The sequence below is a fragment of the Comamonas nitrativorans genome, assembly GCF_042654765.1.
Taxonomy (GTDB): Bacteria; Pseudomonadota; Gammaproteobacteria; order Burkholderiales; family Burkholderiaceae_C; genus Comamonas; species Comamonas nitrativorans.
In genome coordinates this window covers 88,537-201,971 of record NZ_JBHSEW010000001.1, presented here as the reverse complement: position 1 = coordinate 201,971, position 113,435 = coordinate 88,537, and the positions used below count along the sequence as shown (strand labels likewise).

The 113,435-nt window shown below is 63.3% G+C and carries 103 protein-coding genes and 1 pseudogene (1 of these 104 running past the window's edge); 69 read left to right on the top strand and 35 right to left on the bottom strand.

Annotation, left to right across the window (positions count from 1 at the left end; genetic code table 11):
• The first annotated feature begins 7 nt into the window (after window positions 1-7).
• The 14 genes and pseudogenes from ACFO3A_RS00910 to ACFO3A_RS00845 all read left to right on the top strand — a co-directional run bounded on the left by ACFO3A_RS00910 (window position 8) and on the right by ACFO3A_RS00845 (window position 21,437).
• Window positions 8-907: a hypothetical protein gene (locus tag ACFO3A_RS00910; protein ID WP_377723123.1), complete on the top strand. Its 900-nt coding sequence runs from the start codon at window positions 8-10 to the stop codon at window positions 905-907.
• A gap of 14 nt (window positions 908-921) precedes the next feature.
• Window positions 922-1,323 (top strand): hypothetical protein, encoded by a 402-nt coding sequence (locus ACFO3A_RS00905; protein WP_377723121.1) that lies wholly within the window; start codon window positions 922-924, stop codon window positions 1,321-1,323.
• 1 nt (window position 1,324) lies between these two features.
• A complete protein-coding gene (locus ACFO3A_RS00900) occupies window positions 1,325-1,822 on the top strand; it encodes a hypothetical protein (RefSeq protein ID WP_377723119.1) in 498 nt (165 codons plus the stop codon).
• A complete protein-coding gene (locus ACFO3A_RS00895; protein WP_377723117.1) occupies window positions 1,806-2,093 on the top strand; it encodes a PAAR domain-containing protein in 288 nt (95 codons plus the stop codon). The genes ACFO3A_RS00900 and ACFO3A_RS00895 overlap by 17 nt, the downstream gene beginning before the upstream one ends.
• A gap of 82 nt (window positions 2,094-2,175) precedes the next feature.
• Entirely contained in the window at window positions 2,176-2,670 is a 495-nt protein-coding gene (locus tag ACFO3A_RS00890; RefSeq protein WP_087778457.1) for a defense against restriction DarA-related protein, read from the top strand.
• On the top strand, window positions 2,670-2,858 hold the full coding sequence (locus ACFO3A_RS00885) for a hypothetical protein (protein ID WP_087778455.1): 189 nt from the start codon (window positions 2,670-2,672) through the stop codon (window positions 2,856-2,858). Before ACFO3A_RS00890 ends, ACFO3A_RS00885 begins: the two co-directional genes overlap by 1 nt.
• A gap of 42 nt (window positions 2,859-2,900) precedes the next feature.
• A pseudogene (locus tag ACFO3A_RS00880) lies at window positions 2,901-3,380 on the top strand (hypothetical protein); the annotation flags it as partial.
• A 72-nt stretch (window positions 3,381-3,452) separates the two neighbouring features.
• The gene (locus tag ACFO3A_RS00875; RefSeq protein WP_377723696.1) at window positions 3,453-7,739 is read left to right on the top strand and encodes a defense against restriction DarA-related protein; all 4,287 of its coding nucleotides are present in this window, start codon (window positions 3,453-3,455) and stop codon (window positions 7,737-7,739) included.
• A 14-nt stretch (window positions 7,740-7,753) separates the two neighbouring features.
• Window positions 7,754-14,218, top strand: coding sequence for a hypothetical protein (locus tag ACFO3A_RS00870; RefSeq protein ID WP_377723114.1), 6,465 nt, complete (start codon window positions 7,754-7,756; stop codon window positions 14,216-14,218).
• Between the two features lie 10 nt (window positions 14,219-14,228).
• Entirely contained in the window at window positions 14,229-14,642 is a 414-nt protein-coding gene (locus ACFO3A_RS00865; protein ID WP_377723112.1) for a hypothetical protein, read from the top strand.
• A gap of 67 nt (window positions 14,643-14,709) precedes the next feature.
• A complete protein-coding gene (locus ACFO3A_RS00860; RefSeq protein ID WP_377723110.1) occupies window positions 14,710-16,779 on the top strand; it encodes a hypothetical protein in 2,070 nt (689 codons plus the stop codon).
• A gap of 206 nt (window positions 16,780-16,985) precedes the next feature.
• Window positions 16,986-17,813 (top strand): hypothetical protein, encoded by an 828-nt coding sequence (locus ACFO3A_RS00855; protein WP_377723109.1) that lies wholly within the window; start codon window positions 16,986-16,988, stop codon window positions 17,811-17,813.
• Window positions 17,813-20,845: a transglycosylase SLT domain-containing protein gene (locus tag ACFO3A_RS00850; RefSeq protein ID WP_377723107.1), complete on the top strand. Its 3,033-nt coding sequence runs from the start codon at window positions 17,813-17,815 to the stop codon at window positions 20,843-20,845. The genes ACFO3A_RS00855 and ACFO3A_RS00850 overlap by 1 nt, the downstream gene beginning before the upstream one ends.
• Window positions 20,832-21,437 (top strand): LPD3 domain-containing protein, encoded by a 606-nt coding sequence (locus tag ACFO3A_RS00845; protein WP_377723105.1) that lies wholly within the window; start codon window positions 20,832-20,834, stop codon window positions 21,435-21,437. The genes ACFO3A_RS00850 and ACFO3A_RS00845 overlap by 14 nt, the downstream gene beginning before the upstream one ends.
• Here ACFO3A_RS00845 and ACFO3A_RS00840 read toward each other — a convergent pair.
• The 4 genes from ACFO3A_RS00840 to ACFO3A_RS00825 form a co-directional block, all read right to left on the bottom strand.
• The gene (locus tag ACFO3A_RS00840) at window positions 21,424-21,642 is read right to left on the bottom strand and encodes a hypothetical protein (protein ID WP_377723104.1); all 219 of its coding nucleotides are present in this window, start codon (window positions 21,640-21,642) and stop codon (window positions 21,424-21,426) included. The two genes, ACFO3A_RS00845 and ACFO3A_RS00840, sit on opposite strands and share 14 nt — an antisense overlap.
• Window positions 21,635-22,387 carry a phage antirepressor KilAC domain-containing protein gene (locus tag ACFO3A_RS00835; protein ID WP_377723102.1) on the bottom strand — a complete coding sequence of 251 codons (753 nt, stop codon included), beginning with the start codon at window positions 22,385-22,387 and terminating at the stop codon, window positions 21,635-21,637. The genes ACFO3A_RS00840 and ACFO3A_RS00835 overlap by 8 nt, the downstream gene beginning before the upstream one ends.
• Window positions 22,384-22,722, bottom strand: coding sequence for a hypothetical protein (locus ACFO3A_RS00830; protein ID WP_377723100.1), 339 nt, complete (start codon window positions 22,720-22,722; stop codon window positions 22,384-22,386). The genes ACFO3A_RS00835 and ACFO3A_RS00830 overlap by 4 nt, the downstream gene beginning before the upstream one ends.
• Window positions 22,723-23,047: 325 nt before the next feature.
• Window positions 23,048-23,824 (bottom strand): HNH endonuclease, encoded by a 777-nt coding sequence (locus ACFO3A_RS00825; RefSeq protein ID WP_377723097.1) that lies wholly within the window; start codon window positions 23,822-23,824, stop codon window positions 23,048-23,050.
• Window positions 23,825-23,954: 130 nt separating this feature from the next.
• On the opposite strand from ACFO3A_RS00825, the gene ACFO3A_RS00820 reads away from it, so the two are divergent.
• The 12 genes from ACFO3A_RS00820 to ACFO3A_RS00765 all read left to right on the top strand — a co-directional run bounded on the left by ACFO3A_RS00820 (window position 23,955) and on the right by ACFO3A_RS00765 (window position 34,045).
• The gene (locus tag ACFO3A_RS00820) at window positions 23,955-24,206 is read left to right on the top strand and encodes a hypothetical protein (RefSeq protein WP_377723095.1); all 252 of its coding nucleotides are present in this window, start codon (window positions 23,955-23,957) and stop codon (window positions 24,204-24,206) included.
• Window positions 24,200-25,696, top strand: coding sequence for a hypothetical protein (locus ACFO3A_RS00815; protein ID WP_377723092.1), 1,497 nt, complete (start codon window positions 24,200-24,202; stop codon window positions 25,694-25,696). The genes ACFO3A_RS00820 and ACFO3A_RS00815 overlap by 7 nt, the downstream gene beginning before the upstream one ends.
• A 3-nt stretch (window positions 25,697-25,699) precedes the next feature.
• The gene (locus ACFO3A_RS00810; RefSeq protein WP_377723091.1) at window positions 25,700-27,301 is read left to right on the top strand and encodes a hypothetical protein; all 1,602 of its coding nucleotides are present in this window, start codon (window positions 25,700-25,702) and stop codon (window positions 27,299-27,301) included.
• A gap of 90 nt (window positions 27,302-27,391) precedes the next feature.
• Window positions 27,392-27,772, top strand: a complete 381-nt coding sequence (locus tag ACFO3A_RS00805) for a hypothetical protein (RefSeq protein WP_377723089.1) — start codon at window positions 27,392-27,394, stop codon at window positions 27,770-27,772.
• An 11-nt stretch (window positions 27,773-27,783) separates the two neighbouring features.
• The gene (locus ACFO3A_RS00800; RefSeq protein WP_377723087.1) at window positions 27,784-28,701 is read left to right on the top strand and encodes a hypothetical protein; all 918 of its coding nucleotides are present in this window, start codon (window positions 27,784-27,786) and stop codon (window positions 28,699-28,701) included.
• 24 nt (window positions 28,702-28,725) lie between these two features.
• Window positions 28,726-29,061 carry a hypothetical protein gene (locus ACFO3A_RS00795; protein ID WP_377723085.1) on the top strand — a complete coding sequence of 112 codons (336 nt, stop codon included), beginning with the start codon at window positions 28,726-28,728 and terminating at the stop codon, window positions 29,059-29,061.
• 32 nt (window positions 29,062-29,093) lie between these two features.
• Window positions 29,094-30,194, top strand: coding sequence for a hypothetical protein (locus ACFO3A_RS00790; RefSeq protein WP_377723082.1), 1,101 nt, complete (start codon window positions 29,094-29,096; stop codon window positions 30,192-30,194).
• Between the two features lie 64 nt (window positions 30,195-30,258).
• A complete protein-coding gene (locus ACFO3A_RS00785; protein ID WP_321291339.1) occupies window positions 30,259-30,558 on the top strand; it encodes a hypothetical protein in 300 nt (99 codons plus the stop codon).
• A 4-nt stretch (window positions 30,559-30,562) separates the two neighbouring features.
• Window positions 30,563-30,949, top strand: a complete 387-nt coding sequence (gene avd / locus ACFO3A_RS00780) for a diversity-generating retroelement protein Avd (RefSeq protein ID WP_377723079.1) — start codon at window positions 30,563-30,565, stop codon at window positions 30,947-30,949.
• A gap of 298 nt (window positions 30,950-31,247) precedes the next feature.
• The gene (locus tag ACFO3A_RS00775; protein WP_377723077.1) at window positions 31,248-32,312 is read left to right on the top strand and encodes a reverse transcriptase domain-containing protein; all 1,065 of its coding nucleotides are present in this window, start codon (window positions 31,248-31,250) and stop codon (window positions 32,310-32,312) included.
• 20 nt (window positions 32,313-32,332) lie between these two features.
• Window positions 32,333-32,662, top strand: coding sequence for a diversity-generating retroelement protein Avd (gene avd / locus ACFO3A_RS00770; RefSeq protein WP_217705045.1), 330 nt, complete (start codon window positions 32,333-32,335; stop codon window positions 32,660-32,662).
• A gap of 300 nt (window positions 32,663-32,962) precedes the next feature.
• Window positions 32,963-34,045 carry a reverse transcriptase domain-containing protein gene (locus tag ACFO3A_RS00765; RefSeq protein WP_377723075.1) on the top strand — a complete coding sequence of 361 codons (1,083 nt, stop codon included), beginning with the start codon at window positions 32,963-32,965 and terminating at the stop codon, window positions 34,043-34,045.
• Here the strand turns inward: ACFO3A_RS00765 and ACFO3A_RS00760 are convergent.
• On the bottom strand, window positions 34,037-34,441 hold the full coding sequence (locus ACFO3A_RS00760; RefSeq protein ID WP_377723073.1) for a hypothetical protein: 405 nt from the start codon (window positions 34,439-34,441) through the stop codon (window positions 34,037-34,039). The genes ACFO3A_RS00765 and ACFO3A_RS00760 overlap by 9 nt on opposite strands.
• A 5-nt stretch (window positions 34,442-34,446) precedes the next feature.
• Between ACFO3A_RS00760 and ACFO3A_RS00755 the strand changes: the two genes are divergently transcribed.
• Window positions 34,447-35,646, top strand: a complete 1,200-nt coding sequence (locus ACFO3A_RS00755) for a tyrosine-type recombinase/integrase (RefSeq protein ID WP_377723071.1) — start codon at window positions 34,447-34,449, stop codon at window positions 35,644-35,646.
• A gap of 225 nt (window positions 35,647-35,871) precedes the next feature.
• Window positions 35,872-37,260, top strand: a complete 1,389-nt coding sequence (locus tag ACFO3A_RS00750; protein WP_377723069.1) for an ApeA N-terminal domain 1-containing protein — start codon at window positions 35,872-35,874, stop codon at window positions 37,258-37,260.
• Between the two features lie 127 nt (window positions 37,261-37,387).
• On the opposite strand, the gene ACFO3A_RS00745 is transcribed toward ACFO3A_RS00750, so the two are convergent.
• Window positions 37,388-38,365, bottom strand: coding sequence for a LuxR family transcriptional regulator (locus tag ACFO3A_RS00745; RefSeq protein WP_377723067.1), 978 nt, complete (start codon window positions 38,363-38,365; stop codon window positions 37,388-37,390).
• A gap of 89 nt (window positions 38,366-38,454) precedes the next feature.
• Between ACFO3A_RS00745 and ACFO3A_RS00740 the strand changes: the two genes are divergently transcribed.
• The 13 genes from ACFO3A_RS00740 to ACFO3A_RS00680 all read left to right on the top strand — a co-directional run bounded on the left by ACFO3A_RS00740 (window position 38,455) and on the right by ACFO3A_RS00680 (window position 48,975).
• Complete coding sequence (locus tag ACFO3A_RS00740) at window positions 38,455-38,682, top strand: helix-turn-helix transcriptional regulator (protein ID WP_074685503.1); 228 nt, start codon at window positions 38,455-38,457, stop codon at window positions 38,680-38,682.
• Window position 38,683: 1 nt separating this feature from the next.
• Entirely contained in the window at window positions 38,684-39,535 is an 852-nt protein-coding gene (locus tag ACFO3A_RS00735) for a helicase RepA family protein (protein WP_377723065.1), read from the top strand.
• The gene (locus tag ACFO3A_RS00730; protein WP_377723063.1) at window positions 39,522-40,286 is read left to right on the top strand and encodes an ABC transporter ATPase; all 765 of its coding nucleotides are present in this window, start codon (window positions 39,522-39,524) and stop codon (window positions 40,284-40,286) included. Before ACFO3A_RS00735 ends, ACFO3A_RS00730 begins: the two co-directional genes overlap by 14 nt.
• Window positions 40,287-41,112: 826 nt before the next feature.
• Window positions 41,113-41,484, top strand: a complete 372-nt coding sequence (gene traJ, locus ACFO3A_RS00725; RefSeq protein WP_377723060.1) for a conjugal transfer transcriptional regulator TraJ — start codon at window positions 41,113-41,115, stop codon at window positions 41,482-41,484.
• Window positions 41,485-41,518: 34 nt separating this feature from the next.
• Entirely contained in the window at window positions 41,519-43,312 is a 1,794-nt protein-coding gene (gene traI, locus ACFO3A_RS00720; protein WP_377723057.1) for a TraI/MobA(P) family conjugative relaxase, read from the top strand.
• A gap of 60 nt (window positions 43,313-43,372) precedes the next feature.
• Entirely contained in the window at window positions 43,373-43,555 is a 183-nt protein-coding gene (locus ACFO3A_RS00715; RefSeq protein ID WP_377723055.1) for a FitA-like ribbon-helix-helix domain-containing protein, read from the top strand.
• A gap of 215 nt (window positions 43,556-43,770) precedes the next feature.
• Complete coding sequence (trbJ, locus tag ACFO3A_RS00710) at window positions 43,771-44,550, top strand: P-type conjugative transfer protein TrbJ (protein WP_377723053.1); 780 nt, start codon at window positions 43,771-43,773, stop codon at window positions 44,548-44,550.
• 12 nt (window positions 44,551-44,562) lie between these two features.
• Window positions 44,563-44,799 carry an entry exclusion lipoprotein TrbK gene (gene trbK / locus ACFO3A_RS00705; protein WP_377723052.1) on the top strand — a complete coding sequence of 79 codons (237 nt, stop codon included), beginning with the start codon at window positions 44,563-44,565 and terminating at the stop codon, window positions 44,797-44,799.
• A gap of 10 nt (window positions 44,800-44,809) precedes the next feature.
• A complete protein-coding gene (trbL, locus tag ACFO3A_RS00700) occupies window positions 44,810-46,237 on the top strand; it encodes a P-type conjugative transfer protein TrbL (protein WP_377723050.1) in 1,428 nt (475 codons plus the stop codon).
• A gap of 4 nt (window positions 46,238-46,241) precedes the next feature.
• Window positions 46,242-46,490 (top strand): hypothetical protein, encoded by a 249-nt coding sequence (locus tag ACFO3A_RS00695; RefSeq protein WP_377723048.1) that lies wholly within the window; start codon window positions 46,242-46,244, stop codon window positions 46,488-46,490.
• Between the two features lie 63 nt (window positions 46,491-46,553).
• On the top strand, window positions 46,554-46,778 hold the full coding sequence (locus ACFO3A_RS00690; RefSeq protein WP_377723047.1) for a type I toxin-antitoxin system ptaRNA1 family toxin: 225 nt from the start codon (window positions 46,554-46,556) through the stop codon (window positions 46,776-46,778).
• Window positions 46,779-47,073: 295 nt separating this feature from the next.
• On the top strand, window positions 47,074-47,262 hold the full coding sequence (locus tag ACFO3A_RS00685; protein ID WP_377723710.1) for a hypothetical protein: 189 nt from the start codon (window positions 47,074-47,076) through the stop codon (window positions 47,260-47,262).
• An 18-nt stretch (window positions 47,263-47,280) separates the two neighbouring features.
• On the top strand, window positions 47,281-48,975 hold the full coding sequence (locus ACFO3A_RS00680; RefSeq protein ID WP_377723046.1) for a P-loop NTPase fold protein: 1,695 nt from the start codon (window positions 47,281-47,283) through the stop codon (window positions 48,973-48,975).
• A 324-nt stretch (window positions 48,976-49,299) separates the two neighbouring features.
• On the opposite strand, the gene ACFO3A_RS00675 is transcribed toward ACFO3A_RS00680, so the two are convergent.
• Both ACFO3A_RS00675 and ACFO3A_RS00670 read right to left on the bottom strand, forming a co-directional pair.
• On the bottom strand, window positions 49,300-50,808 hold the full coding sequence (locus ACFO3A_RS00675; RefSeq protein ID WP_377723044.1) for a CoA-acylating methylmalonate-semialdehyde dehydrogenase: 1,509 nt from the start codon (window positions 50,806-50,808) through the stop codon (window positions 49,300-49,302).
• 14 nt (window positions 50,809-50,822) lie between these two features.
• A complete protein-coding gene (locus tag ACFO3A_RS00670) occupies window positions 50,823-52,046 on the bottom strand; it encodes an ABC transporter substrate-binding protein (protein WP_377723042.1) in 1,224 nt (407 codons plus the stop codon).
• Window positions 52,047-52,172: 126 nt separating this feature from the next.
• Between ACFO3A_RS00670 and ACFO3A_RS00665 the strand changes: the two genes are divergently transcribed.
• Entirely contained in the window at window positions 52,173-53,102 is a 930-nt protein-coding gene (locus tag ACFO3A_RS00665; protein WP_377723041.1) for a LysR family transcriptional regulator, read from the top strand.
• 78 nt (window positions 53,103-53,180) lie between these two features.
• On the opposite strand, the gene ACFO3A_RS00660 is transcribed toward ACFO3A_RS00665, so the two are convergent.
• Window positions 53,181-54,071 (bottom strand): inositol monophosphatase family protein, encoded by an 891-nt coding sequence (locus tag ACFO3A_RS00660; RefSeq protein ID WP_377723039.1) that lies wholly within the window; start codon window positions 54,069-54,071, stop codon window positions 53,181-53,183.
• 180 nt (window positions 54,072-54,251) lie between these two features.
• Here ACFO3A_RS00660 and ACFO3A_RS00655 point away from each other — a divergent pair, with 180 nt between their 5' ends.
• The 3 genes from ACFO3A_RS00655 to ACFO3A_RS00645 all read left to right on the top strand — a co-directional run bounded on the left by ACFO3A_RS00655 (window position 54,252) and on the right by ACFO3A_RS00645 (window position 56,658).
• Window positions 54,252-55,028 carry an RNA methyltransferase gene (locus ACFO3A_RS00655; RefSeq protein ID WP_377723038.1) on the top strand — a complete coding sequence of 259 codons (777 nt, stop codon included), beginning with the start codon at window positions 54,252-54,254 and terminating at the stop codon, window positions 55,026-55,028.
• A 44-nt stretch (window positions 55,029-55,072) separates the two neighbouring features.
• On the top strand, window positions 55,073-55,930 hold the full coding sequence (gene cysE / locus ACFO3A_RS00650) for a serine O-acetyltransferase (RefSeq protein WP_377723037.1): 858 nt from the start codon (window positions 55,073-55,075) through the stop codon (window positions 55,928-55,930).
• A gap of 65 nt (window positions 55,931-55,995) precedes the next feature.
• Complete coding sequence (locus tag ACFO3A_RS00645) at window positions 55,996-56,658, top strand: nitroreductase (RefSeq protein ID WP_377723035.1); 663 nt, start codon at window positions 55,996-55,998, stop codon at window positions 56,656-56,658.
• A 170-nt stretch (window positions 56,659-56,828) separates the two neighbouring features.
• Here ACFO3A_RS00645 and ACFO3A_RS00640 read toward each other — a convergent pair whose 3' ends face one another.
• The 8 genes from ACFO3A_RS00640 to ACFO3A_RS00605 form a co-directional block, all read right to left on the bottom strand.
• On the bottom strand, window positions 56,829-58,139 hold the full coding sequence (locus ACFO3A_RS00640; RefSeq protein ID WP_377723033.1) for a citrate synthase: 1,311 nt from the start codon (window positions 58,137-58,139) through the stop codon (window positions 56,829-56,831).
• A gap of 58 nt (window positions 58,140-58,197) precedes the next feature.
• Window positions 58,198-58,476, bottom strand: a complete 279-nt coding sequence (locus ACFO3A_RS00635) for an FAD assembly factor SdhE (RefSeq protein WP_377723031.1) — start codon at window positions 58,474-58,476, stop codon at window positions 58,198-58,200.
• Window positions 58,477-58,479: 3 nt separating this feature from the next.
• Window positions 58,480-59,184 carry a succinate dehydrogenase iron-sulfur subunit gene (locus ACFO3A_RS00630; RefSeq protein WP_377723029.1) on the bottom strand — a complete coding sequence of 235 codons (705 nt, stop codon included), beginning with the start codon at window positions 59,182-59,184 and terminating at the stop codon, window positions 58,480-58,482.
• A 27-nt stretch (window positions 59,185-59,211) separates the two neighbouring features.
• Window positions 59,212-61,017 (bottom strand): succinate dehydrogenase flavoprotein subunit, encoded by a 1,806-nt coding sequence (gene sdhA / locus ACFO3A_RS00625; RefSeq protein ID WP_377723027.1) that lies wholly within the window; start codon window positions 61,015-61,017, stop codon window positions 59,212-59,214.
• A 38-nt stretch (window positions 61,018-61,055) separates the two neighbouring features.
• Window positions 61,056-61,424, bottom strand: a complete 369-nt coding sequence (sdhD, locus tag ACFO3A_RS00620; protein WP_377723025.1) for a succinate dehydrogenase, hydrophobic membrane anchor protein — start codon at window positions 61,422-61,424, stop codon at window positions 61,056-61,058.
• Between the two features lie 27 nt (window positions 61,425-61,451).
• On the bottom strand, window positions 61,452-61,886 hold the full coding sequence (gene sdhC, locus ACFO3A_RS00615; RefSeq protein WP_377723023.1) for a succinate dehydrogenase, cytochrome b556 subunit: 435 nt from the start codon (window positions 61,884-61,886) through the stop codon (window positions 61,452-61,454).
• 97 nt (window positions 61,887-61,983) lie between these two features.
• Complete coding sequence (locus ACFO3A_RS00610) at window positions 61,984-62,778, bottom strand: GntR family transcriptional regulator (protein WP_377723021.1); 795 nt, start codon at window positions 62,776-62,778, stop codon at window positions 61,984-61,986.
• A 161-nt stretch (window positions 62,779-62,939) separates the two neighbouring features.
• Window positions 62,940-63,575, bottom strand: a complete 636-nt coding sequence (locus ACFO3A_RS00605; RefSeq protein WP_377723019.1) for a TetR/AcrR family transcriptional regulator — start codon at window positions 63,573-63,575, stop codon at window positions 62,940-62,942.
• A gap of 318 nt (window positions 63,576-63,893) precedes the next feature.
• On the opposite strand from ACFO3A_RS00605, the gene hppD reads away from it, so the two are divergent.
• The 8 genes from hppD to acnB all read left to right on the top strand — a co-directional run bounded on the left by hppD (window position 63,894) and on the right by acnB (window position 72,522).
• A complete protein-coding gene (gene hppD / locus ACFO3A_RS00600; protein WP_377723018.1) occupies window positions 63,894-64,976 on the top strand; it encodes a 4-hydroxyphenylpyruvate dioxygenase in 1,083 nt (360 codons plus the stop codon).
• A 10-nt stretch (window positions 64,977-64,986) separates the two neighbouring features.
• Window positions 64,987-65,301, top strand: a complete 315-nt coding sequence (locus tag ACFO3A_RS00595) for a 4a-hydroxytetrahydrobiopterin dehydratase (protein WP_377723016.1) — start codon at window positions 64,987-64,989, stop codon at window positions 65,299-65,301.
• Entirely contained in the window at window positions 65,298-66,179 is an 882-nt protein-coding gene (gene phhA, locus ACFO3A_RS00590; protein ID WP_377723015.1) for a phenylalanine 4-monooxygenase, read from the top strand. Before ACFO3A_RS00595 ends, phhA begins: the two co-directional genes overlap by 4 nt.
• Entirely contained in the window at window positions 66,176-66,880 is a 705-nt protein-coding gene (locus ACFO3A_RS00585; protein ID WP_377723013.1) for an SDR family NAD(P)-dependent oxidoreductase, read from the top strand. Before phhA ends, ACFO3A_RS00585 begins: the two co-directional genes overlap by 4 nt.
• A 201-nt stretch (window positions 66,881-67,081) precedes the next feature.
• A complete protein-coding gene (locus tag ACFO3A_RS00580) occupies window positions 67,082-68,068 on the top strand; it encodes a malate dehydrogenase (RefSeq protein ID WP_377723012.1) in 987 nt (328 codons plus the stop codon).
• A 181-nt stretch (window positions 68,069-68,249) separates the two neighbouring features.
• Window positions 68,250-69,275, top strand: a complete 1,026-nt coding sequence (locus tag ACFO3A_RS00575; protein WP_377723011.1) for an HpcH/HpaI aldolase/citrate lyase family protein — start codon at window positions 68,250-68,252, stop codon at window positions 69,273-69,275.
• 25 nt (window positions 69,276-69,300) lie between these two features.
• Window positions 69,301-69,879: a hypothetical protein gene (locus ACFO3A_RS00570; protein WP_377723009.1), complete on the top strand. Its 579-nt coding sequence runs from the start codon at window positions 69,301-69,303 to the stop codon at window positions 69,877-69,879.
• A gap of 48 nt (window positions 69,880-69,927) precedes the next feature.
• Complete coding sequence (acnB, locus tag ACFO3A_RS00565) at window positions 69,928-72,522, top strand: bifunctional aconitate hydratase 2/2-methylisocitrate dehydratase (RefSeq protein WP_377723007.1); 2,595 nt, start codon at window positions 69,928-69,930, stop codon at window positions 72,520-72,522.
• A gap of 187 nt (window positions 72,523-72,709) precedes the next feature.
• Here the strand turns inward: acnB and proX (ACFO3A_RS00560) are convergent, their stop codons facing one another.
• The 5 genes from proX (ACFO3A_RS00560) to proV form a co-directional block, all read right to left on the bottom strand.
• A complete protein-coding gene (gene proX, locus ACFO3A_RS00560; protein WP_377723005.1) occupies window positions 72,710-73,780 on the bottom strand; it encodes a glycine betaine/L-proline ABC transporter substrate-binding protein ProX in 1,071 nt (356 codons plus the stop codon).
• A gap of 78 nt (window positions 73,781-73,858) precedes the next feature.
• Window positions 73,859-75,325, bottom strand: coding sequence for a mechanosensitive ion channel (locus tag ACFO3A_RS00555; RefSeq protein WP_377723003.1), 1,467 nt, complete (start codon window positions 75,323-75,325; stop codon window positions 73,859-73,861).
• A gap of 73 nt (window positions 75,326-75,398) precedes the next feature.
• On the bottom strand, window positions 75,399-76,400 hold the full coding sequence (gene proX, locus ACFO3A_RS00550; protein ID WP_377723000.1) for a glycine betaine/L-proline ABC transporter substrate-binding protein ProX: 1,002 nt from the start codon (window positions 76,398-76,400) through the stop codon (window positions 75,399-75,401).
• A 157-nt stretch (window positions 76,401-76,557) separates the two neighbouring features.
• Window positions 76,558-77,658, bottom strand: a complete 1,101-nt coding sequence (proW, locus tag ACFO3A_RS00545) for a glycine betaine/L-proline ABC transporter permease ProW (RefSeq protein WP_377722998.1) — start codon at window positions 77,656-77,658, stop codon at window positions 76,558-76,560.
• Window positions 77,651-78,985, bottom strand: coding sequence for a glycine betaine/L-proline ABC transporter ATP-binding protein ProV (gene proV, locus ACFO3A_RS00540; RefSeq protein WP_377722996.1), 1,335 nt, complete (start codon window positions 78,983-78,985; stop codon window positions 77,651-77,653). Before proV ends, proW begins: the two co-directional genes overlap by 8 nt.
• Window positions 78,986-79,628: 643 nt before the next feature.
• Here proV and acs point away from each other — a divergent pair.
• Both acs and ACFO3A_RS00530 read left to right on the top strand, forming a co-directional pair.
• Window positions 79,629-81,620, top strand: a complete 1,992-nt coding sequence (gene acs / locus ACFO3A_RS00535) for an acetate--CoA ligase (RefSeq protein ID WP_377722994.1) — start codon at window positions 79,629-79,631, stop codon at window positions 81,618-81,620.
• A gap of 157 nt (window positions 81,621-81,777) precedes the next feature.
• Window positions 81,778-82,242 (top strand): LapA family protein, encoded by a 465-nt coding sequence (locus ACFO3A_RS00530; protein ID WP_377722993.1) that lies wholly within the window; start codon window positions 81,778-81,780, stop codon window positions 82,240-82,242.
• Between the two features lie 125 nt (window positions 82,243-82,367).
• Here ACFO3A_RS00530 and ACFO3A_RS00525 read toward each other — a convergent pair whose 3' ends face one another.
• From ACFO3A_RS00525 to exaC, 3 genes are all read right to left on the bottom strand, one after another.
• On the bottom strand, window positions 82,368-84,230 hold the full coding sequence (locus tag ACFO3A_RS00525; RefSeq protein ID WP_377722991.1) for a sigma-54-dependent Fis family transcriptional regulator: 1,863 nt from the start codon (window positions 84,228-84,230) through the stop codon (window positions 82,368-82,370).
• A gap of 263 nt (window positions 84,231-84,493) precedes the next feature.
• The gene (adhP, locus tag ACFO3A_RS00520) at window positions 84,494-85,522 is read right to left on the bottom strand and encodes an alcohol dehydrogenase AdhP (RefSeq protein WP_377722989.1); all 1,029 of its coding nucleotides are present in this window, start codon (window positions 85,520-85,522) and stop codon (window positions 84,494-84,496) included.
• Window positions 85,523-85,602: 80 nt separating this feature from the next.
• On the bottom strand, window positions 85,603-87,129 hold the full coding sequence (gene exaC, locus ACFO3A_RS00515; RefSeq protein WP_377722987.1) for an acetaldehyde dehydrogenase ExaC: 1,527 nt from the start codon (window positions 87,127-87,129) through the stop codon (window positions 85,603-85,605).
• 225 nt (window positions 87,130-87,354) lie between these two features.
• Between exaC and pstS the strand changes: the two genes are divergently transcribed.
• From pstS to ppk1, 8 genes are all read left to right on the top strand, one after another.
• Window positions 87,355-88,383: a phosphate ABC transporter substrate-binding protein PstS gene (pstS, locus tag ACFO3A_RS00510; RefSeq protein ID WP_377722986.1), complete on the top strand. Its 1,029-nt coding sequence runs from the start codon at window positions 87,355-87,357 to the stop codon at window positions 88,381-88,383.
• Between the two features lie 2 nt (window positions 88,384-88,385).
• Complete coding sequence (pstC, locus tag ACFO3A_RS00505; RefSeq protein ID WP_377722985.1) at window positions 88,386-89,321, top strand: phosphate ABC transporter permease subunit PstC; 936 nt, start codon at window positions 88,386-88,388, stop codon at window positions 89,319-89,321.
• Window positions 89,318-90,172 carry a phosphate ABC transporter permease PstA gene (pstA, locus tag ACFO3A_RS00500; RefSeq protein ID WP_377722983.1) on the top strand — a complete coding sequence of 285 codons (855 nt, stop codon included), beginning with the start codon at window positions 89,318-89,320 and terminating at the stop codon, window positions 90,170-90,172. Before pstC ends, pstA begins: the two co-directional genes overlap by 4 nt.
• Window positions 90,173-90,196: 24 nt before the next feature.
• Entirely contained in the window at window positions 90,197-90,988 is a 792-nt protein-coding gene (gene pstB / locus ACFO3A_RS00495; RefSeq protein ID WP_377723695.1) for a phosphate ABC transporter ATP-binding protein PstB, read from the top strand.
• A 13-nt stretch (window positions 90,989-91,001) separates the two neighbouring features.
• Window positions 91,002-91,718 carry a phosphate signaling complex protein PhoU gene (phoU, locus tag ACFO3A_RS00490; RefSeq protein WP_377722982.1) on the top strand — a complete coding sequence of 239 codons (717 nt, stop codon included), beginning with the start codon at window positions 91,002-91,004 and terminating at the stop codon, window positions 91,716-91,718.
• Window positions 91,715-92,410: a phosphate regulon transcriptional regulator PhoB gene (gene phoB / locus ACFO3A_RS00485; RefSeq protein ID WP_377722980.1), complete on the top strand. Its 696-nt coding sequence runs from the start codon at window positions 91,715-91,717 to the stop codon at window positions 92,408-92,410. Before phoU ends, phoB begins: the two co-directional genes overlap by 4 nt.
• Complete coding sequence (gene phoR, locus ACFO3A_RS00480; protein WP_377722978.1) at window positions 92,407-93,747, top strand: phosphate regulon sensor histidine kinase PhoR; 1,341 nt, start codon at window positions 92,407-92,409, stop codon at window positions 93,745-93,747. The genes phoB and phoR overlap by 4 nt, the downstream gene beginning before the upstream one ends.
• Before the next feature lie 183 nt (window positions 93,748-93,930).
• Complete coding sequence (gene ppk1, locus ACFO3A_RS00475) at window positions 93,931-96,189, top strand: polyphosphate kinase 1 (protein WP_377722977.1); 2,259 nt, start codon at window positions 93,931-93,933, stop codon at window positions 96,187-96,189.
• Between the two features lie 127 nt (window positions 96,190-96,316).
• Here ppk1 and ACFO3A_RS00470 read toward each other — a convergent pair whose 3' ends face one another.
• The 7 genes from ACFO3A_RS00470 to trxA all read right to left on the bottom strand — a co-directional run bounded on the left by ACFO3A_RS00470 (window position 96,317) and on the right by trxA (window position 104,967).
• Window positions 96,317-97,819, bottom strand: coding sequence for a Ppx/GppA phosphatase family protein (locus ACFO3A_RS00470; RefSeq protein WP_377722975.1), 1,503 nt, complete (start codon window positions 97,817-97,819; stop codon window positions 96,317-96,319).
• Window positions 97,820-97,929: 110 nt separating this feature from the next.
• Window positions 97,930-99,309: an MATE family efflux transporter gene (locus ACFO3A_RS00465; RefSeq protein ID WP_377722973.1), complete on the bottom strand. Its 1,380-nt coding sequence runs from the start codon at window positions 99,307-99,309 to the stop codon at window positions 97,930-97,932.
• A 15-nt stretch (window positions 99,310-99,324) separates the two neighbouring features.
• Entirely contained in the window at window positions 99,325-101,010 is a 1,686-nt protein-coding gene (locus tag ACFO3A_RS00460) for a hypothetical protein (protein ID WP_377722972.1), read from the bottom strand.
• 170 nt (window positions 101,011-101,180) lie between these two features.
• Window positions 101,181-101,426, bottom strand: coding sequence for a type B 50S ribosomal protein L31 (locus tag ACFO3A_RS00455; RefSeq protein WP_054257309.1), 246 nt, complete (start codon window positions 101,424-101,426; stop codon window positions 101,181-101,183).
• 142 nt (window positions 101,427-101,568) lie between these two features.
• Window positions 101,569-102,879: an EAL and HDOD domain-containing protein gene (locus ACFO3A_RS00450; RefSeq protein ID WP_377722971.1), complete on the bottom strand. Its 1,311-nt coding sequence runs from the start codon at window positions 102,877-102,879 to the stop codon at window positions 101,569-101,571.
• 245 nt (window positions 102,880-103,124) lie between these two features.
• Window positions 103,125-104,387 (bottom strand): transcription termination factor Rho, encoded by a 1,263-nt coding sequence (gene rho / locus ACFO3A_RS00445; RefSeq protein WP_377722970.1) that lies wholly within the window; start codon window positions 104,385-104,387, stop codon window positions 103,125-103,127.
• A gap of 247 nt (window positions 104,388-104,634) precedes the next feature.
• Window positions 104,635-104,967: a thioredoxin TrxA gene (gene trxA / locus ACFO3A_RS00440; RefSeq protein WP_377722969.1), complete on the bottom strand. Its 333-nt coding sequence runs from the start codon at window positions 104,965-104,967 to the stop codon at window positions 104,635-104,637.
• Window positions 104,968-105,172: 205 nt separating this feature from the next.
• Between trxA and ACFO3A_RS00435 the strand changes: the two genes are divergently transcribed.
• The 3 genes from ACFO3A_RS00435 (at window position 105,173) to ACFO3A_RS00425 (ending at window position 108,860) form a co-directional block, all read left to right on the top strand.
• Complete coding sequence (locus ACFO3A_RS00435; RefSeq protein ID WP_377722968.1) at window positions 105,173-106,501, top strand: TIGR03862 family flavoprotein; 1,329 nt, start codon at window positions 105,173-105,175, stop codon at window positions 106,499-106,501.
• Window positions 106,502-106,611: 110 nt separating this feature from the next.
• Entirely contained in the window at window positions 106,612-107,826 is a 1,215-nt protein-coding gene (gene tadA, locus ACFO3A_RS00430; protein ID WP_377722967.1) for a tRNA adenosine(34) deaminase TadA, read from the top strand.
• A 5-nt stretch (window positions 107,827-107,831) separates the two neighbouring features.
• The gene (locus ACFO3A_RS00425) at window positions 107,832-108,860 is read left to right on the top strand and encodes an LD-carboxypeptidase (RefSeq protein WP_377722966.1); all 1,029 of its coding nucleotides are present in this window, start codon (window positions 107,832-107,834) and stop codon (window positions 108,858-108,860) included.
• 85 nt (window positions 108,861-108,945) lie between these two features.
• On the opposite strand, the gene ACFO3A_RS00420 is transcribed toward ACFO3A_RS00425, so the two are convergent.
• Window positions 108,946-109,533 (bottom strand): DUF2889 domain-containing protein, encoded by a 588-nt coding sequence (locus tag ACFO3A_RS00420; protein WP_377722965.1) that lies wholly within the window; start codon window positions 109,531-109,533, stop codon window positions 108,946-108,948.
• 203 nt (window positions 109,534-109,736) lie between these two features.
• Between ACFO3A_RS00420 and ppa the strand changes: the two genes are divergently transcribed.
• The 3 genes from ppa to ACFO3A_RS00405 all read left to right on the top strand — a co-directional run bounded on the left by ppa (window position 109,737) and on the right by ACFO3A_RS00405 (window position 112,394).
• Window positions 109,737-110,267, top strand: a complete 531-nt coding sequence (gene ppa / locus ACFO3A_RS00415) for an inorganic diphosphatase (protein ID WP_377722964.1) — start codon at window positions 109,737-109,739, stop codon at window positions 110,265-110,267.
• Window positions 110,268-110,377: 110 nt separating this feature from the next.
• A complete protein-coding gene (locus ACFO3A_RS00410; protein ID WP_377722963.1) occupies window positions 110,378-112,003 on the top strand; it encodes an NAD+ synthase in 1,626 nt (541 codons plus the stop codon).
• Between the two features lie 52 nt (window positions 112,004-112,055).
• Window positions 112,056-112,394, top strand: coding sequence for a P-II family nitrogen regulator (locus tag ACFO3A_RS00405; protein ID WP_377722962.1), 339 nt, complete (start codon window positions 112,056-112,058; stop codon window positions 112,392-112,394).
• 22 nt (window positions 112,395-112,416) lie between these two features.
• Here ACFO3A_RS00405 and ACFO3A_RS00400 read toward each other — a convergent pair whose 3' ends face one another.
• Entirely contained in the window at window positions 112,417-112,854 is a 438-nt protein-coding gene (locus tag ACFO3A_RS00400) for an RNA-binding S4 domain-containing protein (RefSeq protein WP_377722961.1), read from the bottom strand.
• Window positions 112,845-113,435, bottom strand: the 3' portion of a protein-coding gene (locus tag ACFO3A_RS00395) for a P1 family peptidase (protein ID WP_377722960.1). 420 nt of this gene lie beyond the right edge of the window; 591 of the gene's 1,011 nt are visible here — the last part of the coding sequence; its start codon lies beyond the right edge, outside the window; its stop codon occupies window positions 112,845-112,847. Before ACFO3A_RS00395 ends, ACFO3A_RS00400 begins: the two co-directional genes overlap by 10 nt.

Below are 113,435 nucleotides of genomic sequence, written 5' to 3'. Positions count from 1 at the left end.
GTGGGCCGTGATTCTCTTCCTCGCCGACGGCAAGCAAATTCGCGGCGACCTCATCAAGTCCGCCGTGCTCCGCTCCGACCTGGCGCCGGTGCCGATGACGCTGGAAGCGGACATTCGGGCTGGTGACGCCAGCCTAGACAAGGCCCTGGCCGAAGGGCAAACCCTCTCCATCAGCAGTGGCGACGCGCTGCACATCGTCAAGTCCGTGCGCGTGGCCGAGCGCAGCGCGCAAGGCGAGCGCGAGATGGCGGGCTACCGCATCACGGCGCTGCTGGATTCTTGCCTTGGTGTTGCCTACGTGCGCAGCCGCGCCATCATCAAGGAAAGCGCGGCCCTGTCGGCGATCTACAAGGCCGCCGGCGCCACGATCAAGGCGGTGGATGCCGATTTCCCCGTGCCGCGCTTTTACTGTCCCGTGGGCGAGACGCCGACCTTCCACATTGCTCGCGTGCTGCAAGAGGAAGGCGGCGTGGTGCGCTGGAAGACGGGCCGACTCCAGTTCGTCCGGCTGCCCGATCTGTTCAAGCAGTCGCCCGTCAAGACGCTGCCCGATAACGCATCCGACGACGTGGATGGGGGCTTTCTGGAGCGCCACGAGGTTCCCTGGTTCTTCTCCCTGGACGCCAACGGCGCTGCCGTGTTCGGCAACCGCGAGAAGCCGCGCACGGTGCGTTACGCCCCATTCAAGGATGCCCAGCGCCTGCGCAACATGACGCGCTGCCTGGTGCATCGGAAGACCGTGCGTATCGACTACGACGGCCGCATCGGCGCGGGCGACCTGATCACCTTTACTGGTGGCGAAAAGCTGGTGGTCGTCACGGCCGCGCACGTCTTCGGCAGCGGCACCGACGACGGCGGCGCCAGCGACACCTATACCCGGCTCTGGCTGGGCGCACTGGAGGAATGATGGAATACGGCCTCATGCCCGGCCGATACCCGGCCATCGTGCGCAGCTACAGCCAGGCTAGGCGGACGTGCCGTGTCGAGATTCCGGGCCTGACTGATGGCGCCGACGTGTTGCCCGAGGCGGAAATCGAATACCCCATCGGGGACAAGTCGCGCGCGGGAGCGAACACCACCGAAATCGAGATGCTGGCCGGCGATACCGTCTGGATTGCCTTCGTGGGCGGCGACCCGCGCTACCCGGTCATCACCGGATACCGGAACCCGCAGGCGGGCAACTCGGCAGACTGGCGGCGCTGGCACCATCGGAACATCGAGTTGCTGGCCGACGGCACCATGCGCCTGGCCGTCGGGCCGTCCGAAATCGTGCTGACCCAGGGTGGCATCGCCATTCGCGGCCCGCGCATCGACCTGAACTGACATGCCCCTGACCTGGACGCCCGACCCGGCTACCGTGCCCTGGCATGACGTGCAGGCCGACGAGGTTTGGACAGAAGGCCCGATCACGGCCGCCGATGCCGAGGCGCTGCTGACGGTGACGGGGTATAGCTGCGAGGTCGTCGGGCTGGAGCCGCTGCCGGGCCTGCTCGTCCAGGCCGACGCCGCCGGCGTCACCGCGTCGGCGCCGAAGGCTCTGGCCGGCGTATTTCCGCCGCTGGACATCGAGTACCAGATCAAGGGCGTCACCGGGCACTGCGCGGCGTTCGCCGACTTGCCAGCCGAGGCCGACGAGGTAATCCGTTTCGTGCCCAACCCGGCCAACACGAAGGATTGGACGCTGCGCGTGACGGCGCACTGCGCTGATGCCCTGACCGGGGCCGCCCAGGACTTCACCGCCGATTTCATCCTGCGCGTCTGGGCCAACTTCGACCCTGGCCGCGACGCACTCAAGGAGGCCGTCAATGCCCGCCGCCGCTAGATTCGGAGACACCTGCACCGGCCACGGATGCTTCCCCGCGCGCGCGAACGATCAGGCGTCCGAGGACGTGTTCATCAATGGCCTGGGCGCGCACCGCCAGGGTGATCACTGGCAGTCCCATTGCTGCGGCCCAACGTGCCATGACTCGGCCCTGGCTGCCGGCTCGGGAACGGTATTCGTGAATGGGAAGCCGCTCGGCCGTATCGGCGATTCGGTTGCGTGCGGGAGCGCCGTCGCCAGCGGCTCGGGCGACGTGTTCGCCGGCGGCTGACCATCGGAAAACCCAGCGCGGAAGTGGGCCTGCCTGGTTCCACAATGCACGCAGTTAGATCGCCCCTGGGAAAGACGCCACCATGAAGAACCTGCTTTTCAGCTTTGAAGACCTGTCGGCCAAGGACAAGGCGGCCAAGCAGGCCGCCCGCTACTTCTCGCGCGCCGGCGCGAACGTCGTCCAGCAGGACGTGCCCACGGCGGTGAAGCGTTCGTCGGGCATTACCTACCGGGAAATGGCACTGACCTTCGCCGACTCGCAGCAGGTCGTGCTGCGTATCAAGCAATCGGGCGACATCTTCCAGGTGCTGCTCAACGGCAAGGTGCTGCCGATCAAGAACCAGGACGACCATGTGAAGGCCATCGCCGAAATCGTGCAGGCGATGGACGCGGGCCGTTCCCGCTTCCAGAAACTGCTGGCCGCCGCCCAGGCGCGCCCGCCGGCAGGCATCCGCACCGCCGCGCCGAAGATGGAACAGGTGCTCACCGAGAAGCGCGACGCCCTGAAGGCCGCCATCGCCGAGGTGCGCAGCCAGATCGAGGCCATCAAGGGCACCGCTGCACCGGCGGCCGCTTGATGACGCCTGCCGAAATCGTCGCGCGCCTGCGTGCCGTGGCCGCCGACATGGAATCCCTGGGCGCGGCGATGGACTACTTCGGTGGCTTCAACGGGCGCATGACGCAACACGGCCGCGAGATGGTGGGGGCGGCCGGAATCGCCCGCGAGTGGGCCGACGAGATAGAGGCCGAAGCTCCGCCCCAATAGGGCGGAAAACGCCCCGATTTCCGCTCCAGGCCGGGCCATACCATGCCCTGCATGAGCGATTCCACCTTTCTCCACATCGAGAATGCCGCGCACGGCGGGGCCTTCGGGAACAACACGATTCCCGAACCCACCGAGGCGCAGTGCATCGCAGGCAACTACAAGGTGGGCCGGGCCAATCTCTACGGCCTGCCCCTCGCCATCGAACAGCCGCGAGGCAGCTATCGCACGGGCATTGACGCCAAGACCGGCAAGCGGTGGGCAAGCCGCATGGCAGCCCACTACGGCTACATCAGCGGCACGAAAGGCGCCGACGACGACGCCGTGGATTGTTTCATCGGCTTCTACCCGCAAAGCGAGACGGCCTACGTCATCAACCAGAACGTGGGCGGCCGCTTCGACGAACACAAGGTAATGCTCGCCTTCCCCGACGAGGACACGGCCCGCCGGGCCTACCAGGACAGCTACGAGCGCGGCTGGAAGGGCCTCGCCAGCCTGGTGCCAGCCTCGATTTCTCAACTCAAGTGGTGGCTCAAGAACGGCGACCTGCGCCGCCCGCTCCGCGCCGACAACCTCCCTCATGAAGGACTGGAAACCATGACCCGAAAAGTTCAGTGGAACAGCGACGCGCTGCCCTATGACAACACCCTCGATCACGTCCTGTACGAAATCCGCTGCGCGGACGCTGGCGAGGGCCTGCTGATGGATGCCGTGACGGCCCAGGAAATCACCGAGGACGCGGAGGGCCTGCTGGCCTTCGACGCGCTGGTGTCGCCCTATGCGAAGCTGGAGCGCAAGATGGAGCTGCTGCGCGGCGTCATGGAGCGCGCCGGGGACAAGGTGAAGCCCGTCGCCATGCAGATCACGGAACCGTTCAAGCAGCGCGGCGTCGCCAACGTGGCGGCCATCTTCGAGCTGTCCGACGGCCAGACCGTCTCCATCTTCTTCCACAACCCGGACGTGACGCCCGGCAAGATGGCGCCCACCGACGAGGTGATTTCGTGGAAGTGGCTGCTCAACAAGAAGGACATCACCATCGTGGTGGCACCCGAGCGCGGCGCCGACCTGAACATCCGTGAGGTGGCGCGGCGCATCATGCGCCTGGCCGAGAAGAATAGCCCCGCCTTCCAGCGGCTCAACGCGAAGCGCGCCGAGCGCATGGGCGCCATCCAGGGCCTGAAGGACGAAATCGCCGGACTGGAGGCCGAACTGGCTGCCGCCCAGCACGAGCTGGAAGTGGCGAAGGTCGATGCCGAGGACGCCCAGAACAAGAAGAACCGCGCCTACGCCGACGCGGTGCAGCAGGTCAGTACCTTGCAGGACGCCTACCTGCGCGCCACCCAGAACGGCGGCACCGACCCCAAGACGGGGCAGACCAAGGAGGCCCTGGCTGCCCAGATCGACAACCAAGCGGTCGAGGTACAGCGCCTGCGCGACATCGCCAACGGAGTGACGCCGGCGGCGCCCGCTACCGAGGATGGGCCGCACTATTCAGAGCAGACCCTGAAGGCCCTGGTCGATTCCTACGGCTGGGAAGACACGGGCAATGACAGCGTGGTCAAGGCGTTCCCTGGCGTTGGCCCGCTGGGCGGCCAGATGGTGCCGGACGGCACGCGGAAGATTTACGCCGGCTACCGTTTCGACGAGCGCAAGCGGTACATCGCGGCGATCTTCGGCGACGACCAGCTTTTCGACATCGACGGCCGCGACCGCGAGCCGGCCGACGTGGCGCGCGAACTGAACGAGCGCGTCGAGGCGTGGGTGGCGGAGCGCCAGGCCGCCAACGGCTATGCGAATCCGGCTCCGGCTGCCGCCCCTGCCGCCGTCGTGCCCGACCTGAGCTACCGCCGCAGCGCCGACGGGCTTTTCACCACGTTCTTGCCCAACACCCCGGAGGGTGAAAAGGCGTGGCGCACCATGAACGCTACCCAGGGCAGCGAGGGCGGCAAGATTCTGGCGGCTCACACCGAGGCCGTCATCCAGCAAATCCGCGACGCCGGCTACACCGTTGCCGAGGACGCCAGCGGCCCGACCACGGACGAGGAAGCCGACGCCCTGGCGGCTGCGCTGGAAGAGCCGCCGCAACCCGACGAACAGGCACTGATCGACGCCTATTTCAAGTCGTGGGGTGAGGAAGCGGCGCAGATCAACGCCGCCGTGGCCGCGATCAACTGGGATGGCATCACTGACACGGCCAGCGCCGCCGCCGAAATGCAGAAGCTGCGCGACGCGGCGAACAGCGACCGCCCCATCGTGAAGGCCCGCGACGCCCTGGAGGCCGTTGGCATCAAGTCCTGGGACGACCGCTTGGCGAGTGTCACTGACAGCCCCGGATTCAAGGCCCAGGGCGACGCGATGGACGCCTATCGCGCGGCCACGGACAAGATTCAGGCCATCGCCAAGGAAAAGCTGATCGAGGCCGGCAAGGCCGAGCTGGCGGCTCTGCCCGAGGGTGCTCCGCTGGCGGACGTAGCGCGCGCCGTGTTCCGCAAGAACGGCATCGACATCGGCCAGCGCGGCGAGGGTTGGGTGGCCCGTGTCGTGCAGCAGATCGAGGCGAAGGACGCCGACGGCCTGCGCGAAATCCTGGCTGGCGTCGGCAGCGACAGCAACAAGGCCAGCATGGAGATTTTCGAGCGCGCCACCGGCGTGAAGTTGGCGAAGACCCAGCGCGAGCGCGGCCGGCAGATCGACGAGTGGGCGGGCATCACCCCGGAGAAGCGCTCCGAGATGGACGCCGCGAAGGATGCGGCTTGGCTGGTGCGCCAGCGCGAGAGCAAGGTCAAGGACGCCTGGGACGCCCTGAAGGCCATGAACGTGCGCAACAACGGCACCGGCATCGTGTCGGACGGCCAGCAGTACCTGTTGGGCCAGGTGGCCGGCGGCTATGACACGGTGGGTTCCTTCAAGCGCGGCGCGGCAACGGTCTATGGCCTGGAAAAGGGCACCGACCTAGTGTTCGTGAACAACCGCACCTTCACCAACTTCCTGAAGGCGGCCATCGCCTTCGGCGGACTGCGCCAGGCACTGGAGCTGGTGGGCGCGGTCGAACCCAAGGCCGCCGAGGCCCAGGGCGACGCCGACAAGATTGCAGCCGTGGATGCGGCTTACCCGTTCGAGAGCGCGACAGACGGCTTCAAGCTGTGGCTGCACGAATCCCTGGACAAGGCTGACTACTCGCCGTTCGTCACCGCGAAGGCGATGGACGAGGCGGTGAAGCGCCACGGCGCGACCGTCGAATGGGACAAGGCCCTGGCCGCCCTGGATGATGTGGGCCATGCCGTGGCCTCGCTGGAGGCCAGCCTGGCGGTGGTCGAGAACAACGCCCCGATCAACCGGGCCGAGGGCGACATCTTGCAGGCCGGCCTCGAAACGGAGACGGCCAAGAGCATCCGTGAAGCTATCGCCACGCTGACCGAGGCCGACTACGCCCCCAGCGAGGAAGACATCGGGGGCACCTTCGAGGCCGAAGCCGTCACGCTGGACAGCACCAACGAGCCGCCCGTCAAGGCGCTGCTGGCGTCGCTGCGTTCGTTCCTGGGGCAGCAGGCCGCGCTGGACGCGGTGCCGTCCCTGGATGGCACCGAGCACGTCGGCACGATCAAGCTGGCCGGCGAGGTCATCGGCCGCATCGACATTGCCGACGACGGCAAGGCGATGGTGTATGTCGGCGCCACCGGCGACGCGCGCGTGGTGTTTCCGTCGGGCACGCGCGCGATGTATTCGGACGACGACGCGGTGCTGATGGTCGATGCGCTGTTCTCCATGCGCGATGCCGCCGCGCCCGCGCCGGCGGTTCCTTACGCCGGCAACGACCCGGAAGCGCCGGGCATCTACAAGCGCGACGCCGGGTATCTGGCCGTGAAGCAGGCTGCCTCGATTCTCGGGGTGGCCGTGCAGGACGCCGAGGTGGATGCAAACCTGGTCATCAACACCAGCATCGCCTATGGCGGCAAGAGCCTGAAGGTCGAGATTTCGCCCCACGGCTGGGTCAATGTCGGGGGCGCGCAGATCATGATTGAACCGAACGTCACCACGGAATCCACCGCTGCCGACGGCAAGGCCATCGCCGAAGCCGTCAAGACCCAGGCCCAGGCCGAGGTGGCCGCAGCCGAAGGCGACCCCGCCGGCGGCCGGCCCGAACCTGGTGCCGGTGGCGTCGACGCCGACCTTGTAGCGGCTGCCCTGGCTGCCGTTCAGTCGCGCACGCTGGCGCGGCTGAACATCAAGGGCGGACTGCCTTACTTCATGTTCCCAGTCGATGGGGACGAGGTAATCCTGTCCGACGAGCTGCGCGCCAAGGTCGAGGCCCAGCTCGGCGAGCCGCTGGTGGAGGCCATTCTTCCCGGCTCGGAAGGTCAAACCACGCTGGTGCCGCAGTCTGCCGCGCCGGCAGCAGTGGCGCCACCCGACGCCCCGCAGGACATTCCCGAGCTGATCGCGGCCGGGTTCCGCCGCGTGTTGAACAACGACTATGTGCGCGCGGTGTCGGCTGGAGACAAGAAACTCCAGTTCAACGTCCGGGTGACGGATGACGGCTTCATCGTGCGCCTCACCGTTGGCTTCAGCGGTGGCATCACGGGCGCGGCTACCGAAATTGGCCGGACGGCCGACGCCGGCGCGGCTGTTGCTCTGGTGGATGCCGAAGCCGCCAAGCGCGGTGCCGGTGAAAGCCAGTCCGACTCGCAGAAGGACGCCGACCGCGCCCTGTTCCAGTCCGTGATAGACGGCACGGTGGCCGACATCCTGGCCCCCGAGCTGGCCGACGACCTGGAGGCCGCCTACACCCGCAACCAGAATGACGCCGAGCTGGTGGCCCTGTTCGAGCAGGCCGTCACCGCCTACCAGGCCGCCATGATGGCCGCCACCTCCAGCCTCGCGTAAGGAAAGCGAAGATCATGCAGAACCGTATCTCCCTCGACGACGTGGCCGCTGGTGGCGCGCTGGCCCGCCTGAAATTGGTGGGCGAACTGGCCCGCATCAAGGCCGGGCTGAAGGACGCGGGCGACGGCCCGCTGGCCGCCGTCAAGCGGCTGAAGCTGGTGGCGCGCGCGAACCAGATTCGCGTTGCGCTGGGCGCTGCCGCGCCGCAGCCGAAGGCGACCCCGCCGGCGGCCGGCCCGAACCTGGTGCCGGTGGCGACGACGCCGACCGAGCCGCAACCCCAGGGCGAGGACGAACCGCAGGCTCCACGCAACCAAACCGCGCAGTATTACGAGTTCGACCCGAACCGCAAACCCGCACAGCGCAAGAAGGACAATGCCGCCGCGATGGCGCTGCTGAAGCGCATCGACGCCGGCGAGGTCGATGCTGCCCGGCTGTCTCCCGAGGAAAAGCTGACGCTGGCGAAGTATTCCGGCACCGGCGGCGCGCTGATCGGGGCCGACGGCAAGAAGGGCAGCGCCTACGAGTATTACACCCCCAAGCCCATCGCAGAGGGTATTTGGGGCTTGATGGCCGAATTGGGCTTTGCCGGCGGAAAGGTGCTCGACCCGTGCGCCGGCGTCGGCATCTTCGGCGCCACCGCGCCGCTGAACGCGGCCATCGACGCCGTGGAGCTGAACGAAACCTCCGGCCGCATCAACGGCCTGGTGAATGCCGGCCCTGGCTACACCGCCACCGTGGCGCCCTTCGAGCGCGTGGCCGCTGCTACGCCCGACGAGCAGTACGACGCCGTTGTCACGAACGTGCCGTTCGGCGGCGTTGCCGACCGGGGCGGAAACCAACTGCTGGACGGACGATACCAGAAGGAGCCGCTGCAAAACTACTTCATCCTGCGCACGCTGGAGAAGCTGAAGCCGGGCGGCCTGGCCGTGTTCATCACGCCGCCGCGCTGCGTCTCCGGCAAGGGCGGCAAGGAGGAAGAGCTGCGCGTCAAGGCCAGCTACATGGCCGAGTTCCTGGGCGCCTACCGCCTGCCGAACTCGGTGTTCGGCACGGCCAGCGCCGACACCATGACCGACGTGATCGCTTTCCGCAAGTATGGCCGGGAGGCGCTGGACAAGATCGCCGAGCTGCGCGAACAGTCGCCCAAGGCCCTGATCGACGCCAACGCGCAGTGGCAGCCCTTCGTCGAGGGGCGCTACTTCGATGGCGAAGGTAAGCGGTTCATCCTGGGCGAGTTCGTGCCCAAAGACCCCAACAAGTTCCGTGACGTTGATCGCGTGACGACTACCCAACCCATCGCCGAAATCGCCCGGATGCTGAAGAAGTTTCCCGGCTCCCGCGTGGATTGGGACATGCTGGGCACGGTCGAAACCACGCCCATCACCTACCGCGACGGCGACACCATCACCCAGGCCGGCCAGACCCTGCAAATGCAGGATGGCCGCTGGGTGCCGATGGCGAGCGGCGAGGACAGCGCCAGCATGGCCGAGCTGGTGGGCAAGCTGACGACGCCCTACGCGGCCTTCGAGGGCCGCATCCAGTGGGCCGACGCCGAGCGGTGCGTCGATTACATGATTGAAACCTCGCAGTCGCTTGACATTCCCGACTGGCTGCGCGGTGCGATGACCGAAATTCGGCACCTGAAGGACGAAGGCGACCGCGCCCAGTTCTGGAATGCCGGCGTGGTCGGTATGGCCGCCGCGCAGGTGCTGCAAGAGCGCCTGGGCGAGGAAACCGGGGTGAACTTCGCCGAGGAATACCCGGCGCTGACCGACGCCATGCAGCGCGTCTCCACCACGGCGAAGAAGCGCCCGGCGGCGCTCGGGGGCAAGCTGCGCGATGGCCTGGTGCTGATCGGCAACCATTACCAGAAGAAGACGGGGCTTTCCGCTGTCTGGCGCGGCGACGTGCAGCAGCAGGCCCCGACGGTCGAAATCACGGCCGACGCCAGTTTCGAGGGCCTGCGCTACAAGACGAAATCCGCCTGGGTGAGCCTGGAGGACGCCAAGGGCATCTACGGCGATGGCTTCGACCCCTACGCAGACCCGACCTGGTGCCTGTCGCCGGACGGCAAGAGCGTCACGCGCGCCGACGACTACTACGTGGGCAACTACGCCGAGTTCCTGCGGCGCGTGGATGCGGACATTGCCAGCGCGGCCAGCGACGACATCCGGGCCAAGCTGTTGCGCCAGAAGCTCGACGCCGGCGCGCGCATCGACAAGGTGGATGTGTCGAAGCTGACCTTCAACCTGTTCAGCCCGCATGTCACCCTGGAGGAAAAGGCCGAGTTCCTGCGCCGGTTCGTGCATCCGTCGGCCGCCGTCATCTACGACGAGCGCACGGGCGAGAAGCGCGTGGACATCGACGTGCCGGGCAGCAACCTGACCGACCGCGAGAAGCTGCTGAACCGCATCGGCGACTACCTGAAGAATGGCACGATCACACTGGGCGGCGTGAAGCTGGGCATGGACGACGCCAAGGCGCTTCAAGAGCTGCGCCGGATGGTGAATACCGCCAACGAGCAGTTCAACGGCTGGGTGCGCGGCAATCGCCCCATCGTCGCGCGTCTGGAGGCGGTGGCGGCCGACCCTGCGAAGCTGCGTTTCCGCCAGGTCGAGGATGAGGCACCCATGCCCATCCCCGGCATGAACGACGGCCTGACGCTGCACGGCTACCAGAACGCCTACGTGCGCAAGACCAGCCGCGAGTTCGGCGGCATCAACGGCTTCGGCGTGGGCCTGGGCAAGACCTTCACGGCGCTGGCGGCCACCCAGTACGCCCAGAGCATCGGCGTCAAGTCCAAGACCTTTTTCGTGGTGCCCAATTCGGTGCTGTCGAACTGGCGCAAGGAAGCTGCCCGCGCCTACGCGAGCACGGACGATTGCCTGTTCGTGGGTCTGCGCGTGGGCAAGGATGGCAAGGCCACCATCAGCGCCACCAACTTCGACGCCGACCTGACGGCCGTGATGGAGAACCGGCACAGCAAGGTGTTCATGACGCTGGAAGCCTTCGAGCGCATCCGTTTGCGCGACGAAACCATCGGCGCCTACGAGGCGTTCATGCGCCAGGCGGACGCCAGTTTCGCCGAGAGCATGGACAAGAAGGAGGACGAGCGGGCCAAGAGCAAGCAGGCCGGCCTGCTGTCCGTGTTGTCCAACAAGCGCGGCGGCGCGCCGTACCTGGAGGACATGGGCGTCGATAGCATCGTTTTCGACGAGGGGCACGTCTTCAAGAACTCCGCCCAGACGGTGGATTTCAAGGGTGCCAAGTTCCTGTCCCTGTCGCCGGCATCCCGGCGCGGCATCGACGCCCAGGCCAAGGCGTGGTTCATCCGGGGCAAGTCCGAGCTGAAAGACGGCGTGATGGTGCTGACCGCCACGCCAATCACCAATAGCCCGCTGGAAATCTACGCGATGCTGTCGCTGGCCGTCGGCCATGAGCGCGTGAATGACGTTTGCCTGGGCATCCGTGGTGCCGACGACTTCATGGAGATGATGTGCGCCAAGGAGAACCAGGACGACGTGACGATGGACGGCGTGGCGCGCGCCACGGACGTGTTCGTCGGCCTGAACAACGTCGGCGTGCTGCGCAAGGCCATCGGCGAGGTGGCGACGATCAAGAGCGCCGAGGACGTGGGCGAGCAGATCGCGGTGCCCGACCGCGAGGAAAAGGCCGCGCCCGTGGTGCTGCCGCCCGACGTGGTGGAGCGCCTGAAGCTCTACAAGAGCGCGTTCCGCTACGCCATCGACGAGATTTCGGAGAAGTCGCCGAACCGTGGCGACCCGGAAGCCTACGCGCAGGTGGCGCAGCACTTCGGCGAGGAACTGAACCTCATCGGGCACCCGTTCAACCTCATCAACAAGATGACGCTGCTGATCGCCGACCCCGAACTCGACCAGCGCGCCACCTTCTACAGCTACCTTCCCACCCAGGCCGACAAGGCCAAGGCGGCCATTGAGCAGTTCAACGCCCGGAAATTCACCGAAGAACGCCCCAGGCCCAGCCCCATGACCGACGAAACGGCCATCGTCGGCCACAAGACGGTCAAGGATTCCGGCGGCAACGAAACCGAGTTGCTGAAGATCGAGGTTCGCGCCAAGGCCATCGACGGCAGCCGCGTGGTGCTCGACACCATCAACCCGGATGTGCAGAGCGCGTTCGAGGCCATCGCGGAGAAGCTGGGCCTTGATCTGGACGTGTCCGTGCCGCCGAAGCTGGCCGCCATGCTCGAAAACTTTCAGCATGAGCAGGCCAGCCCGCGCGGCATCGACGCCGACGGCCAGCGTTCGCCCATCGTCAAGCAGATCGTGTTCTGCGACATCCTGCCGCTGCACAACAAGATCAAGCGCCTGCTGACCCGTCGCGCCGGCGTACCGTCGTCCGCCATCGCCATCATCACGGGCCGCACCAACAACACGCCCGACGAAATCCTGGCCGTGCAGGATGGGTTCAACGGCACCGGCGAGGACAACAAGTACCAGACCGTCATCGCCAACGAGAAGGCCGAGGTGGGCATCAACCTCCAGAAGGGAACCCAGGCCATCCATCATCTGACCATCGGCTGGACGCCGGACAGCCTGGAGCAGCGCAACGGGCGCGGCGTGCGCCAGGGCAACCTGACCGCGCGCGTGAGCGTCTACTACTACGACGCCGACGGCACTTTCGACACCAGCAAGCGGGCGATGGTGAACAAGAAGGCCGATTGGATTGGGCAGGTCATGGACGTGAACGGCTCCGACAGCGTGGCCGTCACCGGCGGCCTGTCCAAGGAGCAGATGGAGGCCCTGATTGACGTGGTGGGCGACGCCGACGCCATGCGCCGGATGCAGGACACCATCGCCGCCAAGGAGGCCGCCGCGCGCGCGTCGAGCAACCGCGACCGGCAGATGATTAACCTGGACACGATTCGCAAGCAAAACGCCTTCCTGAACGACAACCAGACGGCGGCCAGCTTCGTCATCCGCAAGATCATCGGCCTGTGGGGGCTGGAGAAGCAGGCCGAGAAGCTGCGCGACCGCATCAGCAATCCGAAGGCCACGGCAACCGCCGTCGCCAAGAACGAAAGCCTGCTGGCCGAGCTGATGGCGAGCGTCGGCGGCCTGCGCCGGCAGATCGAGCAGTCCGCAACCCTGTTCCGCACGGAATGGCGCGCCGGCGGCTCGACCTCGGAGCCGGCCACCTTGGACAGCTTCTTTGCCGCAGTGCGCGGCGGGAAGAAGCAGAAGGACGACGACATCGAATCCATGCTGTTGGGCCGGTCGTATCCGTCCTTCGGGCTGAACGTCATCGAGGGCGGCCCCATCGGCAACGAATGGCAGGCCGAGGTGGATATGGCCCGGTCGATGATCGACGAGGCCAAGGCCGCGTTCGCGCGTCAAGCCGGGGAGTCCGGCGGCTACCCGGCCGGCGTGGCTGATGCCATCGCGCGCGGCGAGGGAATCATCTACAACGGTAAGCCGCTCATCCACGGAACCTTCGTGCGCGTGCCCGACGGCTTGGCGGTGCTGAAACTGGAAAGCAGCCGTCCTGGCGCCTTCGGCCGCAGCCTTGACGGCACCCCGCTGGCCGCGAACACGGCCGCCGTCATGGCCGGCGAGTGGTTCTACCAGGGCACGGCCGGCTACGACGCCTGCCTGACGGACGCGGCCCAGATCGAGGACACCATCAACGCCTCTGGCACCGTCGAAAACGGCTTCAACTCGGTAGTGCCCGAGGTGGCGCAGCGCCGCAAGGTGGAAGCCCTGGCGGCATACAGCACCCACGATTACCGGCTGCCGCAGCCGCATTTCCCCTTCGCTATCTCGCCGGCGGACGCGGACAAGTCCGAAGTGAAGCGCCGCATCTTCGATGCCCAGAAGGCCATCATCCGGTCGTTCGACGATGGGAAGTTTGTGGTGCCCAGCGACACGCCGGTGACGCGCCGAGCCAGCAACGAGGATTCCACCGCTCGGCATGACGCCCTGCGAGAGTTCGCCACGGCCAACGGCCTGAAGCTGACCGTGGCCGACCTCGACGACTTCGACCTCTGGGTGCAGAAGCAGATCGAGAAGACGGTTTCGCTGGATGACCTGAAGGCGGCGCTGACCGGCAGCACCGAGCCGGAGGTGATCGAACAGGCCACCGCGTTCATGCGCGCGGCCTCGCCGTGGTTCGACTGGCAGGGGAAAGACCCGGCCAGCGACTACCTGCCGTATGGCTTCAAGGCCGCTATCGCCGCCGCCGTGCGCCAGGTTGTGGCCGGTGACGACCGTTCGGCCGGGCCTTCGCCGTCGGACGTGGTGGGCATCCGGGGCAACACCAAGGTCTGGAAGGAAACCATCAAGCGGTGCGCCAACATGGCCGGCTTCGGCAAATACAAGTGGGACGGGGATGCCCTGGCGTGGAACGTGTACCGTTCCGCCTGGGACTACCTCATCGCCAACTACCCTCAAGCCGCCGATCAGCTCGAACTGACCGGCGCGACCCGCTCCCTGTAAGGAAGGAAACATGGCCTACACCGAATACAAGTTCGACAAGGACGCCATCAAGGCCCTGGTTTCGGAGCGCGCGGCTGCGCTGCGTGCCAACCGGGGGTTCTCGAACCTGCTGGCCTTCGGCCTGGGCGTGGTGGCCGAGCGCCTGAGCAAAGACCCGCGCCGCTACCGCGACTATGGCCCGTATTGGTGGGCGCTGAAGGATGCCATGATCGCCGGCGGCTACAACCTGGGCAGCCAGACCGACCCGCTGGTGAAGAAGGCGTACCGGGGCGAAACTGACGTGGAAACCCTCATCATGGCCGACGAATTCCGCACGGCCTACCTGAAGCAGAACATGATCTACACCAACCAGTTTCTGCTGGACGCGGCCAGCCCGGACTTCTGGACGCTGTACGACGCGGACATGGAGTTTCCCGCCTCGTAGCGCGGGCGCCACCCTATAGCGGAAAACCGCCCCAAGGAAGCCATACCGGGAAGCCTACCCTTCCCGTATGGCCGACACTCCCAACATCCCCGCTCCGACCAAGCCAGGTTTCCTGGCCCGATTCGGCTTGTCCCGCAAGCGATGGGCTTCTACGCACGTCGCGCCGGCCAAGGAAATCAACCAGTCCGACACCTACCTGTACGGTGCCGGCACCACGACTGTTGCCTCGCTGCTGGGTTCCGGCAGCCGGGGCGCTCGCTCGCGCCAGATCATCTACGAGAAGTGGATGCGGATGGAGGGCGACCCGATCATCTCCAGCGCGCTCCAGCTTCTGGTGACTTCGGCCCTGGGTGGGCACGAAACCAGCGGCGACCTGGTGTTTGTGGAGAAGACGGCCGAAGCGAAGAAGGACAAGCGCCTGGCGGCCATCGCCGATGAAATCGCCGCCGACTTGGCGCCGCTGTTCGACCGCGTGGCGTTCCAGATGGCCTACACCGGGGCGGCCTACGGGGATTCCTACGCGCGCATTTACACCGACTCGCGTGGCGTGGTCGATCTTCACTCCGACGAGATGGTGCGCCCGCAACTGGTACAGCCCTTCGAGCGCGGCAGCCGCACGGTTGGCTTCGCGGTGTCCATCGGCGAGCGCAACTTCGAGAGGCTGGACGTGTCGCAGCTCGCGCGACTGAAGATGCCGCGTACCCAGTGGATTCCCCAGTTCGGCGTGGTCGAGAAGTCCCTGAAGGTGGCGATCACCGAGAACGACATCGACAGCCTGCCGATCATGCCCAGCATGGTAGGCGGCTCACTGCTCTACAACGCCGAGGAACCCTACGACAACCTGACCGCATCGCTGCTGGGCCTGGTGGGCCAGCGGTGGATGGACTCCATCGACGAGCAGATGGTGGCCGTCAATCTGGAGTCGATGACGCTGGAGCAGCAGGAGCGGTTCGTCGAGTCCGTGAAGGGGATGCTGCTGGCGTCGAAGAGCTACGCCGAGCAGGCCGTCAAGCGCGGGCGCCCGATTATGGAGCGAATCCGCCACATCATCCCGGTTTTCAACGAGAAGCAACTGACCACGGTAGGCCCGTCGAACGGCGGCCAGCCGGGCCGCGCGGCAACCATCAGCATCGAGGATGTGCTGTTGCACGCCCGCTTGCTCTCTGGTGCGCTGGGCGTCGATCTTTCCATGCTGGGCTTCGCCGACCAGCTTTCCGGCGGCCTGGGCGAAGGCGGGTTCTTCCGCGTGTCGGCGCAGGCAGCCGAGCGGGCGCGGGTCATCCGCGTGGCCCTGGCCGAGTTCTTCAACCACGTCATCGACATTCACACCTACCGCCGCTACGGCATCGTGTTCAACGCCAAGGAGCGGCCCTGGGAAATCAACTTCTTCGGGTCGATTTCCGCGCTGGAAGCCGAGAAACAGCGCACGCGCGCCGACTCCATGAATGGCGGCATGTTGCTGGTGCAGGCCATGCAGATGCTGAAGGAGATGGGCGCCAGCAAGGACATCATGACCGAGTTCCTCGCCAAGACGATGCTGCTGGATGAAGACCAGGCGAAGCTGTACGCGGCCATCGTTGATGCCAAGCCGCAGGACGACGGCGGCTTCGGTGGTGGCGGGTTTGGCGGTGGCGGCGGTGGATTCGGCGGCGGTGGTCGAGGCATGGACAGCGTGCTCGACGCGGCCGCGCTCGACGCCGTGGGTAAGATGGAAACCATCACCATCCCCCGGCGCACCGTGGAATGGCTTGGCTTCGGCGGTGGGATGACGCTGCGCGCCGACTTGCAGGCCCTGGCCGAGCGGCACCCTGAGTATTACCACGCTGACCCCGACGCGGTGCTGGCCGACATTCAGTTCGTGCTGGAGCGGCCCGACGACTGGTACATCCACAGCGGCGCGCGCGTGGCGATCTTCAGGGAGCGGGTGGGCAGCGGCTCTATCCCGCTGGTGCGTATCGAGCTGGACGTGGTGGGCGGCGCCCTGGTGGCGCGTTCCGTCTATGAGAGCGGGAAGCGGCAGATCGCCGGGAAGATGAAGGAGAAACAGAAGGTGGTTGCGCGCCTTGCGCCGGGAGCGATGCGCCCCGGAGTGCTGTCCGTCGCCGAGTATCTGCGGATGATGGGCGGCAGGTCATAGCTTCGCGCACTGAGCCAGACACGGAGCAAGCCGTTCATGGCCCGTGCAGTTCCAGGGAACCACATTACCCAACCCTCCGGCTGGGCCGCAAAGCGCACAGAAGGATTTTATAGCGTATGAGCCTCTACAACAACATCGCCGAAAGCCTGTCAAGTAGCGGGCTGCTGGGTTCCATCCGCTCGGGGCTGAACGCGGCCCTTGGCGGCGTGACGGACTCGGCCACCCAGGCCCTGGGCGGCGGCAAGCTGGCCAAGACCGTGGTGGGCATGGGCAAGAGCGCAGCCGTCAATGCCGGCATGAACGCCGTGAACAAGCACATTCCCATCCAGGCGCAGCGCGCGATCAACGTGGGCGCGGGCGCCGTGGGCGACCTCATGAACGGGGATTGGAACTCGGCTGGCCTGCGCGTGCTGGATTCCGGCCTGCTCAACGAGCTGCTGCCCGGCTTCGGTGGCGGCGTCGCCTCGCAGGTGGCGTACTGGGGCGCGGCCACGCCGCTGCTGGGCGGCATCAGCCCGACCGAGGCCAAGCGCATCTACGACCAGGTGCGCGACGAGCGCCTGGCGAAAAAGAACCTCTGGCTGCTAGAAGTGACGAGTCGGCTGGGCGGCGGCGGGATGAACATGCCCGACCGCTTCAACCTGTTCGCTACCGAGGTCGAGTATGCGCCTTTCATCGTCGCCGGCGACAAGCTCCGCGTCGGCGGCGCGGTGATCGACGCCGTGCAGGGGGCGGAGCCGGTCGAGCTGCGCATGACGACACTGGACGATCAGGCCGGCTCCCTGAAAAAGTGGTTCGCCGCGCACCACGGTGCAGCTGCCGCGCGCGATGGCACTGTCGGCGTGCCTGACAGCTTCGCCATCACCATCCGCGTGGTGCATTCGTTCATCACGGAAGAAAGCAACCGGGGCGGGTACGAGGACATCGGCCTGTTCCGCCCGGTGAATCTCGATGTGAGCCTTTCCCGCCGCGAAGACGGCCTTGAAGAGGTGCAGATGACGTTCTCGCAGCTCGACACCTTCATGAGGCCGTGATGGCACTGAAGCATGACGCACAAGGGTTCCTGGTAGGCGACCCCATTGACCTGAGCAAGGCTGTTGCCGACTGGGCAGCCATCCGCGACGACGTGCACGCAATTCGACAGGCCGTGCTCGGCATCGAAAGCGCCATGAACCGCGCTTCGCCCGAGGCGCGCGCCAGCGTGCCCGCGACGCCCGGCCGGGGAGCCGGCCTGGAGGAAGCCGACCCGACGGTCAAGGCGTTCAACGAGGTGGCCCAGCCGATGGCGCGGGACGCACGCCAGGGCGCCGACACCGCGCACGCACCGCAGAACCCGCAGGCCACCCCGGCCCGCCAGGCCCTGACCGGGCAGCCGGCCCAGGCCGCGCGACGCGAGCGCCAGATTCCGGTGCTGCTGCGCGCGCCTGCCGTGCCGCAAACCGGCGGCGCCGGCGGCAATGCCGCCCGCCGCGACACCGAGAGCGCCGCCGCCGTCACCCGCGCCGTGGCCGAGCTGCGCGCCACGCGCCAAGCCGTCACGCGCGCGCCGGCGCAGCCGATGGGCCGCGATAGCCGGGGCCGGTTCGTGCGCGGCGCTGCCGCTGTCCGGCCTGCTGCTGGCGGCGGGCGCGGCGCTGGAACCGGAGGCCCGGCCGATGGAGAGCGCGACGGCCAGGACGAAAGCGCGCTGCGCTCTCTGGGCGACCGCATCGTGGGCGCATTCAAGGAATCGGGAGCCGGCCTGGAGGAAGCCGACCCGACGGTCAAGGCGTTCAACGAGGTGGCCCAGCCGATGGCGCGGGGCTACGAGCTGCTGACCGGCGGCGACAGCCAGAAGAAGCAGGAAGGCTGGCTGCGTCGCATCTACGGTTCGCTGACCGGCTTCAGGAAGGATGAGGGCCTGTTCAACAAGGTGGCCGCCAAGCGGCTGAAGGCCATCGAGGAAAAGCCCGTCGCCGAAGCCGGCGGCGGTGGCGGCCTGTTCGGCGGGCTGCTGGGAATGCTGGGTGGCCTGCTGAAGCGGATTCCCGGCGTCGGCGCGCTGGCTGCCGGCGCGGGCGGGCTGCTCGCGCGCGGCGGTGGGTTGCTGGCCGGGGCCGGCCGGATGGCCGCCGGAGCTGGGCGCGGCTTGCTGGGCCTGGGCCGTGGCGCGCTGCGCCGCATCCCGATCATCGGCGCGTTGCTGGGCGGCATCGGGGCGGCCACCGACATCTACAACTCGGAGACGGACGACACCCTGACCCGGCGCGAAAAAGACCAGCGCACCGGGAAGGCGGTGGGCGGCCTGGCCGGAACGATGGGCGGCATGTTCGCCGGCGCGAAGCTCGGCGCGATGGTGGGGGCCTTCGCCGGCCCGGTGGGCGCGGCCATTGGTGGCGCCATCGGCGGCGCGGCGGGCCTGTTCTTCGGCGACCAGGCCGGCCAGATCATCGGGACGACCGTGGGCGGCTGGGTGTCCGACCTGCGCGACGCCGACATCCCCGGCAAGATCGCGGCGGCCTGGTCGGCCACTACCGAGGCCGTCATGTCGGCGTGGAACGCCACGGTCGAGGGGGTGAAAAAAGGCTGGAATTCTGTCGTGTCCGGCTTCACGGCTGTGGGCGATGGTATCGGCAAAGCCTGGGGCGGCTTCGTCGACGCGGCGAAAGCGGGGTGGGAGTCCTTCACCGGGCTGTTCGCCTCGATTTTCGATGCGCTCAAGTCCATTCCGGTAGTTGGCCCTGCCATTGAAGCCGCGCAAGCGGCGATGGAGAAGGCCGCCGATGCAGTGGGCGGCGTGGTGACGGGCGCGAAGGAGATGGCGGGCGCTGCGGCGACTGCGATCAAGGAAAAGGCGGTCGAACTCGGCACCAAGGCGGTCGAGGGCGTCAAGTCTGGCGTCGAGTACCTGGGCAACAACACGACCGTCGGCAGGGGCATCAAGGCGGCGGGCCAGGGTGCGGCAGCCCTCGCCGAGAAGGCCGCGCCTGCGGCGGAGCGGGCCTACAACGTCACGGCAGCGGCGGCGGGTTCCGCGCTGGAGGCCATCATGCCCAAGGGCTATCGCCACAAGGCGATGTTCGACGGCATCAAGGGTGGCGATGCCCTGACCAAGTACGGCAGCTACACCGACGAGGAAGCCGCCCGGATTCGGGAGCTGAAGACCAGCGGCGCAAACACGTCGGCGAACGTGGCCGGCGGCATGTCGCTGGAGGTGCAGGACAAGATTTCCGCCCAGGCGAAGAAGGCCGGACTCGACCCGGTGATGATGCAGAAGATCGCTGCGATGGAGAGCGGCGGCAATGCCAACGCGATCAGCAGCACCGGGGCCATCGGCATCTACCAATTCACCGGGCAGACGGCATCGGGCGTCGGCATCAAAAACCGCTTCGACGTAGATCAGAACATCGAAGGCGGGATGAAGCTGACCCGGCAGAACCAGGCCGTCTTGGAGAAGTCCGGCCTGCCTGTGACGGCGGAAAACCTCTACATGATGCACCAGCTTGGGCCGAAGGCTGCCCAAGAGGTGATTCGCGGCGCAGCCGAGGGGAAGACCAAGGAGGAACTGTCGGCTAGCACCCAGCAGGCCATGAACCTGAACTACGGCGCGAACAGCAGGACTGCCGCCGACTACATCGCCACCAACAAGAAGGCCCTGGATGACCGCTACGCCAGCGTGACGAAGGACGCCGGCGGCGTGCAGACCTCTGTTGCCAAGGCCGGTAGCCCCAGCCCGGCCGTGGCTGCTGCATCGCCCGCGCAGTCCCCGGCTCCGGCGGCAAAGCCGGGTGCCATGCCAGAGGCGCCCGCCACACCAGCGGTAGCCCAGGCCGTCGCGCCGCCTTCGACGCCCAACTACGCCGGGCCGGCCGCCTCTGCGGTCGTCGCCTCCGTGGCCGTGCCGCCGGCTCCGGTTGCACCGGCACCCGCGCCGGTTGCGGAAGCGCCGCAAGTCACGGTGCCGATGGCATCCAACAACAGTCGCCCGTCGCCCGTCGTGGTGGCAGGCGGCAGCGATGCCGGGCAGGACATGCGTGATCGTGGCATTGCCCACATTGCGACGGGAGGCTTGAGTGGCCGCGCTTGAACTGCATCAATACCGCGCCATGCTGTATCGGCTGACGCTGGACAGCATCGACGAGTGGGACGAAAGCGAGCACCCGCGTGATGATGGAGGCCGTTTCACGGCTGGCGCGCGGGACTGGCGTAGGGCCAGAGATGCGGCGCTGGAGAAGATCAGGCAGGACTACAAGAAGCCAGTTGAGGTTCCGTCGGGCGACGGCGACCCGATCATTGTTTCCTACGCGGGCCTGAAACATGCGCTGAACAAGGGCATCCCGACCGTGGAGAAAACCTTGCTGGCCCTGCACATCCAAGAGGCGATCAAGTCCGCCAGCAAGACGCGCACCTTCCCCGACCGCCTGGGACGCAAAGACCCGGCCAGCACGACCTATTACGAAACCAAGGTGGAGATAGACGGCGAGCCGCACGATGTGACCATCGTGGTGCGCAACCATAGTGACGGCAAGCGCCACTACGATCACGCCACCGTAAAAGGAAAAGCCCACCAGGGCTATTTCGAGAGTGACCAGGGCTTTCGCACCGGGGCACCTACTCGACCGTTTGGCGGGCTTTCGTTAAGTCTAGGCGAAATTGACGAAATGCTCAAGATGAGCTAAGGCTTGCTCCAACGGCCGGCAGCCCCCACCGAGTCCGCACGCTGTTGATGAAGCTGCGGCGGTTCTCATACGGGATGCTCTGGTCGAGAAAGAAGCGCGTGAGCTTGTCAAAATGCGCAAGCGGAATATCAACGCCTTCAAGCTGTCCGACGGGCGTCGCCGTTCTGTCCGGCGCGGGGCGGCGCAACTGCACGACGTTACCCATGCGCCACCTCCCGGCTGAACGCCTCGGCCAGTTTCGCCAATCCCTTCTGGGTGATGTGGCAGTACGGCCGATAGACTTCCTGCCCGGTCTGTTCGTCGGTGTAACGCGCCTCCTTGTAGAGCAGTCGCCCGTTCTGGATGTGCTGCTGGTACGCCACCCAGCTACCGTTTTGCCGGTACATCCAGCCGTTGGCCGACAGCCAGTTGGTCAGCGTCTCGCGCTTGACGCCCAGTACCTTCGACGCCTGGGTGACGGTCAGAGCCTTGTCGTCGGCCGCGATGCGGTCGAGCGCCTGGGCCTTGGGCGCGGCTATCGCCAGCGCCTCGCTGCTGGCCTTGTGCGCCAGCGCCAGCCGGTCGCGTTCCTCGATGGCTTCGGCGGCAAGGCGCAGGGCTTCGGGCAGCGTCTGCGGGATGGCCGGGGCGGCGGGTTGCGCCACCAGCGCGTCGTAGGCCCGGATGACCTTCAGGTGGAACACCGCCGAAATCCACATCGCGTAGGCATAGACCAGTTCCTTGGCGACGTAGGTGCCGCCGCCAGCCCCTTCAATCGAGGCGACGGGCGAACTCTGCAAATTTGCAGAGTTGCCGATTTCTTCAATCAGGGCGCGGGTTTGCGCGTTCCGAAGCCAGAACGCTGGCTGATGCTTGGATTCCGCGCCGCTGGCCCGGTGCAGGTCGTTGAGGCAGTAGCGGCCCTCGGCATCCTGGCGGATGGCGGTGTCGGCGATGGTGAGTGCGTTCATGCGGCACCCCCTTCCTGGGCTTCCGCCGCCTCGATGGCCTCGGCCATCTTGTCGTACTCCGCGCCGATATGGTTGCTCATGTCGGAGCTGACGTAGCGCCCCAGACCCGCCAGGCGCTTGATGTGGATTTCGCCGCCGCCCTTTTCGTGCAGCACTTCGATGGCGTGGAACACGGCTTCGAGCCAGTCCAGCGTTTCATGGCCGATTTCGGCGTACAGGATGGCGTCCTTCGGATGCCGGCCGAGCACGGTCTTGGCGGCCTCGATGGGCGAAGGGCTGGGAAGGGTGATGGTTTGTGCGCGAGCTGCGCGGGTGGTGGTGACGTTCGTCGTCATGGCTTGGCTCCGTTTCGACACGGGTTCGGCTGCCACGAAATGAGGCGGCCGGGAGGGTCGAAACTGTGCCAGCACAGTGCAGCGTATTCCCCGAAGGTCTTGTATTCCGCCGCCCTCCCGGCCATAAACAGGCGCGGGCGCACGCAGTCCGGGCGGACTACGGGCGTAAAAAATCCACGTCTGACGGGCGCGGAGGGTTCCGGCTGGCAAAAGGGTTTCGACACCCCGACGCCGAATTTACCACGGCAAGCACGCGCCGCCAACGTGGGAAGGAATTTACCGGGCGGCGGATGGTGGCGGTAGGCGAACTTTCCGGGTTGTTCGCCTACAGGAGCAGGCCGCGCGAGCGCATGAAGTCGATGGGGTGGCGGTCGGACTTCTTGAGGTTGCACGTCGGGCAGAGCAGTTGCAGGTTGCTCTTGTCGTTGGAGCCGCTGCGCGCCAGCGGCTGGATGTGATCGACGTGGTAGCCGCGCTTGATGCTGGCGTGGCAGCAGGCGCACTTGCCGCGCTGGAGCAGGTACAGGGCGGCGATGTCGTCCTGGGTGTGCGTGCCTTCGGCGGCCCGTTTCCTGGCCCGGCGGTTGGCCTCGTTGGCGCGGCGCTGCTCCGGGTGTTGAGCCTGGTGGGCGGCGGTTGCCGCGCGGCTCTTGTCGGGGTTGGCGGCGCGCCATTTTACCGAGGCGGCGCGGTGCTTCTCGGGGTGAGCCTCGCGGTAGGCTGCGTGGCGCAGCCTGTCCTTTTCCGGGTTGGCCTGCCGCCACGCCCGCTCCGCTGCGTGCTTTCTGTCGGCGTTTTCCACCGCCCAGCGGGCGTTGTATTCCTTGCGCTGTTCGGTAGTGGAAGCGCGGTAGGCCGCCCTGGCGGCCTTGACCTTCTCGGGATTGCGGGCGCGCCATGCGGCGGTTGCGGCATTGCGTTTTTCCGGGTTTTCCCGGTACTTCTGGGCTTGCTCGGCGCGCAGTCGTTCGGCATTGGCCGCGTAGTGGGCAGCCGATGCGGCTTTCCGGCACGCCTTGCAGGCGGGCTTGTAGCCGCGCTGGGCGTCCTTATGGAACTCGGAGAAGGGCTTTTCTTGCCCGCACTTGGAGCAGGTTTTCATGGGCAAATCGTAGCAATGGCCTTCTGGTGCGAAGGCGGAAAATTTCCAGGTTTCGGCCATCACCGGCCCGCCAGAATGGGCTATGGCTACGATCACCGGCAATGAAATTCAGGGCATGGTTCGCCACTGGTTGAACACACCCGTTGGCGCTTACCTCGGCTCGGACTATGGGCAGGACACGAAATCCTTGCTCCAGCGTCCGCACGCCGATGGTGCGCCGGATTCCTTCTTGCGCAAGATGCGCGGCGACGTGCCCGTGCTCCAGGCGCTGCCGGCCGGTTCCCTGAACCTCTACGGCGTGCCATCGGTGCCCGACCGCCTCGACCTGATCGTGGAAGTCGCCGGCCAGACCATCGAAGTGACGGGGGGGCTGACATGCTGACCAAGGCCGACTTTCAGCGGGCCATCCGCGACACGATTGCTTCCTACCCCTCCATCGCCCCCCTGTATCAGGCGGGCGACCCGCGCATCACGCAGCACCTGGACGCGATGGCGACCATGCTGGGGATGCTGTCGGCGCAGATAGAGGCAGCGCACGCCGAGCCGTTCGAGAAGACCCGCGATGCAACTGTGCTGGCCGACGCGGCCATGCGCGGCATCGTGCGCAAGGGAAAGTCCGCGCGCGTGCGCGTTCGGGCCATCAATACCGGCTCCAGCGCCTTCACGGTGGAATCGGCCCGCACGCTGCTGGATTCGTCGGGCCTGCTGTGGCGCGTCGAGACGCCGGCCGCCGTGCCTGCCGGCGGCGAAGCCACGTTCGAGGCCAGCCAGGTGCGCTCCACGACCATCACGCACGTTGTCAGTGGCACGGAGCCGTTCTACGCCATCGAGATTCCGGCGCCCGAGGACGATTCCTACCTGTGTGCCATCGCCGTTAGCGACGTTGATGGCAGTTTCGAGTACCGCGACCGCTACGTGAACACGGCGCCCGATGAGCGCGTGTTCCACGTCGAGGCCGACGACCGCCAGCGCACCTACGTCCGGTTCGGCTTCGATGGCGTGGTGGGTGTGCAGCCCAAGGACGGCGCGGAAATCACCCTGACGGTTTTCTACACCTCTGGCGAGGTCAGCCCGGCCTATGACAGCCCGTTCTCGTTCGAGTACCTGGGTTCGCCGGCCGAGTCCGCCATCGAGATGCGTATGGATGCGCTGCTGATCGCCGGCCAGAACCCCATGCCCATGTCGGTGCTGCGCGACCTGGCGCGCTACCCGTCGGTGTACGACAACAACGCCGTGTTTCTGGCCGAGTTCGACTTCCTGGTGCGCCGCAACTTCCCGACGCTGCAATTCCTGTCCGTCTGGAACGAATCGGCCGAGGAACAGGCACGCGGCCCGGCCTTCGACAACATCAATGCCATCTTCGTGGCTTGCTTGTCCAGCGAGGGCGGCGAGTCCGTGCTGATCGAGGACAACCCGGACGCACCCGTGCCGCCGGCGGTGATCGCCGACGCCGACCTGACTGCCACCCAGCAGTCCATCAAGGCCGCCATCCTGGCTGCCGACGACAGCTACCGGGTGCGCTTCTTCACGCCCGTGCGCTCGAAGATCCGCATGAGCATCAATGCGCGCGTCTCCACGTCCTATGTTGCGTCTGATGTTCGGGAGAAGATGGTCGAGGCACTGATGGCAGAGTTCGGCCCAGCTTCGGCGGCTTCTCGGCGAGGCCGCCAGCGCCCGCTGTACCAGCGCGTCTATGCGCTGCTGCGCAAGAAGGTGGGGGCGCTGTCTGATGGCGAGGCCGATTTGACTGTGAATATCGTTGAGCCGGAGTCGTTGCTGGCGCGGCCGGAAATGTGGCGCTATCTGGATACCGACACCTTGAGCATCAACGTCGAGACGGTCAATATCGTCACGCCGTCCTGGGGGGGGTAGGGCATGGCATCCTTGGATTTCCCGAGCGCCGAGCTTCCCCGGTTGCTGCCGCTTGAGCAAAGCTACGCTGAAAGCGAGGTCGAATCCGACCTGAAGCGGCTATTCCTTGACCTGTTCAATGCCAATATGGCAGCCGACACATTCGATGTGAATGTGCTTGGCGCGGCGCACTTGGGCAGCTTTGACCTGGTGCGCCGCGCGGTGAATGCTGACGGCTTGGTGCTGATGCAGGGCGACCGGGAGGAAGCGGCCACTCGATACCTGTACCGGGCTTGGAAGTCAGGCAATCTGCAAGGCCGTGGCCTGCATTTCCTGCGCACCTACCTTCAGATGCTGTTCCCGAACCTGTGCCAGGTGGATCAGCTTTGGCACGACAAGAACATGCCGTATCCGACGGGCTTGTACTCGTCAAAGCCGCGTTTCTCATGGTGGCTGCATCAGATCGGCGAGCCGGGTTTGAAACTTGACGGCTCATGGGGGGTTGGGCGCCGCATCCAGGACGCTGACGAAGGGAGGGCGGATCGGGAAATCGACACCGACCTGATGTACCTGACCAGTCGTGTGGAAATCGTTCTGGACTTCAGCGTGAACGTGCGCTCCGTGGCGTCGCTCATGCACATCATCCGGTCAGTGATCCCGGCGCGTCTGCTACCGCTCTTCCGGTTCTGGCTGAATTTTGTCCTGCACGTTGAGATTTTCGCGTCGTCCAGCCTGTTGATGCAGAAGAATGCCCGCATGCGCTTCCCCTGGTGCGGGCGCGTTATCGGCGAATCTGATGATGTGCGCTGGAAGCTGGGCCGGGATGGTGAGCTGGTCAAGCTGCCATTGCCTTTCGGTTCCTTCCGACTGGGCGAGGTTCGCGGCGGCAAGTCGGTATGGCGTCTGCGGAATTGCCGTATCGACAGCAGCCTGTTGATGGAAAGCGAATCCAGCGCATCCGTTTACAGGCTGCCGAAGCTGGGCGAGACGGCCCGACGGCTGGATGGCACCTGGCAGCTTGGCGGTCGATCCTTGCATGTCGGCAGCTATGCCAGCATGGACAAGCGCATTGACTTGCCGGCCAGTACCAGCCTGGAGACAACCTACCACGAGCAATATCAGATCAAGTACCCGGCCAACCCCTCGCGGCTTGGCTCAAGGGTGCGCCTTTCCTCGTGGCGCCGGCTTGATGGCCGCTGGGGTGTTGGCGGCCTGTCGTCCCCGCGTCCGTTTGGGTTTCCGCTCGTTCGCGGGGAGCCGTTCCTTGCTGAGTCAGAGTTGGGCATGGCGTCCACGGCAAATGCCTGGGCAATGCCAGAGCGCCTGACGACTCCGGTAGCCACCAAGCTGGCATCGAAACCGCGCAAGCTCAATGGCGGTTGGTTCTTAGGGGCTGAGAGCCGCCTGGGTCGCTTCCGGCTTGATGGTCGGCGCTTGCGCGCCATGAAGATGGTCGAGTGCCCACGCATTGGTGGCTTCAGGGTGATGACAGAGGTTCCTGGGGCCGTGTACGCCACCGGCGAGGCGCGCCGCCTCCGGCTGGATGGCGCTTGGCGCATCGGCGGCCCGGCAGCCCCAGAGTTCAAGCTGGACGTTTTCAAAGTGTCTGCCGCCGACCAGGGGTAGGCGATGGAATGGATTCGGAAAATGCCGCCATACGGGGCAGCTCCGGGCAACCAGAATGGCTGACATCACGACGTTCATAGGGGGACTGGCATGGCCGAAGCCGTGGTAGCCAATATTTATCGCCGTCGCTTGGCCGCTCGCATGGCTGGCGGCGCAAACATCGCACCCATCGCGTTCATGGCGTTCGGGGATGGCGGGCATAACGCGGACTTGACCCCGAAGGCCCCCTCCGCTGCCGCCACCTCGCTCAATCACGAGATTCTGCGCAAGCCGCTGGCCGGCATCACGCAAGAAGACCTTTATTCGGTGACGGGTAAGGGGGTGATTGAGGCGAGCGAGGTGATTGGCGCGGGAATCTCCGAGGCTGCGCTGCTCGACGCCAATGGTCAGCTTGTCGGCCTGAAGACGTTTGCGCCGAAGTTCAAGGAGAACGACGAGCGTTACGAAATCAGCATCAAGCTGCGCTTCTAAGGAGTTTCCAAATGGCATTGAAAAAGTACCCGATTACCAAAATTCCCAACAACGAGCCTGATGCGGTTCCGTCGCTGTGGAACACCCGCTATGAAGAAATCGACGAGAACTTCGACGATTTGGACAAGCGCCTGGCCGCCCGCGAAAGCGAGCTGAATGCAGCTCGCGGTGGGAAGCCCAACCTTGGCGCCCGAATGGACGAGTTGGCGTCCAGCGTCTCCGGCCAATCGGAAGAGGCCGACAACAACAAGATCGCGGTTCTGCTGTTCGCCCTGCAACAGGCGGCGCTGGCAAATTCTGGCGTCCAGGCCCTGAAGGACGTGGCACAGCAGCAGGGCGAGTTCGTCATTACGAATCGCGGCCTGATTCGCGGCTGCCAGGCCAGCAAGTCCACCACGGCCACGCGCAACCTGAACTTCACTGAAGGTGCTTGCTTTGCCCAGGGGCGTGTTTTTGCCGTGTCCGGCACTGAGAACGCAGCAAGCGTGCCGAGCAACCCGTCCAGCGCATCCGTCACCGTCCGCGCGTATCTGTTCCAGAACGGCAATGGTGTGTGGCGGCCGGCTATCACCCCGGTTGGCACCGATGTGCCTGAAGGCGCGATCACGCTTTACCAACTGACGATTCCCGCCGGCAATACCGACGCAACCGACCCGAATCTGGGCAATGTCACGCTGACCAGCGTGCGCCGCTTCGAGCCGCAATTCCCGATTCTCCTGGACAGCCCGCCGACCCAATCTGTGGCTATCAACACGGTGAACGCTTCCGACTACCAGCTCACGTTCGATGTCGTGTCCGCCCAGGGGGCGCCATGTGGCGCTGATGCCGTAGTGGCGCGCAGCCGCGCAACCAACGGCTTTTCTGTGGAGCTGCACAGCGCCGCCGACAACGTGCGCCTGCGCTGGAAGCTCTCTCGACTGAGCAACTAACCTACCTTCCAAGGAGAAAAATCAATGGCACGCATTGAAACCAAGCAGCCCGGCCAGGCTGTAGCCGATTTCTCGGTGAACGGCCACCTCATTACCGTTTCCGGCGTCCAGGTGGACTGCCGGGCCATGCAGCAGGACAGCGAACGCATCGTCGAGGTGCGTCAGTCAGGCGGCAGCGCGCATGTCGGAGGCGACGGCGCATACCTGGCGCACATCACCATTCCCGCCAAGGTCTATATCGAAGTCCCGTCCGAAGAGGGCGAAGAGGGCGAGGAAGGTGAAGGCGGCGGTGTCGAGCGTGTTGCGCAAGAACTCGACCCGAACGCCGTTGCCATCACCCTTTGGCCCCTGGCGAACTGATCGCCCAACGATTACTGATTGGAGAAACCAACATGCCCAGCATTTATGTGAAAGACGAGCTGCGCGCGGCCGTCGAAGCCGCCAGCGGCGGAAAGCAAACCGTGCTCTACACGTCCGGTGGACAGCCGAGCATCATGAACGTCGTGCCGAAGTTCATGATGGAAGACATTGATGTCAGTCTTGGCACCGGCGTCCATCCCGCATTCATCGTCGGCGGCGTCGAGAAAAGCGAGCTGTTCATTGGCGCGTATCAGGGAATCATCAAGAACGGCGAGCTGGTTTCTCTGGCCGGTGTTGACCCCAGCGCCTCCGCCAATCACGACACATTCGTGAGTGCAGCGCGGGCAGCCGGGCCTGGCTTTCACCTCACCACGAACGCGGAGTACGCTGCGCTGGCCCTGTGGTGTCAGAAAAACGGTTTCCAGCCGCGCGGCAACAGCGACTACGGTCGCTCCCACGAAGCCACGCACGAAACGGCCCGCCGTCAGGATGGCGGCACCCCCGGAGCCAGCAGCGGCACCGCCCGCACCTTGACCGGCTCTGGCCCTGCGTCGTGGCGTCACGACAATACGCCGAATGGTATTTCCGACCTGTGCGGGAATATTTGGGAATGGTCGCCTGGAATGCGCCTGATGGATGGCGAAATTCAAGTCATCCCCAACAACGACGCCGCACTGCACACCACGGACTTGGCGCGCACTTCCAGTGCCTGGCGCGCTATCCGTGCAAGCGACGGCGCCCTGGTGGCTCCCGGCACCGCTGGCACCCTCAAGTACGACGCCTCAAGCCCGACCGGCGGCAACATCGTCCTTTCCGACGCCATTACCAACCGTCTTGGCGAGCTGGACGACGACGCGAACTCCGGTAACTCGGCGTCTGTTGCGCTGAAGAGCATGACGGCCAAGGCTGGCCTGAATGTTCCTGCTATCGCCAAGGCGTTGGGCCTGTATCCGGCTGTGCCTGAAACGATGAAAAGTGAAAGCGCCTATATGCGCAACTATGGCGAACGTCTTCCGTTTCGTGGCGGCAGCTGGCACAGCGGCGCGAATGCCCGGGTGTTCGCCGTGAACTTGGGCAGCTCGCGGGGCTACTCCAGCACGCGCATCGGCGGTCGGCCCGCTTTTGTGATCTGAAATCTGCGGTGTGCAATCTGATGGGGTGGGCGGTAGCCCGCCCCATTCAAACAGGAGCTTTGCAATGAATATCACGCATCTTGAGCATGCCGTCGTCACGCTCATCGCCCAGGCGCTATTTGGCCTTGCGTTCGGGAACTGGTTTATCGGCGGTGTGATGGCTTGCTGCTGGTGGATGGGCCGCGAACATGCGCAGGCTGAATATCGCTGGGTTGGCCGGTTCGGCCAAGGTCGCCGCGCGAACATGCCATGGTGGGGCGGATTCGACCCGAAGGCGTGGCATATGGACGGCCTGCTGGATTGGGTTATTCCGATTGTCGTGGCCATTGTGCTGTACGTGGTTTCGCTGGTGATCGGAGCATAGGCTTGTGTCGGAGCTGGTTGAGCAGGTTCAGAAAAACGATCTGTTAATTCGCCAAAAATGCGAAGCGATGATCGCTTATGGATATACGGTGCTGCGCCACTTCCCGAAGGTCGAGCGCCATGTGCTGGGCGCGGAGATTCGCACGACGATGTGGGCGCTATTGCGGCTGATCGTGGTGTGCAATAAGCGCTATCACAAGAAAACGACCCTTCAGGAACTGGACGCAGAGCTTGACCTGCTTCGGTCACAAGTCAGAACCGCAAAGAACCTTGGCTATCTGGACTTCGGCAAGTACGAAAACTGGGCCAAGCTGAACGACGAAATAGGCCGCATGGTAGGCGGCTGGGTCAAATCCATCGCCGGAGACGGCGGCGGTGGGGGTGTGCGTTGAAAACGACGTCTTCCGTATCGTGGCGGCAACTGGAACAACGGCGCGAATGCCGGGGTGTTCGCCGTGAACTTGAACAACTCGCGGGGCAACTCCAACACGAACATCGGCGGTCGGCCCGCTCTTGGGGAAAGTCAGAAGCGCCAGGCTCACGGGCCTGGTGACAGTACACCCCTCAAAAGGACGCATATCCCCCGGCAACAGGAATCCTGAAGCCGAAAGATTAAACAGGCGGCCCTAGACAGTAGCTTTGTAAGCGACCCCTAGCAGCCGCCGCCCTTCGGGGCTGGTTTGTGGTGTTATGGCTAAGACGTACAGCAACATTTATCCAGAGATTTACAGCTTCGAGGCTCTTCACGCGGCCTATATCCGCGCCAGGCGCGGCAAGCGTGACAGAAGGGAAGTTCAGCAATTCGAGCTTGACCTTGAGGGCAACCTGATTCAGCTCCAGAACGAGCTGATCTGGGGCATGTATAAGACGGGACGGTATCGAACCTTCGAGGTGTATGAGCCGAAGCAAAGGACGGTGGCCGCGCTGCCGTTCCGCGACAGAGTGGTTCAGCATGCGATGGTGGCGGCCATTGAGCCGATCTGGGAGCGGCGGTTCATCCATGACAGCTTTGCGTGTCGGCCCGGCAAGGGGACGCATCGCGGCGCCGACCGCGCCCAGCAGATGCTGCGCAAGGTGAAGCGGGAGCACGGCCATGTCTACGTGCTGAAAGCTGACATCGCCAAATACTTTTACTCCATCGACCACGGCATCCTGAAACGCTTGCTGCGCCGTCGCATCCGGTGCAAGCGGACGCTGACGCTACTGGATAGCATCATCGACTCGACGGCGGTGCCGGGCGACCCGAATCCGGTTGGGCTGCCCATTGGGAATCTGACATCGCAGCTTTTTGCAAACCTGTATCTGCATGAGCTGGATGAGTTCGTGAAGCACGGACTGTGCGAAAAATACTACGTGCGCTACATGGACGATTTCATGATTGCCAGCCACGACAAGGAGCACTTGCACCGGCTCCGGGCGAAGATCGAGGCATTTCTGTGGGATACCTTGCGCCTCAAGACGAATGCGAAAACCCAGGTGTTCCCGGTTGGCGAGCGCCGTGGCCGCGCACTGGATTTTCTTGGCTACCGGATATGGACGACACACCGGCGTATCAGAAAAAGCTCAATTTCTCGCATGTCGCGGACGCTCAAGTATCTACGCAAGCGATATGCAGCGGGCAAGGTTGAGCTGTCGAAAATCCGCGAGTCCGTCGTGTCGTGGATTGCCCACGCCAGCCACGCGGAAACCTTCGGCCTGCGCAACAAGTTGCTGGCCAGCGTTTTATTTAGCCGCAGCGAGGGTCGGGAGCCGTGAGCGACGCGCACATGAGGTTGATGACCAAGCTGGAAGAGCTGGACGCATACACGCATACCGTGCTGCACCAGTTCCCCAGGATAGAGCGCCACCTGTTGAGCGCCGAAATGCGGGGAGCCATGAACAAGGTGATGCGCCAGGTGGTTGTGGCTTGGAAGCGCAAGCAGAAGGCAGCAGCGCTTTTCGATCTGGACGTGGAGATAGAGGTGTTTCGCGGCCTCATAAGAAAGGCCCACCGGCTTGGCTATATCAACACCGAACGCCTTGAAGTGTGGATGCGCCACACGAATGAAATAGGGCGGATGGTCGGTGCCTGGATAAAAAACGAGGGAGGGAAGGCCATGCAATAGCGCCTGTACCGTCAAAGAAATGGGCATGGGCTTATTCCGGCGGCAATTGGGGCAACGGCGGCAACGCTGGCCTCTTCCATCTCAACGTCAACAACGGCGCGGAGATCTCCAACCCGATCATCGGTGGTCGTCTCGCAAACGATTCAGCCAGAAGGCGGGCAGCTCATGGGCTGCCGTCCAGCGCTTTTCCTTTGGGGCCTGTGTCCTGACCATGTTGTCAAAGATGAACAGGACGCCACGGTCAGTATCCGGCAAGCCGGAGAACGTGGTGGCGTCTGCACCCACCCCAACAGGATTCTCATGCCGAAGACCATCACCGGCCTATGGTCGCACGTCACTCAATTCGATAACCTTCACCGCTCCTACCTTGAGGCCCGTCGCAGCAAGCGATACCGGCCAGACGTTTTGCAGTTCACCGAGAGCCTGGAAGCCAACCTGTTCGATATTCAGGATGCGCTGACCGGCAAAACCTGGGTGCCCGGCCCGCAGCGCGAATTTGTCGTGCGGGAGCCGAAGCTGCGCGCCATCCAAGCGCCACCGTTCGCTGATCGCGTGGTGCATCACGCCCTGGTGGGCGTCGTAGGCCCGCATTTTGAGCGCCGGTTCATTTCCGATTCATACGCCTGCCGCCAAGGGAAGGGAACCCAGCGCGCGGTCGCGCGTGTGCAGCACTTCCTGCGGGTAGCCAAGCGCAACCATGGCGACGGGATCTACGTCATGCAGGCCGACATCAGCAGGTATTTCGCCAGCATCCGGCATGACGTACTCATGCGTGAGGCCGCGCGCGTCATTTCCGACCCGGACGTGCTCTGGCTGTGGCGGCGCATCGTGGCGGGCTACGGTCACGAGAACGGCGTGGGCTTGCCGGTGGGTGCGCTGACCAGTCAGCTCGGCGCGAACATCGTTCTGAACAGGCTCGATCACGTCGCCAAAGATGATATGGGCCTGCGGCACTACGTCCGTTACATGGACGACTTTATTGCCGTTTTGCCTACCAAGCATGCAGCCCAAGAGGTTATGCAGGTGATGGAGGCGGTGGTAGGTGATCTGGGCTTGCATCTGAATCCGAAGACGGCTGTTCATCCGTGGCAGCGTGGCGTGGACTTCTGCGGATACAGAATCTGGCCGACGCATATCCTGCCGCGCAAGAGAAACATCAAGCGGGCGCGCGCAGACTTCCGGGAGCTGGCAAGCCAGTTCTATCACGGAGAGGTGGAGCTGGAGCACGTTCGCCAGAGGGTGGCGTCGTTCTTGGCGTATGCGAAACACTGCAACGCGCAGCGCACAGTAGAGGGCGTTCTGGGCGACTTGGTGCTTGTGCCTAGCTTGCGTGGTATTGTTGCCGCAAATGCAGGAAATAACAGGCAATTTGTATCAAGATAATATGATGGTACGTGTGCTGGTACGAATCCCGCAGATGGTAATAAAACCTTTATAAATCAAGCCACTACAAAGCGGGAAACAATAGAGTGGGAATGATCCCGCGTCTGGCACGGCCAGGCACTTGATGGCATAAAAATCTGCTAAGCCCGCGTAATTGCGGGCTTTTTTATTTTTTAGTCTGGCACGATCTGGCAACGGCAGGAAGCGCCAAGCACCGTTTGAGCATGGCATTAAAGCTGGTACTATCGACTGACGATGCCATGATGGAAGCCGATACCATGCAGCTCTTTTTTGTATTTTCATGGTATTGAATTTTACTAAGTTGTTGTTCTTTATAGAAAAAGCACTATAAATTTGGCGTTTTTTCAGCATGGTATCGAAAACGAAGAGGGACAAGGTACATGCTGACCGATACCAAGCTGCGCAATCTCAAGCCCAGGGACAAGCTCTACAAGGTGAATGACCGAGAAGGTCTCTATGTGGCCGTGACTCCAGCCGGCTCCATCTCGTTCCGTTACAACTACTCAATCAACGGACGGCAGGAGACCATCACCTTTGGCCGCTATGGCGTCGGTGGCATCACCTTGGCCGAAGCCCGTGAGCAGTTGAATGACGCCAAGAAGATGGTTGCGGCGGGCAAGTCACCGGCCAAGGAGAAGGCCCGAGACAAGGCGCGGGTCAAGGATGCAGAGACGTTCGGTGCCTGGGCGGAAAAGTGGCTGCGCGGCTACCAGATGGCCGACTCCACCCGCGATATGCGCCGTTCAGTCTATGAACGCGAGCTGAAGCCGAAATTCAGCAATCAGAAGCTGGTGGAGATCACCCATGAGGACTTGCGTGCGCTGACCGATGCCATCGTCGAGCGAGGCGCACCGGCCACCGCCGTTCATGTGCGTGAAATCGTGATGCAAGTGTTTCGCTGGGCAACCGAGCGTGGGCAGAAGGTCGAAAACCCGGCGGAGCTGGTGCGGCCAACCAGCATCGCCCGATTCGAGCCACGCGACCGAGCGTTGACGCCTGACGAAATTGCACTGATGTATCAGTACATGGAGCGGGTAGGTACAAGCCCAACAAATCGTGCGGCGGCCAAGCTGTTGTTGCTCACGATGGTGCGCAAGAGCGAGCTGACCAATGCGACCTGGAGTGAGATCAGTTTCAGCGAAGCGTTGTGGACGATTCCAAAGGAGCGGATGAAGCGCCGTAACCCGCACCTGGTATTTCTGTCCCAGCAGGCTCTGGATATTTTCATTGCCCTGAAAACCTTTGCTGGTGGTTCCGACTTCGTTTTGCCATCACGGTACGACTCGGATGCGCCGATGAGCGCTGCCACACTTAACCAGGTGCTGACGCTGACTTACAAGGCGGCGCAGAAAGATGGGAAGTCACTTGCCAAGTTCGGGCCGCATGATTTGCGGCGCACAGCCAGCACGCTGTTGCATGAGGCCGGCTACAACACCGACTGGATCGAGAAGTGCCTGGCGCATGAGCAGAAGGGTGTGAGGGCGGTCTACAACAAGGCGGAATACCGCGAGCAGCGGGCGGCGATGTTGCAGGATTGGGCGAACATGATTGATGAATGGACTGCTGGACGTGCTCGCTGATTTTTCTCTGAATTCAAAGGTCATTGATACATGTTGTCGAGCGCGATTGAGATGAGTTTTCAACTACTGCTTTCGGCCAGAAGCAGTCATTTGATCCTTGGCTTTTTGCAGTCAGTGGCTTGTACGGTCACGTTTTTTTCTTGCGCTGGGTCTAATCCGGCGCTCAAGCCGACCCGCATATTGCGGTGGGCTTAGTTTGGTCGTTAGATTTGATTGGGCCTTGTCATGAGAATTGAAGAAAAATACAAAAAAACTGGGTACTTCTGGTTACCTAATAAGGAGGAAAGTAAAATCCCGGGGATATTGTCAATCGACGATGGAGGGAGGATAGAGCTGGAAATAGTCGGGCACTTCGATGAGGGTATGAACTCTCTGAGCGACGATCATGATTTAAGCCGAATTATTGGCCATGTTGAAAAAGATGGTTTAGTAACACTTGATGACTGCTTCTATACCAAAAAGAATTTTTCTTTTGGCGGTATTTCCAAGTCAAATATTTTAGTGAATAAGGTGTTGGGTGGCGCAGCTTGGGATCAAGATGAAAAATTATCTTTCAATACTTTTTCATTTTCAGTCGATTGCTTGGATGAGTGGGTTGGAATAAGCGGTATTAACGTAGATAGCGACTGGAACACAAGAAAAGCAACGATTAGCTATGAACCACCGGAAAAAATAAGCATAGAACTAAGCAACGGAATGAAGCTTGAGATTTGCTTTGCATATACCCTTCCGGGATTCCCAAACTTGACAGAGGCCAAGATTACTCAGCGAGCTTATTTTCGGCTTGAGTCAGAAGAACTACGTGAGTTGAGCGATTTCACATCCATTGCCTTTAAAATAACGAATCTTATGTGTTTTGCGATGGATGAAATTGTCAGTCTTAAAAATGTTTCAGCAACGACACCCGAGATACTACGTGATGGTGGCGATGATAAAAAATACCCTGTTCCAATTTCAATCTACTATCAAAGCATTCCATTTTCTGAGAAGGCACCCAAAAAAAGCTGGCACGACATGCTTTTCAATTTTGGTGCGATTAAAACCAATGCTCAACAAGTGTTTAATAACTGGCTAAACGCTTACGAATATTTGTCCCCTGCACTGGGGTTATATTTTTCCACTAAAACCGGAGCTCAAAAATATCTTGACGGTAAGTTTTTAGCTTTAGCGCAAGGGCTTGAAACATATCATAGAAGAACCAGCAGTGAAACGTTAATGGGTAAAGAGTCCTATGAAGCCTTAGTTTCAGAAATCCTTAAAGGATGCCCAAAGGAGCATCTTGATTGGCTTAAGGGGAGATTAATGCATGGCAACGAAATTAATCTCGGAAAAAGAATAAAGAAGATAATTGAGCCATTCAAAGATCATCTTGGAACAAGTAAAGAAAGAAGCAAGCTCCTAAGGAAGATAGTGGACACAAGAAACTACTTAACTCACTACAGTGAAAATTTACATGCTGAGTCAGCAAAGGGTAGAGATCTGTGGGTTCTTTGTATGAAGATCGAAGTGATTTTTAACTTACATTTTTTGAAGGTTATTGGCTTTACGGATGAAGAGATTAACAAAGTGGTTAAAAACTGCTATCCACTGAAACGAAAGTTAGAAGAAATCTAACAAATCAAAGCTGCGCTGATGTTTGAGGCGTTAATGGTTGTCCGCTCTGGGTCGTTTTCTGTCTGACAAGGCACCCGGAGCAAATCTTGGTCAGTAAGTTTTAGCCGCTAAAATTTTCCTTGGCGTTCTACTCCTTCAGCTGGAACATTCGGGGCGTCGAGGCCAATGATTTCAGCGCTTTCGATACTGCCTGACGTTCGATGCCCAGTTTTCGCGCTATCTCCGATTGATTGAGTCCGTCCCACTGGAGCATCAGTATTTGCTTTTTTCGGTCTGATAGCTTCGAGTCCACCATCAAGCGAGCTTGGTTGCGCAGCTCTCCTTTGTCGGCTGACTGTACGGTCTGGCTCAACATGAGGTGGTAGAAGTAGCGATCCACCAGCGGGTCGCCAGAGGCAGCTTGCGACGTGGCACGCTTCGCACACTGACGGTTGAGTCGGTCAAGTTCGAGGTTGAATTGCGCGAGAGATCGCTTTGCTTGTCTATAAGCGGGGTTTCGGCTGCCATTCGCCAAGATGGGTCTATGCTTGGCGCAGTATTGGTGACTGAGTTCCAGTTTCTTGTGGTCTTGCAGTTCTATGTCATTGACTTGCTTGTCAGCGACCGTTGCCATGAAGTCGGCGAACTCGGTGAGCTCTCCGCATAGTTCGCAAAAGCCGTGTTTGCGTTGCGCGTTTAGATTGACGCCAGTTGTGGTGGTCGATTTCTTGGGGCGCTTGCACGCACAGTCCCAAACTAGGCCAGTTAGTGATTCGATGGTTGCAACAAAGCGTTGATCCCTTGAGTCCTGCCTGTCTTCTGTCTTGATGAAATGGCGCAGTAACTGCCGTTGCAGGCGAACCATCGTATCAAACCCGACCAATCGAATGGTCTCACTGAAGTCCATTCCTGCCCCGACACCGGAAACGAAGCCCGAATAGCGTGCGGGGAGAGTTTTCATGTATGTGGCTACGGCGGGATCAATGACTTCCTGTATCAATCTCCTGATGGGGTAGCGCCGCGAAGCAGTGGAGTAAGAGCACCAGCGATCCTGAAAGTGTTCGATGGCTTTCGAGATTCCGGCGTCACATCCTTCCCAGATGGTTATGGTCTTTTCTTTTTTCATGGCGTCAACCTCTTTTGGTAATTATAGCGCCGTCGAAATCTGAATTGCTAGGCACCATAAGGCACTCGTTAGCAATTGGAGGCCGGGCCATGCAGGCTGCAACCAGCAAAATACTCATCAATAGGAAAAAACTCCTGGAGATCATTCCGCTCTCGACGCGGACCATCTACAACCTAGAGCAACGAGGGGAGTTTCCGCGACGTATCGCCCTCACATGCAGGAATGTCGCATGGGATTTATCGGAAGTCGAAGAGTGGATCGAAGCGCGTAAAGCGTCAGGCATTCAGGCGGATCGGCCTGGCGACGTGAGGGGTTGATATGGCCCTTGACCTGATGGCGGCCTTCGCCGAACCGCCGCCACCGATTGATTACGTTTTACCAAATATGGTTGCCGGCACGGTTGGCGCACTGGTGTCACCCGGCGGTGCAGGCAAGTCCATGCTGATCCTGCAATTGGCTACGCAGATTGCTGGCGGCCCTGATCTGCTGGAAGTGGGCGAACTACCCACCGGCGCGGTGCTCTACCTGCCAGCCGAAGACCCACCTGTCGCGATCCACCACCGTTTGCACGCCCTTGGCGCACACCTCACAGCCGAACAGCGGCAAGCCGTGGCGGATGGCTTGGTAATCGAGCCGCTGATTGGCAAATGCCCCAACATCATGGCCCGTGATTGGTTCGAAGGTCTCAAACGGGCTGCCGAGGGTCATCGTCTGATGGTTCTGGATACCCTTCGCCGTTTCCATATCGAGGAGGAGAACGCCAGCGGGCCTATGGCACAGGTCATTGGTCGCATGGAGGCCATAGCCGCCGATACTGGTTGCTCCATTGTGTTTCTGCACCACGCTAACAAGGGTGCGTCGATGGCGGGCGCGGGCGATCAACAGCAGGCCAGCCGTGGATCATCGGTGCTGGTCGATAACATCCGCTGGCAGTCGTATCTGTCCGGCATGACGCAGGCCGAGGCCGAGGAATGGGGTGTTGATGAGGGGCAGCGGGGGTTCTTCGTCCGCTATGGCGTCAGCAAAGCAAACTACGGTGCGCCTTTTCAGGAATGTTGGTTCAGACGGCACGAGGGCGGCGTCCTCAAGCCGGCTGTACTTGAACGGCAGAAACGACAGCCGCCCGCGAAATTGAAATCCGTAGCGAGGGGCGGCAATGACAACTGGTAATCAGGTCGCCCCGACCAGCACGGCATTGCAGGCCCGAGTGATGATCTATCAGCCCAGCCAGCGCCCACGGGATCGTGCGGGGCAGTGGATAGAAACCGGTTTCGGTCGATGCCGTGTAACCGGCAGGCTGGGTCAGCGTCATGCCGATATTGTGGAATCCATGTTGTATGTGGCGGAGCGCCGCCGCGAAATATCGGACGGCGGCATCGAGCTGCTGATTGATCCGGCGAAGCTGCGCCGGATGCTATCCGATCACCAGTACAGCCACGACCGTATCAAGAAGCTGCTGACCGACCTGCGGGCTGCCACGGTAGAAATCGTGACGCCGGAAATGGAGCGCAGTGGTGACAGCATCATTGGCGGCCTGATTGACCACGTTAGGCCATCACCCATGACCCGCCGTGATCCGCTGACCGGCGGTGAGCGCCATTTGTGGCGTGTCCGGCTGGGAGTCGCCCTGGTGATGCTGCTGGAAAGGGATTTGTCTTTGTACTACCCGCCTGCCCCTATTGCTCGGCTGCAACACGGGATCAGCCAGGCGCTTGCGCGGCATGTGCTCACCCACAGACATGACCCGGCAGGAGGCTGGCATCTGGACACCTTGATTCGTGCCGTAGGAGGCGAGGCCGTCAACAGCATGACACTGCGAAATTATCGGCGAAGGCTGAAGGACGATGCCGCTGGGTTGATCGAAATCGGCATCGAAATAGATGCCGCAGATAGGGTAAAGCGTGTCACAGCGGCCCAATAGCGTGCCACACCGGCCCGAAGACGTGTCACAGCGGCCCGAAGACGTGTCACAGCGGCCCGGAAGCGTGCCACAGCGGCCCGATTTTTTGCTGTTTTGGCAGGATGTTCAGGATATTTCAGGATATCCAGGCGGTGTAACCGCCCGCTTGAGGCGGTCGCTTGCACCTTGTCGATCAAGTCCTGACGGACTTGCTCAATCGGCCAGAGGCCGATGGTTGAACGCCAGGAGGGGAAGGGAGGCAGCTGCGAGTCATCGAGCTTTACCGACTACGGCCAGGCCGCCCCTCAAGTGTCAACATCAACGGAGTGCGGCGGCCACAAGATCACCGGCCCGCGCTAACAGAAGCGCATCGTGCCCCATTGAAGGGTCGGCTGGAAGTCACTTACTACTGAATGCCGGCGGCATCGAGGATGCTTTGTTGACACTTGAGGGGCGGTGGCATGGCTTTTCCCTTGGTGTTCAACTTGGCTTTTTTCGAGTGCGAGGAAAGTGCAAGGAAAGTATTGGTTTCGCACGCTGGGAAGCGGTAGGAAATCGGTTGGAGATTCCGTTTTTATCGCGATTCTATGCCGATTTTTCACGATTACAGCGCGATTCTGCCGATTGTGCAGCGATTGCGGAGCAATCGCAGATAAATAGCGACGGAATAGCGATGAATTCCAACCTGCATACGTGCAGAAAACGCGGCTGTGACGCGGGCAGGATGTGTGAAGTAGGCCCACCCGCAAGCGGGTTGTCCTTCTTCACTTTCCCTTATTCGCACCTGGCGGTGCTCAACGGGAATCCTGCTCTGCGAGGCTGTTTCGACCGGTAGGCCGGAGGATGAATGGACGACGAAAAGAAAATCACGCGCAAAAACAGCCCGCCCATCAAGGTGTACTGCCTGCCCGAAGAGCGGGCCGAAATCGAGGCGAACGCCAGGATGGCAGGGATCAGCGTTGCGCGTTACCTGCGCGACGTGGGCCAGGGCTACCAGATCAAGGGTGTCATGGATTACGAGTACGTGCGCGAGCTGGTGCGGGTCAATGGCGACTTGGGCAGGCTGGGCGGCTTGCTCAAGCTATGGCTGACCGACGACCCGCGCACGGCCCGTTTCGGTGATGCCACGATTCTTGCCCTGCTGGGCCGCATCGAGGCTACCCAGGCGGAAATGAGCCGGCTGATGAAATCCGTGGTGCAGCCGAGGGCCGAGCCTTGAAAATTTTAGCCGCTAAAAAATCGGAGGCTGGCTGATGATCGCCAAGCATGTACCCATGCGTTCGCTAGGCAAGTCCGACTTTGCCGGCCTGGTGAACTACGTCACTGACGCGCAAAACAAGGATCATCGGCTGGGTCTGGTGCAGATCACCAACTGCGATGCTGGGTCGGTGCGGGACGCCATCACCGAGATTCTGGCGACCCAGCACACGAACACGCGGGCCAAGAGCGACAAGACCTATCACCTGATCGTCAGCTTCCGTGCTGGCGAGCAGCCCGATGCTGACACCTTGCGGGCGGTTGAGGAACGCATCTGCGCCGGACTTGGCTACGGCGAACACCAGCGTATCAGCGCCGTGCATAACGACACCGATAACCTGCACATCCACATTGCCATCAACAAGATTCACCCGACCAGGCACACGATACACGAGCCGTACTATCCGCACCTGGCGCTGGCCGACTTGTGCGAGACGCTGGAGCGGGACTATGGCCTGGAAGCGGATAATCACCGACCGCAGCAGCGCGGGGCGGCATCGAGGGCCGCCGACATGGAGCGCCATGCAGGCGTTGAAAGCCTGGTGGGTTGGATCAAGCGCGAATGCCTGGACGACATCAAGGCGGCGCAGTCCTGGACGGAGCTGCACCAGGTCATGCGTGATAACGGTCTGGAGATTACGCCAAGGGGTAACGGGCTGGTGATCCGGGCCGATGACGGAATGATGGTCAAGCCCAGCACCCTGGCCCGCGATCTGTCCAAGCCTGCCTTGGAAAAGCGGCTGGGAGCCTTTGAGGCATCACCGGATCAGCAGGAGAAGCCGCCCAGGCGGCAGTATCAAAAGAAGCCAGTACGGTCACGCGCTGACACCACCGAGCTTTATGCCAGGTACAAGGATGAGCAGAAGAATTTGACCTCCACCAGGGCCGAGGCATTGGCCGCAGCGAAGCGGCGTAAGGAGCGGGCCGTGGTCGCTGCCAAACAGAAGGCCGCCACAAAGCGGGCAGCAATCAAGCTGGCCGGTGGCGGTCGGATGGCCAAAAAACTGCTGTATTCACAAACCAGTGTGACGCTACGCGCCGAGCTGGACGGGATATACAAGGAATACACCAAAGAGCGTGAACGGCTGCACCAGGGCCACCAGCGCCGCCAGTGGGCCGATTGGCTCAAGCAAGAGGCTACCCAGGGCAACAGCGAGGCGCTGGCTGCCCTGCGGGCCAGAGAGGCCGCCCAGGGATTGAAGGGCAACACGGTCAAAGGGCAAGGTCAGGCGAAGCCCGGCCATGCGCCGGTGATCGACAACATCACCAAGACGGGCACGATCATTTACCGGGCCGGTGCCAGTGCCGTGAGGGATGACGGTGACCGGCTACAAGTCTCGACCGGCATCGACCGCGCCGGCGTTCAGGAAGCCTTGAGGCTGGCCGCAGAGCGGTACGGCAGCCGCATCACCGTTAACGGTACAACCGAGTTCAAGGCCCAGGCGATCCGGGCCGCCGTGGATGGCAAGCTGCCCATTACGTTTGCTGATCCAGCCCTGGAAAAGCGCCGCCTGGCACTGCTGCAAGACAATTTCAGCGTGACCAGCAAGCCCGGTGTTCCAGGTGTCGGCAAGATTCCGCCGATGGTGGCCAGGGCGGGCCGTTTGCGCTCCTTGTCTCAAGCCGAAGCGTTGCAGATCGAGGGAGCAGCGGCAGCGGTTACACCGCAGAAACCCGCGCCTACCCCAGCGCCCGTGCCGGGCGAGCTGGAACGGCGTAAAGCTAAGCTGCAAGCGGAATTGAACGCCAAGAAGGAAAAAGCAAAGCAGCGCAAAGGGCGGGGCCGTTAGTGCTTTTGCATTTCGCTGTTTTTGCTATCATTGGTAGCGGGCACACCAAAAGGTAAGAGAATGGCAAATTTGAACATTCGCAATTTACCCGATGAGGTGCACCAGGCGCTGAAAGTTCGAGCGGCGCTGAACAACCGGAGCACCGAGGCGGAAATACGCGAGATATTGACCGCAGCAGTTCAACCGCTGGATTTGGATAAAATGGGCCGAGCCGTTGGCCTGGAAAAACCAGCAAAGAAGTAACGTAACAAAGCAGTAATTTCGTGCAGGGTTGCACGACACACACCGAACTCAACAAAAAATTGCAAGGGCGTGACGGTGTCGACCCGGGCGGGTACCTAGACAGATTTTGGCGAACTGTCTCGTGATGGCCCAACCCCACAGCAGCGCAGCAGTAACGGCGTTGTGGGGCAGATTAGCCGCAATAGCTAACTCATCACATCGAGAGGTACTCGACCATGAAACGTGTCCGCCTTTTAGCGGCTAAATCAGCCCTGTCCGTTGCGCTCGCAACCGGCTTTATCACCACTACCATCACCCCTGTTCAGGCCGGTATCCCCGTCATCGACGGCGGCAACCTGACCCAGAACATCATGACTGCCATCGAGTCTGTAGCGCAGACGCTCAAGCAGATTGAGCAGTACCAGACCCAATTGCAGCAGTACGAAAACCAGCTACAGAACACGATGGCCCCGGCCGCGTATATCTGGGATCAGGCGCAGACCACGATTAACCGACTGATTGCCGCGCAAAACACGCTGGCCTATTACGAAAACCAGCTAGGCAGCCTGGATCGTTACCTGGCCAAGTTTCAGGACGTGACCTATTACCGCAGCTCGCCGTGCTTCAACGGCAGCGGCGGATGCACGGATGCAGAGCGCGCCGCAATGGCTGAAAACCGCCGCCTGGCGTCAGAGTCGCAAAAGAAGGCCAACGATGCCTTGTTTCAGACCGTGGCCGACCAGCAAAAGGCTTTGAAGGATGACGCCCGTACCCTGGAACGGCTGCAAGGCGCGGCCCAGGGTGCAACTGGTCAGCTACAGGCCATCGGCTACGCCAACCAGCTTGCCAGCCAGCAGGCCAACCAGCTCTTGCAGATTCGCACCATGTTGACCGCCCAACACAATGCAGAGGCGGCCCGGATTGCGGCAGAACTCGATGCCGAGGCACGAGGTGATGCCAGGGCCGAGCAAATGCGTACCTGGACGTTTCGCCCGAGTCCGGCAGACAACTACTAGAGAGATGGTGCGATGAAAAAAATCTTATTTACTGCGGCTGTTGCGGTGCTGTTGTTGGCTGGATGTGAACAGGAAAGGATGCCTGAACCAAACGCGGCGACGTGCGCCCCTGATGCATTCCAAGCAGCACTGAATGAAATGCGCAGCGAAGCGAACCGAGCGGCTTTTACCGAGGAATGCAGAGCATTCCAGAAGGCCAAGCAGATGCGCCAGTGGGAGTTCAAGCCCAGCCCTAAAGATGATTATTGAGGTGGTCGCCATGAGGAAGAAAATTGCTTTAGGCGGCTGGATGATGGTCGCCACAGTGGTGCTGGCTGAACCTGCAATGGCGCAGGAGCTTAGTAGCAGCGGCGTTATGAATGATGTGCTCAAGCGTTTTCATGATGCTGCTGCAACGTGGGGGCCGGCTATTCAGTCCGCTGCATCGCGTTTGTTCTGGACGCTGGTGGTGATTTCGATGGTCTGGACGTTCGGCATGATGGCTTTGCGCAAGGCCGACATTGGCGAGTTCTTCGCAGAGTTCGTCCGATTCACGATCTTCACCGGCTTTTTCTGGTGGCTGCTGACGAATGCGAACCAGGGTATGAATATCGCCGGTACGATTGTTCAGTCATTGCAAACCCTCGGCGCACAGGCGGGGGGACTTTCCAGTAGTAATCTTGGGCCTTCCAGTGTCCTTGATCTTGGCTTCGAGTTATACAACCGCACAGTACAGGCTACATCGGAGCTGGGATGGCGGCAGATGGCAACTGCCCTAGTTATGGAGCTAATGGCCCTGGCAGTTCTGTTTGTCTTGGCATTGATCGCAGTCAACCTGTTGCTGTTGCTCGCATCGGCCTGGATTCTGTTGTACGCCGGCGTGTTCTTCCTTGGCTTTGGTGGATCGCGTTGGACTTCCGACATGGCGATCAACTACTACAAGACCGTGCTCGGCTTGGCTGCACAGCTCATGGCAATGGTGCTACTTGTTGCGATCGGCAAAGAGTTCATCAATCACTACTACACACAGATTAGCGAGAACATGGCATCCCAGGAACTGGCTGTGATGTTGGTTATATCGGTCATCTTGCTTTTCTTGGTCAACAAGGTTCCGCCCATGATTTCGGGTCTTGTGTCCGGTGGAGGCATTGGCGCTGCCGGCGGTATTGGCAACTTCGGCGCTGGGGCAGCAGTTGGGGCGGCTATGACTGCGGCTGGTATGGCTACTGGCGGCGCGGCAATGGCTGGTAAAGCAATGATGGGCGCTGCTACCGGGGCGGCGGGCGGCGCATCCGCCATCCAGGCAGCATTCCAGAAAGCATCAGCAAGTATAGGTGCCGGTGGAGATATGTCCAGTATGGGGTCAGTGATCAACAGTGGCGGTAGCGGTGGTGGTGAAGCGGGTACTGCTGGCAGTAGCCCATTTGCCCAAGCTGCTGGCTTTGGTGATAGCAGCAGTGGTTCAAGTGGTGGCGGTTTTGCCAGGGCCACGAAGCTGGCCACAGGCACGGCCTCCGAGCTGGCCAAGGGTGTCGGTTCTCAAATGAAGCAGGGGTTCCAGGAGCGAATGAGCGAAACCACAGGTGGGAAGCTGGCTGCTTCGATACGCGAAAGCATGGAGCCGAAAGAAGCAGGCCAATCCGGTCAGTTCGATGGCAACAGCTTGGGCGGCGATTCTGGTACCGATAGCAACGAAGGCAGGAGTTAGCACAATGACGACACCACTTTACATGGCCGCATTGGCGGCTCTGGATGAAACGCCAAGGGAAGAAGCTGGCCAAGCGTTTGTTTCGCCACTGGGCGATCAATCGAAGGTGGTTGATGCAGAGGCAGAAACGGCGGCTTTTGTGGCACGGCCAGACCCTATGCGAGAGATCGAAGCCAAGCCAGTCCGCATCGAGGGCAAGACGCGCAGTAACCAGCGGTCGGCATTCGCAGAGGCGGCGGGGCTGTACCTGTAGGCGCACCGGGCTGGCCACAACCAGCCCGGCACTTTCAATCAACACCTATCAGAGAGGTGAGTCATGACAACGCAACATATTATCGAACCAGGACATGTCGTGCATCAGGCGGCATCTATCCTTGCTTCCTTGGAGTACATCGACCAAGCGGAAGCGCGGAGCCTTGGGCCGTTGGCCGAAGCCGTCGCTAACGCTTTCATGGTGGTGTACTACCAGGCTGAAACGGGCCGGGCAACCAGGGCAGATTTTCAGGAGGCTATGAGCACCTTACGACAAGCGTGCTGCTGAGTAATTCAGCATATGACAAAAGGGCGGCAGGCGGTCGCCCTTTTCAATCCTCGTCGTTTGGCCATTCCCAGCCCACAGATGAAGCATCGACCCATTCGCGTTCCTCAGGGGGAAGGGGGTAGGCACCAGAAGTTTCGGCCTCGGCCAACAGTTCATCTAAGTTGTAACGTCGCTTCGATACCGTAGGTTTTCGCTTGGCAAGCGATGTCGTCAATTCTTTTCTCATCTCATCTACCGTTCAGATGGCCAGATTTCATTGTGTCATGTAACAATAATATTTTCTTGGAGTTAAGCTATGAATCCTGATGAGCCTACTTTTCTCGACGATGAAGGCCCAAGTGCCGACCTGCCAGTGTTCATCTCTACTACCAATGCTCGGGAGCTGTATGGGCTGCGAGAAGGGGAAGCTGTAATCGAGGCCATGGCTCGGTATCACAGCGAAAAATTGGAGGGGCAGACTCTATTGCCGCATCTAGAGAAATAAAAAATCAGAAGAGGAGGGATGAAAATGAGTATAGAGCAGGTTAAGAGCGAAATTCGCCGCTTCCTCGGCGATAAAGATAGACTGGCTCTTTGCTTAAGAGGTAGGTGGGGCGTTGGAAAAACTCATACTTGGGAAACGCTCCTTGCTGAAGAATTTAAAAATAATAATGCGTACCCATCCAGATACGCTTATGTGTCGCTTTTTGGACTCGAAAGCTTGGGGGATGTTCGGCGTTCTCTTTTCGAGAATACAGTGGAGTCTGCTGCCTTTAAGACGGTGAAGCCATTCGAGGCGACTACTAGCAGTGTGTCAGAACGTTTGTCCCATTTTGCATCAAAGTGGCGAGCTGGGGCAGGCATAATCCGAGGAATACCAGTCATCGCAGACTATAGTGGTTTGGCGGAGAAGGCAGGATTTCTGGATGTGCGAGATCAGATAGTGTGTTTTGACGATCTTGAAAGAATGAGCGAGCATCTTGCGCTCAAAGATGTGCTAGGCCTGATCTCTCTTCTTAAAGAAAAAAAACGATGTAAAGTCGTATTGTTACTGAATAGTGAGGCACTAGAAGGGCAGGATGCGGATGATTTTAAAGAGCAGCTAGAAAAGATCATTGACATCAACCTTATGTTCTCGCCTACAGCACAAGAGGCGGCTGAAATAGCAATTCGAGATAATGCAGCTCTACATTCCAAATGGGTTGGGGAGTATGCGGCCAAATTAGGGATTTCGAATATCCGTACGATATTTAAATTGCTTCGAATAGCGGATAGGCTTGAAGAGATACTCAATGGTTATGACGAACGTATTCTAAGGCAGTCAATCCATAGTGCTTGTCTCTACGGGTTTGCCTTGTATCAACCTGGAGACGCACCTCCAATTGAATATATTACAGAAGAGCGGTCTTACGCTTTCTTCTCTGGAGACAAAGATGAACGAACGCCAGAGGAAATTCAGTGGTCTGAGTTGCTCAGGGCATATGAGTATCGTAATGCGGATGCATTTGATATCGCTATTTTTGATGGTATTCGTAGCGGGCTTTATGATGTTGTGAGAATCAAGAGAGAGGCTGATGTCCTATTTCAGCAACTTTCTTTGAGTGATCAGGATGCTGCTTTCAGTAAGGTATGGGATATTTATCATGAGTCATTCGATGACAATACTGTCGAGTTTGCCACAAAATTAAAAAAAGCTATCTTAGAATACGCAGCAGCTATTAGTCCACGTAACCTTTCCGCGTCGATAGGGACGTTGAAGAGCCTTGGTTATGGGGAGGATGTTGATACGTTAATTCAAGGTTATATAGAAAAAAGAAACGACGGTAAGGAGTTTTGGTCGGGAGACCCTTTCATGCCTACGTTTCATGTGGAAGACCCAGATGTGGCGGCAGCGTTTGCCAAGAAGGCCGCTGAGTTCAGTGACGATCTAAAATTAAAAAATGTTTTAGCTGATATTGTCCGTAATGGTGGATGGAACCCAGGGGCACTTGAATTCATCGACAAGCATAGTGCGGATGATTTCTATGAAATTCTTAAATTTACAAAAGGCGAGGAGCTACGCCTTGTGGTTTATGGTCTGACCTATTTCCGTAGAATAAGTAATGCTGATGAGACGATGCGGAGCATAACTGAGAAGGCCATATCTGCTCTTCAGAGAATAGGGCGTGAGAGTGAGATCAATCGTCTTCGTGTCGAGAAGTTTGGCATTACTCTTTGATCTTGAATAATTAAGCGCCTAACTTTGCTTGGCGGTGCTTGATGTCGGATCGAAACTTCGATCATATGGATCGCATGATGACATGGTATATTTCATGGTTTTTGTGATTTTTGATTTTTTAACTATCTGTTTTTAAAGTAAAATTTTCAACTATTGATAATCGAGTGGGAGTGATTTCCCTCTGGAGATGACCCAGCCAAGGGCAATCATCTAAAAAAATAGCTTGTACCGCTGATTTGGACTGGATTTCAGATGGTTTCATACCTGAAATTCAATCCATACCAGCGGTACAAGCTTTTTAAATAATAGCGGTGGCGGATTCGTTTACTTCATCGTGATGGTGGTGTTCACCCCGTCGCTGCTGCTGCCGTGGTCTTCGTACCAGCGGGCCGTGACGGTTTTGGTCTGTGTCCAGAACTGCACGGCCTGTTTGCCGTTGGGCCCCAGGTCGCCCAGCTTGGAGGCCCGCGAGCCGGTGAAGCTGAAGTAGGCCACGGGCACGGGGATGGGCACGTTGATGCCCACCTGCCCGACGTTGATGTCGTGCTGGTACTTGCGGGCCGCCCAGCCGCTGCTGGTGAAGATGGAGGTGCCGTTGCCGTTGGGGTTGCGGTTGATGAAGGCGATGGCTTCTTCCAGCGTATCGACGCAGACCACGTTGAGTACGGGGCCGAAGATTTCCTGCTGGTAGATGTCCATCTGGTCGGTCACGTCGGCAAACACCGTGGGGCCGACGAAGTTGCCCTTTTCATAGCCGGGCACCGTGCAGTCGCGGCCATCGAGCAGCAGCCTGGCGCCTTGCGCCACGCCGGAGTCGATCAGGCCGACCACGCGCTGTTTGGCGCGGGGATTGACCAGGGGGCCGAGGTCGGCGCTGCGGTCGGTGCCGGGGCCGACCTTCATGGCCTTGGACTTGGCGACCACATCGGGCAGCCAGTCGCGTGCCGCGCCGACGAACACGGCGACCGAGTTGGCCATGCAGCGCTGGCCTGCCGCGCCGAAGGCCGAACCCAGCAGGTTGTTCAGCGCATGTTCCTTGGGGGCGTCGGGCATCACCACGCAGTGGTTCTTGGCGCCCATCATGGACTGCACGCGCTTGCCTGCCTCGCTGGCGCGGCGGTAGATGTGGGTGCCCACATGCGTGGAGCCGATGAACGAGAGCGCCTTGATGTCCGGGTGGTCGCACAGCATGTCGGCCACTTCCGGCCCGCCGTGGATGACGTTGAGGACACCGGGTGGTACGCCCGCCTCGTGCGCCAGTTCGACCAGGCGCATGGTGGAGCTGGGGTCTTGCTCCGACGGTTTCAGCACGAAGGTGTTGCCGCAGGCAATGGCCATCGGGAACATGAAGCACGGCAGCATGACCGGGAAGTTGAATGCGGTGATGCCTGCGCCCACGCCCAGGGGTTGCAGCAGGTTGTAGACGTCCACGCCGGTGGCGGCGTTCTCGGCAATCTCGCCCAGTTGCAGGGTGGTGATGGAGCAGGCGTGTTCCACCACTTCCAGGCCCCGGCCCACTTCGCCTTCGGCATCCGGCAGGGTCTTGCCGTGTTCGCGGGTGATGAGCTGGGCCAGCTCGGCGCTGTTCTCGCGGATGAGCTGCTGCAGTTTCAGCATGATGCGCATCCGTGCGCCCAGCGAGGTGCTGCGCCAGGTCTGGAAGGCGGCGTGGGCGTTGGCCACGGCCAGTTCGACTTCTTCGCGGGTGGCAAAGGGCACGCGGGCCACGACTTCCTGCGTGGCGGGGTTGGTCACGTCACGCCATTCGGTGCTTTGGGAGGGGTAGGGCTTGCCGCCGATGAAGTGGTGGATGGTGGTGGGGGTGGTACTCATGATGGCTCCGGGGTTCACTGCTTGACCAGCGGGCAGGCCGACTGGGCCAGGGGCTTGAAGGCGGTGTCGGCGGGGATGGTGCTGACGGTTTTGTAGTAATCCCACGCGCCCCTGGATTCATTGGGCGCCTTGACCTGGAACAGGTACATGTCGTGGATCACGCGGCCATCGGGGCGGATGCTGGCGTTGCGCATGATCGGGTCGTCGATGGGCAGCTCGCGCATTTTCTGGGCGATGACTTTGGAGTCGTCCGTCTTGGCGGCGGCCACCGACTTCAGGTAGTGCAGCGTGCTGGAATACACCCCGGCCTGCACCATCGTCGGCTTGTAGCCCTTGTGCAGCTTCTCGAAGCGGGCGGCGAAGGCGCGGGTCTGGTCGTCCATGTCCCAGTAGAAGCCTTCGGAGAACATCAGGCCCTGCGCCTGGCGCAGACCCAGCGAATGCACGTCGGTCAGGAACATGAGCAGCGAGGCGACTTTGGTGCCTTTGTCGCCGGTAATGCCAAATTCCCGCGCTGCCTTGATGGCGTTCACCGTGTCCTGCGCCCCGTTGGCCAGGCCGATCACCTGGGCCTTGGAGTTTTGCGCCTGCAGGATGAAGGAGGAAAAATCGCTGGCGTTGAGCGGGTGGCGCACGCTGCCCACCACGGTGCCGCCGTTGGCCTTGACCATTTCGGAGGCATCCTTTTCCAGCGAATGGCCGAAGGCGTAGTCCACGGTGACGAAGTACCAGCTCTTGTCGCCATTCTTGGTCAACGCCGCCGCCGCGCCGGAGGCCGAGGAGTAAGTGTCGAACATCCAGTGAAAGCCGTTTTCCGCGCAGTCCTCGTCGGTCAGGCGCGTGGTGGCCGGGCCGCTGTACATGGCAATGCCGCCTTTTTCGCGCACCAGCTTCTGCACGGCCAGGGCGGCGGCAGAGTTGGTGATGTCCACGATGGCATCCACCCCGTCGCGATCCAGCCATTCGCGGGCGCGGGTGGCGGCAATGTCGGCCTTGTTCTGGTGGTCGGCGCTGACCACCTCGATCTTCATGCCTTTGCATTCGGCCTTCAGGCAATCGTCGATGGCCATTTTTGCGGCCACCACCGAACCGGCGCCGCCCATGCCGGAATAGGGGCCGGCCATGTCGGTCAGCACGCCGATCTTGACGGTGTCGTTGGAAATCTGGGCCTGTGCGGCTGTGCCGCAGGCGAGGGCGGCCAGCGTGGCCAGGGCGAGGGAATGCCGGGTGAATCGCATGGGGTGTCTCCTTGTTTTATGGGGTGGCGCGGGCGGTTCGGTGCCGCGCCAAGAAACACTCTACTGGAGCAGTAATGCAAATGGATCAGGTATTTAGGCATACACTGCTTGCAAAATTGCACCACCATGCCAGCAGATCACATCAATTGGGACAATTTGCGCCTGTTTCTTGCCGTTGTCCGCGCCGAGTCCGCGCAGGAGGCGGCGCGGCGTCTGGGGCTGGATCACTCCACCGTCACGCGGCGCCTGCACCGGCTGGAAAAAGAGCTGGACGCCCAGCTGTTCCAGCGCACGCCGGCCGGCCATGTGCTGACCACCGCCGGGCACCGGCTGCTGGAGCATGTCGAGCGCATGGAAAGCAGCATGGTGCTGGTGGGCGAGGACATCGGCGGCGACAGCCATACGCTGACCGGCAACGTGCGCCTGGGGGCGACCGAGGGCTTCGGCAGCTTTTTCCTGGCACCGCATCTGAGCCATTTTTGCGAGCGGCACCCGGCCATCCAGGTGGAGCTGCTGATCGTGCCGCGCTTCATCAACCTTTCGCAGCGCGAGGCCGATCTGGCCGTGAACATCGAACGCCCGCAGGGCAGCGGACAGGTGTGCAGCCGCCTGACCGACTACCGCCTGCGCCTGTATGCCAGCCGCAGCTACCTGGAGCGGCATCCGCCCATCCGCCATTTGGCGGACTTGAGCGCCCACCGCTTCTTCGGTTATGTGGAAGAGCTGGTGTTCAGTCCGGCCCTGCGCTATCTGGTCACTATTGCGCCCGATGCCCCCACGCCGCTGCGCAGCACCAGCGTGGTGGCCCAGTACCACGCGGTGCGTGAAGGGCGCGGGTTGGCGGTGCTGCCCTGCTTCATGGCGGCGCAGAGTGCAGAGCTGGTGCCGGTGCTGACCGACGAGATCGACCTGCTGCGCACCTTCTGGATTGCCGCGCCCGGCGACCGGCGCGAACTGGCCCGGGTGCGGGCGCTGTGGGAGTTTGTGCGCGAGGCGGTGCAGTGCAACCAGCCGTTGCTGATGGGGCAGTCGCAGGAGTGGTGCGCCATCCGGTAGCTGTCGTGTGCCAGCCATGAAAAAAGCCGCCAGCCCTGAAAAGGTGCTGGCGGCTTTGCGGTACGGGTTTACAGGTTCTCAGTCCTGCGTGCCTTCGCTTTCGTTGGCTTCGTTGTCCTGGCGCTGGAGGGCGGCATCGACCACCAGCTTGTCTTCCACGGTGGCGAACTTGCTGTATTTGCCCAGGATGCCGACCAGCTGGCCATAGGCGCGGGGGTTGCCGGCCAGGCACTCGCGCTGCTCCAGGAAGTCGGCCTCGCCGGTGAAGTTGCCGATCAGGCCGCCCGCTTCGGTGACGAGCAGGCTGCCCGCCGCTACGTCCCAGATGGACAGGCCGGTTTCAAAGAAGCCATCGCAGAAACCGGCGGCCACGTAGGCCAGATCGAGCGCCGCAGCACCGGGGCGGCGCACCCCGGCGGTGCGCTGGGTGATTTCGCCAAACATGCGCATGTAGGCGCGGAAGTTGTCGCCGGGGCGGAAGGGGAAGCCGGTGGAAACCAGGCAGTCCTTCAACTGGGTGCGTTTGGAGACGCGGATGCGCCGCTCGTTCAGGAACGCCCCCCGGCCCCGGGTGGCGGTGAACAGGTCGTTGCGCGTGGGGTCGTAGACCACGGCGTGTTCGATCTTGCCCTTGAAGGACAGGGCGATGCTGACGCAATAGACGGGAAAGCCGTGGATGAAGTTGGTGGTGCCGTCCAGCGGGTCGATGATCCAGACGTAGTCGGAATTTTTCGCCCCATGCTCCTGCCCCGATTCTTCGGCCAGGATGCCGTGGCCGGGGTAGGCGGTCAGCAGGGTGGAGATGATGGCGTCTTCGGCGGCGCGATCGACTTCGGTGACGAAGTCATTGACCTGTTTTTGCGCCACGCGCACGGATTCGATGTCCAGGGCGGCGCGGTTGATGATGGCGCCGGCGGCGCGGGCGGCCTTGATGGCCACGTTGAGCATGGGGTGCAGTGAGGACGACATAAATTGTGCAAAAGGCAGCCAGCACCTGCGCAGGAAAAGCACAAGGCGTGATTCATATCGTGCAAATTGGCACCGCTGGCCGCGGGTGAAGAACGTATCCACCGCCATCCGGCGATGCGGACGGCGACAATAGGGGCAAGATTTTAACGGCCTTGCACAAAACCGTGCAGGGCGCTTGCCATGAAAACCCGTTTTGTTTTGATTGAAACCAGCCACGCCGGCAATGTAGGGGCTGCGGCGCGGGCCATGAAGACCATGGGCTTTGACGACCTGGTGCTGGTGCGCCCGCGCTGGGCCAACGTGCTGCGGCGCGAGGAAACCATCCAGCGGGCCAGCGGCGCCCTGGACGTGCTGGCCAACGCCAGGGTGGTCGATAGTCTGGACGAGGCGCTGGAGGGCATCAGCCACCTGTGCGCCACGGCGATGACGCCGCGCGACTTCGGCCCGCCGACGCGCACGCCGCGCGAGCATTTCGAAGGCCTGGTGCAGTCCTGGCAGAAAAACGGGCTGCCCACGCCGCAAGGGCAGGAGGCAGCCGCACCGGGCGAGGCGGGCATTGGCCTGCTGTTCGGCTGCGAGCGCTTTGGCATGGCCAACGAGGATGTGTACCGCTGCGACGTGGCGCTGCGCATTCCCAGCCATCCGCAGTTCGGCTCGCTCAACCTGGGGGCGGCGATTCAGTTGATTGCTTACGAATGGCGTCAGGCGCTGGGCGGGTTTGTTGCGGAACCCCCTGCGCCTGCGCCGCAGCGGGCCGATGCCGGGCAAGTGGCCGGGATGCTGGCGCACTGGCAGCAGGCGCTGGAGCATGTCGGGTTTCTCGACCCGGCGGCGCCGAAGAAACTCATGCCGCGCCTGAACCAGTTGTTCAACCGTGCGCAGTTGAACCAGGAAGAAATCCACATCCTGCGCGGCATTGCCAAGGCGATGCTGCACAGTACGCCGCCCAGGCACTAAACTTTCGGGTTTCCCCCTAACCGCCCATTGAACGGCCTTGATCGATGCTTTCACGCCTGCGTTCCGACATCCAGTGCATTCTTGAACGTGACCCGGCTGCACGCGGCGTGTGGGAGGTGATCACCTGCTACCCCGGCCTGCACGCCATCTGGTGGCACCGGCCCGCCCATTGGTGCTGGAACCACGGCCTGAAATGGCTGGGGCGCTTCACCTCGCACATCGGGCGCTGGCTGACGGGCATCGAGATCCATCCCGGCGCGGTGATTGGCGAACGCGTCTTCATCGATCACGGCATGGGCGTGGTGATCGGCGAGACGGCGGTGGTGGGCGACGGCTGCACCATCTACCACGGCGTCACCCTGGGCGGCACCTCGCTCTACAAGGGAGCCAAGCGCCATCCGACTTTGGGGCGGGACGTGGTGGTCTCGGCCGGTGCCAAGGTATTGGGCGGCTTCGAGGTGGGCGACGGCGCCAAGATCGGCTCCAACGCCGTGGTACTCAAGCCCGTACCGGCCGGCGCGACGGCGGTGGGGATACCGGCACGCATCATTGCTGCGCACAAGGACGAAAGCGCTGACGCCGCCCACTTGCAGCAGCACGAAAATGCCGGCCCGCAAACCCAGGCCAAGGCGGCCGCCGATGCTGCCGCCAAAGTGGCCGCAACCGCTGCGGCGGCCACGCCCAGCTTCAGCGCCTACGGCATTACGCAGGACGACGACCCCGTCAGCCAGGCCATGCGCAGCCTGGCCGAAGGCACGGCCACGCATGAGCAGCAGCTGCAACTGCTGTGGCAGGCGCTGGAAAAACTCTCGGCCAAACTCAACACCGACTGCCTGCCGTGCGAGAGCGAACGCGCCAGCCACTTTGAAAAAGACCGCATCGACCAGATTCTGGGCAAATAGGTGACACCGGGCGGCGGGCCGATGCGCTAGGCTCGGCGCCAGTTTTTTTGAGGAAGGAATTTGGCATGGACGTTTCCCAAGCCCTGCGCCAGCGCCGTTCGGTGCGGGCCTTTACCCCCCAGGTGCCCGGCGCGGCGCTGGTGCAGCAGTTGATGGAGGATGCCGCGCTGGCTGCCTCGGGCGGCAATATGCAGCCCTGGCGCGTGGCGGCCCTGGCCGGGGCGCCGCTGCAGGCGCTGCTGGCCGAAGTGGCCCGCACGCCGGCGCAGGAGGATGCGGCCCTGCTGTCCTACCCGCCCGACTTGTGGGAGCCGTACCGCATGCGCCGCTTTGCCAATGGCGAGGATTTGTACCGCACCCTGGGCATCCCGCGCGAGGACAAGCCCGCCCGCCTGCGCCAGCTGGCGAAAAACGCCGAGCTGTTCGGCGCACCGGTCGGCGTGTTCGTCTTCATCGATGCCCGCATGGGCTACCCGCAGTGGATGGACGTGGGGATTTATCTGCAATCCTTCATGCTGCGGGCGGTGGAAGAAGGGCTGGCCACCTGCGCCCAGGGGTTCTGGCGGCGCTACAGCCCCCTGGTGCAGCAGCACCTGGGGATGCCGCAGGATTACCGCCTGGCTTGCGGCCTGGCCCTGGGCTACGAGGACGTCAGCGCCCCGATCAACACGCTGCGCACTTCGCGCGAGCCCTTTGCCGAATGGGGCGGATTGCAAGGGTTCGAGTAAAAAAATAGCTGCTTCCGCTGATAACAAAAGGGTTTCAGATAGTTTTGTATCTGAAACCCTTTTGTTATCAGCGGAAACAGCTATGAAAAAAGCCTGCCGGTTTGAAGCGGCAGGCTTTGCAGAATCGCGGCACCGCCGTGGCGGTGCCGTGGGCGGTCGAACCCTGTCGATCAGCGCTGGTTGGCCGGCTTGACGTCGCGGGTGGCGGCGCCGGTGAACAACTGGCGCGGACGGCCGATCTTGTACTCGGGGTCGGCCATCTGCTCGTTGAGCTGGGCGATCCAGCCCACGGTGCGGGCCAGGGCGAAGATGCCGGTGAACAGCTTGACGGGAATGCCGATGGCGCGTTGCACGATGCCGGAGTAGAAGTCCACGTTCGGGTAGAGCTTGCGCTGCACGAAGTAGTCGTCTTCCAGGGCGATCTGCTCGACCTTCTTGGCCAGGGCGAACAGGGGGTCGTTTTCCAGGCCCAGGGCGGCCAGCACTTCGTTGCAGGTTTCCTGCATCAGGGTGGCGCGGGGGTCGTAGTTCTTGTAGACGCGGTGGCCAAAGCCCATCAGGCGCACGCCCGAGTTCTTGTCCTTGACCTGCTCCATGAACTCGCCCACCTTGGCCAGGCCGCCGTTGGCCTGGATGTCTTCCAGCATGTTCAGGCAGGCTTCGTTGGCGCCGCCGTGGGCCGGGCCCCACAGGCAGGCCACGCCGGCGGCGATGGCGGCAAACGGGTTGGTGCCCGAGGAGCCGCACAGGCGCACGGTGGAGGTGGATGCGTTCTGCTCGTGGTCGGCGTGCAGGATGAAGATGCGGTCCAGCGCGCGTTCGATCACCGGGTTCACCTGGTAATCGGTGCAGGGAGTGCCGAACATCATGCGCAGGAAGTTGCCGGCGTAGGACAGTTCGTTGCGCGGGTACATGAACGGCTCGCCCTTGCCGTACTTGTAGGCCATGGCCACCAGCGTGGGCATCTTGGAGATCAGGCGGATGGCGGCGATGTGGCGATGCTCGGGGTTGGTGACGTCGGTGCTGTCATGGTAGAAGGCCGACATCGCGCCCACCAGGCCGGTCAGCACGGCCATGGGGTGGGCATCGCGGCGGAAACCGCGCAGGAAGAATTGCATCTGCTCATGCACCATGGTGTGGTCCAGCACGAGCTTGTGGAAGTCGGTGCGCTGGCCTTCGTTGGGCAGCTCGCCGTTGAGCAGCAGGTAGCAGGTGTCCAGGTAGTCGCAGTTCTGGGCCAGTTGCTCGATGGGGTAGCCACGGTACAGCAGCTCGCCCTTGTCGCCGTCGATGTAGGTGATGGCCGACTGGCAGGCTGCGGTCGACAAGAAACCGGGGTCATAGGTGAACATGCCCGACTGGCCGTAGAGCTTGCGGATGTCGATCACATCCGGGCCAACGGTGCCCTGGTAAATGGGCAGTTCGACGCTGGGGGCGCCGTTGCTGAACGAGAGGGTCGCTTTGTTGTCAGCGAGTTTCATTTCCAACTTCCTTTTCATTGGTGCCACAGCCAGCGTGGCAGGCTAAAGGGGATACCGGTTACAGGGGCTTGCGCACCATCTCCAGTACTGCTTTCACTTCAGGGGTATCCAGATCGCCCTGTGGCTCCTTGCGCCGCAGGAACAGATCCATCAAATCGTTGTCCGCCAGGTCCATCAAGGCCGTCAGGCCAGCAGCGTGCCGCTGGGTCAGCCGGGTGCCGTAAGTGGTAAAAAACTGCTCGATGAACAAATCGTTCTCGACCAGCCCGCGCCGGCTACGCCAGCGCAGGAGGTCGCGTTCACGCGGTTCAAGCAGCGTATCTCCTGCAGCAGCCATGGCTTAAATCGTGCGGCGGGCGACCAATTCCTTGATCTTGCCGATGGCCTTGGCGGGCTTGAGTCCTTTCGGACAGACATCCACACAGTTCATGATGGTGTGGCAGCGGAACAGGCGGTAGGGGTCTTCCAGGTTGTCCAGACGCTCGCTCGTGGCGGTGTCGCGGCTGTCGGCGATGAAGCGGTAGGCTTGTAGCAAACCGGCCGGGCCGACGAACTTGTCCGGGTTCCACCAGAAGCTGGGGCAGGCCGTCGAGCAGCTGGCGCACAGAATGCACTCGTACAGGCCGTTCAGCTCCTCGCGCTCTTCGGGCGATTGCAGGCGCTCCTTGTCTTCCGAGGCGTAGATGTCGCTTTGCAGGTAGGGCTTGATCGAGTGGTACTGCTTGAAGAACTGCGTCATGTCCACGATCAGGTCACGGATCACGGGCAGGCCGGGCAGGGGTTTCAGCACGATGTCGCCCGAGAGGGTCTTCATGTTTGTCAGGCACGCCAGACCGTTCTTGCCGTTGATGTTCATCGCGTCCGAACCGCACACGCCTTCGCGGCAGGAGCGGCGGAAGGAGATGGTGGGGTCGAGTTTCTTCAGCTTGACCAGCGCGTCCAGCAACATGCGCTCGTGGCCGTCCAGCTCCACCTCCAGGGTCTGCATGTAGGGCTTGGCGTCTTTATCGGGGTCGTAACGGTAGATTTTGAAAGTGCGTTTCATGGTGATCTTCTCGAAAATGCGGTGGGCTTAGAACGTGCGGACCTTGGGCGGAATGCTGTCCACCGTCAGCGGCTTCATGTTCACCGGCTTGTAGGTCAGGCTGTTGGTGGCGCTGTCCCACAGGGTGTGCTTGAGCCATTCCTTGTCGTTACGACCCAGCGGGCATTCGGGGTGGTCGGCCGGGTGTTCGTAGTCGTACACGGTGTGGGCGCCACGGCATTCCTTGCGGGCGGCGGCGGAAACCATGGTCGCCTGGGCCACTTCGATCAGGTTGTCCACTTCCAGCGCTTCCATGCGGGCGGTGTTCCAGACCTTGGAGGTGTCCTTCAGTCCCAGGGCGGCGACGCGGGTGCGGATTTCGGCGATGTTGATCACGCCCTCGTCCATCATCTTCTGCGTGCGGAACACGCCGGCGTGCGTCTGCATGGTCTGGCGGATGTCGTTGGCCAGGTCCTGGGCGTAGATGCCGTCCTTGGCGTTGTCCAGCTGGTTCAGGCGCTCCAGCGTGCGGTCGCTGCCGTTGGCGGGCACTTCCTTGTGTTCGCCAAAGTCCTTGACGAAGCTGACGATGTGCTTGCCGGCCGACTTGCCGAACACCAGCAGGTCGAGCAGCGAGTTGGTGCCCAGGCGGTTGGCCCCGTGTACCGACACCGCAGCGCATTCGCCCACGGCGTACAGGCCATTGACCACGTTGTTCTTCTCGCCGTCCCAGGTGACGACCTGACCGTGGATGTTGGTGGGGATGCCGCCCATCTGGTAGTGGATGGTGGGCACGACGGGAATCGGTTCCTTGGTGATGTCCACGTTGGCAAAGTTGTGGCCGATTTCCTCCACCGAGGGCAGGCGCTTGCGGATGGTGTCGGCGCCCAGGTGGTCCAGCTTCATCAGGATGTAGTCCTTGTTCGGACCACAGCCCCGGCCTTCCTTGATCTCCTGGTCCATCGAGCGGGACACGAAGTCACGCGGTGCCAGGTCTTTCAGCGTGGGGGCATAGCGCTCCATGAAGCGTTCGCCTTCGCTATTCAAAAGGATAGCGCCTTCGCCACGGCAGCCTTCGGTCAGCAGCACGCCCGCGCCGGCCACGCCGGTGGGGTGGAATTGCCAGAACTCCAGGTCTTGCAGCGGGATGCCGGCACGCGCGGCCATGCCCAGGCCGTCGCCGGTGTTGATGAAGGCGTTGGTCGATGCCGCGAAGATGCGGCCCGCGCCGCCGGTGGCCAGCAGCACGGCCTTGGCGTGCAGCTCGTACAGGTCGCCGGTTTCCAGTTCCAGGGCAGTCACGCCGACCACGTCGCCCCGGGTGTTGCGGATCAGATCCAGCGCCATCCACTCGACGAAGAAGTTGGTCTTGGTCTCGACGTTCTTCTGGTACAGCGTGTGCAGCATGGCGTGGCCGGTACGGTCGGCCGCAGCGCAGGCGCGTTGCACGGGTTTTTCGCCGTAGTTGGCGGTGTGGCCGCCGAAGGGGCGTTGGTAGATGGTGCCGTCCGGGTTGCGGTCGAAGGGCATGCCGAAGTGTTCCAGCTCGATCACCACCTTGGGTGCTTCGCGGCACATGAACTCGACGGCATCCTGGTCGGAGAGCCAGTCGCCGCCCTTGATGGTGTCGTAGAAGTGGTAGTGCCAGTTGTCCTCGCTCATGTTGCCCAGCGAGGCGGATACGCCGCCCTGCGCCGCCACGGTGTGCGAGCGGGTGGGGAAGACTTTGGACAGGGCGGCCACGGACAGACCGGCACGCGACAGCTCCAGTGCGGCACGCAGGCCCGAGCCGCCGGCGCCGACGATGACGACGTCAAATTTGCGCTTGGTGATATTTGCTTTGGAGTAGCTCATTCTTAACTTTCAAATAGTGCGTAACAGCAACAAGCGACTTACACGCGCCACAAAACTTCAAATCCCCAGGCGCCGCAGCCCACCAGCCAGACGATGGTCAGCACTTGCAGGGTAAAACGCAGGCCGGCGGCAGGCACGTAGTCCATCCACACGTTGCGCACGCCCACCCAGGCGTGCCAGAGCACCGAAACGATGACGCCGGCGGTGATGAACTTCATCCACTGCGGGGCAAAAATACCGGCCCACAGCTCGTAGCTGATGGCACCTTTGGAGAACAGCAACTGGGCCAGAACCACCATGGTGAAGGCCACGATCAGCACGGCGGTAGCGCGTTGCACCAGCCAGTCGCGCACGCCATAGTGGGCGCCGGTCACAACACGTTTGGTGCCGTAGTTCACGGAAGACATAGCTTTTCCTTTATCAAAGACGATGGATTAGTACAGGCCGAACAGCTTGGCACCCAGGATCACGGTCAGGCCCAGGCTGACCACCAGAGTGACGATGGCCGAGGAGGCGCCCCATTCCTTGGTGATGCGCTCGTGGTTCATGTCGATCATGAGGTGGCGCACGCCAGCGCACAGGTGGTGCAGGTAGCTCCAGATCAGGCCCAGTGCGGCCAGCTTGACGAACCAGCCGGGGACGAAGCCCAGCCCTTCGTTGAAGGCGCCCTTGAAGGTGGCAAAGGAAATTTCCGAAGACAGCGAGGTGTCGAACATCCAGAACACGAAGGGCAGCAGCACGAACATGAGCATGCCGCTGACACGGTGCAGGATGGAGACTTTGCCCGCCCAGGGAAGGCGGTAGGTGCGTACGTCTTTGAAGATGTTGATGTTGCGGAACTCGGGCCGCGGTTTTGCTTGGTCGGTCATGGTTGTCAGGCTTTCGATGATGTAACTGCGTGGTAATCGCAAAAAGACAAACGGGGGGCATTTTAGGGCAAGCCCCATGGCACGGGGCTTACAACGGCTAACTTAGTGCATTGCGGTAGTGGTGGCTATCGGTCAGATAAAGGCCACGGCGCAGCTCCATGGGCTTGTCGTTGTAGGTGTAGGTGACCCGTTCCACACTCAATAGCGGAGTGGTGGCCGTGGTTTTAAGCCATTGGGCCTGTTGCGTGTCGGGCAGGACGGCGCGGATTTTTTCTTCGGCGCGAACCATGCGCACGCCGTATTCCATTTCGAACATGGCATAGGTCGGGCCGGGGTAGTGCGCCATCTGCTGCGCGGTCAGTCCCTTGAAGACCTGGCTGGGCAGCCAGATGTCTTCCAGAATGGTCGGCGTGCCGCCGAACGAGAGTACCCGGCGGACGTGGATGACGCTGTCGCCGGTGCGCAGGCCCAGGATGCGGGCAATGTCGGCGCTGGCCCGCATCCGCCGGCATTCCATGATGTTGCGCTGCGCCCGGCCCTCGTCCTGTTGCTGGCCCACGTCCGGGTGCAGTTGCAGGAAGCGGTATTGCACCTGCTCTTCGTTGTGCGTGGTGACGAAGGTGCCCTTGCCCTGGCGGCGGGTGACCAGGTTTTCTGCGGCCAGCTCGTCGATGGCCTTGCGCACCGTGCCCTGGCTGACCTTGAAGCGGGCGGCCAGCTCCATTTCGCTGGGAATGAGTTCGCCGGGCTTCCACTCCCCGGCTTGCAGGCTTTGCAGGATCAGCCCCTTGATTTGCTGGTAAAGCGGGCTGAAGGCAGGTGTCTGCACGACCGCACTGTCGCTGCGCAGGGGGGGGCTGGGGTCGGTCAGGAGGGCGGTATTGGGGGGCATGGCTAAAACCGGTGCCGGCGAACAATGCACGCCGGCGGCATGTTCAAGGCATAGTGTTACAGTGGCCTATCATATCTTATATAAGACATAAGACAAGTTGCAAAAGCACTCCTGATAGCAGGTTCTTGGCCTGGGTCAAGGGCCGGGACTGGTATCCGAGCTTATGGCGCTGCTGCCGGAGTGCCGGCCTGGACGATGGTGTCTGCCAGCGTCTGCAGGCAGGTTTCGCGCTCCGTTGCGGTCACGTCAAAAAATTCCAGGACACCGGCGCCGCGCAAGGCGGCGAAGACGGTGGCGGCAACGCCTTGCGCGGCGGGATGGTGGCGTTCGATTTCCGGGAAGATGTGCAGAAACTGCACGTAAAACGCGTTGTCCACCAGCAGGCGCTGCTGGTTGATGTGGGTGAACAGGGTGGGGGAGGATTTGCAGCCGAGGAACAGGCTCCAGGCGGCCTGGTAGTGCGGTGTGCCGAAAATGTTCTGCCAGGCCCGCTGGACAAAATCCTGGGCCCGCTCGGGCAGCGGCAGGCTGTGGTCGGGCCAGGCGCTGCCCTGGGCGCTCAGGGGGGCCATGACTTCCTGCACCAGGCGCTCCATCAGGGCATCGCGGGTTTTGAAATGGTGCTGCAGTGCACCCAGCGAAACCTGCGCCCGGTGGGCAATGGCCTGCAGCGTGGCGCCCTTGAAACCTTCTTCGTGCAGCAACTGCAAGGCGGCATCGATCAGTTTGCGCTGGGTGTTTTTCACGCGCAGGGTTTGCGGGATGCGTCGGCGGCGTGATGCGGGTGTGCTGTCCATTGCGGCGGGGCGGGGAGGAAAAAGAGGCGATATATAGCATGTACTTTAGAACGTGTTCACGATCTCCGCGCGGGTGTGCAGTCGCGGCCTCGGGCGCTCTGCGTCGTTGCAAATCCTCGCCATAGCACTGCTATGGCTGCGGTTTGCGCCTTGCAGCCCATCCCGATCCGCTTCCCGCACCCCTTCGCGCCGAGATCGTGAACACGTTCTTACAGACTTCGATGGAAAAGTCCATAGGTGAAATTTTTAATTAAATAAAACTTTATTGTTTTTTATAGTTGATCCCCATCAAGTATTTGTCTGCAAGGAATGCACCACATGGCCGAATCTGTTGCCAACCCGATGGGGTTGATGGGGTTTGAATTTGTCGAATTTGCCTCGCCCCGTGGCGGGGTGCTGGAGCCGCTGTTCGAGAAAATGGGCTTCACCGAGGTGGCCCGCCACCGCTCCAAGGACGTGTCCCTGTACCGGCAGGGGGACATCAATTTCATCGTCAACCGCGAACCCCGCAGCGTGGCGGGCTACTTCGCTGCCGAACACGGCCCCAGTGCCTGTGGGCTGGCCTTTCGCGTGCAGGACGCGCACCGCGCCTACCAGCGTGCCCTGGAGCTGGGGGCGCAGCCGGTGGACATCCCCACCGGGCCGATGGAGCTGCGCCTGCCGGCGATCAAGGGCATTGGCGGGGCGCCGCTGTACCTGATCGATCGGTTCGAGGATGGCAAGTCCATCTACGACATCGACTTCAAATGGCTGCCCGGGGTGGAACGCCACCCGCCCGGCTTCGGTTTTTCGGTGGTCGATCACCTGACGCACAACGTTTACCGGGGGCGCATGGCGCACTGGGCCGGATTTTATGAAAAGCTGTTCAATTTCCGGGAGATCCGCTACTTCGACATTCAGGGCGAATACACCGGTCTGACCTCCAAGGCCATGACGGCCCCGGATGGCCTGATTCGCATTCCGCTCAATGAAGAAGCCAAGCAGGGCGGCGGCCAGATCGAGGAATTTCTCATGCAGTTCAACGGCGAAGGCATCCAGCACATCGCCTTGCTGTGCGACAACCTGGTTGCCGCCATCGACCAATTGCAGCTGGCCGGTATCCCGCTGCTGACGGCCCCCAACGACGTGTATTACGGCAATCTGGAAAAACGCCTGCCCGGCCATGGGCAGAACGTTGCCGACCTGCAGGCGCGGGGCATTCTGCTGGACGGTACGACCGAAGGCGGCCAGCCTCGGTTGCTGTTGCAGATCTTTTCCGAGCCTTTGCTCGGGCCGGTCTTCTTCGAGTTTATCGAGCGCCAGGGCAATTACCGCGAAGGCTTTGGCGAGGGCAATTTCAAAGCCCTGTTTGAATCGCTGGAACGCGACCAGGTGCGTCGGGGCGCGATTGCCACGGAGTAAGGAGAACACCATGAAACTCAGCACCGCAGAACTGCCTGCCGCACTGGCACAGGTGCCGCAGTGGCAGTACCGGGCCGAGCGCGGCGGGGTGATCGTGCGCCAGTTCGGCTTTCAGGATTTTGCCCAGGCCATCGGCTTCATGGCCCAGGTGGCGCTGGTGGCCGAGCGCAGCAACCACCACCCGGAATGGAGCAACGTCTACAACCGCGTCGACGTGCTGCTGACCACGCACGACGTGCAGGGTCTGTCGCTGCGCGACATCGCCCTGGCGCAGGTTATGGACCGGGTCGCAGCCGCGCTGGCGCTGCAAGAGGGCGCGGCATGAGCGGCGCCGAAAAGCACGGCCTGGCAGCGGCCAGCTACCAGCCCCAGCGCCCGGACTGGACGATCGACCAGGGCTGGGCGCAGTACACCGCAGAAGAACACGCCACCTGGAAAACCTTGTTCGAGCGGCAAAGCCGCCTGCTGCCCGGGCGGGCCTGCGACGCTTTTCTGGAAGGGCTGCAGGCGTTGTCGATGGCGGCCGACCGGATTCCCGATTTCGAGCAGCTTTCCGAAGTGCTGATGCGCCGCACCGGCTGGCAGGTGGTGGCCGTGCCGGGGCTGGTGCCCGACGACGTGTTCTTCGAGCATCTGGCCAACCGGCGCTTTCCGGCCGGGCAGTTCATCCGGCAAGCCCACCAGCTCGATTACCTGCAGGAACCGGACGTGTTCCACGACGTGTTTGGCCATGTGCCCATGCTCATGCACCCCGTCATGGCCGATTTCATGCAGGCCTACGGGCAGGGCGGCTTGCGGGCCAAGGCCCAGGGCGTGCTGGAACAACTGGCCCGGGTGTATTGGTACACGGTGGAGTTCGGCCTGGTGCAGCAAAGCGACGGGCTGCGCATCTATGGCGCCGGCATCGTTTCCTCGGCGACCGAATCGGTGTTTGCCCTGGAGGATGCCTCGCCGCACCGGGTGCGGTTCGATCTGGAGCGGGTGCTGCGCACCCAGTACCGGATCGACGATTTTCAGGAGAGCTACTTCGTTCTGCCCGATCTGGCCGACCTGCTGCATCTGGCGACGATCGATTTCGATCCGTACTACGAACGGGTGCGAACGGCGTCCAGCCATCGGCCCGGTGTTATCGTCGCGGGCGATCAGGTGCTGACCCGGGGAACCGGGCAATACCATCGCAAGGCAAAGGAACGAGAGACATGAGCAGTACGACGCAGAAAACCGTTTTGATCACTGGCGCCACTGGCCAACTGGGTTGGGCAGTGGCCAATTTTTTGCATGACCAGGGCTGGCGCTTGCTGCTGCTGGCCCGCAACGGCCAGGCCATGCAGCTGGCCTTCGGGCATTTGCCCGACGTGGTGCTGATCGAGGCCGACCTGACGCAACGCCAGTCCCTGATCGAGCGCGTGCAGCAGGCGCTGGCCCAGGAAGGGCGGCTGGATGCCGTTTGCCACCTGGCGGGCGGCTTTCACATGGGCGAGGCGGTGGACGCCACGCCGCTGCCGGCCTGGGAGTTCATGCTCAACCTCAACACCACCAGCCTGCTGCATCTGGCGGCGGCGGTGGTACCCAGGCTGAAACAGCAGGGCCACGGGAGCATCGTCACCGTGGGGGCGGCCGTGGCGGCCAAAGGGCTGGCGAACATGGGTGCTTACTGCGCCTCCAAGAGTGCCCTGCTGCGCCTGACCGAGGCCATGTCCGCCGAGCTGAAAAGCTACGGCATCAACGTCAATAGCGTCCTGCCGTCGGTGCTGGATACGCCGGACAACCGTGCGGCCATGCCCGATGCCAACCCGGCCACCTGGGTGCAGCCCAAGGCCCTGGCCGAGGTGATCGGCTTCCTGCTCTCCGATGCGGCGCGGGCGGTGCATGGGGCGGCCATTCCGGTCACCGGACGGATGTGATCGCCCGAAATAGCACGCTTGCGTCAGGGCCGTGTCAGACTTGCCGATTCTTGTATTGATATCTTATATAAGACATAAGACAAATTGACCGGAGAGGCGAATCGGCGTTAAACTTCGGGCCTGTCGGTGGTGCTTGTAACCGTTTGGTATCTGTAACAAGCAGCCACCACACTGTTTACCACCCACTCGGAGTTCTCATCCATGAGCAAAGCACCTGTTCGTGTCGCCGTCACCGGCGCTGCTGGTCAAATCGGTTACGCCCTGCTGTTCCGTATCGCTTCCGGCGAAATGCTGGGCAAGGATCAGCCCGTCATCCTGCAACTGCTGGAAATTCCCGATGAAAAGGCCCAGAACGCGTTGAAGGGCGTGATCATGGAGCTGGAAGACTGCGCCTTCCCCCTGCTGGCCGGCATCGAAGCCCACGCCGACCCCATGACCGCCTTCAAGGACACCGACTACGCTCTGCTGGTCGGCGCCCGTCCCCGTGGCCCCGGCATGGAGCGTGCCGACCTGCTGGCCGCCAACGCCCAGATCTTCACCGCCCAGGGCAAGGCCCTGAACGCCGTCGCCTCGCGCAACGTCAAGGTGCTGGTGGTCGGCAACCCCGCCAACACCAATGCCTACATCGCCATGAAGTCGGCCCCCGACCTGCCGGCCAAGAACTTCACCGCCATGCTGCGCCTGGACCACAACCGCGCTGCCTCGCAGCTGGCCGCCAAGACCGGCACCAAGGTGGGCGACATCCGCAAGCTCACCGTGTGGGGCAACCACTCGCCCACCATGTACGCCGACTACCGTTTCGCCACCGTCAATGGCGAAAGCATCAAGGACAAGATCAACGACCAGGTGTGGAACAAGGACGTGTTTCTGCCCACCGTGGGCAAGCGCGGCGCGGCCATCATCGCGGCACGCGGCCTGTCCTCGGCGGCTTCGGCTGCCAACGCCGCCATCGACCACATGCGCGACTGGGCCCTGGGCTCGGGCGGCGAGTGGGTGACGATGGGCGTGCCCTCCAACGGTGAATACGGCATCCCCGCCGGCATCGTGTTCGGCTTCCCCGTGACCACGGCCAACGGCGAATACAAGATCGTCGAAGGCCTGGAAATCGATGCCTTCTCGCAAGAGTGCATCGACAAGACCCTGGCCGAACTGCAAGGCGAACAGGACGGCGTGAAGCACCTGCTGTAATAAAAAGGAGCTGTTTCCGCTGATGAATAAAGGATTTCAAGGATAAAACACCTTGAAATCCTTAGATGTCAAGCGGAAGCAGCTATTTTTTTAAAGCAAGAGACATGCTGTAGCGGTTGGCAGAAACGTCCAGCCGCTACACCATTTTTCTTCTTCGTGATCCTCGCATCTTCTTGACCGCATGACCGTTTCCGCCCACCCCCAGGACATCCTGCCCGGCGCCCAGGCTGCCGCCAGCGCCTTGCCGGTGTGCGACCACTTCAGCGGCCAGATCGAACGGATGCGCAAAAGCCTGCAACTGCAGGCTGAGATGACTGCCGAGCTGGGCCGCTGCGTCTTCGACGTCACCCTGGACTGCGAGGACGGCGCCGCCGTCGGCCAGGAAGCGGCGCACGCCGATCAGGTGGCCGCCCTGGTGCGCGAACACGCCCAGGAACACCCGCAGGCCCGCATGGCCGTGCGCGTGCATGCGCTGGAACACCCCGCCTTCGTCGATGACGTGGCCCGCATCGTCGGCCAGGTGGGCGACCGGCTCACCCACGTCATGCTGCCCAAGGTGGAAAACGCCGAACAGGTGGCGCTGGCCGCCCGCGCCATCGACCGCGCCTACGGCCCGAACCTGCCGCTGCACGTGCTGATCGAATCGCCCGCTGCCGTGCAGCAGGCGTTTGCCATTGCCGCCCATCCGCGCGTGCAAAGCATCAGCTTCGGGCTGATGGACTTTGTCTCGGCCCATGGCGGCGCGATACCTGCCAGCGCCATGGGCGTGTCCGGCCAGTTCACGCATCCCCTGGTGCTGCGGGCCAAGCTGGAAATCGCCGCCGCCTGCCACGCCCACGGCAAGGTGCCGTCGCATTGCGTGGTCACCGAATACCGGGACACCCAGGCGCTGGCCGGGGCCGCCCGCCAGGCCAGCCAGGAACTGGGCTACACCCGCATGTGGAGCATCCACCCGGCGCAGATCCGCCCCATCGTTGCCGCCTTTGCCCCCGATGCCGCCCTGGTCGAGACGGCCGCCGCCATCCTGCTGGCCGCCGATGCCGCCCAGTGGGGGCCGACCAGCTACCAGGGCGTGCTGCACGACCGGGCCAGCTACCGCTACTACTGGCAGGTATTGCAACGCGCAGCGCAAACGGGCCTGACTTTGCCGGACAATGTGCGCCGCTGGTTTGCCGATGCGGCGCAACCGGCGCAGCCCCATTGTTAAGAGAGAAAGATTCGCTGGAGTTCGTATGAAACACCTGGTTGCCTCCACCCTGATGCTGGTGCCCCTGCTGGCCCTGGCTGCCCCCACGGCCCCTGCGGCAGCGAAAAAAGCGCCTGCCGCTGCCGCCAAGGCACCGGCGAAGAAGACCGTCGCCAAGGCGCCGGCCAAAGCCCCGGTGAAGAAGGCTGCGGTGGCAACGACCTCGGTGGCCGCCGCCGCTGCGGCCGCCATGATGGCCGAGCAGCCCCTGGGCGAGGACGCCCTGGCCATTGCCGAGCTGGTGCATACCGGCACCATCGGCTGCGAGCTGGGCAAGCATGTGAATGTCGAGCGCGTGGCCGACAAGCCCGGCTACTTCAAGGTTTCCGGCAACGGGTTCAACTTCCACATGAGTCCCGTGCCCACCACCACCGGGGCCGTGCGCCTGGAAGACACCCGCGCCGGTGCCGTGTGGTTGCAGATTGCCAACAAATCGATGCTGATGAACCAGAAGATCGGCCAGCGTCTGGCCGACGAGTGCATGAGCACCGCCCAGCTGCAAGTGGCCGAGGCGCTCAAGAAAAACCCCCTGCCCAACCTGCTGGAAGGCCGGGCAGGCCAGTAAGTTTTCACTTTTATCCTTTTCATACAACTACTTTTGGAGAGAGCAAGCATGTTGCAAGCCTACCGTGAACACGCGGCCGAACGCGCCAAGTTGGGCATCCCCCCCCTGGCGCTGGACGCCAAACAGGTTGCCGAGCTGATCGAGCTGATCAAGAACCCGCCCGCCGGTGAAGAAGCCTTCCTGCTGGACTTGCTCACCCACCGCGTGCCGCCCGGCGTGGACGATGCCGCCAAGGTCAAGGCCTCCTTCCTGGCCGCCGTCGCCCACGGCGACATCCAGGTCGGCCTGATCTCCAAGGCCAAGGCCACCGAGTTGCTGGGCACCATGGTCGGCGGCTACAACGTGCATCCGCTGATCGAGCTGCTGGACGATGCCGAAGTCGCCCAGGTCGCTGCCGACGCGCTGAAAAAGACGCTGTTGATGTTCGACTACTTCAACGACGTGGCCGACAAGGCCAAGGCCGGCAATGCCAAGGCCAAGGAAGTGATGCAGTCCTGGGCCGATGCCGAATGGTTCACCAGCCGTCCCAAGGTGCCGGAAAAGATCACCGTCACCGTGTTCAAGGTGCCCGGCGAAACCAATACCGACGACCTGTCGCCCGCGCCGGACGCCACCACGCGCCCCGACATCCCCATGCACTACCTGGCGATGCTGAAGAACACCCGCCCCGACGCGGCCTTCAAGCCCGAGCAGGACGGCGTGCGCGGCCCGATGCAGTTCATCGAGGACCTGAAGAAAAAAGGCCACATCGTTGCCTACGTGGGCGACGTGGTGGGCACCGGCTCCAGCCGCAAATCGGCCACCAACTCGGTCATCTGGGCCACGGGCGAAGACATTCCCTTCGTGCCCAACAAGCGCTTTGGCGGCGTCACCCTGGGCGGCAAGATTGCCCCCATCTTCTTCAACACCCAGGAAGATTCCGGCTCCCTGCCTATCGAGGTGGACGTCTCCAAGATGGAGATGGGCGACGTGATCGACATCTTCCCCTACGCCGGCAAAGTGGAAAAAGCCGGTGAAAAGATCGCCGACTTCGAACTGAAAAGCCAGGTGCTGCTGGACGAAGTGCAGGCCGGTGGCCGTATCAACCTGATCATTGGCCGCGCCCTGACCGCCAAGGCCCGCGAAGCCCTGGGCCTGAGCGCATCGACCGCCTTCCGCCTGCCGCAAGCCCCTGCCGAATCCAAGGCCGGCTTCACCCTGGCGCAGAAGATGGTGGGCCGCGCCTGCGGTCTGCCCGAAGGCCAGGGCATCCGCCCCGGCACCTACTGCGAACCCAAGATGACCACCGTCGGTTCGCAGGACACCACCGGCCCCATGACCCGCGACGAGCTGAAAGACCTGGCCTGCCTGGGCTTCAGCGCCGACATGGTGATGCAGTCCTTCTGCCACACCGCCGCCTACCCGAAACCTGTGGACGTGCGCACCCACCGCGAGCTGCCCGCCTTCATCAGCAACCGTGGCGGCGTGGCCCTGCGCCCGGGCGACGGCGTGATCCACTCCTGGCTCAACCGCCTGCTGCTGCCCGACACCGTGGGCACGGGCGGTGACTCGCACACGCGCTTCCCCATCGGCATCAGCTTCCCGGCCGGTTCCGGTCTGGTGGCCTTCGGCGCTGCCACCGGCGTGATGCCGCTGGACATGCCCGAATCCGTGCTGGTGCGCTTCAAGGGTGAACTGCAACCCGGCGTGACCCTGCGCGATCTGGTGCATGCCATTCCGCTGTACGCCATCAAGGCCGGTCTGCTGACCGTGGCCAAGGCCGGCAAGAAGAACATCTTCTCCGGCAAGATTCTGGAAATCGAAGGTCTGCCCGACCTGAAGGTGGAACAGGCCTTCGAGCTGTCCGATGCTTCTGCCGAGCGTTCGGCTGCCGGCTGCACCATCAAGCTCAACCCCGAGCCGATCAAGGAATACCTGACCAGCAACATCGTGCTGATGCAGAACATGATTGCCGACGGCTACCAGGACGCCAAGACCCTGCAACGCCGTATCGAGAAGGTGCAGGCCTGGCTGGCCAACCCCGAGCTGCTGGAAGCCGACAAGGATGCCGAATACGCCGCCGTGATCGAGATCGATCTGGCCGACATCAAGGAACCCATCGTCTGCTGCCCGAACGACCCGGACGACGCCAAGTTCCTGTCCGAAGTGGCCGGCACCAAGATCGACGAAGCCTTCATCGGTTCGTGCATGACCAACATCGGCCACTTCCGCGCCGCCGCCAAGCTGCTGGGCGGCCAGCGCGACATCCCGGCCAAGCTGTGGGTGGCCCCGCCCACCAAGATGGACGAAAGCGAGCTGATCAAGGAAGGCCACTATGCCGCCTTCGGCACTGCCGGTGCGCGTACCGAGCTGCCCGGCTGCTCGCTGTGCATGGGCAACCAGGCACAGGTGCATGAAGGTGCGACGGTGATCTCCACCTCCACCCGCAACTTCCCCAACCGCCTGGGCCGCAACACCAACGTGTTCCTGGGCTCGGCCGAGCTGACCGCCATCGCCGCCCGCCTGGGCAAGCTGCCCACCCCGGCAGAGTACCTGGCCGAGATGGGCGTGATCGACGCCGACAAGGACAGCGTCTACCGCTACATGAACTTCAACCAGATTGACGAGTACGTGGAGAACGCCAAGAAAGCTGCCGTTGCCTGATAAGCCACGGTTGCGCTAGGTTGCGGTAACGCAGAAACCCCGCCAGACAGTGCGTCTGGCGGGGTTTTCTTCATTTCAGCGCGGATTTGAATGTTTCGATAGCTTGTACCGCTGGTGTTTTCTTGATTTCAGGTATTAAAGTATCTGAAATCGTTTATTTATCAGCGGAACAAGCTATTGAAAACAATTATTTGGCGGCGGCTGCCTTGGCTTGTTCGATCCAGTCGTCAAAGGTGGCCTGATGGGCCTTGATCCAGCCGTCGACGTGGCGCTGCACGTCGGCATCCCGGTTCTCGCCCTGGCTCATCAGGTGGTTCTGCGCGTTGATGTCGGCCAGGGGCAGGCGCATGATTTCAAACAGCTTGGCCGCTGCCGGGTTGGCGTCCGTCCACGCCTTGTTGGCGACGATCTGCTGTTTGTTCACGACAAAGCCGTAGTTCTTGCCGTTGGGCAGCGTGGTGTCCAGCCCCTTTTGCTCGCCGGGCAGGGCGGAAAACGGCACTTCCAGCCAGACCACGTCCTTGCCCGGCTGCAGCTCGTTGCTGACCCAGTAGGGCGTCCAGGTGTAGTAGAGGACGGGTTTGCCGGCCTTGAAGCGGGCCAGGGTGTCGGCAATCAGGGCGGCGTAGTTGCCCTGCTGGTGGGTGATGGTGGCACGCAACTGGTAGGCGTCCAGGTGGTGTTCGACCACGGCTTCGCAGCCCCAGCCCGGGGTGCAGCCGGCCAGGTCGGCCTTGCCATCGCCGTCGGTGTCGAACAGGGCCGCCAGCCTGGGGTCTTGCAGCTGGGCGATGTTGGTGATCTGGTACTGGTCGGCGGTCTTCTTGTCGATCAGATAGCCCTGCGCGGCGTTGCTGATGTATTCGCCCGCGCGGTAGAGCTTGGCGTCGCCGCCCGCGTTTTTATAGAAGTCGGCGTGCAGCGGGTTCCAGTGCGAGGCGATGAAGGTGGCGTCGCCCGAGGCAATCGACATGTAGGCGGTGGGGTAGTCCACGTCTTTATAGGGCTGTACGGTGTAGCCCAGTTTTTCCAGCGCCCGCATGACCAGCAGGTGCTGGAAGTTTTCTTCCGGAACCGGATTTTTCACGGGTTTGACCGTGATGCCCTTGCCCGGCAGGGTATCTGCGGCAGGGGCGGCGTGGACGCTGCTGCCGGTGGTGGCCATGAAGGCCAGGCCGCAACCGATGGCCAGTGTTTTGCACCACTGACCCAGCTTGCGGCCTTGGGGATGTGAGATGGGGGTATGGAAAATGGTCATGCGCGGGGAGTCTCCTTGAAAGCATGATGAAAAAAAACGCCACTTTCTTGGGAGAAAGTGGCGTCGGGAATCAGGGCATCAGTCTTTTTTGCCCAGCAGCTTGGCGACGCAATGCTCCAGCAGCTTGCCGGCAGCTTCGCGCCCGCCCAGGCCGAAGGCCAGGGCAAAGGCCACTGCCACGGCGCCCAGGGTCAGGCCGAAGGCCAGCTGCACGATTTCGTTGGCAATGCCCATGGCCCGCAGCCCCATGGCGGTGACCAGCCCCAGGATGGCGAAGCGGGCCACATTGGCGGCAAACGCGCTGCCTTCCTTGCCTGTGCGGGCAATCGCCCCGGCGGCCACGCTGGAGAGCCAGAAGCCCACCACCAGAATGGCGCTGCCCAGCAGGATGTCGCCGCCAAAGGTGATGAAGGTGGTCACCACGTCGCTGACCTGGACAAAGCCCAACTGGCCCGCCGCTTCCACCGTGGCGAACAGCAGGGCAAAGAACAACACCAGCCTGCCCGCCAGTTGCGAGGGGCGCAGGGCGCCGCTCAGGGCCTGGCCCAGGCCGAGCTTTTCGGGCAGGGTGTCCACGCCGGCGCTTTCCAGCAGGCGGGTGAGCAGGCCGGCGGCAAAGCGGGCCACATACCAGGTCAGCAGCACGATGATGCAGGCGGCCAGGATGTGCGGGGTGGCGCCCAGCACCTGCTCCAGCACCTGGGTGGCGGGGCGGGAGATGGCCTCGATCTTCAGCGCATCCAGCGCGGCAATCAGCGAGGGCACCAGTACCAGGATGAACACCAGCGTGCCGCCCAGGCGCGGCAACTGGATGCTGGAATCCAGGCCCAGGCAGCCGTTGATGCGTTGTGCGCCAGCGGCAGCCAGCAGGTTGCTGACCAGCGCCCGCAGCACCCGGGCCACCACGAAACCGGCCAGGGCAATCATCGACGCGCCCAGGAGGTTGGGCAGGTAGCCCAGCAGCTGGCCCAGCAGATTGCGCACGGGGTCCAGCACCCCGTCCAGGCGCAGCGCGGCCAGGATGGCGGGCAGGAAGAACAGAATCACCAGCCAGAACAGCACGTTGCCGGCGTTGCGGCTCATGGGGGCCATGCCGGCCTCGTGCGACAGGCGCTCGTCCAGGGTGGTGGCGGCCAGGGCCTTGGTGACCAGCGCCCGCAGCAGGACGGCCAGCAGCCAGGCGGCCAGGGCCAGCACGGCGCCGGCAGCCAGATGGGGGATGTAGCCGACCACGTCCTGCACCATTTGCGCCAGCGGGGCCGAGAGCAGTGTCAGGTCGAGCGAGTTGAGGGTGGCCACCAGCGTGGCCAGCAGGATCAGCCAGAAGGCGCCGGTGGCGGCGGCTTCTTCGGCACCGAGGACGGTCTTGGTGTTTTGGGCGATGCGCTCGTTCAGGTGCAGCAGCTTCAGGCCCCGGCGCACGCTGGCACGCACGACCACGGCCAGCAGCCAGCCCAGCACCAGAATCGCCAAAGCGCCCAGCACCTGGGGAATCTGGGCGCCCAGCGCCTGTTGCAGGGCGTCGGAAAAGGTTTGGAAGTTCATGGGTCAGTCTCCGAAGTCCTGCCGGGGCAGGCCGCCCCGGCAGGTGGGTATGGTTCTTTTTATAAGTGCCAACTTACTTGGCAGCGGCCTTGGCCTGTTCGATCCAACCGTCGAAGGTGGCCTGGTGGGCCTTGATCCAGCCATTGGCGTGGCGCTCGATGTCTGCGGCTTTGTTTTGGCCCTGGCTCATCAGGTAGTTTTGCGCGTTGATGTCGCCCACGGGCACCGACATCACTTCAAACAGCTTGGCGGCGGCGGGGTTCTTCGCGGCCCACGCCTTGTTGGCGACGATGTGCTGGCTGTTCACCACAAAGCCGTAATTCTTGCCGTTGGGCAGCTTGGTGTCGGTGCCTTTCTGGTCGCCGGGCAGGGAGGAGAAGGGCACTTCCAGCCACACCACGTCCTGGCCGGGCTTGAGTTCGTTGCTCACCCAGTAGGGCGTCCAGGTGTAATAGAAGATCGACTTGCCCGCCTTGTAGCGGGTGATGGTGTCGGCAATCAGCGCGGAGTAGGTGCCCTGCTGGTGCGTTACCGTGTCGCGCAGTTTGTAAGCGTCCAGGTGGTGTTCGATCATGGCCTCGCAGCCCCAGCCGGGGTTGCAGCCGGTCAGGTCGGCCTTGCCGTCGCCATCGTTGTCGAACAGCTTGGCAATCGCCGGGTCCTTGAGTTGCCCCAGGTTGGTGATCTTGTGCGCGTCGGCGGTTTTCTTGTCGATCAGGTAGCCCTGGGCGTTGTTGGCAATGAAAACGCCCTGGCGGTAGAGCTTGGCGTCGCCGCCCGCGTTCTTGTAGTAGTCGGCGTGCAGCTGGTTCCAGTGGTCGGCCATGAAGGTCGCGTCGCCATTGGCGATGGCAACGTGGGCCGTCGGGTACTCCACTTCCTGGATCGGCTGCACGGTGTAGCCGAGTTTTTCCAGCCCTTTCATGACCAGCAGGGTCTGGAAGGTTTCCTCGGCAATCGAGCTTTTCAGCGGCAGCACCGGCACGCCTTTGCCGGGCAGGTCGGCGGCGTGGGCAGCCAAACCGGCCAGGGCCAGCGTGGCGGCGATCAGGGTGGGGCGGAAGGTATTTTTCATAGCGGTCTCCTGGTGAAAAAAGGGGAAGCGCCGTCAGCGGATGCAGGCAGCAGGTGCTGACGGCTATGGAAAAAGGTGCTGCTTGCGCAGACAGATAAAAGTTTTTGACTATGAACAGTCATGAAACCGTTATCTGTTCAGCGGTAGCAACTATCGTTTACGAGGCTTTCTTGCCCCGGCCCAGCAGCAGGCCCAGCGGCCCTTGCTGCCACCAGCGCTGGCTGCCCCGGCGCGGCTCGCCCATGGCCTGGGTGATGCGGTCCAGCACGATGGCCAGCAGCACGATGCCCAGGCCGCCCACGGTGGCCAGCCCCATGTCCAGGCGGCCAATGCCGCGCAGTACCATCTGGCCCAGGCCGCCCACGGCGATCATGGAAGCGATGACCACCATCGACAGCGACAGCATCAGCGCCTGGTTGATGCCCGCCATGATGCTGGGCATGGCCAGCGGCAGCTGCACCTTCCACAGCAATTGCCAGGGCGAGGCGCCATAGGCGCGGCTGGCCTCGATCAGGTCGGGGCGCACCTGGCGGATGCCCAGGTTGGTCAGGCGCACCAGCGGCGGCAGGGCAAAGACGATGGTCACGATCACCCCTGGCACGTTGCCGATGCCGAACAGCATCACCACCGGCACCAGGTAGACGAAGGCGGGCGTGGTCTGCATGGCGTCCAGCAGCGGGCGCAGCAGGCGCTGGGCGCGGTCGCTGCTGGCCAGCAAGATGCCCAGCGGCAGGCCCAGGAGGATGCAGAACACCAGCGAGGTCAGCACCAGCGCCAGCGTCACCATTGCCTCGGGCCAGATGCCCAGCAGCGCCACGATGGCCAGGGAAATGGCCGTGCCGATGGCCAGGGCGCGGCTGGCAAACTGCCAGGCGACCAGGGCCAGCAGCACGGTCAGCACCGGCCAGGGCATGGCCAGCAGGGTCTGTTCCACGCCGGTCAGCGTGGCGTCGATGGGTACGCGGACGGCCTGGAAGAAGGGGCGGAAGTTGCTCACCACCCAGTCCAGGCCCTGATTGATCCAGCCCTGGATCGGCAGGCCGTCGTGCAGCAGCTGGTGCCACAGGTCGGTGGGCGCGGCCTGGGTCGCATCGGCGGGGGCGGCGCTGCCGGTCAGCCAGTCGCTGCTGGTGGTGCCGTTGGCTGCATCGCTGCTGCTCCAGGGGTCGGTGGCTGCGGTATCGGCGGTATTGGCGGGGACGCTGGCGGCGCTCCAGGGATCGTTGGCGGCGGCGGCGGGGGTGGTGGTATCACTCATGGGCAGCTCCTGGTGTGGGGGCGGGGCGGTCGTTGTATTCGCGGATCACCCCGGGCAGATCGGCCTGGCCGCTGGAAAACTCCGGGTTCAGCTGGATCGGCGGGCGCTCGTCCTGCGGCGGCGGCAGCGGCGGCGTGTCGCGGTCGAGAAAGCGCAGCAGCGTGGTGCGGCTGATCACGCCCTGGTAGCGCTCCTGCTCGTCGATGACCGGCAGGGCAAAGGGCAGTGCGGCCGCCAGACCGTACAGATCGGCCACCGGCGTTTCGGCCCTGATCGGCGTGACATCGGGCAGAAAGGCGTGCTGCAGCCCCAGCGGGCCTGTGCGGCTGCGCAGGGCATCGCGCAGCGACTGCGAGGAGACGACGCCGAGAAAGCGTTTTTTCGGCGACAGCACGTAGGCGTATTCGTAGTCCAGGTCTTCGAGCAGGCGCAGCGTGGCGCGGCAGCCCCGGTCGTCGTGTTCGGAGGCCACGGTCATCGCCTGGCGGGCAATGTCCCCGGCCTTGAACACCATGGCCGCGTCCACGCCCTGGACGAAGCTGCGCACGTAGTCGTCGGCCGGCTCGCGCAGGATTTCGTCGGGCGTCCCGACCTGCACCACCTGGCCGTCCTTCATGATGGCGATGCGGTCGCCGATGCGCATGGCCTCGTCCAGATCGTGCGAGATGAAGACGATGGTGCGCCGCTTGATCTGCTGCAGGCGCAGCAGCTCGGACTGCATTTCGGTGCGGATGATGGGGTCGAGGGCGGAAAATGCCTCGTCCATCAGCAGGATCGACGGGTCGGCCGCCAGGGCGCGGGCCAGGCCCACGCGCTGCTGCATCCCGCCGGACAGTTCGTCGGGGTAGCTGGCGCCCCAGCCGCCCAGGCCCACCTGCTCCAGCGCCGCCTGCGCGGCCTGCTGGCGCTGGGCCTGATCGACCCCTGCCAGTTCCAGGCCGAAGGCGGTGTTGTCCAGCACCGTCATGTGCGGCATCAGCGCAAATGACTGGAACACCATCGAGATGTCCTTGCGGCGCAGCTTGCGCAGGGCCTTGTCGGGCAGCTGGTTGATGTCCTGGCCATCGACCAGGATGCGTCCGGCCGTCGGTTCGATCAGGCGGTTGAGCATCCGCACCAGGGTGGATTTGCCCGAGCCTGAGAGGCCCATGACGACGAAGATTTCTCCGGCCCGAATGTCGAAGTGCGCGTCGAACACGCCGATCGACTGGCCGGTTTTTTCCAGAATGTCCTGCTTGGAATGGCCTTGCTGCACCAGCTCCAGCGCTTGCTGGGGGTGGTCGCCGAAGACCTTGAAGACATGCTCGATGTGGATGGATTTAGCCACTGGTTGTCCTCTCTTTTTTTCGAGGGTTGAACACAGTGCAGCGGGCTGCCGGGCAGCCTGCCCACACAAGAAACCGGTTTTTGAGCGACCAGCACACCGCACGGCAGCAGCGGCCATGCGTGAAGAACTAAAAAAAGCAGTCGGAAGAACTGCCAGGGCGAGTCCGTATGGTGTTGTGGCGAACACGCAAGGACTACGGCTGGGAGTGGGTGGAAGCAACCAACGGCAAAGACCGCCGGAAACTTTCCACCGGCCAAACTGCCCGTTGGGCGGTTTGGGGAAAAGTCCGTGCACCAGAGCCAAAAACTGGCCTGTGGCAGCGTCGCGGCGCAAGGGGGCTGCGGCAGCTGCCGGGTCGTTCCTGCCCCTCATGGGGCGGGATTACCTGCATGGCAGGTTGTTAAGAGGGGGTTAAGTGTAACTATTTACTATGTAAAAGTCAATTATTCTGCAGATTTTTATGAAAAAGTGGCTTTTTTACGGGTTTTCCCCGGAAAAATGAGGCGGCAAAACCGCCGGTTCCGTCAGTAGTCTGTAAGTCCCTAAGACGACAGTAGACATCGCTTAGTTGCCTTGGCCGGTGCCGTGCATTGGGAGTTGGCCGGGGCGGTAGGAACGAAAAAAATCTTCAAGGAGACAGCGCATGTCAGCAAATGCAATCGAGTCCGTTTTGGTTGAAAACCGTGTTTTCCCGCCCTCTGAGGCTGTGCAGAAAGCCGCCCGTATCTCCGGCATGGCCGCCTACCAGGCGCTGTGTGCCGAAGCTGAAAAGGATTACGAAGGTTTCTGGGCCCGCCTGGCCCGTGAAAACGTGGTCTGGAGCAAGCCCTTCACCCAGATCCTCGACGAAAGCAATGCCCCGTTCTACAAGTGGTTTGCCGACGGCGAGCTGAACGCCAGCGCCAACAGCCTGGACCGCCACATCGGCACCCCCACCGAAAACAAGACCGCCATCATTTTCGAAGCCGACGACGGTCAGGTCACCAAGGTCACCTACCGCGAACTGCTGGACCGCGTCAGCCAGTTCGCCAACGGCCTGCAAGCCCGGGGCGTGAAAAAAGGCGACCGCGTGCTGCTGTACATGCCCATGACCATCGAGGGCGTGGTGGCCATGCAGGCCTGTGCCCGCCTGGGCGCGACGCACAGCGTGGTGTTCGGCGGTTTCTCGGCCAAGGCCGTGCAGGAGCGCATTGCCGACGTCGGCGCCGTGGCCGTCATCACCGCCAACTACCAGATGCGCGGCGGCAAGGAACTGCCCCTGAAAGCCATCGTCGACGAAGCCATTGCCATGGGCGGCTGCGAATGCGTGCGCAACGTTTTCGTGTACGAGCGCACCGCTTCGGCCTACGCCAAGGAAGCTGGCCGCGACGTGACCTTTGCCGAGCTGCTGGACGGTCAATCCACCGACTGCCCGCCCGTGCCCGTGGATGCCGAACACCCCTTGTTCGTGCTTTACACCAGCGGCTCGACCGGCAAGCCCAAGGGCGTGCAGCATTCCACCGGCGGCTACATGCTGTGGGCCCGCCAAACCATGCGGTGGTCGTTCGACCTGCAGGACAGCGACGTTTTCTGGTGTACCGCCGACATCGGCTGGATTACCGGCCACACCTATGTGGCCTACGGCCCGCTGGCTGCCGGCGCGACGCAGATCATCTTTGAAGGCGTGCCCACCTACCCCAATGCGGGCCGCTTCTGGCAGATGGTCGAGCGCCACAAATGCACCATCTTCTACACCGCGCCGACGGCCATCCGTTCGCTCATCAAGGCGTCGGAAGCCGACGCCGCCGTGCATCCCGATGCTTCCGACCTGAGCAGCCTGCGCCTTCTGGGTTCGGTCGGCGAGCCGATCAACCCCGAAGCCTGGATGTGGTACTACAAGAACGTTGGCAAGGAGCGTTGCCCCATCGTGGATACCTTCTGGCAGACCGAAAACGGCGGCCACATGATCACGCCGCTGCCTGGCGCCACGCCGCTGGTGCCCGGCTCCTGCACGCTGCCGCTGCCCGGCATTACCGCCGCCATCGTGGACGAGGCGGGGCACGACCTGCCCAACGGCGCAGGCGGGATGCTGGTGGTCAAGCGCCCCTGGCCGTCCATGATCCGCACCATCTGGGGCGACCCGGAGCGTTTCAAGAAGAGCTACTTCCCCGAAGAGCTGGGCGGCAAGACCTATCTGGCCGGCGACGGCGCCGTGCGCAGCGAGGACCGGGGCTACTTCCGCATCACGGGCCGTATCGACGACGTGCTGAACGTCTCCGGCCACCGCATGGGCACTATGGAGATCGAATCGGCCCTGGTGGCCAAGACCGATCTGGTGGCCGAGGCCGCCGTGGTGGGCCGCCCCGACGACCTGACCGGCGAAGCCATCTGCGCCTTCGTGGTCTTGAAGCGCCCCGTGCCGACCGGCGACGAAGCCAAGGCCATCGCCAAGGAGCTGCGCGACTGGGTGGCCAAGGAAATCGGCCCCATTGCCAAGCCCAAGGACATCCGCTTCGGCGAGAACCTGCCCAAGACCCGCTCCGGCAAGATCATGCGCCGCCTGCTGCGTTCGCTGGCCAAGGGCGAGGCCATCACCCAGGACACCAGCACGCTGGAGAACCCTGCCATCCTCGACCAGCTGGCCAATACCAACTGATACCCACTGATGAAAGCTGCCGCAGCCGCCCCCCGAAAGGGGGGCTGTGGTGGCCGGGCAAAAAGCCGCCTGCTTGACCCCAGGTGGCTTTTTTTCGCCCGTCGCACGGCAAAATAGCGCCTGCTTGTAATTAAAGATCACGATTGGAGAAAGACGCATGAAAGCACGCACCGCCCTTTTGGTATTGATTGTGGCCCTGCTGGGATACCTGGCCTTTTTCAACTTCGCCAGCCTGGCGCAGGACGTGCCCATGTCCCTGGGGTTTACCGAAATCCATGGCCCCCTGGGGCTGGTGATGTTGGCCCTGTCGGCCCTGATGGCGGCGATCTTCCTGGCCTACGTGATCGCCATGCAGGCCACCTGGCTGCTGGAAGTGCGCTCGCACAACAAGGCGCTGCAAGCCCAGCGCGAGCTGGCGGAAAAGGCCGAGGTGTCGCGCTTTACCGACCTGCGCGGCGCCCTGGACGACAAGCAGCAGCAACTGGAAAAGCGCCTGATGGAGCGCATGGATGCGCTGGAAAGCCACCTGAAGGCCCGCGCCCAGGAAAGCGACAACGTCCATGCGGCCTACATCGGCCAGCTGGAAGAGCAATTGCGCGGCAAGAAGCCGGAGCAGGAATAAACAAGCGCCAGCCGCCGGGGGGCATTCCATTTCCAGATCAAGCGTGAACGCGAAGGCGAAGCGCAGACAGTACAGGCGTACGGCAAGCGAAGCCGACAAAGTGCACGTTTGATCTGGAAATGGAATCAGACCGCGCCGGGCGGCAGCAGCGCCTTCTTGCGGTAAAAGGTGTTGCGTGAAATCCCCAAGGCCTTGGCGGCGGCCGAGACATTGCCCTGGTGCGCCTGCAGGGCCTGGGCCATGCGCTGCAAGGTGAAATCGCCGAGGTTCTCTGCTTTGTTTTCAGGTGCTGCTGGCGCTTCATCGGCAAGGATTTGCGCATAGTCTTCCAGAAAATCATCGGGCAGGTCTGCGCAAGTCACTATCCCTTCTTCTGCCGCCAGCACGCTGGCCGTGCGCAGGACGTTGTGCAACTGGCGCACGTTGCCGGGCCACGGGTAGCGGGCCAGCTTCTCCAGCACATCGGGGGCCAGCTGGCAGGCCGCGCCTTCCGGCTGCACCACTTGCAGCACCTTGGCGATCACGGCCAGCAGGTCGCTGCGTTCGCGCAGGGCGGGCAGGCGCACGACCAGGCCGTTCAGGCGGTAGTACAGGTCTTCGCGGAACAGGCCCTGGGCGATGCGGGCCTTCAGGTCCTGGTGCGTGGCGCAGACCACGGCGATGTCGATCGGGATGTCCTTTTCGCTGCCCAGCGGGGTGATGCACCGTTCCTGCAGCACGCGCAGCAGACGGGCCTGCAGGGGCAGGGGCATGTCGCCGATTTCATCGAGGAACAGCGTGCCGCCGTGGGCCTGGGCGATTTTGCCGATCGCCCCTTTCTTGCGGGCGCCGGTAAAGGCGCCATCGGCGTAGCCAAAGAGTTCGGCCTCGATCAGCGATTCAGGGATGCTGGCGCAGTTCACGGCGATGAAGGGCTGGTCGGCACGGGCGGAGTCCTGGTGCCAGGCGTGGGCCAGCAGGTCTTTGCCGGTGCCGGTTTCGCCCAGCAGCATGACGGGGATGTCCTTGTCCAGCACCTTGCGCAGCCGGGCGATGGCGTGCGCCAGCTGCACGTCGCCCGTGTCCAGGTATTGCAGGTGCGACAGGCGCTGCGTGGCCGACGGCTTGGCCGCGGCGGTGGGGGCGCTGGGGCGTTGCGGCAGATGGATACGGCAGCCCACGCGCACCCCGCTGTGCAGCATCAGGTGCTGGGTCTGCGCATTCCATGCCGTGGCCAGCGGCTGGTTGAACAGGGCGGCAAAGTCGGGCGCCGGCTGGGGCAGGGTGGGCAGCCCGAGCTGGAATTGCGCACTGCGGTTGAGACTGAGCAGCGGCCCGTCGGGCGCGAAGATGGCGATGCCCTCGACCAGGGTGCCCAGGAACTCGGGCCGGGCATGAAAGTGGATGCGGATGGCCTGCGGGAATTGCGCGGTGAGCATCTGGTTTTCCAGCATCTGCACCGACATGCGCACCAGCGCCAGCGTGTGCGGATGGTGGCGGTGGTGTTCGCTGGTCACGTCCAGGGCGCCCATCAGCTCGCCGTGGGGGCCAAAAATCGGGGCGCAGGAGCAGGCCAGGCTGTGGTTGGCGTGCATGAAATGCTGCGCCCCTTGCACGGTGATCGCCTGGCGCTCTTGCAGGGCCGTGCCGATGGCGTTGGTGCCCTGGGCCTGTTCCGACCAGTCCATGCCGGGAATCAGGGCGACCTGATCGGCCTTGGGCAGAAAGTCGCTGTCGCCCAGGCTGTGCAGCACCAGGCCGCTGGCCGAGGTCAGTACCAGCATGCTGCCGGTGTTGGCGATCTGGGCGTAGAGATGCTCCATCACCGGGGTGGCGTGCCGGGACAGGAAGCGGTGCTGGTCGAGTGCATCGCGCAGGGCGCCCTGGCCCAGCCGCTGGTAGTGGGGCGCATCGCGCAGCGCCAGGCCGTAGCGCCGCGAACGTTCATGCGCCAGCGTGAGGAGGTGCGCGTGGTCGGCAGAAGCTTGGGCCGTGGTGTGCAAGGGCATGCAGATTTCCCCAGAAAAAGAAGCAGGTTGGCGCCGGAGGTTCAACCGGCCCAGTGTGCCTGCCAGGGTGTGCGGGAGCAAGCTGGATATCCCCAGGATTCATTATTTTTATAGCTTATTCCGGTTGATATATATCAATTTCAATATGTTTTATATCTAACTTCATTGAATATGAATCGGGGAAAGCTCCTTTTTTTAAAGGATAAAAAAATCCCGGCGCAGGCCTGCGCCGGGATTTCCGGGGGGATGGGGCAGGAGCGGGCTTATGCCGCCATGTCCAGCACCACCCGGCCATCGATCTGGCCTTGCAGCATCCGCTCGAAAACATGGTTGATGTTTTCCAGCTTTTCCGTCGAGACGGTGGCGGCGACTTTTCCGGTGCCGGCAAAGTCCAGCGCTTCCTGCAGATCCAGGCGGGTGCCCACGATGGAGCCGCGCACCGTGATGCCGTTGAGCACCATGTCGAAAATCGGCAACGGGAAGTTGCCGGGCGGCAGCCCGTTCAGGGCAATGGTGCCGCCACGGCGCGTCATGCCCAGCGCCTGCTCGAATGCCTTGGGTGAAACGGCGGTGACCAGCACGCCGTGGGCGCCGCCGATTTCACGCCGCAGGTAGGCTGCCGGGTCGGTATTTTTGGCGTTCACCGTCACCTCTGCGCCCAGGCGGCGGGCCAGGGCCAGCTTGCTGTCGTCGATATCGACGGCGGCAACGTTCAGCCCCATGGCCCGTGCGTACTGGACGGCCATGTGGCCCAGGCCGCCGATGCCCGAGATCACCACCCAATCGCCCGGCTTGGTGTCGGTCACCTTCAGCCCTTTGTAGACGGTGACGCCTGCGCACAGCACCGGGGCGATGTCGATGAAGCCGATGTTGTCGGGCAGGCGGCCCACGTAGTCGGCTTCGGCCACGGTGTAGCGGGCAAAGCCGCCATTGACCGAATAGCCGGTGTTCTGCTGGGTTTCGCACAAGGTCTCCCAGCCGCCCAGGCAATGGGGGCAATGCCCGCAGGCCGAATACAGCCACGGAATCCCGACGCGGTCGCCCTCCTTGACGTGGCGCACCCCGGTGCCCACGCCGACCACATGGCCCACGCCCTCGTGGCCCGGGATGAAGGGCGGGTTGGGCTTGACCGGCCAGTCTCCGTGGGCGGCGTGCAGGTCGGTGTGGCACACGCCGGAGGCCTCGATGCGCACCAGCACCTGGCCTGGCCCCGGGCGGGGGACGGTGACTTCCTCGATGACCAGCGGTTTGCCGAATTCGCGCACGACGGCGGCTTTCATGGTGGTTTCCATCGGTATGGCTCCTTTTCAAGATTGCAGGAAAATTGGTTTTTCCAGGTGCTAGCGCCGCACGCTGGCACCGACTTCCACGTTTAGAAAAAGCCCAGCGCCTGCGGGTTGTAGCTGACCAGCAGGTTCTTGGTCTGCTGGTAATTGGACAGGGCCAGTTTGTGCGTCTCGCGGCCGATGCCGGATTTCTTGTAGCCGCCGAAGGCCGCGTGTGCGGGGTAGAGGTGGTAGCAGTTCGTCCATACGCGCCCGGCCTGGATGGCGCGGCCCATGTGGTAAGCCACGCTGCCGTTGCGGCTCCAGACGCCCGCGCCCAGGCCGTACTCGGTGTCGTTGGCGATGCGCACGGCATCCTGCACGTCCTTGAACGTGGTGACCGAGGCCACGGGGCCGAAGATTTCTTCCTGGAACACGCGCATGTGGTTTTGGCCGTACAGCAGCGTGGGCTTGATGAAGAAGCCGTCGTCGATCGTGCCGCCGGCCCGCAGGCGTTCGCCGCCGGTCAGGCACTGGGCGCCTTCCTGGCGGCCAATTTCGACGTAGCCCAGGATGCGGTCAAGCTGGGCCTGCGACACCTGCGCCCCGACCATGGTGGCCTTGTCCAGCGGGTGGCCCTGCTTCATGGCCTCGACACGGGCCACGGCGCGTTCCATGAAGCGCTCGTAGATCGACTCCTGCACCAGGATGCGCGAGGGGCAGGTACACACTTCGCCCTGATTCAGGGCGAACATGGCGAAGCCTTCCAGCGCCTTGTCGAGGAACTCGTCGTCGGCATCCAGCACGTCGGCAAAGAAGATGTTCGGGCTTTTGCCGCCCAGCTCCACGGTGGAGGGGATGAGGTTGTCGGCAGCGGCGTGCAGGATGCGCTGGCCCACGGGGGTGGAGCCGGTGAAGGCGATCTTGGCAATGCGCTTGCTGGTGGCCAGCGCCTCGCCCGCTTCCTTGCCGTAGCCATTGACGATGTTCAGCACGCCGGGCGGCAGCAGGTCGGCGATCAGCTCCATCAGCACCATGATCGAGGCAGGGGTTTGCTCGGCCGGCTTCATCACCACCGAGCAGCCTGCGGCCAGGGCGGGCGCCAGCTTCCAGCAGGCCATCAGCAGGGGGAAGTTCCAGGGGATGATCTGGCCGACCACGCCCATCGGCTCGTTGAAGTGGTAGGCCACGGTGTTGGCGTCAATCTCGGAGATCGTACCTTCCTGGGCGCGGATGCAGCCGGCAAAGTAGCGGAAGTGGTCGATGCCCAGCGGCAGGTCGGCGGCCAGGGTTTCGCGCAGCGGCTTGCCGTTGTCGATGGTTTCGGCAATGGCCAGCCGCTCCAGGTTCTGCTCCATGCGGTCGGCAATCTTCAGCAGGATGCTAGAGCGTTCGGCCACCGAGGTCTTGCCCCATTTTTCCTGCGCGGCGTGGGCCGCATCCAGTGCCAGGTTCACGTCGGCAGCGTCGGACTGCGCCACCTTGCAGAACGGCTTGCCGGTGATGGGAGAGATGTTGTCAAAATAGCGCCCGGCCACGGGTGCCACCCACTGGCCGCCGATGAAGTTGTCGTACTTCTGGCGGTAGGGGAAGGAAAGGTCGAGGTTGAAGCGCTTGAATTCAAACATGTCCATGGGGTGTCTCCTTGTAGGGTTGATAGCAGCCGTTGCGTGGCTGCCTACCTATAAGCACATTGCGTGCCAACGTCGTCCGGCCCGGGGAGCGGGGGGTGTGCCGCAGGGGCTGGGGGGCCGGCGCTGTTGCACACTGGGACAATGCGGTGTCACACGGTTGTCACATAGCGCTTCTACAGTGCCGTGCAGTGAAGTTTTATTCCACCCACAAGGAGCTTCTGCACCATGAAAACCACCATCGCACAACGCGTTCTGACCATCCTGGCGGTGACGGCCGCCGCCTGGGGCACTCCCGCTTTCGCCCAGCAAGAGGCCACCGGCGCGGGTGCCAGCTTTCCGGCGCCGCTGTACGCCAAATGGGCGGCCGACTACCACCGGGCCACGGGCGTGAAGATCAATTACCAATCCGTCGGGTCGAGTGCCGGTCTGAAGCAGATCGAAGCCAAGACGGTGGATTTCGGCGCCTCGGACGAGCCGCTGAAAGACGCAGACCTGCAGGCCAAGGGCCTGGTGCAGTTCCCCACGGTGATCGGCGGCATCGTGCCGGTGGTGAATATCAAGGGCATTCAGCCCGGCCAGCTCAAGCTCAACGGCCAGGTGCTGGGCGATATCTACCTGGGCAAGATCACGCTGTGGAACGACCCGGCCATCGCCGCGCTGAACCCCGGCCTGGCCCTGCCGGCGGAAAAAATCAGCCCGGTGCGCCGCGCGGACGGTTCGGGCACCACCTTTGGCTTTACCAACTACCTGTCGAAGGTGAACCCGGAGTGGAAGGAAAAAGTCGGTGAAGGCAAGGCCGTGAACTGGCCCACCGGCGCGGGCGGCAAGGGCAACGAGGGCGTGGCCGCGTTCGTGGGCCGTCTGGCCAACTCCATCGGCTACGTGGAGTACGCCTACGTCAAGCAGAACAAGCTGACCTATGCCCAGTTGCAGAATCAGGACGGCACGTTCGTCCAGCCCAGCGAGGAATCCTTCAAGGCTGCTGCTGCCGGGGCCAACTGGAGCCAGAGCTTCTACCAGATTCTGACCAACCAGCCTGGCCAGGCCGCCTGGCCCATCACCAGCGCCACCTTCATCCTGATGCACAAGGCGCAGGACAAGCCGGCGCAGGCGCAAACCACGCTGAAGTTCTTCGAGTGGGCCTACAAGCAAGGCGACCAGACCGCCAGCGGTCTGGACTATGTGCCCATGCCGGATAACGTGAAAAACGTGATCTACCAATCGTGGAATGCTATTGAAACGCAAGCGAAATAATCATGAGTAACACCTGGGGCGACCGTGCCTTCAGCGCCCTGGCGCGGGGGGCGGCGCTGCTTACCTTGGGCCTGCTGCTGGCCATCTTGCTGACCTTGCTGGTGGGGGCCTGGCCTGCCATCCGCGAATATGGCCTGGCATTTCTGGTCCGCAGCGTCTGGGACCCCGTGCAGGACGATTACGGCGGCCTGGTGATGATTTACGGCACCCTGGCCACCTCGGCCCTGGCGCTGCTCATTGCCGTGCCGGTGAGTTTCGGCATCGCCTTGTTCCTGACCGAACTGTCGCCCGCCTGGCTCAAACGCCCGCTGGGGACGGCGGTGGAACTGCTGGCCGCAGTGCCCTCCATCGTCTACGGCATGTGGGGCTTGATGGTGCTGGGGCCACTGCTGGCGCGGTATGTGCAGCAGCCGTTGCAGGAACTGCTGACCGGCGTGCCGTACCTGGAAGCGCTGGTGTCCGGCCCGCCGGTGGGCATCGGCATTTTTGCGGCGGGGCTGATCCTGGCCATCATGGTGATCCCGTTCATCGCCTCGGTGATGCGCGATGTGTTCGAGGTCACGCCGACCCTGCTGAAAGAATCCGCCTACGGCCTGGGGGCCACCACCTGGGAGGTGGTATGGAAGGTGGTGCTGCCGTACACCAAGACCGGCGTGCTGGGCGGCGTCATGCTGGGCCTGGGCCGCGCCCTGGGCGAGACCATGGCGGTGACCTTTGTGATCGGCAATATGAACCAACTCAACTCTTTGTCGGTGTTCGAAGCGGCCAACAGCATTACCTCGGCCCTGGCCAACGAGTTTGCCGAGGCCGGTGCCGGGCTGCACCAGGCATCGCTCATCTACCTGGGGCTGGTGCTGTTCTTCATTACCTTTGTGGTGCTGGCCTTGTCCAAATTGCTGATGTTGCGTTTGCAGCGCCAGGAAGGGGGGCGGACATGAGCGGCCACCTTCCTCATGCGCAGCAGCGCTATGCGCGGCGCAAGCGCATCAACCAGCTGGCCATCGGCCTGTCGCTGGCGGCCATGCTGTTCGGCGTCTTCTGGCTGGTGTGGATTCTGTGGGAAACCATCCGCCTGGGGCTGGGTGGCCTGAGCCTGGCGCTGTTCACCGACATGACGCCGCCGCCCAACGAGGCGGGGGGGCTGGCGAACGCCATCTTCGGCTCGTTCGTGATGGTGGCGCTGGCCACCCTGGTGGGCACGCCCATCGGGGTGCTGGCCGGGGTGTACCTGGCCGAATATGGCCGCCAGGGCACGCTGGCCAGCACCACGCGGTTCGTGAACGATATTTTGCTGTCGGCCCCTTCCATCGTGATCGGTCTGTTCGTCTACACCGTGGTGGTGGCGCCGATGCGCAGTTTTTCCGGCTGGGCCGGGGTGGTGGCGCTGGCCCTGATCGTGATTCCCGTGGTCATCCGCACGACCGAGAACATGCTCGTCCTGGTGCCCGCCAGCCTGCGCGAAGCGGCTTATGCCCTGGGCACGCCCAAGCACAAGGTCATCGGCTTGGTCACGCTGCGGGCCGCCCGCGCCGGGGTGATGACGGGCGTGCTGCTGGCCGTGGCCCGGATTGCGGGCGAGACGGCGCCCCTGCTGTTCACCGCGCTGAACAACCAGTTCTGGAACGGCGACCTGGGCAAACCCATGGCCAGCCTGCCGGTGACGATCTTCAAATTTGCCATGAGCCCCTATGAAAACTGGCAGCAGCTGGCCTGGGCGGCGGTGTTCCTCATCACCCTGGCGGTGCTGGGCCTGAACATCCTGGCGCGTTGGCTGACCCGCCAGAAATAAAGAAATAGGTATCTGCTTTCTATGATGACTACCCCTGTGACCACCCCCCTGCCAGCGGCCCAGCCGGTCAAGCTGGCCGTGCGGGACTTGAATTTTTATTACGGCAAATTCCATGCGCTGAAAAACATCCACCTGGACATTCCGGAAAAGCAGGTGACGGCCTTCATCGGCCCCTCGGGCTGCGGCAAATCGACCCTGCTGCGCACCTTCAACCGCATGTTCGAGCTGTACCCGGAGCAACGCGCCGAGGGGCAAATTCTGCTCGACGGCCAGAACCTGCTGCAATCCCGGCAGGACGTGGCGCTGATCCGGGCCAAGGTGGGCATGGTGTTCCAGAAGCCGACGCCGTTTCCCATGTCGATCTACGACAACATCGCCTTTGGCGTGAAGCTGTTCGAGAACCTCAGCCCCGCCGAGATGGACGACCGCGTGGAATGGGCGCTGCAAAAGGCGGCGCTGTGGAAAGAGGTCAAGGACAAGCTGGGCCAGAGCGGCGCGGGCCTGTCCGGCGGGCAGCAGCAGCGCCTGTGTATTGCCCGGGGCATCGCCATCAAGCCCGAGGTGCTGCTGCTGGACGAGCCCTGCTCGGCCCTCGACCCCATCTCCACCGCCAAGATCGAGGAGCTGATTGCCGAGCTGAAGGACGACTACACCGTCGTCATCGTCACGCACAACATGCAGCAGGCGGCGCGGTGCAGCGACTACACGGCCTATATGTACCTGGGCGAGTTGATGGAATTTGGCGCGACCGAGCAGATGTTCCTCAAACCCCAGCGTAAAGAGACCGAGGACTACATCACGGGCCGTTTCGGGTAAAGAAAGCATTGCCATGACTGAAAAACATCTCTCCAGCCAGTTCGATGCCGAACTCAACCGCGTCTCTGCCCGCGTCATGGAACTGGGCGGGCTGGTCGAAGCACAGCTGCGCACCGCCGTGCAGGCGCTGACCAGCTTCAGCACCGAGGCCGTCGATCAGGTGGTTGCCACCGAAAAGCGCGTGAATGCGCTGGAGATGGAGATCGACCACGACCTGTCCACCATCATCGCGCGGCGCCAGCCGACGGCGCGGGACCTGCGCCTGCTGATCGCCTTCTCCAAGGCCACGGCCAACCTGGAGCGCATGGGCGACGAGGCGCACAAAATGGCCCGCATGGTGCAGTCGATCATCGACAGCGGCACGGCGCGGGTCTTGCCCTCCGGCGACTTGCGCGTGGCGGCGGAAATGGCCTCCGACCTGCTGCGCAAGACGCTGGACGCCTTTGCGCGGCTGGACACCGGCGCGGCGCTGGCCATCCTGAAAGAGGACGACCGGATCGATGCCGAGTTCGACCGCTTCGTGCGCACCCTCATCACCTACATGATGGAAGACCCGCGCAAGATTTCCGCCAGCCTGGACTTGCTGTTTCTGGCCAAGGCCATCGAACGCATCGGCGACCACAGCAAGAACGTGGCCGAACAGGTGATCTACCTGGTCGAGGGCAAGGACGTGCGCCACCAGAGCGTGGAGCAGATCGTGTCCATCCTGCAAAACCCCGCCCGCCCATGAAGAAGCTGCCCCAGGTACTGATCGTGGAGGACGAGCCTGCGATCGCCGAACTCATCGCCATCAACCTGCGCCACCACGGCTTCACCCCCGTGTGCGCCGAGGACGGCCCCAGCGCCCAGAAGGCGCTGGACGCGTGCGTGCCCGAACTGATCTTGCTGGACTGGATGCTGCCCGGTGGCCGCAGCGGGCTGGAGCTGGCCCGGCACTGGCGCAGCCAGCCGCGCACCAGGCAGGTGCCGATCCTGATGCTGACGGCCCGCAGCGACGAGCCGGACAAGATCGCCGGCCTGGACGCCGGGGCGGACGACTACATCACCAAGCCGTTTTCCATCCAGGAGCTGCTGGCCCGCATCCGCGCCGTGCTGCGCCGCCGCGACCCGCTCAGTGTCGGGCAGGTGCTGCAGGTGGGCGAGTTGCGCATGGATGGCGCCACCCACCAGGTCAGCTACCAGGGCGAGGCGCTCAAGCTCGGGCCGATGGAATTCAAGCTGCTGCGCCATTTCTTGCAGCACCCCGAGCGCGTGCACAGCCGCAGCCAGTTGCTCGACCAGGTCTGGGGCGATGCCGTGTATGTGGAAGAGCGCACCGTCGATGTCCACGTCAAGCGCCTGCGCCAGGCGCTGGGCCAGGCCGGGGCCATGGTGCATACCGTGCGCGGGGCGGGCTACCGCCTGAGCGCCAACCCCGCATGAACGCGCTGTGGCAACGCTGGCTGGCCCTGGTGCTGGCCCAGGCGGCATTGGCCGCCGTGGGCGCCTGGCTGGCCGGGTGGGGCGGGGCCCTGGCCGCCGCCCTGCTGGGCAGTTGGCTGTGGCTGCTGTGGGACAACTGGCAGGCCGGCCAACTGTGGCGCTGGCTGCAAACGGGCCGCCTGGCCGCCGTGCCGCGCCTGCATGGCCTGTGGGGGGGCTTGAGCGCATCGGCCCGGCGCTGGCTGCGGGCCAAGGAGCAAACCGCCCAGACCGCCCGCCAGCGCGTGCAGGGCATGTTGCACGCCTTGCAGGCCAGCCCCAACGGCCTGATTCTGCTGGACGCCCACGGCCAGATCGAATGGTGCAACCGCATGGCCGAAGGCCACTTCGGCCTGCAGGCCGAGCGCGATCTGGGCCAGGCGCTGGGCCATCTGGTGCGCGACCCGGCCTTGCTCACCTACTGGCACGAGGGCGATTTTTCCCAACCCCTGACCCTGGACGGCAGCCAGGGCGCCCGCCTGTCGGTGCAGCTCTACCCTTACGGCGACGGCCAGCACCTGCTGCTGGCGCGGGACGTGACTGCGCTGGAGCAGGCCGAGGCCATGCGCCGCGAGTTCGTCGCCAACGTCTCGCACGAAATCCGCACGCCGCTCACCGTGCTGGTCGGCTTTGTCGAAACCCTGCAAACCCTGGAGCTGGAGGCCGAGCAGCGCCAGCGCTACCTGCACCTCATGGGCCAGCAGGCGCAGCGCATGCACCATCTGGTGCAGGACTTGCTGACCCTCTCGCGCCTGGAAGGCAGTCCCTTGCCGGGCTACGATCAGTCCGTGGGGGTGGCGGCCATCCTGCAACAGTGCGAGGTGGAAGCCCGCGCCCTGTCGGCCCTGTTGTGCCAGCAGGGCCAACAGGGAGAGGCGGCGCACCGGCTGGAATTTCCGGCCCCCGACGCCCCCGGCATGGATGGGGAACTGCTGGGCGTGCAGGTCGAACTGGTCAGCGCCTTCTCCAACCTCATCACCAATGCCTTGCGCTACACCCCCGCAGGCGGGCAGGTGCAGGTGCGCTGGCTGCCCCAGCCCGACGGCAGCGCCCGGCTGCAGGTGCGCGACACCGGCCCCGGCATCGCCCCCGAGCACCTGGCGCGGCTGACCGAACGCTTTTACCGCATCGACCGCAGCCGCTCGCGCGAAACCGGCGGCACCGGCCTGGGGCTGGCCATCGTCAAGCACGCCCTGCAGCGCCACGGGGCGCAACTGCATATCGAAAGCCAACTGGGCCAGGGCAGCACGTTCACCGTGCATTTCCCGGCACGGCGGATTCGCCCCGATCTTTCCTAGACTACAAAAATCATTGCTGTTTCCGATGATGAGTAAATGATTTCAGATATAAAAAACATAGAAATCGTTTATTCATCAGCGGAAACAGCTATTTATTTAGGATTGTCGCGCCCTCGAAAGGTCATACAGTTGTCACACGGCGTCGGCAGACTGGCAGGCTTGTAACCACTGCTGCTGACCTTTATGACGACGCAAACGCTTTCCCTGGACGTTGTTGCTCCTGCTCCCGCAACCGTTACCGCTACCGGTGGGCCCCCTGCGCCAGTGTTCCTGGCGGTGGAGGCCAACGCCATCGTGCTGGCTGGGCCCGACCCGCAGGCCCAAGCGCCTGAAGCCATCCCCCTGGCCACAGCCCTGGCGCACGCCGCCCCCGCGCCGAAAGTGCCCAGCGGGCCGCCGCTGCCGTTGCTGGACCGCGATCTGAGCATCCTGGCCTTCAACGAACGGGTGTTGAGCTGGGCCGAGCGCAAGGACGTGCCCCTGCTCGAACGCCTGCGCTACCTGTGCATCGTCTCGTCCAACCTGGACGAATGGTTCGAGGTGCGCTGTGCCCCGCACGTCTCGGCGGCCAAGGCCGGGGACGAGCGCGGCACGTACACGGCGGCCAGCTTTGCCGCGCTGATGGCGCAGGCGCAGGCGTTGGTGGCACACCAGTACCAGCTTTACAACCAGGCGCTGATTCCGGCCTTCCATGCCCACGGCATCCGCCTGATCTCGCACGGCGAGCGCAACGCCGCCCAGCGCCGCTGGGTTCACGAATACTTTCTGCGCGAGGTGCAGCCCCTGCTGGTGCCGGTGGGCCTCGACCCGTCTCACCCCTTCCCCCAGGTGGCGAACAAGGCGCTGAACTTCATCGTGCGCCTGGATGGCGTGGATGCCTTTGGCCGTGCGAACGAGGTGGCCATCGTCAAGGTGCCGCGTGCGCTGCCGCGCCTGATTGCCCTGCCGCAGAAGATTGCGGGCAAGGAGCGGCTGTTCGTCAGCATCTCCAGCATCGTGCGGGCGCATTTGGCCGAATTGTTTCCGGGCCGCGAGGTGGCCGAGTTCTCGCAGTTTCGCGTGACGCGCAACTCCGATCTGGCAGTGGATGAGGAGGACGTCATCAACCTGCGTACCGCCCTGCGCCAGGGGCTGCACCATCGCCACTACGGGCAGGCGGTGCGGCTGGAGGTGTCGGCTTCCTGCTCGCCCGTGCTGGCCAGTTTGCTGCTGGAACAGCACGGGCTGCCGCCGCAGGCGCTGTTCCGCGTCAAGGGGCCGGTCAATCTGGTGCGCCAGATGCAGCTGGTGAGCCTGGTGGATGACCCGGCCCTGCTGTTTTCCCCCTGGAAGCCGGCCTGGCCCCGGCAACTGGTGGCGGGGCGCTCGGTCATGGCGCAGATGCGCAAGGGCGACGTGCTGATCCACCAGCCCTTCGAGGACTTCGACGCCGTGCTGGAGCTGCTGCGCGAGGCGGTGAACGACCCGCAGGTGCTGGCCATCAAGCAGACCATCTACCGCACCGGTGCCGACTCGGAAATCATGCGCCTGCTGGCCGAGGCCGTCAGCCGGGGCAAGGAAGTGCTGGCCGTGCTGGAGCTGAAGGCCCGCTTCGACGAAGAGGCCAACATCAACTGGGCCGAACAGCTCGAATCGCTGGGCGTGCAGGTCGTCTACGGCGTGGTCGGCCTGAAAACCCACGCCAAGATGCTGCTCATCACCCGCCGCGACAAGCGCACCGGGCAACTGCAGCGCTACGGCCACCTGTCCACCGGCAACTACAACGCCCGCAGCGCCCGGCTCTACACCGACCTGAGCCACCTGACTTGCGATGCCGCCATGACCGAGGACATGGACGCGGTGTTCCGCCACCTCTCCAGCCACAACCGCCTGCCGACGCTCCAGCACCTGGTGATGGCCCCCTTCCACCTGCACAGCCAGATGCTGGAGCGCATCGGCCAGGCCGCCAGCGCAGCCGCCAAGGGCAAGGATGCCCGCATCGTGCTGAAGATGAACGCGCTGACCGACGAGGCGCTGATCGCCGCCCTGGTCGAGGCCGGCCGCCAGGGCGTGCAGATCGACCTGATCGTGCGCGGCGCCTGCATGCTGCCCGCGCAGGTGCCGGGCAGGACGCAGAACATCCGCGTGCGCTCCGTCATCGGACGCTTTCTGGAGCATTCGCGAGTCTTTTACTTCGCCTGGGGGACGCACGAAGTGCTGTACCTGTCCAGCGCCGACTGGATGAGCCGCAACATGCTGCGCCGCGTAGAACTGGCCTGGCCGGTACACAACCGCGTGCTGCGCCAGCGCATCGTCGACGAATGCCTGGCCGCCTACCTGCACGATGACCGCGATGCCTGGACGCTGGGCAGCGACGGGGTTTATGCGCGTCCCATGCGGCCCGGGGAGGGGCTGGGGGCGCAGCGGCAGTTGATGGGGAATTACGGTGGAGGGAAGGGGTGAGTGGTGTTTTTCACTGTGTTTTTGTCGGTTTTTTGAGTTTTAAAAACAATAAAAAAACGCCTTTGCAGGGCAACCCGCAAGCACAACAAGAACACCGTTGCAACAGCCGTCACCCCCAAAACAACCATCACAAGCCGTAAGCCATATCCACCACTACCCCCCACGGCGTCTTCCCCCAGGCCTGCCCCTCCAGCGCCAGCAAACGGGCCGATTGCGGATAGGCGCTGGCCCAGCCGTCAGGGGCGTGCAGCCGGCAGTCCGTGCCGTTGCGGGTCAGGGTGATGCCGGTCAGTTGCGGGTCGCGCCGGGCGTGGCAGAGCTGGATGGCCAGGCGCAGCGCCAGCAGCGGCAGGGCCAGGGCAGGGTCGGCAATGGCATCGCCCAGCTTGCGCAGCTTGCCCTGGTGGCCCAGCACCAGCTGGCCGATGCGCTGGCGCAGGCCGTCGTCCCAGGTGGCGTGGGCGCAGTGCCGCAGGATGTAGGCGCCGTGGTGGTGGTAGTCGTTCAAGGCCACGCGCATACCCACCTCATGCAGCAGGGCGGCGATGCGCAGGGCCTGGGTGGTGATGGCAGCGTCTGCCGCATCTGCCTCGGCGGGACGCAGGCTGTTCCACAGGGTGGTGGCGACGCGGCAGACGCGCTCGGCCTGGGCCGTGTCCACGCCAAAATCCTGTTGCAGGGCGAGGATTTCGGCAGCCTCCTTGTCGGCGGGCGGTTCGTGTTCCAGCAGGTCGTGCAGCACGCCCTGGCGCAGTGCGCCCTGGGCCACTTCCAGCTCGGCAATGTCCAGCAGTTCCACCACGGCCAGCATGACGCTGATGCCCCCGGCCAGCACCGGGCGGCGCTCTTCCTTGAGTGCCGGCAGGCGCAACTGGTCGATATGGCCCGCCTGCAGCAGCAGTGCTTGCAGGTGGCGCAGCTTCTGCGGGGTGATGACGCGGCCGTCCAGCCCCAGGGCGGTGAGGATTTCGTCAATCGCATGGGCCGTGCCGGACGAGGCGTAGGCGCAATCCCACGCCGTGCCCGGGTAGGCCGTGCAGGCCGCAGCCAGCGTGCTTTGCGCGGCGGCGATGGCGGCGGCAAAGCTTGCCTTGTCCAGTACGCCATCGGCAAAGAAATGGCTGCTCCACGACACGCTGCCCAGCGCGAACGAGGCGCATTGCAGCGCCTGGCTGTGCTGGCCAAGGGTGATTTCGGTCGAGCGCCCGCCAATGTCGATGACCAGCCGGCGCTGCTGGCTGGGCGCCAGGGCGCTGGCCACGCCCCGGTAGATCAGGCGGGCTTCTTCCTCGCCCGGGATGATGGCGATGGGAAAGCCCAGCAGCTCGCTGCCGCGCTCGATGAACTCCGCACGGTTGCGTGCCTCGCGCAAGGTTTGCGTGGCCACGGCGCAGACCTGGGCCGGGGCGAAGCCGGTCAGCCGTTCGCCGAACCGCGCCAGGCAGGCCCAGCCGCGCTCCATCGCCTCGCGCGTCAGCGCGTGCTGGGCGTTCAGGCCGCCGCCCAGGCGTACCGTTTCCTTGAGGTATTCGACGCGCTCGATGCGCTGGTGCGAGCCGATGCGGCCAATTTCCAGCCGGAAGCTGTTCGAGCCAAGGTCTACGGCAGCAAGCAGGGATTCGGGGGCCATGGGGTGTTTATCCTTTTTTTAGAATGCAGGGGGCGTTTGCGGGCCAACCGTGCAGTCTGAAAAGACTGTGTGACAACGGCGTGACAGCCCCGCGATGTTGAGGCATACCCTCATGCCGCAGCGGGCGTGCCGCCGTCCGTCCGGATGTCCCGGCGCTGGGCAGCAAACACCCGCCGAACGATGACAACAAAGATAATAGCTACCACCGCTAGCGATACGGATGTTGCAACCCAGAAAGGTGTTGGAATCGTTTGCCAATCAGCGGAAGTAGCTCTGTTTTTATACGCCAGCCAATACCCGCCGCCCAGGCCCGCACCCCACAGCAAGGTGCAGTAGACCAGCAGCGGCGCCAGCGTCACGCGCCAGCTGCGCAGCAAAAAGATGCAGACGCACTGCACGTTGTCCGCCGCCTGGTACAGCGCCACCCACAGCAGCAGCGAGGCCGTGAGGGCGATGACGGCGGCATCGCCCGTATAGACCTGGGGCAGCCAGTGGCGCGTGAGCAGCATCGCGCCGCACAGCAGGGCGCCGCAGGCCAGGGCCAGGCGCACACCCAGCCAGGCGACCTGCTGGGCGCGTAGCTCCTGCCCCTGCCCGCGCCACCAGCTGGCGCGGGCGCTGACGGCAATGCCCAGCGACAGCGGCAGCATGTAGCAGATGGCCGCCAGGTTGGCAGCGATCTGGTGGCTGGCGGCCGACAGCGTGCCCTGGCGGGCGACGAACAGGGCCACCAGGGTGAACGAGGTCACCTCCACCCCGATCGCCAGCCCCGCCGGAACGCCCAGGCGCAGAAAGTCCCGCAGGCGTTGCCAGTCGGGCGCTTCCAGGCGTTGCCACAGGCGCAGCGGGCGGTAAAACCCCTGAGTGCGCATCAGCACCAGGGCGGCGATGGCGATGGCGTAATCGACCAGCAGCGTGGCCCAGGCACAGCCCGCAGCCCCTTGCGGCGCGATGCCCCAGCCGCCAAAGGTGAACCAGACCGACAGCGGCACCTTCAGCACCAGGGCGCCTACCTGAATCCAGGTGACGAGCTGCGGGCGGCCCAGCGCCTGGTTCAGCGTGGTGTAGAGGCGAAAGAACAGCGCCGAAGGCAGCGCCCAGCCGACGATGATGAGGTAGTGCCGCACGCTTTCCTGCATGGCGGCGGGCACTTCGGTCAGGCGCAGCAGCGGATCGGGGAACAGCAGCACCGCCATGCCCAAGACGCTGGCGGCGGCGGCCAGGTACAGCGACTGGCGAAACGACTGCCCGATGGCCGCCGTCTCGCCGCGCCCGTGCTGTTCGGCCCAGACGGGCAGCAGCGCCTGCAACACGCCCATGAGCGAGACGTAAACGCTCACGAACACGGCAGACGCAACGGACAGAGCGGCCAGCGCATCGGCAGAAAAGCGCCCGGCGACGATGGTGTCGGTCACACCAAAGGCCATCACGGCCAGCTGGCCCGCCAGCACGGTCACGGCATGGCGGGCAATAACGGAAATATCGGACATAGAAAAAAAGGGAGGTCAGGGATTGCGCCGTTGCAGCACCAGCCACTGGTCGTCCCGGTTGGTCGGGCGCAGCACGTTGCGCACCGGCAGCCACTGCGCCGCGTAGGCGTTGCTGTTGGCCTGCCATTCGGTGTGGCTGGCCGTAATCAGCCAGGCGCACTGGGGTGCAGGGCTGCTGGTGGGCACGATGTTCCAGTCGGTGTGCCAGCGCAAGGCGCCCACCTGGGCCATGCTCAGGCCCCAGGTTTGCACGCAACCGGGCTGGGCTGGCAGGGTGGTTTGCAGGCGGGTAATTTGCGGGGCGTAGCTGCGGCCATAGTCCAGCATGGGCAGCCACAGCGTCATCAGCAGCACCCAGCCCAGCACCGTTCCGCCAGCGGGCAGGGCCAGGCTTTTCCAGATCGCCGCCCGGTGGCGGCGGGTGCGCCAGGCCACCAGCAGCAGCCAGGCCGCGCTGGCCGCCAGGGCAATGCCAAAGGGCAGGGCTTCGAATGGCGGCAAATAGCCGTCGGACAGGCGGGCCACGTTCGCCGCAGGCTTGGCCGGAAAGCCGGTCTGCACCGAGAGCCAGACGATCCAGATCGTCAAGGCACAGACGGTGAAGAAAATCAGCGTCAGCCAGTCGATCAGGGCGCCCAGGCTACGGCGCAGCGTCGGCAGGGCGAAAGCGGCCAGTGCCGCGATGGCCGGCAGGGTCAGCAGCAGCGAGGCATCGCGCTCGGTATTGAGCAGCATTGCCAGCAGGGTGATCGACCACAACCCCAGGGGAATGCTCAGGTGCAGCTGCCGCCACGGCTGGGCCAGTTGGCGGCGCCAGCGCCACAGCGTCCACAGCGCCAGCGGCCAGGCGGGCCAGCTGAACCAGGTCAGGAGCCGTGCCATGCTGGCCCAGTCGCGCTGGGGCGGCGGTGCCCAGTGCCACAGTTGCAGGGCTGCGGCCAGCCCGGCGGTGCAGAACAAGGCCAGCGTCCACCATGCCAGCCAGCTATAACGGTGCGTCAGCCTAGGGGTTCTGGCCAGACAGAGCAAGGCGATCGTCAGCCCCGCCAGAACCACGGCCAGCGCCGGTGCTCCGGCCAGTCCGAGGGCAACCGGCCCCAGAAAAGCAGCCACAGCGGCGCGGCGCGGTTGCCACCACAGGTTGCTGGCCGCGTAGAACACGGCGCAGGTGGCGCTCAACTGCACCAGGGTGTGGGTTGTCTCGTGCCCCATCTGGGTCAACCCCAGGCAAGCCAGCAGGGCCAGCACCGCACCATCGGCCAGGGCACAGGCGTAATCACGCGGATGCGCTTCGCCGCCGAAGGCAAAGCTCACCGGCTGGGCGCCGGGCATCCGTGCCAGGCCATGCACCGCCCCCCAGGTGCAGGTCAGTGCCAGGGCCAGCAACGCCATGAAGGGCAGGCGCACCACCCAGTCGCTGCTCCAGTCGGCAGGTAGCAACTGGATGGCCCAGGCGCCCAGCCAGTACTGCAACAGCCCCGGCTCGGTGGGCGACAACGGCCCGATCTGAGGGTGCAGCCAACTGGTCTGCCCCAGGGCCAGGGCCCGCATCAGGCTAAAGGCCTGCATGTCCGCCTCGCGCCAGGGGCTGCGACCAATGAAACCTGCCAGCACATAAACACTGCACAGCAGCAGCATGATGCTGCGTGGCAGGCGCCGCACGGCGCTTTGGGCAACGATGGCAGGGGTGGGCAGTAGCATGGCAGGTGGGCGGTGTCAGGCAGAAGGGCGAAAAAAGCAGCGCCCGGGGACGCAGGCGTGGCAGCGTAGCGCAGGCGGCAGCTTCATCAATATGCACCAAAGAAAAAGGCAGCCAGGATACCCGGCTGCCTTGTTCGCGGTGCTTGCGCGGAAAAACCGTGGGGCAGAAATTACTTCTTGCCGAAACGGTTGCGGAAGCGCTCCACGCGGCCACCCATGTTGTCCACGGATTTTTGCGTGCCGGTGTAGAAGGGGTGCGATTCCGAAGAGGTATCCAGCTTGAACAGGGGGTACTCTTTACCTTCGAAGGTTTCGGTTTCCTTGGTGTTCACGCACGAACGGGTCACGAATTTGAAACCGTTGGACAGGTCCACGAACAAAACTTCGCGGTAATTGGGGTGGATGCCTTCTTTCATGATCTTCCTTTAGCCAAGTGCGGTAGCCGCCCCGGGCGCCCGGCAACCGCTGCCAGACTCAAAAACCCAAGATACTTGCCGCATAGAAAAGCCCTCGATTATATGAAGAAAACTCAAATTCCTGCTTTATATGTGGAAGGCATCAAGCCTCGTGCAGGGCCATCGTGGCGTGCGCCTTGCTCAGGGCTTCGATGCTGCGTTCCAGAATCTGCAGCGCATTGACTTCGCAGGCCGCAGCCAGCTGGGTGATGTTTTCTGCATGGTGCCGGTTTTCGGCCTTGGCCAGCTCCAGCGGGGCCAGGTATTCGCTGGGCTGGCCCAACAGGGCCTGGTGCAGCGCCGGTGGCAACTGGGTTTGTTCGAGCAGCTCGGGCAGCGGTGCGCCCATGAGGAGGTCGAGCATGGAAAACAGTCCCAGGATGAAGAGCGCATCCTTGTCCTCGGGGACCTTGCCCAGCCCTGCCAGACTTTCCAGAAAGAAGGCACGGGTCAGGGCTTGTTCCGTCAGCAGACGTTCGCGGAAGGTGGACTGCTTGATGTCGAACAGCAGGAGCGAGAGCCAGCGGTAGCAGCGTTCGCGCCCCAGGATGAGCAGCGCCTTGTCGATGGTCAGAATCGGGGTTTGCAGGCCAATGGCCGGGGAGTTGAGGTAGCGCAGCAGCTTGAACGTCATTATCGGATCGGCGGTGATTTGCTCGGCAATCGCTTTCAATTCTTCGTCGGTGCGCAGCAAATTGAGCAATTTCACGGCTAGCATGCGGTTGATGTCGCTTTTCGGGGGATGCCAGTTTTCCCGGCTGGTCACGAAATTGCCCGTGAAAAAATCGAAACCACGTTCGAAGCAGAGATTGAATTCATCAAAACTGTCCAGCTCGTTGGCCAGTAAATGCAATTTGCCTTGTTGCAGGGTGCGTTTGCTGGAGAGGGCTTTGCGCAGGTTGTCGATTTCCCGGCCATCGAAACCGGCGGTTTCCAATTGGATGTAATTGGCCTGTACCGCCAGGGGGGCCAGGGTGCCGTGGTGCATGGCGAGGTCTTTTTTGCCGATGACCCAGCCGTAGGCGAAACCGGCTTTGTCCAGCGCCTTGAGCTGCGGAATGATTTTTGCGGGGTCGAGGGGCGTGTTGCCCGGACGCAGCATCAGGACGGTGTTCTTGGGCGGCAGGCGCAGAATCAGCGGGTTGAGCAGCGAGGCCGGGGTTAAATTGACAAATGCCAGCCGGTGCTCCAGCAGACTGGCAATGCCCAGCGAAGACAGGCTGCGCAGCAGGGCATCGTCATATGCGCGATGCAGCATGCCTTCACGTCCTTGCAGGCGCAAGCGCAAGGCTTCTTGCAGATCGAAGATATAGCCGGCAATGCGCTCCTTGCGATCCAGCACCGGCTCGCGGCAGACAAAGGACACCGTGGGCGAGATGGTTTCCTGAATTACCGAATCGTGGGCTTGCGACACTGCGGTTTTTTTGCCGACCGCTTTGTCCCCGTTTTTCAGGGGTGCTATTTGATTGAGCGTGGCAAACCGCTTTTGCGTTTTTGCGGTAGGGGCTGGGGTTTTTGAGCCCCCCAGCAGGCGACGAAAAAAATCAAGCATTTTGAGGTGTTTGTTGGTGGATGAACCGTGCCTTCAACGCCGCGCGATGCTTGATTCTATGAAGCGCTGCCGCGCTTTAGTCAAGTTAAATGGTACTTGACGTTTTTTTACCCTCCACGGCGCATGGCCTCGAAGAATTCGGAGTTGTTCTTGGTCTCTTTCATCTTCTTGATCATCAGTTCCATGGACTCGATCTCGTCCATGTTGTACATGAACTGGCGCAGGATGCGGGTCTTTTGCAGGATTTCCGGAGCCAGCAGCAATTCCTCGCGGCGCGTGCCGCTCTTGGACAGTTCGATGGCCGGGAATACGCGCTTTTCGTACAGACGGCGGCTCAGGTGGATTTCGCTGTTGCCCGTGCCCTTGAATTCTTCAAAGATCACCTCGTCCATGCGGCTGCCGGTATCGACCAGGGCGGTGGCGATGATGGTCAGGCTGCCGCCTTCTTCCACATTGCGGGCCGCGCCGAAAAAGCGCTTGGGTCGGTGCAGGGCGTTGGAATCGACACCGCCGGACAGCACCTTGCCGGAGCTGGGTACCACGTTGTTGTAGGCGCGGGCCAGGCGGGTGATGGAGTCCAGCAGGATCACCACGTCCTTTTTCAGTTCCACCAGGCGTTTGGCACGTTCGATGACCATTTCCGCTACGTGAACGTGGCGTGTGGCCGGTTCGTCGAAGGTGGAGGCGATGATGTCGCCGCGTACCGAGCGCTGCATTTCCGTCACTTCCTCGGGACGCTCATCGACCAGCAGCACGATCAGATGTACGTCCGGGTTGTTGGCGGTAATGGCGTGGGCGATGTGCTGCATCATCACCGTCTTGCCGCTCTTGGGCGGGGCAACGATCAGCGCCCGCTGGCCACGGCCGATGGGGGCGATGATGTCGATGATGCGGCCGGTGATGTTTTCCTCGGCCTTGATGTCGCGCTCCAGGCGCATCTGGTTTTTCGGGAACAGCGGGGTCAGGTTCTCGAACAGCACCTTGTGCTTGTTCTGCTCGGGCGGGTTGCCATTGACCTTGTCCAGCTTGGTCAGGGCAAAGTAGCGCTCGCCGTCCTTGGGAATGCGCACTTCGCCTTCGATCATGTCGCCGGTGTGCAGGCTGAAGCGGCGCACCTGGCTGGGGCTGATGTAGATGTCGTCGGTGCTGGCGGTGTAGCTGGTGTCCGGGCTGCGCAGGAAGCCGAAGCCGTCGGGCAGGATTTCCAGCACGCCGTCGGCAAACACCTGTTCGCCGGCTTTGGCCCGTTTTTTGATGATCGCAAACATCAGCTCCTGCTTGCGCATACGGCCAATGTTTTCAATACCCAGTTCTTCGGCCTGTTGGGCCACTTCAGACACATGCAGTGCCTTGAGTTCATTCAAGTGCATGAAACATACTCCTTGGGCGGAGTGCAAAAGGTTCAGAGGGGGATGGGGCGCGAGGCCCTTGGATATTCGTCAGGGATGCCAGCCATCGCGTCGGGTTCTGGAGGCTGGTGATGCAGCGGTGGGTCTGGCTGCAGATAAAGGGCGATTATGACAGGAAATAAACCGGCCCATCCAGCATTTTTGCCAGATGGGCCGTGAAGCGGATTTTATATCCTTGCCTTGAAGCCGGTGGCTTGTGCCCTGCGGGTTATGCCAGTTGCTGGTCGATAAAAGCCGTGAGCTGGGCTTTGGACAGGGCGCCGACCTTGGTGGCGGCCAGTTCGCCGTTTTTGAACAGCATCAGCGTGGGAATGCCGCGAATGCCGAATTTGGCCGGGACGGCGCGGTTTTCATCGACGTTCATTTTGGCGACCGTGAGCTTGCCGGCGTAGGTGGTGGCCACTTCGTCCAAAATGGGCGCAATCATCTTGCAGGGGCCGCACCATTCGGCCCAGAAATCCAGCAAAACCGTGCTGCCGGACTGAAGCACGTCGGCTTCAAAGCTGGCGTCGGTGATGTGCTTGATGAGGTCGCTTGCCATGAATTTCATCCTTTGCTGAACTGGCCAAACCCGGTCAGGCCGGGCAAGAAAATAACTGGCTTCATTGTGACAGAAATCAATGCCTGGGCCGGGTTTGAAAGGCGAAGCCCGGTATCGCTGCTGGCGGGCGGTAAATGCAATGCACCTGCTGGGGCTTGTCCCTGACGCTATGCTGCGCCCCCTTTGCTTGCCGTCAGATCCATTTATGTCCAGCCCCGTCGTTCTGCCCCCCTTGTCGTGTGACGTTGCCATTGTCGGGGCCGGCCCTGCGGGGCTGATGGCGGCGCAGCGTTTGGCCGAGCAGGGGCGGCAAGTGCTGGTGCTGGATGGCAAGGCCACGGTCGGCCGCAAGTTTTTGCTGGCCGGCAAAGGGGGCATGAATCTGACCCATTCCGAAGACTTTGCCCCTTTTGTGGAGCGCTATGGGCAGGCCAGTGCCTGGCTTGCGCCCTTGCTGGAGGACTTTGGCGCTACGGCACTGCGGGCCTGGGCGCGGGATTTGGGGGTGGAGACGTTTGTCGGCACCTCCGGACGGGTTTTTCCGACGGACATGAAGGCCGCTCCCCTGCTGCGGGCCTGGCTGGCCCGGCTGCGCAGCCTGGGCGTGCGCTTTGCCATGCGCCACTGCTGGCAGGGGTGGAATGCCGCAGGGCAGCCCTGCTTTGCCAGCGCACAGGGGCTGCAACCGGTGCAGGCCCGGGCGCTGATCCTGGCGCTGGGCGGGGGTAGTTGGCCGCAATTGGGTTCCGATGGTGCCTGGCAGCCGCTGTTGGCGCAGCGTGGCGTGGCGCTGCGGCCCTTGCTGCCGGCCAACTGCGGTTTCGATGTTCTGGGCCGTACCGGGCAAGGCTGGACGGCGCATTTTGCCGAGCGTTTTGCCGGTGCCCCGCTGAAGAATGTCGCCATCACCCTGGCCGATGGTGCCGCTGCAACGTGGCAGCGCCAGGGCGAGTGTGTCGTGACGGCCACCGGGGTCGAAGGCAGTCTGGTGTACGCGGTCGGCGCCCGGCTGCGGGATGCGCTGGCAGAGAACGGCGCGGCAAAATTTTCCCTCAACCTGTTGCCTGGCTGGAGTGCGGAGAAAGTCCGCGCAGCCGTGCTGCATCCGCGTGGTTCGCGCAGCCTGAGCAGCCACCTCAAAGGGCGCCTGGGGCTGGAGGGCGTGAAGCTGGCCCTGCTGTACGAACTGCTGACCAAAGCGCAGATGGACGACGGCCCGGCATTGGCTGAGGCCATTCAGGCCCTGCCCATCGCCCTGAAGGCCCCGCGCCCGCTGGCCGAAGCCATCAGCAGCGCTGGTGGCGTGCTGCGCGAGGCGCTGGACGATGGCCTGATGCTGCATGCCATGCCCGGCGTGTTCTGTGCGGGTGAAATGCTGGATTGGGAGGCGCCCACGGGCGGCTATTTGCTGACCGCCTGTTTTGCCACCGGGGTGCGGGCGGCCCAGGGCGTGGAGGCTTATCAAGCAGAAATCAGCCCTGCCCGGCGGCGTGCCGCATCTGATGCTGGCGCCGGGGTTGATCCATCTGGATGACGAGGCGCAGTAACAACGGCCAGGAACAACGGCAAGTAACGTTTCACAGGGGCGGCCTGGGTCGCTCCTGTCCGGGTGGTTGCTGCGGGGCGGCGGATAATTCGCCGCCTATGTCCACCCCTGTTTTGCCCCCCGCTGCATCTGTTGCCGCCTCTGCTGTGCCAGCCGATACCGATCTGCATTGGATGCGCCACGCCCTGCGCCTGGCCCGGCAGGCGGCAGCGGCGGGCGAGGTGCCCGTCGGGGCCGTGGTGGTCAAGGACGGGCAGGTGCTGGGCGAGGGCTGCAACGCCCCGATCGGCCAGCACGACCCCACTGCCCATGCCGAGGTGCAGGCGCTGCGCCAGGCGGCCCGGCGGCTGGGCAATTACCGGCTGGAGGGCTGCACCCTGTACGTGACGCTGGAGCCGTGCGCCATGTGCAGCGGGGCGTTGCTGCACGCCCGCGTGGCCCGTGTGGTGTACGGGGCGCGGGAGCCGAAAACCGGCGCCGCCGGGTCGGTGCTGGACGTGTTTGCGCTGCCGCAGCTCAACGCCCATACCGCCATCGTCGGCGGTGTGCTGGAGGCTGAATGCGCCGCCGTGCTGGCCGATTTTTTCCAGGCCCGGCGCGTGCAGCAGCGCCAGCAGGCCCAGCCGCTGCGCCAGGATGCGCTGCGCACGCCCGAACGCTGCTTTGCCGATTGGAATGACTGGCAGGATGGGCCGGATGAGCGATGGGCCGCCCGGTATGTGGCCGACTTGCCCAGCCTGGGCGGGCTGCGCCTGCACTATCAGGACGAAGGCCCGCGCGATGCTCCGGCCTGGCTGCTGTTGCACGACGGGGTGGGCAGCAGCTACGGCCTGCGTTATCTGGGGGCGGCTTTGCTGGCTGCCGGGCAGCGGGTGGTGGCGCTGGACTGGATCGGCTTCGGGCGCAGCGACAAGCCCAAGAAAATGCCGTGGCATACGCCGCAGAAGCACATGCAGGTCGTGCGCGAGCTGCTGCATTTTTTGCAAATCTCGCATTGCCATTGGGTGGCGCAGGAAGGGTGCATGGCCGTGCTGTCATCCCCGGACAGCGGTGTTGGGGAGGGTGTTTGGAACGGTGTTCTGGACTGGTGCCTGCAAGGGCCGGCGCCGCTGGGCAACACGGCCCTGGATGCGCCGTTTCCCGATGCCGGGCACCGCGCCGGCCCCCGGGCCTGGGCGCAGTGGCCTGTGCGGACGGCCACGGTTCGCTGGCACAGCGCGGTGCCGCACGATGCCGCCACTGCGCAGGCGCAGGTCAGGGCGGCTATGGAATACTTGGGCGCTGAAAAATCTTCGCCGCCGCATGGCGCCTGAACACCGTGTCCCACGCCCATCACCACCACGATCACTCCCCGGCCCACGATCACGACGATCACCATCACCACCCGCACGACTGCCACTGTGCTCACCATGCGGGCAGCAAACATATCTACGTTTACGCCCCCTCGGGTGCGGTGCGTGACAAGGCCGCTTTTGCCCGTGGCGTGCGCCGCCTGCAGGCGCTGGGGCATACGGTGGAGGTGGATGCCGACGCCCTGGCCCGCCACCAGCGCTTTGCCGGGGACGACGCCACGCGCCTGGCGGCCCTGCACCGCGCCGCGGCCAGCGGGGCCGACGTGGCCTTGATGGCCCGGGGCGGCTATGGCCTGACGCGGCTGCTGCCCGCCATCGACTACGCCGCCATTGCCAAGGCCGTGGCGGGCGGCACGCAGTTTGTCGGCATGAGCGACTTCACCGCCCTGCAAAACGCCCTGCTGGCGCAGACCGGGGGCGTGACCTGGGCCGGGCCGCTGCTGTGCGCCGACCTGGGGGCCAGGGACGGGGTGGATGAAATCTGCCAGGCATTTTTTGAAGACCTGCTCTGCGGCCAGGGCGAGGGCGCCGGCTGGCGCCTGCCCAAGGAGCGCGGGGCGGCCACCGCGCAGCCCGATGATGTGGACGTGCCCGATGGCGCCGTGCTGTGGGGCGGCAATCTGGCGGTGCTGGTGTCGCTGCTGGGCACGCCGTACTTTCCGCACATCGACGGCGGCATTCTGTTTCTGGAAGACGTGGGCGAGCATCCCTACCGCATCGAGCGGATGCTGACCCAGCTGCTGCACGCCGGGGTGCTGGCGCGGCAAAAAGCCATCGTGCTGGGCCGGTTCACCGAGTACCGGCTGACGGCCCACGATGCGGGCTTCAAGCTGCAAACCGTGGTGGACTGGCTGCGCGGCCAGGTGGCCTGCCCGGTGCTGACGGGCCTGCCCTTTGGCCATGTGCCGACCAAGGTGCTGCTGCCGGTGGGGGCGCCGGTGTCACTTTCCGTCGAGGGGCGCGATGCGCTGATCTACTGGGGGCATATCAATTAAATAGCTTGTTCCGCTTGTAAATATTGGGTTTCAGGTATAAAAATGCCTGAAACCCTTTATTTTTGAGCGGTAGAAGCTCTTATTTTCATGAATGTGCCACACTGTGCGGCGCGGGCTTGCGGGCCGGTGGTTCCGGGCGCAGGTAGCCGATGAATTTCGGAAAGTATTCGGCCACGCCCGGGCCGTTGAAATCCCAGCCCTTGCACTGGCCCAGGAAGGCCGGGGGCGTGTCCTGCCCGGTGGCAAAGGCCGAGGTAATGCTCTGGAACGTCGCCGTGGCCATGTTCATCAGCAGCTCGCGCATGTGGGTGCAGCCGGCCACCTGGCCCAGGTTCTGGTCGATGGCCTTGCGCCAGCCCTTGGCCATGCAGCAGCCCACCATGCGCTGCATGGCATCGAGTGCGGCGGGGCAGTTGCCAAGGGGGTGGGCGTCCATCACGGCCTCGATGGCGTGGACGATCAGGCGGGTATCGACGGTGACGCGGATGTGCATGTGGTGGATCGGCACGCCCGCCGGATGAACGCCGCCGCGCATCCGGGGGACATCGATGGCCTTGGTGTCGATCAGCTCGCCTTCCACGTCCCACAGGCCGTCGCTGCGCTCGAAGCTTTGGTAGCGCACGCTGCGGATGTGGCGGGGCTGGCGGTCGATCGTCGGGGCAGATAAAGGCATAGGGGGCAAAATCTCGGCAAAAAAACCGGCCAATTGTGCAGAACCTGGGCGATCCTGGCAGTCACCAAGGTTCTGCGCCCGCCGGTTGCAAGCGCTGTGCAAGGCTGCTGGGCCTAGAATGCGGGGTTTTCGTGCGGCATCCCGGGGCGGCAAGCCTGGCCTGGAGGCCGCGATTTCTTTTCCACCCCTTTCCAGTGATCAGCATGTCTTTCGAAAAAGTCACCCCCGGTAAAAACGCTCCTGAAACCTTCAACGTGGTGATCGAAATCGCCGCCAACGCCGACCCCGTCAAGTACGAAGTGGACAAGGAAACCGGCTGCGTGTTCGTCGATCGCTTCATGGGCACCGCCATGCACTACCCCTGCAACTACGGCTACGTGCCGCAAACCCTGTCGGGCGACGGCGATCCGGTGGACGTGCTGGTGCTGACCCCCTTCCCCCTGCCCAGCGGCGTCGTGGTGCCCTGCCGCGCCATCGGTATTCTGGAGATGGAAGACGAGTCCGGCGTGGACGGCAAGGTGCTGGCCGTGCCCACCAAGAAAATCCTGCCCGCCTACGACAAGATCGAGACCCTGGACGACGTGCATGAGCTGACCCTCAAGCAGATCGCCCACTTCTTCGAGCATTACAAAGACCTGGAAAAAGGCAAATGGGTCAAGGTGCTGGGCTGGAAGGACGTGAACGCCGCGCACAAGGAAATCACCGACGGCATCGCCAACTACAACAAGGGCTGATTTTTTCCGCCATCTTTCAGGCAGTCTTCGGACTGCCTTTTTTATGGGCAGGCGTTGCCCGCAGGTGCGGCGGCGGATAATCGCCCGTTTTTTGTTTGCAAAGGAATGCCATGGCGGTGCGGATGCGCATAGCGCAAATCAACGGGATGCTGGGCGACGGCCCAGGCCAGGTGCAGCGCATCGGCGCCGCTGCCGCGCAGGCGCAGGCCGATGGCGTGCAGTGCCTGCTGCTGCCCGCGCTGGCCCCGCTGGGCGGCCCCGGCGCAGGCGATTTCGTGCAGCGCAGCGCCTTGCTGGCCGCCCAGGAGCAGATGCTGGCCGAGGTGCTGGCGGCCAGCCGCGCCTGGCCGGACGTGGCCCTGGTGCTCTCCCACCCCGCCCGCCATGGAACGGGCGTGGCCCATGCGGTGCAGGTGGTGCGGGCCGGCGCGGTGCTGGCCACCGGCCACCAGCAAACGGTGAATGGCGCAGACCTGCTGTGGCGCAACGCCTGCCCCGGCCCGATGCAGCCGTGCGTTTTTGATGCAGGCGGCGTGCGCATCGGCGTGCTGCCGGGCAGCCAGGAAGCGCCGTGGGATGCACTGGCCGCCGGTGCCCAGGCGCTGGTGTGCCTGCCCGCCGTGCCGTTTTTTGCCGGGCAGCAGGCCGCGCAGGAGGCCGCGCTGGCCGCCCTGGCCGAGCGTGCCGGGGTGCCGTGCATCGGCGTTCACCCCGTGGGCGGGCAGGACGCCTGGGTATTTGCCGGTGCCAGCATCGCCGTGGATGCGCAGGGCCGGCTGGCCGTGCGGGCGCCGGCATTTGCGGTGGCGCAGGCGGATTTTGTCTGCCATGCCGATGGCTGGATCACCGCCGATGCCGCGCTCGCCCCGGCGCTGGATGATCGGGCCAGCCTGTGGCACGCCCTGGTGCTGGCGGTGCGCGACTATGTGGAGAAAAACCGTTTTCCGGGGGCGCTGCTGGGCCTGTCCGGCGGCATCGATTCGGCCCTGGTGCTGGCCATTGCCGTCGATGCCCTGGGGCCGCAGCGCGTGCGCACGGTGATGATGCCCTCGCCCTACACGGCGGACATCAGCTGGCAGGACGCGCAAACCATGGCCGACGGCCTGGGCGTGCGCCACGATGTCATCCACATCGCCCCGCAGGTGCAGGCGTTCGAGCAGGCGCTGGCCCCCTTGCTGGCCGGCACCGCGCCCGATACCACCGAGGAGAACCTACAAGCCCGCTGCCGGGGCACGCTGCTGATGGCGCTGTCTAACAAATTTGGCCCGGTGGTGCTGACCACCAGCAATAAAAGCGAGGTGGCCATGGGGTACGGCACCCTGTACGGGGATATGGCCGGGGGCTTTGCGGTATTGTGCGATGTCTGGAAAACGCAGGTTTTCGCCCTGGCCCGCTGGCGCAATGCGCACGACCCGTTCGGCACGGGGGCAGCCCCCATCCCCGAACGCATCATCACCCGCCCGCCCAGCGCCGAGCTGCGCCCCGACCAGAAGGACGAGGACAGCCTGCCGCCCTACGACGTGCTGGATGCCCTGCTGCGCCAGTACCTGGAGCAGGGCGCCAGCCCCGCGCAGCTGGCGCAGGCCGGCTTTGCCCCCGAACTGGTGGAGCGGGTGCTGCGGCTGCTGCGCCTGAGTGAATACAAACGCCGTCAGGCCCCCGGGGGGCCGCGCCTGTCGCAAACGGCCTTCGGCCACGACTGGCAGGTGCCGATGACCCATCGTTTTGCTGTTTGAGCCTTATGTATCAAACGCCAGCAGCTATTGTTATTTTTGGAGTAAGCAATTTATGAAAATGATCACGGCCATCATCAAGCCCTTTAAGCTCGAAGAAGTGCGCGAAGCCCTGGCCGAGTGCGGCACCGTAGGCTTGACGGTGACGGAGGTCAAAGGCTTTGGCCGCCAGAAAGGCCACACCGAGCTGTACCGGGGCGCCGAATACGTGGTGGACTTCCTGCCCAAGGTGAAGGTCGAGGTGGTGGTGCAGGATGGCGACGTCGATCGCTGCCTGGAAGCCATCGTCAGCGCCGCCCGTACCGGCAAGATCGGCGACGGCAAGATTTTCGTCACCCCGGTCGAGCGCGTCATCCGCGTGCGCACCGGGGAGCTGGACGAAGCGGCTATTTAATAAGCGGTAATAAGCGGCCAGGCTACTCCCAGCGGGCGCTCCAGCGTTCCCCCCAGCCATCGCTGCGGGCCTCGTCCAGGTCGCGGCGCTGGCGTTTGGTCGGGCGGCCCTGGCGCTGCTGGGCGATGGCCGCAGCAGGCTCGGGCGCCAGACGCCGCTGCTCGGCCAGTTGCTGGCGCTGCTGCTGGCTTTCCGGCGTCTCGGCGTACAACTGCTGGGCGATGGGGGCCGGGCCGCGCATGTGGGACAGGCCCAGCACCTGCACGGTTTTGGGGATGTTGCCCTGGCGCAGGGCAATGGTGTCGCCAATGCGCACCTCGCGGGCGGCCTTGGCCACGGTGCCGTTCACGCTCACCCGGCCTTTGTGGATTTCCTCGGCGGCCAGGCTGCGGGTCTTGAAAAAGCGGGCGGCCCACAGCCATTTGTCCAGGCGCACGCCGCTGGTGGTGGTTACAGACATGCTTTGCTATCGGCCCAACAGGGGGCAGCGGTTTGGCCGGCCACGGGCAGGCTGCGGGCCAGCAGCACCGCCCGGGCGGTGGCCAGGGCCACGGCCTCGGCAGCCAGGGTGAACAAAGTGATCAGGCCCAATGTGCCATCGGCCTGCCCGGTGCCCAGGGCGAACAGGGTATCGCCATCGCTCATGGTATGCACCGGGTTGATGGCCCGGGCCAGACCGTCGTGGCCGACGGTGGCCAGGCGCCGGGCCTGGGCCTTGGTCAAAGCCATGTCGGTTGCCACGACGCCGATGGTGGTGTTGCTGCCGGTGAGCAGCGCCTGGGGGGCCAGTCCCTGCAAGAGCGCATCCCGTGCCCCGAGCAAGCCCTGCCCGTCGCTGCGGCGGCAGCCGGCCAGCAATTGCCCGGTACGCGGGTGGTACACGTCGCCCACGGCATTGCAGGCGATGAGTGCGCCCACGGTCACGCCATCGACGGTGAAGCTGGCCGTGCCGATGCCGCCCTGCATGGCGCGGTCGAAACCGAAAATTTTGCCCACCAGGGCGCCTGCGCCGGCACCGACGCTGCCCTCGGCAGGGCGTGC

Excerpts from the sequence above, each read along its gene's own strand:
- traJ (WP_377723060.1), top strand. The coding sequence starts at position 41,113 with ATGGACGACGAAAAGAAAATCACGCGCAAAAACAGCCCGCCCATCAAG.
- ACFO3A_RS00900 (WP_377723119.1), top strand. The coding sequence starts at position 1,325 with ATGCCCCTGACCTGGACGCCCGACCCGGCTACCGTGCCCTGGCATGAC.
- ACFO3A_RS00570 (WP_377723009.1), top strand. The coding sequence starts at position 69,301 with ATGAAACACCTGGTTGCCTCCACCCTGATGCTGGTGCCCCTGCTGGCC.
- ACFO3A_RS00745 (WP_377723067.1), bottom strand. The coding sequence starts at position 38,365 with ATGAAAAAAGAAAAGACCATAACCATCTGGGAAGGATGTGACGCCGGA.
- ACFO3A_RS00850 (WP_377723107.1), top strand. The coding sequence starts at position 17,813 with ATGGCACTGAAGCATGACGCACAAGGGTTCCTGGTAGGCGACCCCATT.
- ACFO3A_RS00525 (WP_377722991.1), bottom strand. The coding sequence starts at position 84,230 with ATGCCCTTGCACACCACGGCCCAAGCTTCTGCCGACCACGCGCACCTC.
- sdhC (WP_377723023.1), bottom strand. The coding sequence starts at position 61,886 with ATGACCGACCAAGCAAAACCGCGGCCCGAGTTCCGCAACATCAACATC.
- ACFO3A_RS00530 (WP_377722993.1), top strand. The coding sequence starts at position 81,778 with ATGAAAGCACGCACCGCCCTTTTGGTATTGATTGTGGCCCTGCTGGGA.
- ACFO3A_RS00750 (WP_377723069.1), top strand. The coding sequence starts at position 35,872 with ATGAGAATTGAAGAAAAATACAAAAAAACTGGGTACTTCTGGTTACCT.
- ACFO3A_RS00835 (WP_377723102.1), bottom strand. The coding sequence starts at position 22,387 with ATGAACGCACTCACCATCGCCGACACCGCCATCCGCCAGGATGCCGAG.
- ACFO3A_RS00890 (WP_087778457.1), top strand. The coding sequence starts at position 2,176 with ATGAAGAACCTGCTTTTCAGCTTTGAAGACCTGTCGGCCAAGGACAAG.
- phoU (WP_377722982.1), top strand. The coding sequence starts at position 91,002 with ATGACTGAAAAACATCTCTCCAGCCAGTTCGATGCCGAACTCAACCGC.
- avd (WP_217705045.1), top strand. The coding sequence starts at position 32,333 with ATGACCAAGCTGGAAGAGCTGGACGCATACACGCATACCGTGCTGCAC.
- ACFO3A_RS00675 (WP_377723044.1), bottom strand. The coding sequence starts at position 50,808 with ATGAGTACCACCCCCACCACCATCCACCACTTCATCGGCGGCAAGCCC.
- ACFO3A_RS00655 (WP_377723038.1), top strand. The coding sequence starts at position 54,252 with ATGAAAACCCGTTTTGTTTTGATTGAAACCAGCCACGCCGGCAATGTA.
- ACFO3A_RS00885 (WP_087778455.1), top strand. The coding sequence starts at position 2,670 with ATGACGCCTGCCGAAATCGTCGCGCGCCTGCGTGCCGTGGCCGCCGAC.
- ACFO3A_RS00670 (WP_377723042.1), bottom strand. The coding sequence starts at position 52,046 with ATGCGATTCACCCGGCATTCCCTCGCCCTGGCCACGCTGGCCGCCCTC.
- ACFO3A_RS00815 (WP_377723092.1), top strand. The coding sequence starts at position 24,200 with ATGCTGACCAAGGCCGACTTTCAGCGGGCCATCCGCGACACGATTGCT.
- ACFO3A_RS00830 (WP_377723100.1), bottom strand. The coding sequence starts at position 22,722 with ATGACGACGAACGTCACCACCACCCGCGCAGCTCGCGCACAAACCATC.
- ACFO3A_RS00420 (WP_377722965.1), bottom strand. The coding sequence starts at position 109,533 with ATGCCTTTATCTGCCCCGACGATCGACCGCCAGCCCCGCCACATCCGC.
- cysE (WP_377723037.1), top strand. The coding sequence starts at position 55,073 with ATGCTTTCACGCCTGCGTTCCGACATCCAGTGCATTCTTGAACGTGAC.
- ACFO3A_RS00605 (WP_377723019.1), bottom strand. The coding sequence starts at position 63,575 with ATGGACAGCACACCCGCATCACGCCGCCGACGCATCCCGCAAACCCTG.
- ACFO3A_RS00400 (WP_377722961.1), bottom strand. The coding sequence starts at position 112,854 with ATGTCTGTAACCACCACCAGCGGCGTGCGCCTGGACAAATGGCTGTGG.
- ACFO3A_RS00840 (WP_377723104.1), bottom strand. The coding sequence starts at position 21,642 with ATGGGTAACGTCGTGCAGTTGCGCCGCCCCGCGCCGGACAGAACGGCG.
- ACFO3A_RS00610 (WP_377723021.1), bottom strand. The coding sequence starts at position 62,778 with ATGCCCCCCAATACCGCCCTCCTGACCGACCCCAGCCCCCCCCTGCGC.
- exaC (WP_377722987.1), bottom strand. The coding sequence starts at position 87,129 with ATGGACATGTTTGAATTCAAGCGCTTCAACCTCGACCTTTCCTTCCCC.
- acs (WP_377722994.1), top strand. The coding sequence starts at position 79,629 with ATGTCAGCAAATGCAATCGAGTCCGTTTTGGTTGAAAACCGTGTTTTC.
- ACFO3A_RS00580 (WP_377723012.1), top strand. The coding sequence starts at position 67,082 with ATGAGCAAAGCACCTGTTCGTGTCGCCGTCACCGGCGCTGCTGGTCAA.
- rho (WP_377722970.1), bottom strand. The coding sequence starts at position 104,387 with ATGCACTTGAATGAACTCAAGGCACTGCATGTGTCTGAAGTGGCCCAA.
- ACFO3A_RS00735 (WP_377723065.1), top strand. The coding sequence starts at position 38,684 with ATGGCCCTTGACCTGATGGCGGCCTTCGCCGAACCGCCGCCACCGATT.
- traI (WP_377723057.1), top strand. The coding sequence starts at position 41,519 with ATGATCGCCAAGCATGTACCCATGCGTTCGCTAGGCAAGTCCGACTTT.
- ACFO3A_RS00795 (WP_377723085.1), top strand. The coding sequence starts at position 28,726 with ATGGCACGCATTGAAACCAAGCAGCCCGGCCAGGCTGTAGCCGATTTC.
- trbJ (WP_377723053.1), top strand. The coding sequence starts at position 43,771 with ATGAAACGTGTCCGCCTTTTAGCGGCTAAATCAGCCCTGTCCGTTGCG.
- ACFO3A_RS00660 (WP_377723039.1), bottom strand. The coding sequence starts at position 54,071 with ATGTCGTCCTCACTGCACCCCATGCTCAACGTGGCCATCAAGGCCGCC.
- ACFO3A_RS00800 (WP_377723087.1), top strand. The coding sequence starts at position 27,784 with ATGGCATTGAAAAAGTACCCGATTACCAAAATTCCCAACAACGAGCCT.
- proX (WP_377723000.1), bottom strand. The coding sequence starts at position 76,400 with ATGAAAAATACCTTCCGCCCCACCCTGATCGCCGCCACGCTGGCCCTG.
- ACFO3A_RS00790 (WP_377723082.1), top strand. The coding sequence starts at position 29,094 with ATGCCCAGCATTTATGTGAAAGACGAGCTGCGCGCGGCCGTCGAAGCC.
- ACFO3A_RS00695 (WP_377723048.1), top strand. The coding sequence starts at position 46,242 with ATGACGACACCACTTTACATGGCCGCATTGGCGGCTCTGGATGAAACG.
- sdhA (WP_377723027.1), bottom strand. The coding sequence starts at position 61,017 with ATGAGCTACTCCAAAGCAAATATCACCAAGCGCAAATTTGACGTCGTC.
- ACFO3A_RS00805 (WP_377723089.1), top strand. The coding sequence starts at position 27,392 with ATGGCCGAAGCCGTGGTAGCCAATATTTATCGCCGTCGCTTGGCCGCT.
- adhP (WP_377722989.1), bottom strand. The coding sequence starts at position 85,522 with ATGGAAACCACCATGAAAGCCGCCGTCGTGCGCGAATTCGGCAAACCG.
- ACFO3A_RS00685 (WP_377723710.1), top strand. The coding sequence starts at position 47,074 with ATGAATCCTGATGAGCCTACTTTTCTCGACGATGAAGGCCCAAGTGCC.
- pstC (WP_377722985.1), top strand. The coding sequence starts at position 88,386 with ATGAGTAACACCTGGGGCGACCGTGCCTTCAGCGCCCTGGCGCGGGGG.
- hppD (WP_377723018.1), top strand. The coding sequence starts at position 63,894 with ATGGCCGAATCTGTTGCCAACCCGATGGGGTTGATGGGGTTTGAATTT.
- proX (WP_377723005.1), bottom strand. The coding sequence starts at position 73,780 with ATGACCATTTTCCATACCCCCATCTCACATCCCCAAGGCCGCAAGCTG.
- ACFO3A_RS00680 (WP_377723046.1), top strand. The coding sequence starts at position 47,281 with ATGAAAATGAGTATAGAGCAGGTTAAGAGCGAAATTCGCCGCTTCCTC.
- ACFO3A_RS00785 (WP_321291339.1), top strand. The coding sequence starts at position 30,259 with ATGAATATCACGCATCTTGAGCATGCCGTCGTCACGCTCATCGCCCAG.
- ACFO3A_RS00775 (WP_377723077.1), top strand. The coding sequence starts at position 31,248 with ATGGCTAAGACGTACAGCAACATTTATCCAGAGATTTACAGCTTCGAG.
- ACFO3A_RS00715 (WP_377723055.1), top strand. The coding sequence starts at position 43,373 with ATGGCAAATTTGAACATTCGCAATTTACCCGATGAGGTGCACCAGGCG.
- ACFO3A_RS00575 (WP_377723011.1), top strand. The coding sequence starts at position 68,250 with ATGACCGTTTCCGCCCACCCCCAGGACATCCTGCCCGGCGCCCAGGCT.
- ppk1 (WP_377722977.1), top strand. The coding sequence starts at position 93,931 with ATGACGACGCAAACGCTTTCCCTGGACGTTGTTGCTCCTGCTCCCGCA.
- acnB (WP_377723007.1), top strand. The coding sequence starts at position 69,928 with ATGTTGCAAGCCTACCGTGAACACGCGGCCGAACGCGCCAAGTTGGGC.
- ppa (WP_377722964.1), top strand. The coding sequence starts at position 109,737 with ATGTCTTTCGAAAAAGTCACCCCCGGTAAAAACGCTCCTGAAACCTTC.
- ACFO3A_RS00895 (WP_377723117.1), top strand. The coding sequence starts at position 1,806 with ATGCCCGCCGCCGCTAGATTCGGAGACACCTGCACCGGCCACGGATGC.
- ACFO3A_RS00865 (WP_377723112.1), top strand. The coding sequence starts at position 14,229 with ATGGCCTACACCGAATACAAGTTCGACAAGGACGCCATCAAGGCCCTG.
- ACFO3A_RS00635 (WP_377723031.1), bottom strand. The coding sequence starts at position 58,476 with ATGGCTGCTGCAGGAGATACGCTGCTTGAACCGCGTGAACGCGACCTC.
- tadA (WP_377722967.1), top strand. The coding sequence starts at position 106,612 with ATGTCCACCCCTGTTTTGCCCCCCGCTGCATCTGTTGCCGCCTCTGCT.
- proW (WP_377722998.1), bottom strand. The coding sequence starts at position 77,658 with ATGAGTGATACCACCACCCCCGCCGCCGCCGCCAACGATCCCTGGAGC.
- ACFO3A_RS00665 (WP_377723041.1), top strand. The coding sequence starts at position 52,173 with ATGCCAGCAGATCACATCAATTGGGACAATTTGCGCCTGTTTCTTGCC.
- phoB (WP_377722980.1), top strand. The coding sequence starts at position 91,715 with ATGAAGAAGCTGCCCCAGGTACTGATCGTGGAGGACGAGCCTGCGATC.
- trbK (WP_377723052.1), top strand. The coding sequence starts at position 44,563 with ATGAAAAAAATCTTATTTACTGCGGCTGTTGCGGTGCTGTTGTTGGCT.
- trxA (WP_377722969.1), bottom strand. The coding sequence starts at position 104,967 with ATGGCAAGCGACCTCATCAAGCACATCACCGACGCCAGCTTTGAAGCC.
- ACFO3A_RS00585 (WP_377723013.1), top strand. The coding sequence starts at position 66,176 with ATGAGCAGTACGACGCAGAAAACCGTTTTGATCACTGGCGCCACTGGC.
- phoR (WP_377722978.1), top strand. The coding sequence starts at position 92,407 with ATGAACGCGCTGTGGCAACGCTGGCTGGCCCTGGTGCTGGCCCAGGCG.
- trbL (WP_377723050.1), top strand. The coding sequence starts at position 44,810 with ATGAGGAAGAAAATTGCTTTAGGCGGCTGGATGATGGTCGCCACAGTG.
- ACFO3A_RS00730 (WP_377723063.1), top strand. The coding sequence starts at position 39,522 with ATGACAACTGGTAATCAGGTCGCCCCGACCAGCACGGCATTGCAGGCC.
- phhA (WP_377723015.1), top strand. The coding sequence starts at position 65,298 with ATGAGCGGCGCCGAAAAGCACGGCCTGGCAGCGGCCAGCTACCAGCCC.
- ACFO3A_RS00410 (WP_377722963.1), top strand. The coding sequence starts at position 110,378 with ATGGCGGTGCGGATGCGCATAGCGCAAATCAACGGGATGCTGGGCGAC.
- ACFO3A_RS00755 (WP_377723071.1), top strand. The coding sequence starts at position 34,447 with ATGCTGACCGATACCAAGCTGCGCAATCTCAAGCCCAGGGACAAGCTC.
- ACFO3A_RS00455 (WP_054257309.1), bottom strand. The coding sequence starts at position 101,426 with ATGAAAGAAGGCATCCACCCCAATTACCGCGAAGTTTTGTTCGTGGAC.
- ACFO3A_RS00435 (WP_377722968.1), top strand. The coding sequence starts at position 105,173 with ATGTCCAGCCCCGTCGTTCTGCCCCCCTTGTCGTGTGACGTTGCCATT.
- ACFO3A_RS00595 (WP_377723016.1), top strand. The coding sequence starts at position 64,987 with ATGAAACTCAGCACCGCAGAACTGCCTGCCGCACTGGCACAGGTGCCG.
- ACFO3A_RS00405 (WP_377722962.1), top strand. The coding sequence starts at position 112,056 with ATGAAAATGATCACGGCCATCATCAAGCCCTTTAAGCTCGAAGAAGTG.
- ACFO3A_RS00765 (WP_377723075.1), top strand. The coding sequence starts at position 32,963 with ATGCCGAAGACCATCACCGGCCTATGGTCGCACGTCACTCAATTCGAT.
- ACFO3A_RS00825 (WP_377723097.1), bottom strand. The coding sequence starts at position 23,824 with ATGAAAACCTGCTCCAAGTGCGGGCAAGAAAAGCCCTTCTCCGAGTTC.
- pstB (WP_377723695.1), top strand. The coding sequence starts at position 90,197 with ATGACTACCCCTGTGACCACCCCCCTGCCAGCGGCCCAGCCGGTCAAG.
- ACFO3A_RS00690 (WP_377723047.1), top strand. The coding sequence starts at position 46,554 with ATGACAACGCAACATATTATCGAACCAGGACATGTCGTGCATCAGGCG.
- ACFO3A_RS00905 (WP_377723121.1), top strand. The coding sequence starts at position 922 with ATGCCCGGCCGATACCCGGCCATCGTGCGCAGCTACAGCCAGGCTAGG.
- ACFO3A_RS00465 (WP_377722973.1), bottom strand. The coding sequence starts at position 99,309 with ATGTCCGATATTTCCGTTATTGCCCGCCATGCCGTGACCGTGCTGGCG.
- ACFO3A_RS00640 (WP_377723033.1), bottom strand. The coding sequence starts at position 58,139 with ATGAAACTCGCTGACAACAAAGCGACCCTCTCGTTCAGCAACGGCGCC.
- pstA (WP_377722983.1), top strand. The coding sequence starts at position 89,318 with ATGAGCGGCCACCTTCCTCATGCGCAGCAGCGCTATGCGCGGCGCAAG.
- ACFO3A_RS00630 (WP_377723029.1), bottom strand. The coding sequence starts at position 59,184 with ATGAAACGCACTTTCAAAATCTACCGTTACGACCCCGATAAAGACGCC.
- ACFO3A_RS00860 (WP_377723110.1), top strand. The coding sequence starts at position 14,710 with ATGGCCGACACTCCCAACATCCCCGCTCCGACCAAGCCAGGTTTCCTG.
- ACFO3A_RS00875 (WP_377723696.1), top strand. The coding sequence starts at position 3,453 with ATGACCCGAAAAGTTCAGTGGAACAGCGACGCGCTGCCCTATGACAAC.
- ACFO3A_RS00740 (WP_074685503.1), top strand. The coding sequence starts at position 38,455 with ATGCAGGCTGCAACCAGCAAAATACTCATCAATAGGAAAAAACTCCTG.
- pstS (WP_377722986.1), top strand. The coding sequence starts at position 87,355 with ATGAAAACCACCATCGCACAACGCGTTCTGACCATCCTGGCGGTGACG.
- ACFO3A_RS00460 (WP_377722972.1), bottom strand. The coding sequence starts at position 101,010 with ATGCTACTGCCCACCCCTGCCATCGTTGCCCAAAGCGCCGTGCGGCGC.
- ACFO3A_RS00810 (WP_377723091.1), top strand. The coding sequence starts at position 25,700 with ATGGCATCCTTGGATTTCCCGAGCGCCGAGCTTCCCCGGTTGCTGCCG.
- ACFO3A_RS00870 (WP_377723114.1), top strand. The coding sequence starts at position 7,754 with ATGCAGAACCGTATCTCCCTCGACGACGTGGCCGCTGGTGGCGCGCTG.
- ACFO3A_RS00555 (WP_377723003.1), bottom strand. The coding sequence starts at position 75,325 with ATGAACTTCCAAACCTTTTCCGACGCCCTGCAACAGGCGCTGGGCGCC.
- sdhD (WP_377723025.1), bottom strand. The coding sequence starts at position 61,424 with ATGTCTTCCGTGAACTACGGCACCAAACGTGTTGTGACCGGCGCCCAC.
- ACFO3A_RS00645 (WP_377723035.1), top strand. The coding sequence starts at position 55,996 with ATGGACGTTTCCCAAGCCCTGCGCCAGCGCCGTTCGGTGCGGGCCTTT.
- ACFO3A_RS00470 (WP_377722975.1), bottom strand. The coding sequence starts at position 97,819 with ATGGCCCCCGAATCCCTGCTTGCTGCCGTAGACCTTGGCTCGAACAGC.